A 115343-nucleotide genomic window follows, 5' to 3' on the forward strand; every position below is an offset into this window, starting at 1 on the left:
GATTCCTCAAAAGAGAATCCGGGCATAATAAGAATCCCTGTCTCACCCGGAGACAGGGATTTACCTTTCACATCATTTTTATAGGAACCATTCGTTTCCATCCCTATAACTTGAATTGCCTGCTTAATTCCTTTAGTTGGTTAGAAGCATTCAATAGCTTTTCTCCTACTTCATGGGTATTCCTAACCATTTCGTGCTGCTCTTCAAAGGCAGCAAGCATCTGCTCCGTTCCCGCTACCGTTTCTTGTGAAACGGAAGAAAACGCCTCTGTAGATGCTTCCACCTTTGGGAGAGATATTTCTAAATAGCCCAAATCCGCCTTCATATTTTGCAGATCCCTGCTTACACCATCTATTTCATTTTTTAACAAATCAAACGATTCTCGTGTCTCAGTAGCTTCTGATACGTAGTACTGAAATTCTTTGAAAAATTGATCGAATTGCCTCGAAGCATTTAACGTGATTGACTCCATAGTTTGAATGGACTCACTAATATTCTTTATAGCATCTGATGATTGATCTTCAAGCTTTTTCACTTCATTGGCGACAACCACAAATCCACGACCGGATTCACCCGCCCTTGCGGCTTCAATCGTAGCATTGAGGGCGAGGAGTTTCGTTTGTTCAGCAATTTGATTAATCAATGAAATCACCGTGACGATAGAGGATGATTGATCATGGACTTCTTGAATGATCTTATTCATTTGCTTGAAGTCTCCGGATACCCTCTTCAATCCCCCAACCATTTTATCAACCTTGTACTCCCCGTCACCCGCAGATTCATTCATATCCTTTGTTTTCTCAAAGATGGAATTCATTTTCATAAATATAGATTTTACGGTCATATTCATTTCTTGGAAGTGGTTGACACTTACTTCGGAAGTACTTGCCGTTTCTTCTGCCCCACCCTTCACCATTCGTACCATTTCTACCATATACTCATTTCCTTTCAATAATTCAGTTGAAGAGGTTTGAAGCTGTATTCCTGTAGATGCTAAACTGTCTGTTATTTGATGAATACTATGTATTAAGTCTTTCATTTTCACTACCATTGAATCAAAGCTCTTTTGAAGAGAAACGATTTCCGGCATCGTCGTTTCGACAGGGATGTTGAAAGCCAGATCACCATCCCTTATTTTCTTCATCGATTCGCGCAATTGAGCGATCGGGGATTAACCGGTTCACAAATAATAAGACAATGATAAAGGCAATCCCCATGCTGAGACCAATCATAACCAATGTATAGGCAGCCATCGACCGAATGTCTTCCATATACTCTTCCTGAGGGACAACGATCACATATTCACCTTGCAGCTCCTGAATCGAATGAAAAGCCATCGTATAAGTCTCCCCCTCGATGGTTCATTCTCTTAAGAAGTTCAATATTTTGGCAAATTCATACACCCTTCCTTTCCCCATTGCATTTTCTCAAAGAAAGATGGAGGAAATGTAAAGCTGGTGTAAAGGTTTATTGAATTTCAGGACGAAAGACCCCCTCCCTACGCTTGGACAGAAACATAAATAACAACAAGTTAAGAAGGGAAAATGCAAAGGTGATCAAATACATTTCCGACACATCGTCTTTCCAAAGGCTGTAAGCAATTGGTCCAAGTGCAACCCCACCAAACCTCACAGCTCCATAAATACTGACAATAAGTCCCCTTTCATGCTCCGATACACTTCCCGTAATAAAGGTATTAATGACCGGCAGCATCAAGCCCAATCCCCCAAAGCTTATTGTAATAAAGAACATCAAAAACCCCAATGATGAAAAAAAGATCAGAAAGCCTAATGGGACCGACATCATTAACAATCCACATTTCATATACGTCCATCCCAGTTCCTCATCCGCCTTTAACCTCCCCCCACACCAGTAAGAGCTAATGGTCATCGTGCCAAGTGGAAAGATAAATGTAAATCCCTTGAAAAAGCCATCAATATGAAAAGTATTTTCAATATGGTAGGAAAGGAAGAAGAGAATGCCGAATAATAAAAATAAGCCTATCCCTCCAATCGCATATAGTGGAAATAATAAGCGTCCCTTTGAAATAAAGATGGAGTACAGGCTCTTTTTATCAGCCTTGTGATAAACCTCTTTCGTTTCAACCGTTTTTCTGAGTCCTATCAATATCACAATGCACAATACAGGAAACACCCAAAATGCATGATTCCAATGGACCAGGATAGCCAGTGTGGCACCAGTAAGGGGTGCGACTACCTTTCCTATCCCATTAAACACCTCTAACGAGCCTAACATCCTTGAGCGTTCGTGTCCCTGAAAGATATCACCGATCAATGCCATGGCCAGAGGTGTCGTTCCAGCGGCCCCCACTCCTTGTAATCCTCGGCCAATCATGAAAAGACTAACAGTTTTATTTACTTCTCCGCTCACAACACACAGTACACTTCCCAGAATCATTATCCATAGTGAAACAATGATTAATCGTTTACGTCCAAAGCGATCCGACAACACCCCCACAAACGGAATCACCACTGCTGCAGGTATGGTGAATGAGCTTAAGATAAAACCAGACCAGCTGCTATTCAAATGTAAATCCGCTTCAATACTCGGGAGAATGGGAATAAGCATAGAATTTCCCAGTACCATTAATATGGGCAGTAATCCGATTACCAGTTGGAGAAGCTTATTCGTCATGATTTGTAACCCCTTCATAGTCAGATTCATTCTAAAAAACCCGGGAGGAAAGTATATATGAAAAGAATGGCTATTTTCTTTGGTATTATCATTCTTCTTTATAGTGTCTATTATGATTTAAATAAGGGAACCCTGAGGCTCCTTTATAAAGAATCCACATTCGCAACAGCCCAGCCACAGGTTAATCAGGCGTCTCCAGCCGCGTCACAGGAAACTGCTGAGGAAGATCCCTCATCCCTACCTTACGTGGAAATGGAAGTCAAGCCCGGTGATACAGTATTAAGTCTTGTAGAAGACCTTCTTGATGGTTCTATACCTGTTCCCATTGAACGTGTGATTACCGATTTCGAAGAATTAAATGATGTGCCGCCTGCAAAGATCCAAATCGGGAAAATCTACAAAATCCCGAATTATCAATAATCCAAGCATTCAAAATACACCTATTTCTTGTCATTTCACACAAAACACTGTTACAATAGCTTCGTATTACTTTTAATGAAAGTTTTTAGAACCTTTCTAAAGGAGCGAATTACACTTGAGTGAAATTATACATCGTTCAAAAACACGTCCGGTCAAAGTCGGAGATTTAACTATTGGTGGTAACAACGAACTTGTTATCCAAAGTATGACCACTACAAAGACACATGATGTTGAAGCAACGGTTAATGAGATTCACCGTCTCGAAGAAGCAGGTTGTCAGGTTGTCCGGGTAGCTTGTCCGGATGAACGTGCAGCAGACGCGATAGCTGATATTAAGAAACAAATCAATATTCCACTTGTTGTCGATATACATTTTGACTATAAACTAGCCTTAAAAGCCATTGAAGGCGGGGCCGATAAAATCCGGATCAATCCAGGAAATATCGGTCGCCGTGAAAAAGTGGAAGCAGTTGTCAAAGCAGCGAAAGAAAAAGGGATTCCAATTCGAATTGGGGTAAATGCCGGAAGCTTGGAAAGAAAAATTCTTGAAAAGTACGGATACCCAACGGCTGACGGTATGGTAGAAAGTGCCCTTCATCACATCAAGATCCTGGAAGATTTAGATTTTCATGACATAATCGTTTCCATGAAAGCATCTGATGTAAACTTGGCCATCGAAGCATACACGAAAGCGGCTAAAGCATTTGATTACCCGCTTCACCTTGGAATCACTGAATCAGGTACATTATTTGCAGGAACAGTAAAGAGTGCAGCAGGGCTAGGGGCGATTCTAAGCCTTGGCATTGGAAATACACTGCGTATTTCATTAAGTGCTGACCCTGTTGAAGAAGTGAAAGTAGCAAGAGAATTATTAAAGTCGTTTGGATTAGCTTCAAATGCAGCTACTTTAATCTCATGTCCGACATGCGGACGTATCGAAATCGACTTAATTTCAATAGCCAATGAAGTGGAAGAATACATCTCCACCATTAAAGCACCAATCAAAGTGGCTGTCCTTGGATGTGCAGTAAATGGACCAGGTGAAGCCAGAGAAGCCGATATCGGCATTGCCGGGGCTCGTGGTGAAGGACTGTTATTCCGAAAAGGAAAAACTGTCCGGAAAGTTCCTGAAGAGACGATGGTTGAAGAATTAAAGAAAGAAATCGACAAGATCGCAGAAGAATATTTTGCACAGCAAGAAGCAGAAAAGAAAGAACAGGAAGTATAAATGCATGTAAAGAGGACTGATCTAAGATCAGTCCTCTTTTTTAATTTCTTGAAATGCTCCCAATTTCAAGAAAAAGCACTATTCTTAAAAGAACGGCAGTACAAATAATCCGATAATTATCGATACAGCCCCAATTCCGATTGCCCAGGCACCGAGCATTTCTGCTCCTCGTCTTCTTGCCACAAATCCAAGAACAATCCCCGCAGCCCCCATGATTACCGGGAGAATAAATAAGGAAAGAATGGATAGAGCAAGTGCAGAGTAACCTAATACACGACCTGATGTTGTCGTATCTTCGGCGGTATCCTCTTCAAAGTCACGGCTTACACTCATTGGAGCAGCAATTTCTGCTGCTGTTTCTTCACGGTATTCTTTACTCACATCTGTTTCCGGATTGTCGTAATACACGTCGATATCTTGTAGATTTCGATCAACGCTGTTTAATTCGCGTCGTTCATCATTCATACAGCAATCCCTCACTTTCTGTGTTTGGGAGCCTTCTTATTGTGTGTCACTCCGCTTTTTTTACTATGCTAATGTTTGTCAATTTTGTTAGCTTACTTTCACTTTCCAAACCAATAATTGCTTTCGAAAGACTTCTTTTCACATAAATTTTTTGTTTTTTCATTTGATCTGCCTGGGCTCTGTCAATAAGTGTGTGATGGATGTAGAGGGAAACTGCACCGCTTTCCACGGACGTTCGGCCAACCCTCCTCAGCTCGGCACGACCGTACTTCCGTAGGAGTCTTCGCAGTTCCCCTCACCATCTTTAAGAGATTGTCTTGACAGAGCTCAAAGGTGTCAAATTAAAATCTCTAGCAAACATAATTCTCCTTCCTTAAAAAAGTATTTCAATCACTACTCACCATAAATGAGGTTATTTGCTAAATTTTTTGCCTGTTATTTTTCAAAAAAGGAAGCATGCTCAGATAGTTGATTCTCGCTGCAGGTGCTCGACTCCTGCGGGAATAGCGGGAAAGTTGAGACCCCACAGGGCATAAGCCCGAGGAGGCTCAACTCACGCCCCGCGGAAAGCGAGCACCTGGAGCGGAAATCAACCACTACTTTCTTTCCGAAGATTGCACCAAACTTTACGTAAAGAGCTTTTGAAAACAACGGTTATCTACTGGTCAGAAATGTGATAAACTTGAAGGAGTTTTTATAAAGAGGAGCATGATAAAGAATGAAACGTTTTGGAATCGATATTGATGGGACAGTTACGTCACCCGAATCTTTACTGCCTCACATAAATGATTATTTTAAGTTGAACTTAACCTTACAAGACATTACCCAATACGAACTGACAGAGGTTCTGAATATTTCACCCCAAACTTTCGGAAAATGGTTTAAGGAAGCAGAACCAACCATTTACAAAGAATCTCCACTTGCTCATGGCGCAAAGAAGATATTGGATCAATGGAAAGAAATACATGAGCTTTATTTCATAAGTGCAAGAAGATCCGATCTCACCCAATTAACCAAAGAATGGTTCAATACCCAGGATTTGATGTATCACCACATCGAATTAATTGGTTCACATGACAAAATTTCAACAGCAAAAAAACACGGAGTCGATATTTTCTTTGAAGATAAACATGATAATGCTGTAGCGATTTCTGAAGAACTTTCGATTCCTGTTCTGTTATTTAACACACCATACAATCAACAACCGATCCCTGATGGAGTCATTCGCGTAAATGACTGGCAGGAAGCGAACTCCTGGGTTCAAACCTGGCTTCAAAATGAATCATAGGAAAAAGCCTATAATCTTAAGAGGCTTTTTCCATTACTTATTAAATAAATCTTTAAATTGTTCCACCCGTTTCCGATTCACTTTAAAACCATAATATCCGAGACGTGAACCTGACTTGATTTGTAGAAGTTTGGTGCTTTCATCTATATAGATTTCAAGGTCATCCTTGAATTTCAACCACTTTGATGTGAAAACTGCATGCACATAAAGTGACTTATCTTCCTTGATCTCTACATGATCGAACTTACTGAGGGTGCTGCGGATTCTCGCCTTCCGCATCCTCTGTGCTTCCACTGATGGGAAGTGGTGCTATACGATGATATGATGTGAGGTCTATCGTGCTCACACAGTTTTTTTTATTCGATGGACAGTGAGTAAAAGGGACTGTTTCCATGGCTGCATCTCCTCTCAATTCCTTCTGTATAATTGCATTTTTTCCCTCTTTTACCTTTACTTAAACTATGGACATTTCAGTAAAAGAAAAAAGAGACCCTAAAAGGATCTCTCTACTGACATTGAGGACATTTGCCATAAATTTCGAATTTATGGCCGGATATATCATACCCTGTGTCCGTTAAATTTTCTTTTAACGCTTCCATGGGACATGTGTGAATTTCTTTCGTTTTACCACAATCCATACAAATGAAGTGATGATGATGGTGATGACTTTCACATGTAAATCTAAAATGTCTTTCACCTGAGAGTTCAGTCTCTTCCAAAATCTCAAGTTCAACAAACAAGCTCAAATTACGGTAGATTGTATCAAAACTGAGCCCCGGGTAATCAGCTTTCATATTTTCCAAAACATCCCTGGCCGTCAAATATTTATTAGAGCTGGAAAACAGTTCAAGTAATTGCTCCCGTTTTCCTGTATGCTTATATCCTTTTGATTTTAACAGGTCCATTGCTTCCGTTACATTCATTTTCTACACCTCAACTCTAGAAGAATGACTCGACGTTCTTATTTTTTTAATCACAATTGTAATGAGAAGGATTAAAATAGCCGTCATGACAATCGTACCACCTGGTGCAAGATTCAAATAGAAGGCACTGATTAATCCAACAATAACAGAAATTTCACCAAATAATAGTGAAAACCCAATTGTTTGTTTAAATCCATTGGCAATCCTGATACTTGCAGCAACAGGTAATGTCATAAGTGACGAAACCAGCAGGATCCCGACGATGCGCATGGAAGCGGCAATCACAAGTGCTACCATGACCATAAAGATAAAATGGATCGCCTTAGCGGGGATACCTGACGCCTTTGCATGATCCTCATCAAAAGATAGAAGAAACAATTCTTTATAAAGCAAGAAAATCACCCCTATCACAAGAACGCTGATTCCTCCAATCAAATACAAATCTCCCCTGCTGACTGCACTGACACTTCCAAACAAATAGCTAAATAAATCTGTATTAAAACCGTCTGCTAGAGAAATGAAGATGACCCCTATCCCGATTCCTCCAGATAGGATGATCGGAATTGCAAGCTCCTGATAATGCTTGTATAACATACGCAAACGTTCAATGAATAAGGAGCCCATGACAGAGAATACCATTCCAAAATATAGTGGATTCAATCCTGAAAAAGCAGGTATCGTTTTACTTATATACAGGCTCGCTGCAATACCAGACAGAGTGACGTGACTCAATGCATCCGCAATTAAAGAAAGCCTCCTTACGACGATGAATGCTCCTAATAAAGGTGCGATGATTCCAATGAGAATCCCCGTTAGAAATGCATTTTGTAAAAATTCATATTGAAAAATAGCTTGAAGCATTGTCTTCCCTCCAATCGATCATGAATGATGATGTTCATGCTCATGATTTAAGAAATGTACATCATGACCATAAAAAGAAGAAAGCTGATTTTCCTTTAGCTTCTCAAACTCTTCTGTTTTGCCATGGAAATGTAAGTGTTTATTTAAACAAGCGACATGAGTCACTTTGTTCGAAATCGATCCAATGTCATGAGTGACAAGTACGAGAGTAATCCCTAAATCCTTATTTAAGGTTTCTAACATATCATAAAAGTTTTGGACGTTTTGACTATCCACTCCCACTGTCGGTTCATCAAGAATCAATACATCAGGTTGGCTGACGAGCGCACGGGCAATAAACACCCTTTGCTGTTGTCCACCTGATAATTCTCCAATATTACGTTTAGCGAATTGACTCATCCCAACCGATTCTATGGCTCCGTATACATCTTGTTTATATTTAGATGAAATCCTCTTGAACAAACCTGCTTTTTTCGCTAATCCGCTTGCCACCACCTCATATACTGTAGCTGGAAAGCCTGTATTGAAGCTATTGGCCTTTTGGGAAACAAACCCTATGCGATCCCATTGTTTGAATTTATGCTGGGGGATCCCAAATAGCTCAATATTCCCTTGTTTTACTCGTAAAAGGCCCAGAACAAGCTTTAGTAATGTCGATTTACCTGAACCATTAGGTCCGACGATTCCAAGGAATGCCCCTCTGGGAATGCTTAAGTTAATATCTTCAAGCACTCTTTCCCGCTCATATCTGAAATTCACATCTTCTATTTTAATAATAGGATTTGCAGTATCCATTTTAATCATCTCTCTTTATAAGAATCATTACGATTTAAAAGTACATAGGGTAGTATACATGATGGGTGCACAATTGTAAATCATTCATGCCCCAATACCGGAATGCTCAATTTGAGTGAGCATTCCGGTATTTGTATGCTGCATTAGTGAATGGCAGACTTAAATCGTGCACCCTTTGTTTCCTGTGTGCTCATAATCGTAATGAAAGCATTTGGATCTACATCAGAAACAATGGATTTCAACTTTGTTACTTCAAGTCTGGTGACCACGACATAAATGACCTCTTTATCATTATCTGTGTAACCTCCACGCCCCTTTAACATAGTTGTTCCCCTGCCAAGTCTTTTTAGTATTGCTGCGGACACATCAAGGTAATGGTCAGAAACAATGATTACAGCCTTCGTTTCATCCATTCCCTGAATCACCGTATCAATCGTCTTAAAGGCTATATAGTAGGTCATAACGGAATACATCGCTTCTTCAAGTCCGAAGACAAATGCTGCCCAGGCGAAAATGAAAATATTGATGAACATAACAAACTCCCCCACTGAAAACGGAAGTTTTTTCGTTAAAAGAATACCTAGGATTTCAGTTCCATCTAGTGATCCACCATGACGTATCACAAGGCCGACCCCAACTCCAAGTGTCAAGCCTCCAAAAACAGTGGCTAACACTTTCTCTGTTACAAAGGGATCCATATGGTGTAATAGGCTTTCAATACCTGCTAGCGCAATAATGGCAAACAGTGAAGAAACTACAAAGGTTTTCCCGATATGTTTATACCCGTAATACATGAAAGGAAGATTTAGAAGAACCAGCAGGGTGGCAAAGTTTACAAATGGAATGGTGTCTGAAACTAAATAATCCAAAATCAGCGAAACACCAATAATACCACCATCGATAATATTATTTGGAACAAGGAATAACTCAATGGATATAGCAGCTAATGCTGCTCCAATTATAATAAAGATTAGTCGGTAAATAAAATGAAGGGGACTTTCTTTTTTATGTACTCTTTGGGTCATCGTCAATTCCTTTCCTTTCACTTTATTTTCTTATAAAAATGTCACTTTCTGATCAGGAGTTACATATGTATCTGTTGAGGAGTGATAAACATGAAGCTATTACAAAACGTGATTAATCACAAAATTAACAATATCACAAATGAAGAATTATTAAAGTACGCCAATCAATATAACATTTCATTGACTTCACAGCAGGCAACTAGCATCGTCGCTAGTGTTAAAGGAAAGAACATTAATATCTTTAATGACAGCAAACGCAGTAAATTGGTGAAGGAATTAGCAAGGCTCATAGGTCCTGCCAAGGCGAAGGAAATCAACCAACTCTTTTTGCAGCTCATCAGATAGTAAAAGAAGAGGAGGCGTCCCTATTGATGAGAGATGACCTCCTCTATTACCTTTTTTATTGATTCAGAATTTTCGTTAATACATCTTCATCGAACGTTTGACTCTGAAGCATGTCAATTTCGAACTTGTAAGGGGGTTTTTTATTTTTCTTATCTTCCCCTACATATGGTGTTTCCAGAATCTTAGGTACCTCTTGCAGCTGTGGATGATGCACAATATAGTTCAGTGCTTTGAATCCGATATGTCCGAATCCTAAATTTTCATGCCGGTCTTTACTAGCCCCACGTTCATTCTTACTATCGTTAATGTGTAGAACCTTTAGGCGATCAATCCCGACAATCTTATCGAATTCTTCCAAGACTCCATCAAAATCATCCACAATATTATATCCTGCATCATGGGTGTGACAAGTATCGAAACAAACAGAAAGGCGGTCATTCAGTTCTACTCCATTGATGATTTGAGCTAATTCCTCAAAAGATCTTCCACATTCTGAACCCTTCCCTGCCATTGTTTCCAATGCAATTTGCACTTTATGGTCTTTGGTTAGGACTTCATTCAGACCTTCAATGATCTTTTCGATTCCCTTATCTGCTCCTGCACCTACGTGAGCGCCCGGGTGAAGCACAATCTGCCCCGCTCCCAGAGCTTCTGTGCGTTCGATTTCAGAACGGAGGAAATTGACACCTAATTCAAATGTAGCAGGGTTCGTCGTATTTCCGATGTTAATGATATAGGGAGCATGAACAACGATGTCCTCTATCCCATTTTCTTTCATGTGAGCGATACCCGCTTCAATATTTAAATCTTCGATCTTTTTTCTTCTCGTATTTTGAGGGGCACCTGTATAAATCATAAATGTATTCGCTCCATATGAAACGGCTTCCTCACTGGAAGCTAATAGCATTTTTTTACCACTCATTGAAACATGGGATCCAATCTTAACCATTCTTCTCAACTCCTAAGAAAATCTCTCTATATTGTATCGAATGTGTACAAATGAATCACGTTAAAACTCTTATTTGCTTCTGTTTTTCTTTCTTCTCTCTCGTTTCTTGATTTGATCCATTTTGTATTTCATTTTCTTTTTATAACCCGGCTTAACTGTTTTCGGTTTTCGAACCATTGATTTCGCTTTTTCATCAATCTCATCAACATTCGTTTTTTGACGGTTCTTACGTTTGTTCAGGGGTGGCAACTCAGACCATTCCCCTTTCTTAATGTCTTGATGAGCAAAGCTGATTCCGAGCTTCTCCAGACGATTCAATGCATCTTCATCCGAAGGTGTGTAAATGGTATAGGCAATCCCGGTATTACCGGCACGCGCTGTACGACCAGAACGGTGAACATAGAAATCGAGATCTTGTGGCAATTCAAAGTTAATGATGTGACTTACACCTTCAATGTCGATCCCTCTTGCTGCTAAATCAGTCGCTACGATGTACTGATAATCCAGGTTTCTCGTTTGCTTCATCATTTTCTTACGCTCACGGGGAGAAAGGTCTCCGTGAATCCGTCCAACCTTTAATCCTTTTGCGATCAAAGCATCTGCCACTTCATCTGCTTTTTGTTTTGTATTGGTGAAAACAATACCTAAATATGGATTAATATCCACTAAAATATTGTACAACAGGTTAATTTTATCGCGACTCTTAAGTGGGACGATTACATGTTGAATATTCTTTGCCGATAGCTGCTCGGGCTCGACATGTGCATATTGTGGATTTTCCATATATTTTTTTAAGAATGGCTTCAGTTTCTCTGGAATCGTCGCAGAGAATACAAGCATTTGTAATTTTTCAGGCATCTTTGCCGCAATCTGATCCACATCTTCAATGAATCCCATATCTAGCATCAAATCTGCTTCATCAATAACCAGTAGACTGGCAGTATGAACAAATAAGGCTTGATCTTTCACTAAATCATTGATCCGTCCAGGAGTACCAACCACAATATGAGGCTGGTGTTTCAATTTCTCAATTGTTCTCTGCTTGTCCGTTCCACCAATAAAGCAGCGGGAAACAATGTTGCTATCTTTCGTGATCTTTAGTACCTCTTGATAAATCTGTTGTGCAAGTTCACGGGTTGGAGCAGTAATCACTGCTTGTACCTGTTCAGAATCTGCATCCACTTTCTCAATGATCGGTAATAGATATGAATGTGTTTTTCCCGTTCCTGTCTGGGATTGACCAATCGCACTTTGCCCTTTTAAAATCAGTGGGATCATTTTCTTTTGAATTTCTGTTGGTTCGTAGAAACCCAGTTCTTCTACCGCTTCATTAATGAAAGACTGGAATCCGAATTGTAGAAATAAATTCTTTTTCATTCTTTACATCTCCTTTTATCAAAATATCCTTTTATTTACGCTGTCATCGGGATGGATGCCAAGTCGAACAAATCATCACCATAGATATATATAAAATTTACGGATCACTTTATCACCACGAGTGATTTTACCTTAACGTAACAGTTTAGTAAGCGTCATATTTAAAGAACATCTAACCATTATAATGTTTTTTTGGCAAAACATCTAGTTCATACTTATTTTAATTTAAGATGATATTGTATGAATACCCTTTTTTCACCTATTGCATACTCTATAATGACGAGGAATTTATTCGAATGAAAGGAGGCTGTCATTATGCCGCCTAGAAGAATGAGGAATCAGGGCCAGGATATGCGAAATCCTTTCGGGATGAGACAGCAGCGGGGATTCAGTGGGTTCGGAATGCAGCAGCCTGGAAGGAATGGCTTTGGAATGGGGCAGACGCAGCCACCTCCGTTTCAATTTGGAGGACAACGTCAAAATCAAGGATTCAATATGGGGATGAATCAGAGAGGAAAAAGCCGGGGGCCAGGTAAAGGTGGTTTATTGTCTAAGCTTCTTAAAAAGGGGGATAATCAGAATGCCGGCGGAGGATTATTACAACAATTTTCCAGAGGGGACTCATCTTCCAACACGACTGGCTCTGAACGATCCCCACAGGCAGCTGGCGGAATCCTCCAGAGCTTATTGAACCCCGGTAATGTGAATTCATTTTTATCCAATACACAGCAAATGCTCCAGACAGCTCAACAGCTGGGTCCGATGTTCCAACAATATGGCCCTATGGTGAAAAATATCCCGGCACTATGGAAGTTATATCGTGGATTCAAAGATATGCCTGCCGATGATGCGGCCGACAAGGGGAATAGTGAAGAAAAAATAGTGGATAATGACATCCCTGAAGTTGAATCCACCGTTAAGAAAAAAAAGAAGAAGAAACCACCGGTAGAAATTTCAGAGGATAGTGATCTTGATGATAACCAGGCGCAATCAAAGTCTAAATCAGGATCAAAACCCAAACTGTATATTTAAAGCCAGGATCCCTAAAGGTACTGAATCACCTGTTTAGGGATTTTGTTATTTAGCGGCCGATCAAAGGCATTTCAAGGGGGAAAGGTTCACATTATTATCGTTCTCTTTGTCAGGAGGGCTGTTCTCCTTTATAATGAAGACAAAACCTTTTCTCATGTAGGAGGATATTCATAGATGGAAATTATTAAGATTACTCCGAGAGGCTATTGTTACGGTGTTGTAGATGCAATGGTCATTGCAAGAAATGCCGCTTTAGACAAATCGCTTCCTCGTCCAATTTATATTTTAGGCATGATCGTTCACAATAAGCATGTGACTGACGCATTCGAAGAAGACGGTATCATTACCCTGGATGGCAGCAACAGAAAAGAAATCATCGAACAAGTAAATGAAGGAACGGTTATCTTCACGGCTCATGGAGTTTCTCCTGAAGTGAAAGAAATAGCCAAACAAAAAGGACTTGTCACACTGGATGCAACTTGTCCCGATGTAACGAAAACCCATGATCTGATTCGCGCTAAAGAAGCGGAAGGCTATGACGTGATCTATATTGGTAAAAAAGGACATCCTGAGCCTGAAGGGGCTGTCGGGGTTGCACCTGAGATTGTGCATCTCGTGGAAACAGCAGAAGATGTAGAAGAACTTTCAATTGATAACGAAAAAATCATTGTGACTAACCAAACGACGATGAGTCAATGGGATGTATTGGATACGATGGATAAAGTGAAAGAAATGTACCCTCACGTTGAGCTGCACAAAGAAATATGCCTGGCTACCCAGGTTCGTCAAGAAGCAGTAGCTGAACAAGCTGGTGATGCAGATGTTCTCATCGTAGTTGGAGATCCTAAGAGTAATAACTCCAACCGGCTCGCTCAGGTATCAAAGGATATCGCAGGTACTCCTGCACATCGCATTTCCGACATTAGTGAATTGGATATAGAATGGATTAAAGATGCGGGCGTCGTTGCTGTAACAGCCGGTGCATCCACTCCTACCCCAATCGTAAAAGAAGTCATTAAATTCCTTGAAGCTTTTAATCCAAATGATGAATCCACTTGGACAAGAGAGCGGAATGTTCCATTAGATAAAATTCTCCCTAAAGTACGAAAAGCTAAATTGGGAACAAAATAAAGGTGAAAGGCCCCTTAGAAATTCTAAGGGGCCTTTCATTATTACATATACGTAAATGGGTTGGTTTCAGCTTTTGACGCGAATATATTGACGATATACCCTTTTTCAGAGGATTTTTTCGCTAAATAACTGGCCACTCCATCCTTCATGACCTTTTCGATGTGATGACCTGCATCAACTACATTCAGCCCCATCATCATGGCATCGTGGGCGGTGTGGTAATAGATATCTCCTGAAACGAATACATCCGCTCCCTGTCTTTTCGCTTTTCCGATAAACTTATTTCCATCTCCGCCAAGCACCGCTACTTTCTTCACTTTCGCGTCCCCATCACCGATGACTCTGATTCCGTCCATACCAAAAGTTTCTTTCACAACCAACGCAAATTCCTTAAGACTCATCTCATTTTGTAAATGTCCTATTCTTCCTAAGCCCAAAGCCGGTGATCCGTTTTTAAGGGAATAGATATCATAGGCAACTTCTTCATAAGGATGATGGGTAAACATGGCTTTCAATACTTTTCTCTCTGAAGAAACAGGATAAACCGTCTCCACTTTCTCTTCTGCTACTTCCTCAAGGGAGCCTTGCTTCCCGATATGAGGGTTCGTGCCTTCCTCAGGGAGGAATCTCCCCTTTCCTTCAGTCGAAAAGCTGCAATGTGAGTAGTTTCCGATGTGCCCGGCTCCCGCATTACCGAGGGCTGTTCGAAGTTCATTTGCGTTTTCTTTTGGCACATAAACGACTAATTTACGGAGCTCCTCATTGTAAGTAGGGACTAGTACAGACGCATCCTGCAAATGCAGCATGTCGGATAAAAGGTCATTCACTCCCCCCGTCGCCACATCAAGGTTCGTATGAGCCGCATACAAGGCAATATCATGCTTGATTAACTTCTCAATCATTCGTCCTTGATAGGTATCCGTTTGCAGGGACTTTAATGGACGAAAAAGGGGTGGGTGGTGGGCTATGATTAATTTCACATTGTTTTTAATTGCTTCATCCACCACATTCTCCAATACATCCAGGGTGATCATCACATTCTCAACCTTCTCGTTCAACTTACCAATTTGAAGACCAACCGGATCCCCTTCTTCTGCTAAACATTTAGGTGAAAATTGTTCAAACAGCTGAATGATCTCATGACCGTTTACTGTCTTCATGGGATAAGAACCTCCTCCACCATTTGTATTTTTTGAATGAGTTCACGTTTTCGTTCTTCCAACGCATCGGTTTTTTCCGCTTTTTCCATGTTATTCAATATATTCTTCCATTGACGAAGCTCCTGATTCCATTTTTTCACAAATGCATCGTTGCGCTCCTTCATCAGAAATGGACCGAGGAGCAATTCTTTTTCAAGCTCACCAGAGTAGTGTTGTCTCGGATTGCCTTTCTCCGCCACTAAAATTTCATATACCTTATCATCTTCTTCAAGAATTTCTTCCTCTACTAAGTCCCATTCATTATCCATGAGCCACGTACGGATGGACCTTGCACTCACATTCGGCTGAAGAATTAACCTGGGTTGATTGGTCAGCTTTGTTTTACCTGCTTCCAAGATAGAGGCAATCAATGTGCCTCCCATGCCGGCGATCGTAATACAATCTACTTCACCTGGAGCGATTACTTCCAAACCATTTCCAAATCTCACCTCTACCTCCTGAGTTAATTGGGCATCTTCCACTTGTTTCATGGCAGAAAGATATGGCCCTTTCACTACTTCTCCTGCGATTGCAGAGGAAGCAATACCTTTATTGACCGCATAGCACGGTAAGTATGCGTGATCTGAACCGATATCAGCGATTTTAGATTGCTTGGGTATGTATGACACAACTGTTTCTAGTCGTTTTGATAATTGTTGAATATTCATTCGTTCACCTTTAATCATTTTTATTGGGTAAATTATGTACGATAATCATTCTAACCAACTTTTCCCGATAAAAAAAGTCCTTTGCCCAAAAGACAAAGAACCTTTTTTTAATCATTGATTATTTAAGTGACTTGATCCAGTCTGCCATAGCATCCAGATTTCCCTCTTCTACTAGACCAGCCGGCATCATACCTTTACCGTTTTTGATCGTTTCTTTGATCTCGTCTTTAGACAGCTTTGTTCCTTTAAGAGCAGGACCGGCGCCACCTTCATAGTTTCCACCATGACAAGATACACAAGACTCTTTGTACTTAGCTTCCGGATCGAATTCTCCGCTTGAAGCCTGTTCGCCTTCTTTACCTTCCATTTCCCCGTGTCCTTCTTCTTTTGCTTTTTCATCAGCGTTGTTAAGGCCTTCTAAAGATAAGAAGAAAACAAGACCAATTCCAAGAGCCATGATAAGTACGAATGGAATTATTGGATTACGATTCATGATTTAACCTCCTTTATGTACAACATCCAAAAATAGTGCTTTTTTCAACACTTTATATTTTACTGTAAAAAACGACAAAGTAAAAGTACTATCAATTAACTTTTCCATCTTTCTCACAAATTAGACACATTTCTTGTGAAATAAGGAAAGTTTTCATTAAAAGAAGGGAGCTCTATTGCCCCAGAGCGGACCAATAGAGCTCCTCATTGTTGTTATGGTGTTTTCACCTTATTGACATCCTATAAGCCTTGAAATGACCATTCTCTGGACTTCTGAGGTCCCTTCTCCGATTTCAAGGAGTTTGGCATCCCGTAGGTATCTTTCTACATGGTATTCTTTCATGTATCCGTATCCACCGTGAATCTGAATGGCTTCATCTGCTACTTCCATACTGATTTCTGAAGCGTAAAGCTTACACATCGAAGCTTCTTTCGAAAATGGTCTTCCCTGATCTTTCAACCATGCTGCCTTATGAACCATATTCCTTGCCAGTTCAATCTTCATTGCCATATCAGCAAGCTTAAATTGAGTAACTTGAAACTGCGATAAGGTTTTGCCAAATTGCTTTCTTTCCTTGGAATACTGCAGTGCTTTATCAAAAGCAGCCTGTGCCACACCGACAGCCATGGCACCAATTCCGATCCTTCCACCGTCCAGGGTGACAAGGAACTGCTTGAAACCTTCACCCTGCTTTCCTAACAGGTTTTCCTTCGGCACTTCTACATCTTCAAGAACCAACTCAGTCGTGTTTGATGAATGAAGCCCCATTTTTTCATAATTATCGATTACCGTAAATCCCTCTGCTTTAGTCGGAACGATAATTGCACTAATTTCTTTGTTCCCATTGTTTCTACCTGTAATTGCTGTTAAAGCGAGATGATTCGCATAGCTTGCATTAGTAATATAGCACTTATTGCCGTTAATAACCCATTTATCCCCTTTGTCTTCTGCAGTGGTTTGGGTACCGCCTGCATCAGAACCTGCATTGGGTTCAGTCAGGCCGAAAGCTCCAAATGATTCCCCTGTACAGATTGGCGTTAAGTATTCCTGCTTTTGTTCATGAGAACCAAATAAGTTAATGGGTGCCCCTCCCAGTGAAATATGCGCAGAGTACGTAATACCTGTCGACGCACAAGCCCGGCTAAGCTCCTCGGTTACGATTGCGAAACTGACCGTATCGGCACCTGCCCCCCCATATTCCTCGGGAAAAGGAAGTCCCATCATTCCCAAGTCAGAAAGCTTCTTGAAAATTTCTTTAGGAAATTCCTTTGTACGGTCCCGATCCAATGCACCAGGAGCCACTTCTTCTTCAGCAAATTCCCTGATTGTCTTTTTAATCATTGTTTGTTCTTGTGTTAAGTCGAAATTCATACTTATCCCCCTTGTCTAACTTTGATGACTGAAAGCCCTAACTCCATTTCCATAATAGCGCTTTCAAGCATAATCACTGCACTCTATGAATGCGCTCTCATTCTTATTATAAAAGGGAATAGTGAATTTTCTCAACTTTAAAAAACTTTTAAATTTTCAGAAGTTATAGTAATATAAAAATAATTAGTAGGATCCCCCCAGCCAAACCTGAAAGGGAAAAATAACCCAGCTTCCATTTCAAACCTGCACTTATCCAAATGAAACAGTTCAGAAATAAGGTTATGTACATTCCGAAAGAACTCCTACCGAATAACTCCTCTGTTATATCAATGGAGGCAAGAAGAAATATACAAGCGGCAGCCATATACAAGAGTAAAGGTGATAATTGTTTTTTAGTATAATAAATTCCTATCGCTACTAATAATCCGACAAAACTTGCCAAAATCGTTGTTTGCAAAACGATTGACAATTCAGTAAAATAAATGACAAATAATGAAATTAATATCGCACAAATTGAATATAAGAAGTCTTTAAGCATTGCCTTCCTTTTTTCACACTTTTGATCATTGTGTTCCATACCATCTCCTTCGGTATATAATGCAAGGAGATATTCACAATAGTGCTCTGGCAGCATATTAGCTTGTTTCCAAAGATGTATCTCATTCACAATCAATTCTTTTCTTGAATTTTTTACTGTTTTCACAGTTGTCACACCTTTATCTCTTAAATCTTTTAGCTACATTCGTCATAGGTGATGAAAAACCCTTTATTTCGACCAAAAAAAAACCACCTCTATTCACAATAGAGGCAGTAAACGGGGTTTCTATTCTAAAAAGTCCTTTAATCGTTTGCTTCTGCTTGGATGACGCAGTTTTCTAAGAGCTTTTGCTTCTATTTGACGAATACGTTCCCTTGTCACACCGAAGACTTTCCCTACTTCTTCAAGTGTGCGGGTTCTGCCATCGTCCAGACCAAAGCGTAATCGAAGAACATTCTCTTCACGATCTGTTAAAGTATCCAGTACATCTTCAAGCTGTTCTTTTAAAAGTTCGTAAGCAGCATGTTCTGAAGGAGATTGAGCTTCTGCATCTTCAATGAAGTCACCAAGATGAGAATCGTCTTCTTCACCAATTGGCGTTTCAAGGGATACCGGCTCTTGAGCAATCTTAAGGATTTCCCGAACCTTTTCTGGTGTCAGATCCATTTCTTCTGCAATTTCTTCCGGTGCCGGTTCACGCCCTAAGTCTTGCAATAACTGTCTTTGTACACGAATAAGTTTGTTAATGGTTTCCACCATATGAACCGGAATACGAATCGTTCTGGCCTGGTCAGCAATCGCACGGGTGATGGCTTGACGAATCCACCAGGTTGCATACGTACTGAATTTGTATCCTTTACGGTAATCAAACTTTTCTACTGCTTTAATCAGACCCATATTTCCTTCCTGGATAAGGTCTAAGAATAACATACCGCGACCAACGTAACGTTTGGCAATACTGACAACAAGTCGTAGGTTCGCTTCAGCAAGACGTCGCTTAGCTTCCTCATCGCCTTCTTCAATTCTCTTGGCAAGATTTATCTCTTCCTCTGCAGATAAAAGATCAACTCTTCCAATTTCTTTCAGATACATACGAACAGGATCATTTATTTTAACTCCTGGAGGAACGCTTAAATCATTCAGATTGAATTCTTCTTCCTCTTCTTTCTCTAATTCCGTAGCACCCGGATCATCATCTTCGTCATTTTCATTAATGATTTCTACACCTTGTTCACCTAAGTGTTCGTAGAATTCATCCATTTGATCGGAATCTAACTCAAACCCTGATAATTTATCGGCAATATCTTCGTATGTGAGGACTCCTCTTTTCTTCCCTTGGTTAACTAAAAATTCTTTCACCTGATCAACTGTTAATTCTGATGCTATTTGTTTGGAACGCGCTGACTTTTCAGCCATTTGTTCCCCTCCTTCCAACTTCCTTACAAAACTTTATAGAGACTTACGCAGCTGTAAGATTTCCATTGCTATTTGTGCTTCTTTCCGGTAATCCTTTAGTCGTTCTGCTTCTTTTCTTTCCACTTCTTTTTCTTTTATTCTCAACATCTTTTGATGTTTTAACACCTGATTTACATAATCCACTAATTCCTGGTCCGTACTTTCTTCGCTTATTGACATCATTTCAATGTCCGTAACGATCCTTCTTAACCTCTCATCGGGAAGATACCCGATAAAGGCACTGGCACTTGGAGGTAGACCTTCTTCATAATAACCCAATAAATAAGTAATAATAGCCTGATGTTCATCAATATTAAGGTTAGTACCTGCAAGCCACTCCTGAATCTTGTAAGCGATGTTCGGGTCCTTGAGCATATAGGCAATCAATCTTCTCTCAGCCGTTTGGTAAGCGGGTAATAGTTTAGACTGAGTCTGCCTGGAGAAATTGCCTTGCATACCTACCTGTTTAGGCGGTTTGGAATTCCGTTTGCCGGGGCCTTCCAGTTCAAAGAGCTGCTGTTGAAGAGCATCAAGGGATAATTCGAACTCATCAGCTAAATACCTTAAATAATAATCCTTTTCAACCGCTTTACTCAGTTGGGTAATTTCCTTAAGTATGTCTTCTATATACTTAAGGCGATCTCCTTCATCATTTAAGTTTTTATTCAGCTTATAGTACCGAAGCTTAAATGCCATGAACGTTAAGCTTGCCCCTATTACATCTTGTTGAAACTTTGTTGGACCATATTTTGAAATGTAGTCATCAGGGTCTAATTGTTCCGGTATTGTTGCGACACGAATGTTCAGCTGATGATTGTGAAGAAGATTTCCTGCCCGGAATGCGGCTTCAACTCCAGCAGAATCACCGTCATAACATATGATCACGGAATCAGTCATGCGTTTAAGCAGTCCGATTTGTTGCTCTGTTAATGATGTACCCATAGTGGCTACGCCATTTTCAACCTCTGCTTCACTGGCTGATATGACGTCGGCAAATCCTTCAAACAGAATCGCCTGCTGTTTTCTTCTAATCATTGAACGCGCGCCGTGATAGTTATAAAGGATGCTGCTTTTGTTAAAAATTTTCGTTTCCGGGCTGTTTAAGTACTTCGGTTCATCATTCGCATCGATGCTTCTTCCTGAAAAAGCGACCGTGTTCCCTTTCGTATCAACTATAGGAAACATGATTCTTCCCCTGAAGCGATCCAAGAAGGAATTGTCTCTTTCTCTTCTAACGAGTAAACCCGCCGCTTCCATCAGCTCCAGGGAATAGCCGCGCTTCTGAAGGAACTTAACGGTGAAATCCCAGCTTGGAAGTGACCACCCAATCTGAAATTTAGTAATGCTTTCAGTCGTAAACCCCCGAGCCAATAAATATTCGAGGGCTTCCTGACCTTCTTTTGTATTTAGTAGAAGATGATGGTAAAATTTACTTAATAACCCATGAGCTTCCATCATTTGCTTTTCATCTTCTTGAGGGGGAAGCTCCCTTTCAGACGTAGATGTCTGTATGGAGATTTCTTCCCCTACTTTAGAACCAAGCTTTTGCGCTGCTTCGAGGAAGCTTAAACCATCAACATCCATTAGAAACGTAAACGCATTTCCCCCGGCCCCACATCCGAAGCAGTGAAATATTTGTTTGTCAGGGGAAACAGAAAAAGATGGAGTATTCTCTCCATGAAACGGACACAAACCAAAATAATTGCGTCCCTGCTTTTTCAGTTGTACATAATCACTGACGACATCTACGATATCGGTTGACGATAATATTTTATTTAACTTATCTTCAGGGATTCTTTCAGACACGATTTATCACCTGTTTTTATTTACCCTCTTAATCCATTCTGTACTTATTCCAATTCTCCTGCAATTTCCGACAAGATTTTATCGAAGGAAATACAAAATGTTTCTCTGTCTTCATTTGTAAAAGGTTTAGGACCTTTACCATAGTTTCCTCTACGGCGTTCTTTTGCTGCGACGTATCGATAATCGAGTGCCGTGACTATACTCTCTTCCCTGTAGGCTTTTCCCCTGGGAGAGATGGCATAAACTTTTTTCGGCAAAACCAATGACGCCAACCCAATATCCTGGGTAACCAGTACATCATGTGGTTGAACATGGTTCATGATATATAAGTCAGCCGCTTCTTTCGAACTATCGACATATACCCACCTGCCTTGGTCAGGTGTGTTCTTTCTATGGGCATGAGAAGCAACAAAAACTACTTCAAAGCCATATCCTCTGGTAATTTTAATGATTTCCTGCTTTACCGGGCAAGCATCTGCATCTACATATACGGTAGACTTATGTTCGCTAATACTAACTATTCTACATCACTCCGTATTATCCTTCTCTCTTTATGAATTTTCCTAGAGAATTGATTAAAATTGTCGAATTTTAATTAAGACGAGACTTGACATATCACAATAATTAGTTTATTCCTTAAGAGTTTAGTCTAAACCTATTTTAAATATTTTTATCACAATTTTTTATTATAGTATAATCGGACAAGTTTGACCACTATAAAAACTTAATTTTTGAAACCTTTGATTGTTTCCGTTTAGATTCACCAAAAAAGAATGATCTTTTCCCTTTTATTCAGGGAAAAGATCATTCTTTTTTAAAAGTTAATTGCTTGAGTGCTGATAGATATTCGTAATTACATTGGCTGTTTCTTCAACGGCTTTGTTCGTTACGTCAATCACATGGCAACCAATACGATTCGTTATTTTCTCGAAATATTTCAGCTCATCTTCAATGCGTTGAATATTTGCATAGCTTGCCTGATCATTCAACCCCAGAGACTTTAATCTTTCTCTGCGAATCGTATTCAACTTCTCAGGACTAATCTTTAATCCGAAGCACTTCTTCGGAGAAACCATAAATAATTCCTCTGGTGGATCGACTTCCGGTACTAGTGGTACATTGGCCACCTTAATCCTCTTCAGTGCAAGATATTGTGATAATGGGGTCTTTGAAGTTCTGGAAACACCTACAAGCACAATATCCGCTCTAAGGATGCCGCGGGGATCCCTCCCATCATCGTACTTGACGGCAAACTCTATCGCTTCCACTTTCTTGAAGTAATCATCATCCAGCTTTCTTACCGTTCCCGGTTCGAACAACGGCTCCTTTTGATAAGCTGATTGATATTTATCCATTAATGGACCGATAATATCAAATGCGTACAATTCTTCTCTTTCAGCTTCTTTTTTAATATATGCACGCATATCCGGCTTTACAAGAGTGTACACGATCAGTCCCTGGTTTAATTTCGCCAGGGAAATCACTTCATCGATATGCTCTAAGTCCTCTACATACGGAAAGCGTTTAATGACCGTATTGGAACCATTGAATTGGCTAATCGCCGCTTTTGTGACTAGTTCAGCAGTTTCACCCACCGAGTCGGATACAACATAGATGATCGGTTCTTTCACGATCGTTCACCACCTTCTAATATTCATCTGCTAACGCTACAAATGCTTTCGTGATATTGGTTTTCGTAATTCTGCCTATGACCTCTAAATCGCCTTTTTCTGTTTTCTTAATCACCGGAACAGAGTCGATTTGCTTATGAATCAAGTCTTTGGCCACACCTATTAGCTGGTCATCCTTTTCACAGACCGTAATATTAGGCATTCTCGTCATAATGATATTCACCGGCAAGGTACTAAGTTCCTGTTTCCCGATGCTCGCCCTTAATAGATCCTTACGGGACAGGACGCCAACTAAGTACGTATTCCCATCCACTACAAACAATGTTCCTACGTCCTCCAGAAACATTGTAACAATGGCATCATACACGGAAACATTTTCGTTTACCACTACAGGAATCGATTGATAATCTTTAACATATATTTTGTTAAGGTTCTCTGTCAACAGCTGCGTTCCTGTTTTCCCTGTATAGAAATATCCCACTCTGGGGCGGGCATCCAGGTAACCCGCCATGGTTAGAATGGCTAGATCAGGTCTGAGAGTCGCCCTGGTCAAGTTTAATTGATCGGCGATTTGTTCACCAGTGATAGGTCCGTTGTCTTTAACTATTTGTAAGATATGTTCTTGACGCTTATTAAGTTCGATTGTTACTCACCACCTAACGGACAAACGATTTATGTTATACTTTATATGAAATATTATATACTATTTAAAGAAAATGAAAAGAGCATATTATCATTCAATTGTGTCAACACTATATTTTAAATTTCACCTAACACAGATTATCTTTTTTTGATACAAACTTCAAATCTTTTCCCTTCTACTGATCAGTAGTTGTTTTTATTTCTTTATCATGATAAAATGTCTTCATCTTATAATCAATAATGCTATGACGGATCAATAAGTACTTGCTGCACTCAAGCGACCAGGGACGGTGAAAGCCTGGAAAGCAGGGAAACGGCAATCCCGAGCTATTTTACATTTAAAAGTGGGTATACATGCATGATGTATATCAACTAGGGTGGAACCGCGAGTATCAAGCTCGTCCCTAGGCTATATGCCTAGGGACGAGCTTTTTTATTTTATTACATACATGATGAAAAGGAGTGGCTTTTATGTCAATGGAACAAGTAGTAAATTTAGCTAAGCATCGCGGATTTGTTTTCCCAGGTTCTGAAATCTATGGAGGACTTGCTAACACGTGGGATTACGGTCCACTAGGTGTAGAGTTAAAAAACAATATTAAAAAAGCATGGTGGAAAAAATTCGTTCAGGAATCCCCTTACAATGTGGGTCTTGATGCAAGTATCTTAATGAATCCGCAAACTTGGGTAGCTTCTGGTCATGTTGGAAACTTCAACGATCCAATGATCGACTGTAAGCAATGTAAGACACGCCATCGTGCAGACAAAATCATTGAAAATGCCCTTGAAGAAAAAGGCATCGAGATGATAGTGGATGGACTTTCGTTTGAAAAAATGGAAGAAATCATTAAGGAGCACAGTATTGTGTGCCCTGATTGCGGAAGCCAGGATTTCACCGATATCCGTCAATTCGACTTAATGTTTAAGACTCATCAAGGTGTGACAGAATCTTCTACAAATGAAATCTATTTACGCCCAGAAACAGCTCAAGGTATATTTGTTAACTTCAAGAATGTTCAGCGCTCCATGCGTAAAAAAATGCCATTCGGTATTGCTCAAGTCGGAAAAAGCTTCCGAAATGAAATTACACCTGGTAACTTCACATTCAGAACACGAGAATTTGAACAAATGGAACTAGAATTCTTCTGTAAACCTGGAGAAGACCTGGAATGGTTCTCTTACTGGCGTGAATTCTGTAAAAACTGGTTACTAAACCTTGGAATGAACGAAGATAATATGCGTTTACGGGATCATGATCAAGACGAATTATCTCATTACAGTAATGCAACTACAGATATTGAGTACAATTTCCCATTCGGTTGGGGAGAGCTTTGGGGTGTAGCAGATCGAACTGACTTTGACCTGAAGCGTCATATGGAACATTCGAATGAGGACTTTCACTACATGGATCCTCAAACAAATGAAAAGTATGTACCATACTGTATTGAACCATCTCTAGGTGCAGACCGTGTCACTCTTGCATTCCTATGTGACGCTTTTGAAGAAGAGGAGCTAGAAAATGATTCACGCACAGTGCTCCGCTTCCATCCGGCACTGGCTCCATTCAAAGCAGCGGTCCTTCCGCTATCTAAGAAGTTATCAGATGATGCCTTTAAGGTGTATGAAGAATTATCACAGGATCTTATGATAGACTTCGACGAAACAGCATCAATCGGTAAACGCTACCGTCGTCAAGATGAAATCGGTACACCATTCTGTATCACATTTGACTTTGACTCGGTGGAAGACAGCCAAGTGACAGTCCGTGACCGTGACACAATGGACCAAGTCAGAATGCCAATCAGCGAAGTAAAGGCGTTCTTGCAGGAGAAAATTAAATTTTAAAACCATAAAAAACAGGCCCATTCACCATGGTGAATGGGCCCTTTCTATATAATCACAAGCAGCATTATAAGCTAGAATAAATCCTTCATGTTATCCATTTGGTCTAGGAACCTTCTGGATTTTAATGTTAGACCTGAATTTTCATCGTAATAAGTCCTGATTACCCGCTTTAATTGACGTTTTGTTTCATCTTTCACCGATATATTTCCCAATCGATTGATATCGAAATAGTAAAATACCCTCAGAAGCTTCACAGTGCTCTGCGAGATCGGAAAATGATGAGGATCTTCACTTAAACAACGATGACAGATGAATCCATTTTCTTTAAATGAGAAAGCGAATTCACCATCCGCTTCCCCGCATACACTACATCCATTCAAATGAGGATACAACCCTAATACAGGGAGCATCTTCATTTCAAATATGTGCATAAGAATTTCGGGATCATAGTCTTCATTTAAATAGTGAATGGTCTTGTAAAGCAATTCAAATAGAAATGGGTTCGGTTTCCGGTCTTCTGTCGCTTTGTCGAGAAGGTCGACGATGTAAGTGGCATAAGCCGTTTTAAACAGATCTTCTCTCACATGCCTTAACGATTCAACCATCTCTCCCTGTTGGAGTGTACCCAGCCCACTTCCTTTAATAAAAAGGAAATAACCATATGTAAACAATTGTGAAATGGCGGATAGACGGCTATTAGGTTTCTTTGCCCCTCTAGCCATCAATCCTATCTTTCCGAATTCTCGTGTGTATATGGTAACAATCTTGTTTGACTCACCGTAATGATTCGTTCTGATAACGATTCCTTCACACTTCTGCAGCATATAGCCACCTCCCGACATCAATGCATCCGGGTGATGACAAGCTTATCACGTTAAAGGAAAATCAACTTCCGCTGTTTCTTCTTCAAAGCTGTAAGGATCCTCGATCGTCTCCTTTTCAAGCTCCTTAAAAAGTAAATAGGTGTCTATACTTCCTGTCTGCGAAAAAAATTTCCATGTTAAGTCTAACATAAAAAACCCACCTTTCTGGATTTAAACTAGCAAGACTTCATAAGCTTTCTTGTGATTAGAATGAGCATTTTCTCTCTAAAAGATGCGGCCTAAATATTGTTAATTCTGCTATCAATATTCGTCGTCGCTGAATCCAAAGTCACGCAGGGTAGAAGATCGGTTTCTCCAATCCTTCTGTACCTTCACCCATAGTTCAAGATAAACCTTTGATCCCAACAGGTTCTCAATGTCTACACGAGAACGCTTACCTACTTCCTTTAGCATCGACCCCTGTTTTCCGATGACAATCCCTTTTTGCGAGTCTCTCTCCACAATAATGGTTGCGATCACGTCAATAAGGTCCTTCTCTTGCTTTCGCTCCATTTTATCGATCACGACTGCAATGCTGTGAGGTATCTCTTCCCTTGTCAGGTGCAGGACCTTCTCACGTATGAGTTCTGAAACGATAAAACGTTCAGGATGGTCTGTAATCTGATCAGCAGGATAAAATTGAGGTCCTTCTGGCAGTTGGTCCTTTAATAATTGTAGAAGGTTATCTACGTTATTTCCTTCAAGTGCTGAAATCGGAACAGTCGCCGCGAAAGGAAACAGGTCATTGTATTGTTGAATCATCGGCAATAACGCATCAGGGTGGATTTGATCAATCTTATTAAGAATAAGGAAAACAGGTGTTTTGACCCCTTTTAACTTCTCGATGATGAAGTGATCTCCTTTTCCCAACCCTTCTTCTACGTTGACCATAAACAAAATGACGTCCACTTCTTTTAAAGTGTTCTGAGCAATCTTCATCATGAAGTCTCCCAGTTTATGTTTCGGTTTGTGTATCCCTGGAGTATCGATGAATATCATTTGTGCATCATCTGTCGTGAAAACTCCCTGAACTTTGTTTCGTGTTGTTTGAGGCTTATCACTCATAATCGCAATCTTTTGACCGATTACACGGTTCAAGAAAGTGGACTTCCCTACATTTGGCCGTCCGATGATGGAGATAAAGCCTGATTTGTATTCTGTATTACTGCCTATATTACTCATTTAAATCCTCCGGTGAAAAAGCTCCTGGTAATAGTTCTGCAACGGTTAGTTCTTCCACATCGCCTTTAAGGTTTGTCAGTACGACTTTCATCTCTTTCGGACATAACTCTGAAATGACCTGACGACAGGCTCCACATGGCGGCACCGGTCTTGCCGTGTCTGCTACAACCGCAATCATTGAATAGTCTGTATCGCCTTCTGAGTATGCTTTGAATAGAGCTGTTCTTTCAGCACAATTACACATACTGTAGGCTGCATTCTCGATATTACAACCGTGATATACCTTACCATCCTTAGACAGAAGGGCCGCTCCCACCTTAAATTTACTATAGGGTACGTATGCTTTTTCTCTCGCTAGTTTAGCTTCTTGTATCAATTGTTCTGCATTCATTAGTTTAACTCTCCTTTTAACCTTTACAAATTCATTTTACTACAATTTTCATAAAAGAAAATGGGCTGTTATCATTTTGTAATAAAATAGTTAGATAATTCAAACTATTTATCGATTTTGTCCTTTGCTCCACTTATTCTATACAAGTATAAGAACGTTTTCAAATGTATTAAAGGCTACGGGAAAGAAATCGTTTAATTTCTCTCCTGCAGCCTTTGTTTTTCAGGTATTCGTATCTTCTTTGCATGCCATCAAAGAGCAGTGATGAGTTCAAGCAACTTTGGAATGAATATAATGGCACCAACGATCGCTGTACACACAGCAAAGAGCAGGACGGCAGCCGAAGCAAGGTCCTTTGCCGCTTTCGCCAAGGGATGGTAGTCTGAAATTGAAAGGTCCACTGCCTTTTCGATCGCCGTATTCATGGTTTCAAGTGCCAGTACGGAAAACACCAATATAATCAGGATGATCCATTCCATGGCAGATACGGAAAGCAAATACGCTAAGATAAAAACGATTACCCCTACACATATATGAATCCTGAAATTCTGCTCCGTTGCCCAAACAGATTTAATCCCTTCTGCCGCATATCCAAAAGACTTCAAGAACCTGAATAGGCCGAACTTAGTCCCTTTTGAGTCCATACTCATTTAAAATATCCTTTTGTCTCTGAAACATTTTCTTTTCTTCCGTTTCTTCCATATGATCATAGCCCAATAAATGCAGGAATCCGTGAAGAGCAAGAAAACCCAGTTCACGGGAAAATGAATGATTATACTCTTCCGCCTGCTCTTTCGCACGATCGATGGAGATGATGATATCACCAAGAACTCGTGGTATTTGACCACCGACAATTTCGACTTCGTCCTCTCCAAGTTCTTCAAGAGCGAAGGAAATAACATCTGTCGGCTGGTCCTTATGGCGATATTCCCGGTTGATTTCTTGAATTCTCCCGTTCGTCACAAACGTAACCGACACTTCGCTGTCATCCTCGACCTCTTCCTTTTTTGCCGCAAAGTTCAAGATGTTTTTCACCAAATTTGTTTCTTCTGCGGATAATTTTTCAGTTTCATCAATAAAGTCGATCAATAATGTCATGCTTCTTCTCCTTTTGCTTTAAGTTCCGGATATTCTATTCTCGGATGAAAGATTCCATTTAACGTTTCACAAAGTGACTTCTTGACTGTTTCTAATTGCTTTAATGAAATATCGCATTCGTTAAACTGACCATCCTGCAGACGATCTTGTACTATGGAATGAACGAGCTGTTGAATCTCTCCCTGCGTTGGAGATTTCTTGGATCTGACAGCTGCTTCTACACTATCCGCAATGCTAATAATGGCCGCTTCCCTTGTTTGTGGTTTAGGACCGGGATATCGATAATCTTCTTCCTTAACATCTTTCCCTTGTTCCTTTGCCTTATAATAAAAAAATTTCAACAAGGTTGTCCCATGATGTTGCTCGGCAATATCGACGATTTCCTTGGGAAGCTTATGCTTCCTAAGCATGTCAGCACCATCTGAAGCATGACTTATAATAACATCCCTGCTCGTCTCAGGCGAGACCCGGTCATGAGGATTTTCCATATTAAGCTGATTTTCAATGAAAAAGTGTGGCCTCTTTGACTTTCCGACATCATGGTAATAGCAGCCGACTCTCGCTAATAGTCCGTTTGCACCAATGGATTCACATGCAGATTCTGCAAGATTCGCTACCATGACACTGTGATGATATGTACCAGGTGCATCGGTCAGCAGCTTCTTTAATAATGGTTGTGTAGGGCTTGAAAGCTCCACAAGCCTCATGGAAGAAAGTATGCCAAACCCTGCCTCGAAAAACGGCAGAAAACCGATTGTTAATATAGAGGAACTGATTCCTGATACCAGGGCAAACACGAGATAATACACATATTCACTGTTTGAATAAGAGGTTCCGCTTAATAGAATCAAAAAACCGAGGATCAAAATATTCACAAGAGCTACGTAAATCCCCGCCCTTAATATATTGGAGCGCTGATTACGGTTCACCAGGAAAAGAATCCCGGATACACCACTGAATAGCGTATAAATCGCGATTTCAATATCGATTGATCCTGAGAACTGCTGATGAAATACGATACTCGAGCACGCAGAAAGGATAAACACCATCATCATTGCGATCCGTTCATTCAGTAGGATCCTAAGTATCATCCCGGTGAACGCTGCAGGGAATATGAAGGCTATATCATTGATTTCCAGCTGCTCTATGAGTCCCACAATCTTCATGATTAAGAGTGATATCACAAACACGATGCTCGTGAGGATTAAATAATTTTGTTTTCGTTCCTCGGTTACTTCCAATGTGTAGAAGAAATAATACAGTGAACTGATCACCACAAGCACAAAGAGCGCCAATCCGATGTATGGCCGGAACGAGAACGTATTTTCCACCATTCCCAACGATTTCAGGATACTGTATTTTTTTGTGGTGATCAGTTCCCCATCTTCCACGATGACGCCGCCTTCGATAATTTCGACCTTCTGTACATTTGCCTCGGCAAGTTTTTTTAATTCATCCGTTTTTTCAGCATCATAGTAAAGTGTCGGCTCCAGAGCAACTTTCCCCAATTTGACGGCAGCACTGGATAAATCACCTTCGAACGAATAGTTGGTGATCCGCTGTTCTAAGTTCAATTTCGCTTCGTTTAGTTCTTCCTCTTTCACCCCGTTTTCCATGATGATTTTCATCTGTGTGGAAACAATGGTTTCTACCCGCGACAAGTCATCTTCTGAAGCCACCAGGAGTATCTTTAACACGTCATCACTTAAACTGTTGGTTATATTATTATTTTTATCCTTAGGCAATTTTGCTTTCAGAAGTTTCAGTTGCTCATTAATTTCGGTATTTTGGGAAGGCTTTAGATCCTCTTCTTCACCTGCCTGTGCTGAAGATTCTTTCTTCACTTCATTTACACTTTCCATCAGTGAGCGAAGAAGGGATATGGAGTTGTCGACCGCTCCTTCTTTCGTGGTATAGACATTCGCTACTTCAGCCTTTGCTTCTTCCTTTTTCTTCTCGGTAGCCTCATCATCTACGAATTTCTTAGGAGCCCTAATCGTTGTAGGAGCTTCTTCATACAAATTAATATCCAGGGTTTTCGGTTTTACATTCCCATATAAAACTCCGAAAACAATAATGCCAAGTAACACAAATAAGAGATTAGTAAATAGTCGGTAGCTAAGAAAGCTCCTTATTTTGAGTAATATTGGGTGCGTTTGCATAAAGACCCCCCTGTTATGTAAGTACAATTCCAACCAGTTCAAGGTAAAGAGCTTACAGAAAAGCACGAGAAAAAAATAATCTAGCAATTATGTAAAATGATAACAGTTTTCCACTTAATTATCCATGTTAAACCCTATAAAAAAAGATTGACCCCTGCATGTGCCGCCTGTATTAACAGATAGCATGAACACATTGGATCAACCTCTTTATTGTACTACTTTTCGATTGTTTCATAGGCATCAATTATTTTAGCGACTAACGGGTGACGAACCACATCCGCTTGATCAAGATAAATAAACGATACTCCTCTTACATCTTTTAATATTCTTTCAGAAGAAATCAATCCTGATTCACTTCCTCTAGGGAGGTCCACTTGAGAGCGATCTCCTGTAATAATCATCTTCGAATCAAAGCCAAGTCTGGTTAAAAACATTTTCATCTGTGCTTTCGTTGTGTTTTGGGCCTCATCGAGGATAACGAACGCATCATCCAGTGTACGACCTCTCATATAAGCAAGAGGAGCGATTTCAATGGTTCCCCTTTCAATTAACCGAGCTGTATGTTCAGCCCCCAACACATCATGCAGAGCGTCATATAAAGGACGTAGATAAGGGTCTACCTTTTCCTTCAGGTCACCCGGAAGGAAACCGAGACTCTCTCCTGCTTCAACAGCAGGCCTTGTGAGAATAATTTTCTTTACCTGTCCGTTTTTCAACGCATGTACCGCCATCACCACAGCAAGATAGGTTTTCCCCGTACCTGCCGGACCAATCCCAAACACCATATCGTGTTTTTTGATAGCCTGAATGTATTGGCGCTGCCCAAGGGTTTTCACCCTGATGGATTTACCTTTTGCATTTTTCGTAATTTCTTCATTGTACAAGTCTGTAAAGTATTCAAGTGTCCCTTGCTTGCCCATTTCCAGTGCATAATGGACATCTCTTTGGCCAATATTGATCCCTTTACGTATCACAGCTACAAGTCGATCTGAAACATCTAGAGCGAGACTTACATCTTCTTCCTTACCTGAAACCAGCAATTCTTCGCCTCTTGTTACAATCGAAACGTGTAATTCCTGTTCTATTAATTTAAGGTGAGAATCTGAAACACCAAACAAAGCGATGGCTTCATTAGGGTTTTCAAGTTGTAATTTCATTAAGATTTCATCTGACATTCGTTAGTCTCCTTGAATAATTGGTTGTCCTACTGCAATGTTTTCTAATACTTTGAAGTGAATTGTTACCCTAACTTTACCATTCTCAACCTTTTCTTGCAAAATTTTTTCCCCTATGACTTCTGCATCCTCAGGGAGGGTAGATTCCAAATTACTCTTGGCCAGTTTCTTCGCCGCATCGATGGCTTCTGATTTCGTATAAGTTCTCTCTACATCCTCTTTTTCTTTAAAGCTTTTATCAATATAATATATTGGCAGCTCCCATTTCAAGAAACGGACATTCTTTTTGTTCTCTTCTACGATGGACTCCTTATACTCAACTTTACCGAATCCCCAAATCGGAATATTGAAAGAGCCGACTCCTACATAATGTTTTCTTTTTTCATTGCCGCTAAAAACCACAAACTTGGACTCCAACGGTAGATCCACTTTAGATGTATACCATGTTTCCCCCAGGATTTTCGCCTTGGCCGGGACCCCTTTAGGATCTTTTTCATTCCCGATCAAACCGGATACAAGGAGCTGACCTTTGTTCACATAGTCATTGACGTTCACCTGGGGATCTCCTTCTTCTACGAACATTTGAGTGATGATCGCTTTCTTCTTCGCTACAATATGCTGCAGACCAGAGGATTCAGAAGGCTCAGGGGCGTTCTTCTCAACCACTTGGAAGTGAAAGGTTGTCCCTTGCAATTCCACCCCTACCCACGTAATATTGTTCATTCTGTAGGATAGCTCCCGTTGGATATTTTCCACATCCGGCAGGGAAAATTGGAGCTTCCCTTTCGATACTCCCATCTCTTCCAGCTCTTTTCTGATACTATGCTCCGTTTGGGGTGATGCTCCTTTAATTTTGATGTCCCAAACCATATTGGAAAGCAGAAACACGATGACGAAGAAAGCAAGTCCTCCTATCATGAATCCTGAGTTCTTCAGGGATCGCTTAAACAGAAATGGAACTCCCTGACCTCTTAGAAATGTCACTTTACACTCGGATGTTCGAACAGCTCTTCGGAAGTTATGTACATCGTCTAAGGATAAGTAAAAGGTGATGGTTTCCGTTCCAGCTCTCTTCACATTCCAAATCACGATTCCCGCCCTAAGCAATTGATTGATGACCCTCTCAACTAGTCTGCCTTCCATTTTCACAAATACCTTTCCCCTGAGAAAGGTGAACCATTGATTCTTCAAATCCGTCCCTCCTATTGTTCTAAATAGATCACTTCTACGATCTTCCCCTGAAGAAGAATTTCTTCCGGAAGAATCATCTTGATGACAAATTGTTCACCTTTTATTAAAAGTTGACCTTGTTTTAGCAGAAGTCGTACCTCTCGATCTGTGAACGTTAACAGACCCCGATGGTTTTCTATATAGATATGAATTTGTCCAATCATTGTGACGCGAGGAAGGTCCATCATGACATCTTCAGGTAAATCCATTTTTTGTGTCATCCATTTACGCATGTGTTGTAAAAAGCTTTTTGCCATAAAAAAAGAACCCCCTTTCATCTCATATTTATGAAATGAAAAGGGGTTTCATCACTCTTATTTTTGATGATGGCGTTTTTTTGATCTCGGAGGTCCGAATACCTCTGAAAAAATAAATCCTTTTACGATATCATCTTCATTATTGAAATCAATGTTGAGAGTTGAACTTTTATCCCGTATCTTCTTTGCCCTGTTTTGATGAGCTTCCAGTCTGCGGGAATAACGCTCTTCTTTCTTTTGCAAGTCTATATAGGTTGATTCTGCTTCCTTCTTCTTTTCTTCAAATCGACTTTGAATGGAAGATGCTGCGTCTTTCAATGGTTCTTTATATTCTCTTGGCACTCTGCTCCGTGCCGGTCTTCTCTCCCTCTCCCTCTCCCTTTCTCTTCCTCTCTCACGAGGTTCTGAAGGAGGGGGAGATGCCGTTTGAATCGGTTTTTGCCTTACCGGCTTATTTGAAGGCGACCCTTTCACTTTATTGAAAATCGACGTGATGAGCCCGATCAGTATGGCAATAATTAAAGGTTCCATGGAGAAAACTCCTTTCTCACAAGGGGAAATTACTTATCTTTAGAATTTTTCGGATCATTTTTATCCCCGGTTAGTTTCCCGATCGAATCTCTCATTTCCGTATCGGCGTCGATATTCTTTAAGTTCATATAGTCCATCACACCGATATTGCCTGATCGCAGCGCTTCAGCCATGGCAAGAGGTACTTCTGCTTCTGCTTCCACAACCTTTGCTCTCATTTCTTCTACTCTTGCTTTCATTTCCTGCTCATTGGCAACGGCCATTGCTCTTCTTTCTTCCGCTTTCGCTTGTGCAATATTTTTATCAGCTTCCGCTTGTTCTGTTTGCAGTTCCGCTCCGATATTCTTACCGATATCAACGTCTGCGATATCAATCGAGAGAATTTCAAATGCCGTACCTGCATCCAGGCCTTTCGAAAGGACCGTTTGAGAAATCAGATCCGGATTTTCCAATACCTTCTTGTGATTGTCGGATGAACCGATTGTGGATACAATCCCTTCCCCTACACGGGCAACGATCGTTTCTTCCCCGGCACCCCCGACAAGGCGGTCAATATTCGCACGAACCGTAATACGCGCTTTGGCTTTCACTTCAATTCCATCCATTGCAACACCGGCAATAAATGGTGTTTCGATCACTTTAGGGTTAACACTCATTTGAACCGCTTCAAGTACGTCACGGCCAGCAAGGTCAATCGCTGCACAACGCTCAAAGGTCAGTTCAATATTTGCACGATGAGCTGCAATCAGTGCATTGACCACTCTGTCTACGTTACCACCAGCTAAATAGTGACTCTCCAGCTGATTGATCGTTACCGTGATTCCTGCTTTATGGGCTTTAATCAATGGATTGATCACACGACTCGGGATAACACGTCTCAACCTCATCCCCACTAGTGTGAAAATACTGATTCTTACTCCAGCTGCAATCGCTGAAATCCACAGCATGACTGGTACAAATGTAAATAAAACTGCTAATACAATCACTCCCACCACAATGGCAACGAGTAATAAAATCGTACTTGGTCCTATAACCATATTCTTTTCCTCCTAAGTAATTATGAAATGTCTCTTACAACAATCCGTGAACCTTCTACTTTCACAATCTTAACTCTTTCGCCTGCTTTAATAAAGCCACCCTCTGTCACTGCATCAATTCTTTCATCATCCACGATCACGGTACCAGAAGGTCTTAAAGGTGTTTTGGTTACCCCTTCTTTACCGATCAACTCTATTCGATTGATGTTTGATACATATCCACTTTCTGTGCTTGTTGAATCTTTTAAAATGATTTTGTTGAAAAATTTCATTTTTTTACCAAACACCTTTACAAATATAATCATTGTCGCAACGGCAATAAGTAAAGCGATAAGAAGAGAAATTCCCATTTGCACTACATCGCCCCCTGCCAACATAATACTTGCGAGTATTGCCCCGATGCCAAGTCCGCCTGCAATGCCCCCCGGGAGGAAAAATTCCGCAACGACAAGAGCGATTCCAATGATAAAGAGGATGATGGTTTCGTAACCGGCAAGTCCCGCCACTAAGTGTCCATAAAAGAATAATACAAGTGAAATCAACCCGATAGAACCCGCAATGCCAAAGCCTGGTGAATACAATTCGACAATCAACCCTAGGCTTGCCAACGAAAGAAGGATCGGTACCACGACCGGATTGGTTATAAATCGTGCCAGCTTCTCTGCAAAGGTCTCTTCAACATTTACAACAGAAGATTTATCGACACCGAGGGTTTCGTATAACTCATCCAGATTCGCAACGGTTCCTTCAGAATAGCCGACTTGCTTGGCTTCTTTTGAACCCAGTGTTAATAATTCCCCTTTTTCAATCCCCAATTCTTCGATTACTACCGATTCATCCGCCATAGCTAAAGCAACTTGAGGATCTCTCCCATTTGATTCAGCGGCACTCTTCATGGCAGAAAGCCAGTAACTCTGAGCTTTCTTATCAGCGGCATTGCCAGCTTGATCGATCACAGCCGCAGAACCGATTTGACCATTTGGAACCATATAGATCTCATCTGCATGAAGGGAGATGAAGGCACCTGCCGATAAAGCATGATTATTCACAAAGGCAACCGTCTTTGTTTCTACGCTGTCAAGGAGCTGACCAATATCACCAGCTGCAGTGACCAGACCTCCAGGCGTATCAATATCAAAAACAATCAGTTCAGCATTGTCTTCCTCTGCATCACTTATCGCTCTCTCCAGAAATGCATGAAGGCCTTTTTCAACTTCTTTGTGAATAGGAATAACGTATACTTTTTTTGTATTCTCAGCAGAGCTTAACAAGGGCTGTAGAAAACTAAACCCAAGAATCATCATGAAAAATATAAGTAGACCTTTTTTCAACGCAACCCCCTCGTTTCAGGAAATATTCCTTGATACTCTATGTACGATTGACCTATTAAAATAGTTTCAACTTTTTTTAAAATATTATGTTGTTGGCGTGGAATTTATTAATATAGTAAAAAACTTGAAAAAGAAGGATGTTTTTGATGGGCTGATCCTGGTTATAACGTTTCTTTACTTTTTATTATCAACTTGCTCAAGCTTATTTTCAACCTTCAAACTATAATTTTACCTTTCCCCAACTTATTTTTAACCTCCCCCTACATGGCACCACCCCTCTTTAACGCGAATAAAAAAACCGGAAAGCATTATGGCTTTCCGGTCTCTTTAATCTTATGATAAATGTTGAAGAACAAGTTTGTTGACGAGAGCTCCATCGGCTTTCCCTTTTAATTTAGGCATGATTGCTCCCATCACTTTGCCCATGTCGGCTTTAGAAGTAGCACCTACCTCCACTACTGTCTGTTGGACAATAGCAGAGACTTCTTCTTCTGAAAGCTGCTTCGGCATATATATTTCGACGTAAGTCAGTTCTGTTTGAATTTTTCCAACGAGGTCTTCGCGACCAGCGTTTTGAAATTCCTGGAGGGAGTCTTTCCGTTGCTTCACTTCTCGAGAAAGGACAGTCAACTCTTCGTCTTCAGAGAGTTCCTGCTTCCCATGTTTAATCGCTTCATTTTGAAGTGAAGCTTTAAGCATGCGAATAACAGAAAGCTTCTCTTTTTCTTTATTTTTCATCGCTTGTTTCATATCATCATTTAAACGATTGAGAAGACTCATGCTTACACCCTCTCTTAGAACTTACGCTTTCTTGCAGCTTCTGATTTCTTTTTGCGTTTTACGCTTGGCTTTTCATAAAATTCGCGCTTTCTAAACTCTTGTAAAGTTCCTGTTTTAGAAACTGAGCGTTTGAAGCGACGAAGAGCATCTTCAAGCGATTCGTTTTTACGAACAACTGTTTTTGACATCTCTCTTTCCCTCCCTCCGAACACACTACACTTACATGTTCAAGTCAAGAAATGGTTTGTACCAATTTCTTAAGACGCAGAGTTTTCTGGCGTCCTTTACTTCACCAATAGGTTATGGCTTTGCCCTTGGATCATTGTCACAAGGGGACAGAAAGTGTATGTCTTTCTTGGATGAATTCTTTATTATTTAAAAGAAATCCATGTACTTTGCCATTATAATATATGATATGTAATAGGTCAACAATTTATCATAAAACACCTTATATAAATAGGCATGTCTCACTCATTTCTTCCATACATTTGTATAAAGCAGGCTGGTGTGTGGGAGGAATGTAATGATTTTACATGGAATCGCCTTTATTTTTTTTATTTTATGTTTTTTACTGGGGATGACCTGGCTGCGGTCTGGGCTCTTTAATATTGCCAATCAGAAAATAAAGAAATGGCTTCATTACTTAACGAGCACTCCCACAAAGGGTGTTCTTACAGGAACGATAGTGACAGCCTTTATCCATAGCAGTTCTGCCGTTATGGTACTCACTGTGGGACTGGCTTCCTCCGGCTTGATACCGTTCAGACAGACTATCGGAATCATGCTTGGATCGAATATCGGGACAACGTTCACCCTTGAAATGTTCACACTGGATATGAATTATCTTATTGTCCCTTCCATGATCATCGGATGCATTATGTATTTCTTCCGATCACCTTCCATCCGAAGTGCGGGAATGATATTTATTGGGTTTGGATTAATCTTTACGTCGATCCGCGCGATTCAGTGGTTAGCTACTCCATTAACGAATCACGAATCCTTGCGTATGTATATCATAGAAGTGAACGAGCATGTTGTACTCGCTCTACTTATTGGTTGTGTATTAACGGCGATCATTCAATCCAGCACCGTTGTGACAGGAGTGACGATGGGATTTCTGGCTGCAGGTTCCATTGATCTTCATGCTGGAATCACCATTATGCTCGGTGCAAACGTCGGGACATGTATTACAGCCTTTATTGCAAGCATCGGTGGAGGCACTCAAGCGAAACTGACGGCGTACGCACACATATGGCTTAACGTTATTGGTGTCGCTCTTTTTATCCCTTTCATCCCATTACTCGGATTGGTGGTTCGATCTTTAGCAGGCTCACCAGATTTGCAATTGGCCCACGCCAGTGTCCTATTTAACATTTTATGCTCGATCCTTGTGTTGCCATTTGCGAATCAATTCGCCCGATTTATTGAAAGAATTCACCAGCCAAAAAAAAGCTGAACAAGGACCGAGATCCTCGTTCAGCTTTTTTCTTATTAATAATCAGAGTCACTTGTCAAGCCTTGTACGATTTTTACACCTGAGCTTGCTCCCAAGCGAGTAGCTCCAGCATCAATCATTGCTTGTGCATCTTCAGAAGAACGTACGCCACCTGAAGCTTTTACACCGATATCAGGTCCAACTGTTTTTCTCATAAGAGCGATATCTTCAACAGTCGCTCCCCCAGTAGAGAATCCTGTAGATGTTTTCACATAATCTGCTCCAGCTTCTACAGCTAATTGGCAAGCTTTCACTTTTTCTTCATCCGTCAGCAAGCACGTTTCAATGATTACTTTTGAAAGTGCTTTACCTTTAGATGCTGCCACAACAGCTTCAATATCGCGTTTAACCAACTCATGATCGCCACTTTTCAAAGCGCCGATATTGATGACCATATCTACTTCTGTAGCACCTTTTTCGATTGCATCTTTTGTTTCGAATGCTTTCGTTTCTGGAGTAGAAGCTCCTAGTGGGAACCCGATAACCGTACACACTTTAACTTCAGTACCGGATAATAATTCGCTTGAATATTGAACCCATGCAGGGTTAACGCACACAGAAGCAAACTTAAATTCTTTCGCTTCCTGGCAAAGTACTTCTACTTGGTCTTTCGTTGATTCAGGTTTAAGTAAAGTATGATCAATCATACTTGCAATATTCGTAGTCATTCATTATCTCTCCTTTTAACAGTTGTCCGTACCTCTCTTATCATAACAAAACAGAGAGAAAAAGACGAGCATTTCTTATTAGCATCTCCAAAAAAAGAAAACCTTTTCATTTTTCACAAGAAAATAAAAACAACCCCGGTATTCAATACCAGGGTTGCAATCTTCATTATATTAATCGGTACACTCTCGCCTCGTATGGCTTAAGAGTTAACTTGCTTACATTTTCATGGCTGATTACATCATAGTTATTCAACAGGAGATTAGAAGAGCAGACTTCCAATTCACCAAGGTGACAAATGGCATCCTGCGTGGAAAGATTTGTGATCACGATCATGGATTGATCTTCTCCTGTTCGGGTATACGCATAGATTTGCTTGTCTTTTTCAAGAAGCAGGTCATAGATCCCGTACGTGAAGACATCTTCCTTTTTCTTTAGTTGAATCATTTTTTTATAGAAGTTCAGAATGGAGTTTTCATCATTCTCCTGAGCTTTTACATTAATCGTTTTATAGTTCGGATTCACTTTCATCCAAGGTTTGCCGTTTGTAAATCCACTGTTTACCTCATCAGTCCATTGCATCGGTGTTCTGCTGTTGTCTCGGGAAGAAGCCCAGATGATGTCCATGATGTCTTGATGAGGTACTCCCTCTTCACGCTTTAGACGATATAGATTCTTGACCGCTACATCATCATAATCTTCAATGGAAGGAAATTGAACATTTGTCATACCAATTTCCTGTCCTTGATAAATAAAAGGAGTCCCCTGCATTAAGAAGTACATGGTCGCCATGGCAGTGGCACTTTCTCTCCAATATTCTTTATCATTCCCCCAAGTGGATACTACTCGTGGTTTATCATGGTTTTCGATGAATAGCGCATTCCAGCCGTTGCCTTCAAGGCCTTTCTGCCAGCGAGTGAGCACCTTCTTCAATTCGACGATATCAAGGTCAGGGTTGGTTTCGGCGTCCCAGAGACCTAGATGTTCGAATTGGAAAATCATATCCATCTTACCCTTTTCTTTTCCAACCCACAATTCCGCTTCATCGGCTTTTACACCATTCGCTTCCCCAACGGACATGACATCATAGTTTGCATACGTCCGATCCTTGAATTCTTGCAGAAACGTATGAATCCCTTTTTGATTCATATGCATATCGAAAGAAGAAACATACTTTTCCTTTTTCGGATTTGGCATATCAGGAAGACCCGGACGTTTCTTAATATGGCTGATGGCATCGATTCTGAAGCCATCAATTCCTTTATCAAGCCACCAGTTTACTGTGTCATAAAGAGCGTCGCGAACTTCTTCATTTTCCCAGTTCAAATCCGGCTGCTTTGTAGAGAATACGTGAAGGAAATATTGATCTGTTTCTTCGTCATACTCCCAGGCCGATCCTCCAAAGATGCTTTCCCAGTTATTTGGCTCCTTGCCTTTTACGCCATCTCTCCAAATATACCAGTCACGCTTTGGGTTTTCTTTAGAGCTCTTAGACTCAATGAACCAAGGGTGCTCGTCACTTGTATGATTAAGTACAAGGTCAATGATCAGTTTCATATCTCGCTTGTGAACCTCATTAAGTAGCTGATCGAAGTCCTCCATCGTACCGAAGTCTTCCATAATATCCTGATAATCAGAAATATCATATCCATTATCATCATTAGGTGATTTATACATTGGACAAATCCAAATCACATCGATACCCAGTTCATTAATATAATCCAACCGTTGAATCACGCCCTGCAAGTCACCAATTCCGTCGCCGTTTGAATCCTGAAAACTCCTGGGATAGATTTGATAGCCTACCGCTTCTTTACGCCATGCCTTTTTCATCGTAACACCTCATCAAAGTATAGTAAGATACAAACGCTTACATTTAATGCAATCGTTTGCACTATTAGTTTAAAAAAAAGACCTGTTTCATTTATTATATTGACATTAATAGTTTACAACCTTCTTCTACACTTATCAATAGATAAATTGATTCTTATCAAAAAAAAAAGTGGTTACAAAGTATTATTGTGCAAAAACAAAAAAGCACCCAACCATTGTCAGGTGCCTTGATCTATTAAATTGCGGCTTTTTCTTCTGTTTCTTCAAGGACACGTACGAATTGGCCTTCGTTTAGAGGATAACCTGCTTTTGTGATCTTCACTTTCACCAGTTTCCCCACCATATCTTCCGTTGCAGGGAATACTACTTTCAAGTAATTATCCGTATATCCAACATAAAGATCATCCTGATAAATTTCTTCAGGAATAACCTCTAATACTTCGTTTTCAAACTGAGAAGCGTATTCTTTCGCTAATTGGTTAGAAAGTTCAATTAAACGATGAACTCGTTCGTTCTTGATATCTTCATCGATTTGGTCTTCCATACGTGCTGCAGGTGTACCTGTTCGCTTTGAATAAGGGAACACGTGAAGCTCCGAGAATTTATGTTCATTGATGAAATTATATGTTTCCATAAATTCTTCTTCCGTTTCACCAGGGAAACCGACAATGACATCAGATGTAACGGCAAGTCCCGGTAAAGCCTTCTTAAGCTTATCCAAGCGCTCTGCAAAGAATTCCATCGTATATTTTCTGCGCATTCTCTTAAGGACCGTATTGGATCCTGATTGAAGTGGAATGTGTAAGTGTCTGACAACAATATTTGATTGATCGATTACTTCAATGACTTCATCCGTCAGTTGACTGGCTTCGATGGAAGAGATACGAATTCTCTTCAGACCCTTCACTTTTTGCTCCAAGTCTTTAAGAAGCATGGCAAGGTTATAGTCTTTCATGTCCTCTCCATATCCACCTGTGTGAATTCCTGTCAGGACAATCTCTTTATAGCCGGCATCTACAAGCTGTTGAGCTTGATGAATGACTTCTTCAGGATCACGGGACCTCATCAGTCCACGAGCCCATGGAATAATGCAGAATGTACAGAAGTTATTGCACCCTTCCTGGATTTTAAGAGAAGCACGGGTACGATCCGTAAATGCCGGAACATCCAGCTCTTCGTAGACACGATTCTTCATAATGTTTGTAACGCCATTGATTGGTTGGCGTTCTTGTTTATATTCATCAATGTATGTTAGCATTTTTCTTCGGTCCTGCGTCCCAACCACGACGTCAACGCCCGGTATCGCCATAATTTCAGCAGGGGATGTTTGAGCGTAGCATCCAGTTACACAAATCACTCCATCAGGATTCTTACGGATGGCACGACGAATGACCTGTCTGCTTTTCTTATCTCCTGTATTCGTTACCGTGCACGTGTTAATGACATATACGTCTGCAATCGAATCATATTCTACACGTTCATATCCTTCTTCTTTAAATAGTTGCCAAATGGCTTCTGTTTCGTAGTGGTTCACTTTACACCCTAGAGTGTGAAACGCTACTGATGGCATTACAATCACCTCATAAGTTCTAATTGATAGCTGATGGCTGAGAGGACATACAATGGAGCAGTCTCCGTCCGTAAGATTCTTGGACCAAGACCACATGGAATAAATCCCTCGCTCTTACACATCTCTACTTCTTTTTCTGTCAATCCACCTTCAGGACCGAATACGACAAGGACACTTTGTCCATTTTCGATCGTCGATAACACCTTTGAAAGATTTCCTTTTTCTCCGGCTCTTGCTTCTTCTTCATATGCGATCAGTTTGTAATCAAACTGTGCCTGTATTAATTGTTTCAATGAAATGGGGGCAGATACGTCGGGAACAAGGAGTCTATGAGACTGTTCCGCTGCTTCTTTGACGATTTTCTCCCATCGTTCCACCTTTTTCTTTGCTTTTTTATCGTCCCACTTCACAATGGAGCGATCCGCATTAAAAGGGATAAATTGAGTGGCTCCAAGCTCTGTTCCCTTTTGGAAAATCAACTCCAATTTATCCCCTTTCGGCAGTCCGCTCGCAATGGTTACTTTAATTGGTAATTCTTTCGTCGTTGTTTCCCATTTTACTATTGATAGTTCTACTGAGTCACTGGAAATCGTTGCAATACGGGCAATTGCTGATGCTTGATCTTTAAAAACAGCATAGACTTCATCATCTTCCTTCATTCTCATGACACGAACGATATGATGATAGTCATCCCCTGTTATCGTAATCGGATCATTTTCTCGATATGTGTCATTTATAAAATATCGTTGCATACAGTTTCAACTCCACCGTTTTTACTTAAATTCACATAGGCTTCTTGGCAATAATAGCGACCCAGTCTTCCATGACCATAATTTCTTCTATTATAAACCCGGCAGACTCCAATGCATCACGTACTTCCTGCTTCTTAGGCTGTATAATCCCAGAAGTGATAAAAAATCCGCCCGGTTTCACAAGTTCGAAGGCATCCTCTGTAAAGCGTAAAATGATTTCAGCCAGAATGTTCGCTACAATCACATCCGCTTGTCCTGTCACGCCATTTAATAAATTATTCGCGTCAACCGTCACAGTTTGTTGAACTTTGTTCAGCTTCACATTCAGTCTCGCTGAACGAACAGCCACTTCATCTAGGTCATACGCTCTTACATGATCTGCTGCTAACTGTGCAGCAGCAATGGATAATACACCTGAACCTGTTCCTACATCGATGACCGTATCGTGTTCTTTAACGATTCGCTCAAGGGCCTGGATACACATGACCGTTGTAGGATGAGTTCCTGTCCCGAACGCCATGCCTGGATCCAGTTCAATGATGAGTTCGTCACTATGAACCGGTGAATAGTTTTCCCAAGTAGGGACGATCGTAAATTTATCGGAGATTTTCACAGGATGGTAGTATTTCTTCCACGCTGTCGCCCATTCTTCCTCATTTACTTCTGAAATCTCCACTTTGTTTTCACCAATGTCGATATCATAGGTAACCAGGTTCGTAATGCCCTGCTTGATCTCGTCAACTGTTTCACCAAGAAAGCTATTTACGGGTAAATACGCTTTGACTAAGACACCTTCACTCGGATAATCATCAGGATTGAGTTGGTAGATCTCTCCAAACATATCTTCTCTTTCCTTAATTAATTCGGCAGGGTCTTCAATGACCACACCGCTTGCTCCAGATTCATGAAGAATGTTTGAAATAGGTTCAATCGCTTCATTCGTAGTAAGAATACTGATTTCTGACCATTTCATTGATCTACCAACTCCGTTCTTTAGTTATTCGCCTTTAAAGGCTTTTTTTACTTTATCAAAAAAGCTTTCATGCTGTTCGTCTGGTATCTGTCCGCTAATATCCGCAAATTCTCTTAATAGTTGCTTTTGCTTATCCGTTAATTTAGAAGGGGTAACCACCTTCACCTGAACATGCTGATCACCTGTACCGTATCCACGTACATTCGGTACTCCTTTACCTTTCAAACGGAATCTCGTGCTTGTTTGAGTTCCTGCAGGCACTTTCAGCTTTACTTTCCCGTGCAGGGTCGGCACTTCAATTTCATCACCTAATGCCGCTTGTGCAAACGTCACTGGCATTTCACAATAGATATCATCTCCGTTACGCTCAAAGAAATCATGTGAGCGAACGTGGAAGACAACGTACAAGTCACCGGCAGGTCCTCCATTTATACCTGGTTCACCTTGACCAGTCACACGCAGCTGCTGTCCATCATCGATACCAGCCGGGATTTTAACAGAGATTTTACGGCGCTTCTGTACTTTTCCGGCTCCGCCACAAGTTGAACATTTCTCCTTGATTTGTTTTCCTGTACCGTTACAGTAATGACAAACCCGTCTGTTCACTATGCGGCCAAAAGGTGTATTCTGTTCCACATTCAATTGACCCGATCCATTACAGTGAGAACATGTATTGACCTTTGTTCCCGGCTTCGCGCCTGAGCCATGGCAGGTGTCACATTCTTCTTCTCTCGGAATCTCGATTTCTGTGTCTTTCCCAAAGACCGCTTCTTCAAATGTCAATGACATCGTGTACTGGAGATCGGCACCTTGTCTAGGTGCATTCGGATCTCTTCTGCGTCCTCCGCCGCCACCGAAGAATGTATTAAAGATGTCTTCGAAACCACCGAAACCTCCACCGCCAAAGTCAGCGCCGCCGCCAAATCCCTGGTTAGGGTCAGTATGTCCGAAACGATCATATTGAGCACGCTTTTGATCATCACTCAATACTTCATAGGCTTCTGATATTTCTTTGAATTTTTCATCCGCATCCGCTTCTTTATTAATATCCGGATGATATTTTTTGGAGAGCTTGCGGTATGCTTTCTTCATTTCGTCTTTTGAGGCATCTTTTCCGACACCAAGAATCTCATAATAGTCCCGTTTACTCATTAAAACACCACTCCCGAATCCTTTGCATAAAGGTTATTTTAACATTGAGCTTTGACTATTATCAATAAAAACTCAACATTCCTTCTAATTGATTGTGTCTGTTAGATGAATGAATCACCTTCTATTTCTTACAATCATAGAAAAAGTCAAAGCCAAGAACCGCCCTGACTTTGACTTTTTCGTTCATACTAAATTATTTCTTATCGTCGTTTACTTCTTCGTATTCAGCATCGACTACATCGTCGTCTTTCGAAGCTTCACCTTCCGCTCCCTGAGCTGCTTGTGCTTCCGCTTGAGCCTGCTCATAAAGCTTCATTGTTAAGCTTTGAACGATTTCCTGTAATGCATCTTTCTTTTCACGGATAAGATCTAATTCATCTTTCTCGATTGCTTCTTTTAATTCAGCTTTTGCATCTTCCGCTTTTTTCACTTCATCTTCTTCTACTTTGCCTTCAAGGTCTTTTAACGTTTTTTCCGTTTGGAAAACAAGTTGGTCGGCTTCGTTGCGAAGTTCGACTTCCTCTTTACGTTGTTTATCCGCTTCGGCATTTTCTTCTGCTTCCTTCACCATGCGTTCTACTTCATCATCTGAAAGACCGGTAGAAGACTTAATTGTGATGTTTTGCTCTTTACCTGTTCCAAGATCCTTCGCACTTACATTCACGATACCGTTCTTATCAATATCGAATTTCACTTCGATTTGTGGTACTCCACGTGGTGCCGGCGGAATGTCAGCTAATTGGAAACGACCAAGCGTTTTGTTATCAGCAGCCATCGGGCGCTCTCCTTGTAGTACGTGGATATCCACTGCTGTTTGGTTATCAGCGGCAGTTGAGAATGTTTGAGATTTAGACGTCGGGATCGTCGTGTTACGCTCGATAAGCTTAGTTGATACGCCACCCATTGTTTCGATACCAAGTGAAAGTGGTGTAACGTCAAGTAAGACAACATCTTTAACGTCTCCAGTAAGAACTCCACCTTGAATCGCTGCACCCATCGCTACAACTTCGTCAGGGTTAACACCTTTAGATGGCTCTTTACCAGTTTCTTTTCTGATCGCTTCTTGTACAGCCGGGATACGAGTTGATCCACCAACTAGAATGATTTTATCGATTTCACTTGCAGAAAGACCAGCATCTTTCATCGCTTGACGAGTTGGTCCCATTGTACGTTCTACAAGATCAGAAGAGATTTCATCGAATTTCGCTCTTGAAAGTGTCACTTCCAAGTGAAGAGGACCAGCTTCTCCAGCCGTGATGAATGGAAGTGAGATCTGAGTTGAAGTCACTCCTGAAAGATCTTTTTTCGCTTTCTCAGCAGCGTCTTTAAGACGTTGAAGAGCCATTTTATCTTTAGAAAGGTCGATGCCGTTCTCTTTTTTGAATTCAGCTACAAGGTAATCGATGATCACTTGGTCAAAGTCGTCTCCACCAAGACGGTTGTCACCGGCAGTAGAACGTACTTCGAATACACCGTCACCAAGTTCAAGGATGGATACGTCAAATGTACCGCCACCAAGGTCATATACCAGGATGGTTTGATCTTGATCCATTTTATCCAGACCATATGCAAGTGCAGCAGCAGTTGGTTCGTTGATGATACGCTCAACTTCAAGACCCGCGATTTTACCAGCGTCTTTTGTTGCTTGACGTTCTGCATCATTGAAGTAAGCAGGTACTGTGATGACTGCTTTTTCAACTTTTTCTCCAAGATAGTCTTCTGCATATGATTTTAAATGTTGAAGAATCATAGCTGAAATCTCTTGTGGAGTGTAATCTTTTCCTTCCGCTTCTACTTTATGATCTGTTCCCATATGACGTTTCACTGAGATGATCGTGTTTGGGTTTGTAATGGCTTGACGCTTCGCTACTTCCCCAACTTGCTTTTCTCCATTTTTGAACGCAACAACTGATGGAGTTGTGCGGTTTCCTTCTGCATTTGCAATAACCTTTGGCTCTCCGCCTTCAAGTACTGATACACATGAGTTTGTTGTACCTAAGTCAATACCGATAATTTTACTCATAGTAAGAAACCTCCCTATTTTGTATATGTAATGTCTTTATTATTGATTGACCTTCACCATGGAAGGACGAATTACTCTGTCTTTCAGTTTGTATCCCTTTTGGAATTCTTCAACAACTACATTGCTATCGAAGTTTTCATCTTCTGTTTGCATAACTGCTTGATGCAAATGTGGATCAAACTCTTGACCTACCGCTTCAATTGGTTCTACTCCCTCTTTCTTAAGGGCTTCAACAATACTTCTATGAACCATTTCCATTCCTTGAAGCAGTGTTTTTGTTTGATCATTATCAGCATCTATATTTAAAGCACGCTCGAAATTATCAAGTGCAGGTAATAGTTCAGTAATCAGTCCTTGAGCACGATACTTCTCCTTCGCTTCGCTCTCTAAATTGACTCGGCGGCGGAAGTTATCGAAATCGGCTCTTAAACGGAGATAACGATTCTCAGACTCATTCAGCTTATCTTCCAATTGTGAAAGCTCATCTGATTCTTGTTGTTCTCCTGCTGCTTCCTCTGCTTGAGGTTCTTCAGCGAACACTTCTTCTACTGCTTCGCTGTTTTCTTCTTTCGCATCATGCTGCTCTTGTTTTGTTTCTTCAGACATAACATTCACCTCCTTAAAAATCTACGAACACCAGAAGGCTCCAGATGACGATAAAGACGGCATCAGGGCCTTATTTTCCTTTATACAATATGTCCACTAATCTTCACTTTGATACAGTTTCGTAAGAACCTTGGACATATCATTTGAAAAGAAATTAAGTAAACTCACGACACGGGAATACTCCATTCGGGTAGGCCCGATAATCGCAATGGATCCTAATTGTTCTTTACCAATAGAATAAGTAGCGGTTATGAGACTGCAATTCTCCATAGCAAGATGATCATTTTCTTTCCCGATTTTAATGTTCAATCCAGTAGCGGATGGACGAATCAAGTTGTAGACGCTCTCTTCTTGTTCGATCATCTCAAGGAGCATGCGAACTTTATGGACGTCATTAAACTCAGGTTGGTTGAGTATATTGGTTTTCCCACCAAAGAACAGCTTATCTGTGACCGTTGGATTAAAGGAATCCGTAATCGAGTGAAGGATAAAATCATAGTTCTGAATATGCTCTCTTAGTAAAAGAGCGACTTCCTTGAAAATTTTATCGTTTAACTCACTGATAGGAACACCCGATAACCGGTCATTCAGGATGTGCACAAGCTTCTCTAGCTCTGCTGCATCCATTGTCGGGGGGATATGGAACAGTTTATTTTCAACATGTCCATTATCCGTCACGATGATGGCTATCGCTGTATCTTTGTTCAGAGGAATAAGTTGAATCTTTTTCAGCTTATTTTCCTTCAAATCGGGACCTAATACGATGGTCGTGTAATTCGTCAGCTCGGAAAGAATCTTTGCCGACTTCTGGACCACTTTCTCCAATTCATATATTCGCTCAGTAAAGATGGAGCGTATCGCATGCACGTCATGCTTCTTTAATTTCTGTGGAGAAAGCAAGTGGTCCACATAATAACGATAACCCTTTTCAGATGGAACACGTCCTGAAGAAGTATGCGTTTTTTCGATAAAACCCAAATCCTCCAAATCAGCCATTTCATTTCGAATCGTAGCCGAGCTGAAGGAAATTTCATCCTTCTTGGACAAGCTCCTCGAACCGACAGGCTGAGCTGACAGGATAAAATCATCAATGATCACTTGAAGAATTAGAAGTTGTCGATCTGTTAACAACATTCATCACCCCTGTTAGCACTCTCTCAAGATGAGTGCTAAATCTAATTAATAAATTATCAAATCAGAAAAGGGATGTCAATATATTAGATTAGCTCTTTTCCTAAAGTCTGTTGCTTTTGAAAAAGCGATTAGTGGTTGATTTCCACTCCAGGTGCTCGCTTTCCGCGGGGCGTGAGTTGAGCACCAGCAGCGAGAATCAACTTTCAAAGCATGATCTACTTGATATAGATTAATATAAACACCATACACCTTTAGAATTCAGCCATTAGATTACACCTAGGAAAGATTGAAATACCTCGTTTCCTAGAAAGCGCCCCTGTTCCGTAAGTGCCACACGCTCCTCATCTACTAAAAGCAGTCCTCGCTTCTCCATTTCCGCGATGGAGGTACCAAAGACGGACTCCACGCTGCAATTAAATTTCTGTTGGAATATGGATTTACTCACTCCCTCTACTTTACGTAATCCGAGGAACATTTCTTCTTCCATGCTTTCTGCTTTCGTTACCTCGTGTTTCTGAATGGTAGGCAGGGAACCTTCTGCAATCGGGTCCATATATTTCTTCAAGGGACCGTAATTGGAATAACGTACTCCGTTTATATATCCGTGAGCACCGGCTCCTAAACCATAATATTCATTATTGTCCCAATAAACGAGATTATGTTTGCTTTCGAATCCCCGTTTAGCAAAATTACTGATTTCATATTGATTGATCCCGTATTTCTCCATCGTTTCGATTAGAATCTCGTACATAGCCGCTTCCTGATCTGGAGAAGGCAATGACAGCTTCCCTTTCCTCATCAGGTTGTAGAAGACCGTTTTCGGCTCTACGATGAGTGAATAAGCTGAGTAATGAGGAAGATCAAGGTCAAGTGCTTTCTTCAATGTATCTTGAAAATCTTCCTCTGTTTGCTTAGGCAGGCTATAAATCAGATCAATGCTGATATTCGAGAATCCTACTTTTTGAGCCGTTTCCACAGACGTATACACATCTTCGCTTCTATGTGTCCGTCCGATTCCTTTTAGGAGCTCATCATTGAATGACTGAACACCAAAACTCAATCGATTCACACCGTGGTCCTTTAACACTCGAAGTTTGTCTTCCGTCAAATCGCCGGGGTTTGCTTCAAATGTGAATTCCCCCTGATCAAAGGGCAGGTGAGTGTTGATCGATTCGCATAATATATCGAGCTGGCTCGCATTCAATGACGTCGGAGTGCCGCCACCGACAAAAATCGTATCAAGCTTGTCAGGTGACATGACTCTTTGCTTCATTTCATTGCCCAGGCTGATTAAATATTCATTTACAGGCTGTCCTTCTAAAAAGACTTTATTGAAATCACAATAGTGACAGATATGTTCACAGAAAGGTATATGAATATAAGCTGATTTTACCAAGTATATCCCTCCTTTTGGGGCAGTCATAGAGAAAAGGGGGTAAGCAGTGCTTGTTTGGTACAAGCCACTTTCCCCCTTTATCATCAAGACCAATTATTTTTTATCCGTATCGTCCATTTTCAGGACTGCCATGAATGCTTCTTGCGGAACTTCTACATTACCAACGGACTTCATACGTTTTTTACCTTCTTTTTGTTTATCAAGAAGTTTACGTTTACGTGAAATATCTCCACCGTAACATTTTGCCAGAACGTTCTTCCGAATGGCTTTAATGGTCGATCTTGCGACAATCTTCTGTCCGATCGCTGCCTGGACGGGTACTTCGAATTGTTGTCTCGGAATTAATTCCTTCAATTTCTCAACAATCAACTTCCCGCGTTCATAAGCGAAGTCACGATGAACGATAAAGCTAAGGGCATCGACATTTTCAGCGTTCAACAGGATATCCATCTTCACAAGTTTGGATTCCTTGTATCCGATCAGTTCATAATCAAATGAAGCGTACCCTTTCGTATTTGATTTCAATTGATCGAAGAAGTCATACACGATTTCAGCAAGCGGGATTTCATAGACGATGTTCACTCGTGTATCATCCATATACTGCATGTCGATAAAGTTCCCGCGTTTTCCTTGGCAAAGCTCCATTACGGCACCAACGTAGTCATTCGGAACCATGATCGTTGCTTTAACATAAGGCTCTTCTACATGATCCACTTTTTGCGGATCAGGCATCATGGACGGGTTATCCACTTTCACTTCTTGACCATCTGTCAATTTGACATGATAGATAACACTTGGTGCAGTCGTAATAAGGTCGATTTTGAATTCGCGTTCAATGCGTTCCTGAATGATCTCCATATGAAGTAGTCCCAGGAATCCACAACGGAACCCGAATCCTAACGCTTGAGATGTTTCAGGCTCATATTGAAGTGCCGAGTCATTCAATTCAAGTTTCTCAAGTGCTTCCCTAAGATCGTTGTATCGATTTGAATCGATTGGATATAAACCGCAATATACCATCGGGTTTAAGCGGCGGTATCCTGGTAATGCTTTTTCAGCAGGTTTTTTCGCAAGAGTGATGGTATCCCCCACCCGGGTGTCGCCAACATTCTTGATCGCTGCTGTTAAGTACCCAACATCCCCGACCGTTAATTCTTTTTGTCCCGTCGGTTTCGGAGTGAAGACACCGATCTCTGTTACTTCAAACTCTTTCCCGGTCGCCATCATACGGACTTTATCTCCGACTTTCACACTTCCTTCCATCACACGGATGTAGGCAACGACTCCTCTATATGCGTCATATAAAGAGTCAAAGATTAGGGCTTTTAGTGGGGCATCTGGATCTCCCTGTGGGGCGGGTACTTTTTCAACCACCTGCTCGAGGATCTCTTCAATCCCGATCCCTGCTTTGGCTGATGCCAGGACTGCTTCCGATGCATCCAGACCGATGACATCTTCCACTTCCTGTCGAACCCTTTCAGGATCTGCTGCAGGAAGGTCGATTTTGTTGATGACCGGCAGGATTTCCAGGTCATTATCCAAGGCAAGATACACGTTTGCCAATGTTTGCGCTTCAATCCCTTGAGCTGCATCCACAACAAGGACGGCTCCTTCACAAGCAGCTAAACTACGAGATACTTCGTATGTAAAGTCTACGTGCCCTGGTGTATCAATCAGATGAAAGATATATTCTTCTCCATCCTTTGCTTGATACTTTAATTGCACAGAATTTAATTTGATTGTGATTCCACGTTCTCTCTCAAGATCCATTGAATCCAGTAATTGCTCTTTCATTTCACGCGCCGTCAGTGCTTTCGTTTTCTCCAAAATACGATCGGCAAGGGTAGATTTCCCATGATCTATATGAGCAATGATCGAAAAGTTTCTAATTCTCGATTGTCTTTCTAATTTCTCTTCACGGTTCATTATACGTTCAACTCCTGTTATTTCCACACATGTACACTATTTTGAATTATAGCAGTAGACTATATATTATTCAATGTAAACTAAAGGGCTATACGGGAATTGTCCATTTTCAAAGGAAATCAATTAAGTTCTTAGAGACAAAGCCTCAAAAAAAAGAGAAGGCTGGAACATTTCCGATAGCCCTCCCTTATATTAACGAAGCAATAAAGTTCACTATTTCATTGGTGATACTTTCAATTATATTCGCCAGCGCCTTTCCGATCGAGGAAAACGCATTAAAGGCCTTCATGTCCTCTAATTTCTCTTTCTTTTCGCTTAACGTTTCCGATTCTACTTCATTCCCAAGGAAAGACGCTTCCACGTTTCCTTCCCGGTCCTGACTCACTCCCACCGGTGAAGTGAAGTTTTGTTGTTCATGTCCCTTCATTTCCACGATGCCCTGATTCGCATACTGCATCCCGATCAGTACCCCGATAAATAATGCAGATATAAGTAATGCACATTTAAAGAAGAATTTTATCATTGGTTCATTCATCCTTTTTATTACTGACTTGAAGCAGGAGCTACAGGTATATGATTCACCTTTTCAGCCTGCCAATAATATTCAGCGAATACTTCAGCGAAAGCCTGTGCAGAACGTTCCAATTCTTCGAACGTATTATCGACTCCGCCAAACTCCAGTAACATGGCATTGCTTGAGAGATCCTGGTTGAACTTCCCGTTGGTCCCGCTTCCCTTTTTAGCAATCACTCCACGTGAAATACCTTTATATTTTTCTTCCAATAATTTATGAAGCTCTGTTGCCACCTTTAAATTCTGCTCGTAATTCGGATGCTCTTCCCCAACGACAAATGCGAGCTTGGCATAAGATTTTCCATTGATCGTCCCCGTCGTGACAGCCCTTCTTTGAGAATCACGATGTATGTCAACGAGATATAGCAAGTCTTTATTACTTGTCATGGCAGCCTGCACTAAAGGTCTCGACTCCTGGTAAGCAGCCCAATAATCCAATCCTTTTTTGTGTAAGGTCTGAATCACGTCGGTTTTATCAATGCTCGTTCCAATACCTAGGTCCTCTAAGTTCTTCTTCACCATATCTCCCACCTTGGTGACATTGACTTCTGAGTGCATGGCTGAATCCGGATTGGTTACCCCCTCCAAGTAAGGCAGATAGGATTCACGGGTATGGGTGAAGTAAAGATGAACCGTCTTTTTATTTCCGGTTGATAATGGCGGGGCCGCGTCCCCACTCTTTTGATCCGGGTCTTTAAGCTTCTCTACATTCTTGAGTGGCGCTTCATTTCCTGCCTCAAGTGCTTCAGGAGGCGGGACCGACTCAATCGGCATATTCGTAAAATCCGTCCCATCCCCGGCCACAAGGATATCCCCATCGAAAATCGAGAATCCCGGAAGCTCTCTCCCCAGGAAACTTCGGGGATCTTCAAAGCTCACGTTGGTAGCCACCTGAAAAAGTAGGGATGACAAATTCGGTAAAGCCTGCTCTTCTTCAGTCAAAATTTGATTAAAAGACCGGTTTTCTAATGCCAAGATCTTATATAATGCATCACCCTTCACATTGGAAGCCGCTTGATTCAATGAATTCGATGTAATTCTATACTCAGGGTTCAAGGAAGTGAGGATGCCCGATATCGAAAAAATCGAGAGCAAGCCTGCCACGAAGATCAACATCCCTTTCAGTATCGTTGACATATTAATCGCTACTACATAATTAGGCGCTTTATACGACCTCATTCTCCCACCCTTTCCTTTAATCTACTCTAGTACAACGTATGTCGTTACTAGAGATAGTAGAACTATATTTAGTAGTCATTATGAGGTTATTGGTGGAAACTTAAACGGGGGAATCTATTATTTTTAGTGTGGTCTGGAGTAGATGGGGGTTGGGAATCGATAGCTGGAGTGAAGTAAGATGGGAGGAAATTTCTTTTTTGAGGGAGATTCACGATTTTTGAGGCGGGGGAATAACCCCTTTTAGGTGAAAATCAGCCTTTATTCTAATATTTTCGGTTTCAGCGGCAAATAAATTCCAATTTTTATAGAAAAATCCTGTCATCTTTTTGGATATCAGCGAATTTTTCATTTTATCAGCGAAATACTGATTTTATCAGCGAAATCGTCACTTTTATCAGCGAAATTTCAAATATATCAGCGAAACGATTATTTCTAATCAATCTAAACTTTAGAGCACACTGATTCCGGAACCAGGTGATTCGAGAGCTTACAATTTCCCTCAAGATCCGTTCACTCTATTCCCAATTCATCAAAGAACGCCTCAAGGGTCATTACCTACCCCTAAGGCGCTACTTTCATATGCAATCTATCTCGTCTGATAACCCGCATTCTCCTGATCAACCGCATCATGCAGTGCAGCATTCAATCCGCTTGCGATGAGGTTGGCCATATCTTCCATGAACACGTCCACTTCTTTAGGTGTGACCATCAGATTATGTCCGATGGGAGCCAATACTTCATGAATCAATTTCCGTTTTTCCTGATCCTCGAGTGTTCCGACAATTCCCATGAAGGTTTGACGATGTTGTTCTTCCGGAAGATCTTCTTCTGTTAATTTCCTTCTCTCACCAAAGCTTAATCCTGCAGGGGCAAGGGATCTGGATGGACGGTCCCCTTCTCTCATTTCTTTCCCAAAATGCTTTAATAGAAAGTCGACTGTATCACTTACGATTGTGACAGCATCGAGTACGGTCGGAACGCCGATGGCAATAACCGGAACCCCTAACGTTTCCTGGTCCAACCCTTTTCGCTTGTTTCCTACACCTGACCCTGGATGTATGCCTGTATCCGAAATCTGGATGGTTGAATTGACACGCTCAATGGATCGGGAGGCCAGGGCATCGATGGCGATGATGAAGTCGGGTTTGGATTTCTCCACTACACCGAAAATGATATCGCTCGTTTCAATGCCCGTCAGCCCCATCACACCAGGTACAAGGGCACTGACCGGTCGATAGCCCTCCTCCACTGATTCCGGCTGCAGTTCAAAAAGATGTCTCGTCACAATGATATCTTCACATACGCGTGGCCCTAATGAATCCGGGGTTACATTCCAGTTACCGAGTCCAACAATTAAGCAGCTAGCATTTTTACTGATTTTATTATTAATTAAAAATTGATTAAATTCATTGGCAAATACTTTTTCAACTCTTTGTTGCAGTTCTGCATCTTCCTGGCGAATTCCATGGGCCTCGATGGTTAAGTAATTACCAGGTTTTTTACCGATTTTCTCTTCTCCTTCAGGTGTAACGGTGACAAGGGAAACTTTTACCCCATCCTCTTCTTTCTCTTTAATCATGACTCCTTGGATGGATGACGTATCCTCCGCGTTATCACTGACGACCATTTCTCTTGCTTCAACAGCAAGATCGGTACGAATGGAATATTTACTATAATCGATTTCTTCTTTTTTCATTTCGACTCTACCTCCAGGCTTGGGATGTTATCTACTATTTTTTTATGTTTACCTTTTTCGTATGGGTTCATTCACTCGTTTAATTTCAATACATAGTATTGCAATATCACTGTTCGTTTGATAAAATATCATTTGTTCTTATTGTTTAGGAATTTAAATCGAGTCACATAGAATCTCGATCCTTTTATAGGAGGTGACAGGAATGCCAAATATCAAATCAGCTATCAAACGTGTAAAAACTAGCAACGAGCGCAACGCTCAAAACGCTGCTGTGAAATCTACAATGCGTACTGCTATCAAGAAAGCAGAAGCTGCAGCTGCTAACAGCGCAGATAACGCTAAAGAATTAGCAACAGAAGCGGTTCGTCAATTAGACAAAGCAGCTCAAAAAGGTCTTATCCACAAAAACGCTGCGGATCGTCAAAAGTCTCGCCTTATGAAAAAAGCGAACTAATTGAAAAAAACCACCTCGCCCTATGGCCAGGTGGTTTTTCTTTTGGTTCTATAATATTTGTTGGGGTTCTTACACAATTAGAAGACACAAAAAATGCACGTAATCGCCCAGTCTTTTATACTTGAATTGTCGAGAAACAAGTAAAGATTGGAGATACGTGCATAATGAATTCTATCATAATGTTGCCTGGTTTTGAAGAAGTAAACATCACGAAGATGGAAGAAGTGGATGAGCGACTTTGTTTACATATAGAGCTTCCTCTTAAGTCACACAAATGTCCAGAATGTGCGACCAGTACAATGAAAGTTCATGATTACCGGATACAAAAGATTAAACATCTAAAGTTGTTTGAAAGACATACGCTTCTTTTCTACAGAAAGAGACGCTATGCTTGCCCCTGTGGAAAAAGATTTGCAGAAAAAAACTCCTTTGTGGAACGATACCAACGGTTATCAGTAGAGTTTAATCAGGCTTTAAAGATCCGAAGTATTAAGGGGAAGACCTTTAAAGAAACGGCAGAAGTGTATGGGACTTCGGCTTCCACTGTGGTAAGGCGCTTTGATCAATTGGCAGAAGTTACGGTCAACGAAGTAGCTAAAGAACTGCCTAAGGTCATTGCCATAGATGAGTACAAAGGGGATACAAAAGAAGGGAAATACCAGCTCATTATCGCGAATGGGATTACCAGAGAACCGATCGATATCCTTCCAAATCGTTATAAAAACACCATTAAACACTACCTAAGAAGATATGGTTCTCAAGTGGAGGTGGTCGTAATGGATATGAGCCAATCGTTTAAGGCAGCTGTACAACAAGCTCTTGATAAGCCCGTCACTGTGGCCGACCGCTTCCACTTTGTCCGCTATATTTATTGGGCACTTGATGGTGTGAGAAGAAGGATACAATCTAGTTGGCATGACTATGATCGGAAGAAATGTAAGAAGATGCGACATGTGTTTTATAAGAGGTCAGATAAATTAAATGAGAGCGATCAGTGGTATCTTCAAAGGTATCTCGAGATGTCTCCTGAACTGAAACAGGCATATGAACTCAAAGAGAGGTTTTGTCAGTGGTTTGACAAAGCGAAAGTGAATGGGGAAGAAAACATCATGAAGACAAAAAACGCCTTATATGACTTCTACGAAGCGATTGATGCGGCTGGAATTCCTGAATTCCAACGTTCTGCCCAAACACTAAAGAATTGGCAAAATGAAATATTGAATAGCTTTCGATATAACTATTCAAACGGGTTTTTAGAGGGCATAAACAACTTAACGAAAGTGATGAAACGAAACGCATTTGGCTTTAGAAGCTTTCTTCGTTTTCGAGCAAAGATTTTATTAACACATAAGTATAAGAGAATGGGTACGCATATTGGATAAGGGTGAAGCAAAACTCACCTCACCCCAACATTTGACGTTGAACCTTTCTTTTCCACATTATTATTCATCGTCATAACTCAAAAATCACGTAAAACTCTGATCATGTAGTTTAAACAGAAACATTTCAATCATCAGTTCTTTTTTGATTTTTCCAGTTTTGATTTCGTAATCTCCTTGAGATAGCAATTCGATGATATGGGCGAGTTGTTTATCGTTGAAGTGCTTTGCCTGTCCTGCTGCAAGTTTCACTCTGAAAGGGTGTACTTTTAGGTAGGAAGCAATTTTTTGCTGCCCGTATCCTCTTCGCGATAATTCCTTTGTTCCATATATCAGTCTGAATTGTCCTGCCAGGATCGATAGAATCTTCAACGGTTCTTCGTTTTGTTTGAGAAGATCGTAATATATTCTCAATGCCTCATCGATTCTTCTGTGAACGACCTTGTCCACTAAAGTGAAAATATTTTGTTCCAGTGACCGGGCTGTTAATCGTTCCACCACTTCCACGTCGATTCTGTTTGTATCGCTTGCGTATAAAGAAAGTTTGTCCAACTCTTGTGTGAGCATCATTAGGTTTGTTCCAGCGAGGGTCAGTAATAGTTCAATCGCATCTTCATCTATCTGAACACTATTAGAGGCAGAACGTTCTCTTACCCAGGATTTTAATTCATGCTCGTTCAGCTTTTTGGCCTCTACCACTTCTGCCAGTTTCTTCAGGGACTTTGTAATTTTCTTACGCTCGTCCAGTTTTTCGTAATTCGCTGTAATGACCAAAATCGTATAAGGAGCAGGGGATTGTATGTATTGTTCCAGTCGTTTAATGTTGTGCTCTACCTTCTCTTTTGTTTTTTCAGCTGTCAAAAAGACAGGGTTTTGTAGGATGACCACCCTTTTCTCCCCCATAAATGGAAAGGTTTCTGCATCTTCTATCGCCACTTCCACAGGGGTTTCCTCCAGATCATAACTGGAAAAATTAAAATCCATTTCTTCTTCTGAAAGGGCATTTGAGACAATTCTTTGTTTCGTTTCATTAATAATAAATGACTCATTTCCGTAAACTAAATAAATAGATCCGAATTGAGATTTCTCTATTTTTTTCCAAATATCAATAACCAAGTCAGCACTCTCCATTAAGTCTTTTCTCTACTCTATGGTAAAAAAGCTTTTTGGTTTTGGCAAGGGGTAAAGGGGACATCCGTCATATGGGACACCCCCTATATCTATATTAACGTTAACGGAGAAGACCTAGGAACCTTTTCCGTTAAGCGGTATTTCCTTTGTAATGATTAGTGTCACCTGAGCTCGGGGAACTTATAGGTGACAACTCTTGTCAGTAAAGGAAAAAGTAAAGTGAAGTATAGATTTTTCAGTAGCGATGTTCTATACTAGAATAGAAATAGGAGGGGTAGTTGTGAACCAATTTGAAAAGAATGTACAATCAAAAAGAAATGATGCAGTAGATTCAGGCGTTGGGTTTATTGTATCATTTGGATTCTTTGCTACAATGTTCGTTATTGCAACTGTTATTAAGTTCATCGGCTCATAATGAATATTGGAGGCAGACCTTAAAGATTCCGGTTTCTTCAATTTCCATATATGGTACTGGTGTATCATACAGATGGCTTGAAGGCACCTGACTCTTTCTGATAGGTCTGCCCCTTTTTTCATTAGCGCTTCATTTGTTTTGTAATACATCCTATGGCAGATGGGCTGAAAACGTTCCTTTTTTATCCCAAAAACGATAGGTGATCGCCCCATTTTCTCCCGTGCTATATATAGTTATTCCTCTTCTCTTCAATCGTTCCAATACCTCAGGATGAGGATGGCCAAAGCGATTGGATTCACCCGCTGAGATCACCGCCACAGACGGATTCGTTTCAACGAGGAACTCCTCGGTTGTACTCGTATTACTCCCATGATGACCTACTTTTAACACATCAATTGGCAGATCAAAGGTTTGGATGAACTCTTCCTCCCCTTGCTCTTCTAAATCTCCTGTAAATAACCATTTCAATGACCCGATTTCTCCATATAACACAATGGAGTCATTATTTCCTTCATACTCTTCATCTTGTGGCGAAACAATATGCAGTCCATCCTTATTTCCAGCCCAACTGTATGGATACCGGGCTTCTTTAACCGGAATTCTCTTTCGTCGGGCAATTTCCATTATTTTCTTCATTTCGCCTTTCTCTTCGCTGTTAGGGCTAATCAAGACTTCCTTCACTTTTAGTTCCCCAAGGACCGCTTCTGTTCCCCCAATATGATCGAGATCTCCGTGTGTTAAAATCAGGGTGTCAATGGACGTGATACCTTTGCTTTTCAAAAAAGGAACGACGATGTCTTCCCCTACAGAAAAGCGATTCTTTCTCTCTTCCCATTCTTCTTTCGGAAACTGAACTTCCCCACCTGTATCGATCAGATAGGTTCCCCGATTGTACGGTAGTTTGATCAATGTAGCATCACCTTGCCCAACATCCATAAATACAATCTCTCCATGAGGATCATAAGTGTTTAGCAGCATGTGAAAGGCTCCATAGAAAAGCAAAAGAAGCCCGGGAAGCATATATTTCCTCTTTTCAAACAAAACAAACACAAAATAAATAACGATGAGGTAACCAATCAACAACAGAAATGGAGGCTTTCCCATCACGATTGTGCTTAATGGAAAAGAAGCGAAAAAGGCAGATACCCATTGAATTCCATCCAATAGATATTTATGGAACAGAATCAACCAGTCAACTGTTAGAAAATAGACGATGATAGTTAAGGGAAGAACAATGACTGAGAAAAGGGGTACATAAAGAAGATTCGTGAGAAAGCCCATCAAAGAAAATTCATAGAAATGATAGATGATGATAGGTAAAGAAGATAGCTGGGCAATAAGTGTTACTTTCACCAATTGTGCAATGGATGAAGAAGTATTTAGAATAACTGCTGAAGATACTACAAGAGAAAAACTCACCATAAATGACAGCTGAAATCCAACATTGAAGACAGAATATGGATCATACAAAACCAACATCACAAATACAATGCACAAACTGTCGATTATTCTTAACTTGCTTGCCACTTTTCTACTGAGCAGAATCACGATCAGCATGGAAGATGCCCTCATCACGGAGGGAGATGCGCCCGTCAGTACGATATAACATAGGAGAAAAACAATCCCTATCCATGTCACCGATTCTTTTGTGACGCCGATCCTCAATAGACAATAGTGAAGAATCGCAAAAATCAAACCAACGTGCAGGCCAGAAATCGCCAATAAATGAACGACACCCAGCTCTCTGAATGCCTTCATCGTGTCGTCTGCGATCATCCCTGTTTCTCCAAACAGTAACGCTTGGGTCACTCCTACTGATGAAGAAGGAAATTCTCTTTCGATTTTTTTCAATCCATCAAACCTTAGTTGTATGAGGGCATGTTTCCATTTGCTCTGATTCACGCATCCCCCTAATGCTTGTACGTCGAGTATCCAATAAACACCTCGATGAGCTAAATAATTTTTATAATGAAACAAGTTGGGATTTTTATTCGGTTTGGGTTCTGTAAGCTGCCCCTTCCCTTCACAAACAAAACCGGGTTTCACTTGTTGGAATTTTCGTTTTTCTTCCTCTGAAGAGAAATAGTAACGCATGAGAACCTTCTCTTTCTTTATTTGAGCGAGGGCAACAAATGAATTCCCATCGATGGTTGGAATTTCATTGATCACAATTTGTGAGTCGATCGGTTCAGATTCTGATGACAGAACGGTTTTCTGTCTCTTTTCTTGTAAAGTGGTGTTGAGAAAGGAAATAAAGAGAAATAGGAGGCAGAGAAAAAGGATGGTGTAGGTCATTTTTCTGAGGAAAAGGGCTAGAAGGAGCAGAGCAAGAACGACAGCACCCCAATGGAATTGAAGTGCCAGTAAAGTTCCTGAAAGTACTGAAATCGCGGGGTAAAGGTATATTCCTTTATTCATTAAATAGCTTTATGTATACTTGTTCATAGTAAGCAAGCTTTTCGTCTTCAGCACCTTGAATTCTCAAGTCTTCGATTAACTGAAGCATCAAGGAGGCTTTTTCTTTGTGTTTTACGTCGATGCTGCTCTCTTGAAAGGGCACTTTCTCTACATGGACGTTTGCCTTTTGGAAAAGTTCAATGGCATAAGGATGATTTTTATAATCTTTTGCATAATAAACCGTTTTGATTCCTGCCTGGATAAGAGCCTTACAGCATTGCAGACAGGGGAAGTGAGTAACATATATCTCCGCATTCTCCGTTCCGACCCCAAACTTGGAACATTGCAGCAGGGCATTCATTTCGGCATGAATGGTCCTCACGCAGTGATTGTCAATTACATAGCACCCTTCGTCTATACAATGATCCCCTCCTGCAATGGAGCCGTTATAGCCTCCTGCAATGATTCGTTTTTCACGAACGATGGTTGCCCCCACCGCCAGTCTTGTACACGTGCTGCGCAGGGCAAGAAGCTGACTTTGGGCCATAAAATATTGATGCCAAGCGATTCTTTCCATCACCATTCCCCCTTCTATGTTATTAGGTGCATTTTCATTTGCTTGTTTAAGTGTATAAAGACTTCCTATGTTTCGTCAATTCATTGGACATAAATATATTCTTTTAATTTCTCAAAAGTTTTTTCACCGACTCCAGAGATGTTTTGAATTTCTTCTATAGTCTCAAACGGCCCATGTTCTTCGCGATATTGGATAAAGGTTGAAGCTTTCGCAGGACCAATTCCGGGCAGTGTTTCGAATTCCTGTTTAGTGGCTGTATTAATGTTGATTCTACCCTTTTCTGAATCGTTCCCAGGCATTGAAGGTGCCATAATCTGTTGGGGCGTTTCTATTTCTCCGATTTTAGGGACATAAATCATCATTTCGTCTGATACCTTTACCGCTAAATTGATCACTTTCTTATCTGCTTCTGCGGTGAAACCACCGGCTCTATCGATCACAAACTTCAACCTGTCTCCCTGCCTGACTTCATATAATCCAGGTTTAACAACCTCCCCCTTTACGTCTACAAATACTTTTTCGACTATTTTCAATTCTTCAGGCTCCTTTTCTATTTTTGCTGGAGCGGCTGTAAAAGTAGCCTCTTTAACTGGAGCGGCGGAAGCATTTTTTAATATATATGCAATCAGGACAATGGCACAAATCACAAGAATCACAAGAACCGTTCTGTATTTTTCAATTAGGGATTGCACAGGAAATCACCTCTGGTGGAATATTCATTGAAAGGAATTCATAAGTTTTAGGAGAGAGTGTGATAGAAGGAGGGCTGCACATGAAAGTGGGTATTATTGGAACGGGAAACATGGGGAAAATCATTATTGAAGCTCTCATTGAATCAAAGGCGATTTCTCCTTCACATCTTCATATTACGAATCGGTCATTAAAAAAAGCCGAGGATATAAAAGAAAAATGGAATAAAGTGAATGTAAGCCATTCAAAAGAAGAAGTGATCAAGTCATCTGACTTAATCTTCATATGTGTGAAACCTCATGATGTTTATGATGTGATTCAGGAGAATAAAAAAAGTTTTACCAGTGATAAATGCGTAGTTTCAATAACCAGTCCAGTAAGCGTGGAACAATTAGAATCTATCCTGACCAGTTCCTGTGCCCGATTCATTCCAAGTATTACAAATCGTGCATTAAGCGGAGTGTCACTTTTAACGTATGGAAGTCATTGTTCAGATAAATGGAGACAGGAATTAATGAGACTGGCTGAGCATATCTCCACACCGGTAGTCATTGATGAAAATGTTACGCGAGTTGCTTCAGACATTGTCAGCTGCGGACCTGCTTTTTTCAGTTATGTTACACAAAGGTTTATTAACGCTGCAGCAGAAGTGACAGAAATTGATAGGGAAACAGCCACTGTCTTAGCATCTGAAATGCTTGTTGGTCTTGGGGACTTATTGAAGAAAAATATCTATACATTACCGACACTTCAAGAAAAAGTTTGTGTAAAGGGAGGAGTGACTGGAATAGGAATTTCCGTAATGGAAAGAGAGCTGGGAGAAGTTTTCGAGAAATTATTTGAAGCCACACAGGAAAAGTTCGTGGATGATATTGAAGGAACGAAATCACAATTTGGAGTCTAGTCAGGCTCCTTTTTTATATTTCGACACGAATTGATTTTTTCCTTCTTTTTTATAAAATCTTTTTATAAAAAGCCGTATCATTCTCTTTTCAGAGACGATTCGGCTTTTTTATCATTTCTTCTTACACGTAAAGAAAATTCTTTCGCTATGGTCTGTAGGGGCTTCTTGTGTGAAGTCTGCAGAGATGTTCAACACTTCGAACCCTGCATCCTTCAACCATTCTTTTATAGTCAGAATGGGGTATGTGCGCTGTTTGTGAAGTTCTTCTACTCGATTGTACTGATTCGTTTCCTCATCTTTCACGAAAAAAGTCAGTTCATGCTCTACACTATTCGGATCTTCTCCAGGGAAGCAATCCCAAATGTACGAGACATGTTCATCCGTAAGGGTAAACGTCTGGTTTATAAATATTTGTGTCATTTTATAAATGGAATGTACATCAAATAGGAATAAGCCATCATGCTTAAGATGAGCATATACACTTTTGAATGTATTTTCCACGTCTCTTTCGTCTTCCAGGTAATTCAGGGAATCACAAAAAATCGTGATAAGGTCATATTCCCCAAGTGAATCAAGCTTTGACATATCCTGTTGAAACAGATTAAGCTTTACGTTCATTTCTAAAGCCTTTTCCTGAGCTACCATCAGCATATCCTGAGAGAGATCGACTCCTGTCACATTGTAGCCGTCCCGGACAAGGCGCAGCGATAATTCCCCGGTGCCACAAGCGATGTCAAGGACGCTTTCCCCTTGGAGAGAATAGGCTTTAGCTTGTTTATTCACAAACTCCAACCAGCCGTCGTATGGGACGTCCTGCATTAAATAATCGTACACATAAGCAAAACGTTCATAACTCATTTAGTGACTCTCACCTTGTCCAACTTCGACGAAGGATGCATCTCCCCATAAACGCTCTAGATTATAGTAGCCTCTTTCCTCTTTATGAAACACGTGAGCGACGACATCACCTAAGTCAACTAAGATCCAGCGTGCTTGATCAAATCCTTCCAACCGTTTGACTGTATAGCCGTTTTCTTCTGCTCTGTCCTTTAATTCCCGGGCAATGGCCTGCACCTGTTTGTCTGAGTTCCCATGACAGATCAGAAAATAATCCGCAATTAAAGAAACACCCTTCATATCTAATACAACAATATCTTCAGCACGTTTATCATCAGCGGCATTAAACGCTAATTCTACTAAATTTTGTTCCATTCCTTCATCTCCTCTTGTTTAAAATTAATCCGTTATAAAAGCGAAATGTATCTGGGTAGATCGCTTGATTTTTTTTCATAAGAAAGGTCATCGTATTTTGAAGTGCCTTCAACAGCCCTTGGTCTAATGACTCTTTTGCGAGTTCCCTCACTTCTTCCACCCCGGGAAATTGTCGATTCGGTTCGATGTAATCAGCTAAATAGATCACTTTGTCAAGGATAGTCATCTCTTCTTTACCCGAAGTGTGGTATCGGATGGCATTTAAAATATCTTCATCCTGTATACCAACTTCACGCTCTACAAGTAACGCTCCTACCGGTGCATGCCAAAGCTCGCTATTGTACAGCAAAAGATCCTGAGCCAACTTCTCTTCTACAATGATTGTTTGCATTTCCTGCTTATCACGGAACTTCGCATAATCATGGAAAATCGCCGCTATTTCTGCCTTTTTCTCATCGGCTCCATATTGCTTTGCAAGCTCTATGCTTGTTTCCATGACTCCACAAGTGTGTATATAGCGATGTTCCGTTAAATGTTCTTTTACGATTTCCAAGGCTTTTTCCCTATTCATACAATTTCTCCTCCTTTATGAATCGATACACATCGTCAGGGACTAAATAGCGTACCGATTGCCCCAGTTTCACTGTGTTGCGAATGTAGGAAGAAGAAATATCAATGGATGTTACTTCAAGCAATTGAACATTAAACGAAGTGTCATGTGAATAGGAAGGACGATTGACACCAATGAACCTGACCATTTCCTGAAGTTCCTCTATCCGGTACCACTTCGGGAGATATTCGATCATATCCCCGCCTATTATAAAAGAAAACTCGGTGTCCTCTTCCCTCTCGGTTAATAGCTTGATGGTGTCGTAAGTGTATGAGGCACCCTCTCTTTCAAGTTCAATCCGTTCAATGGAAAAGTGAGGGTTACTCTTAATCGCTTTTTGCAGCATGAAGAGACGCTGTTCAACTGAAACACTTTCATCCGCCTGTTTATGAGGAGGAACGTGATTCGGTAGAAATCGTATTTCATCCAAATTCGCCTTCTCTAAAACTTGTTCCGCAATAACCAAATGGCCCATATGAGGAGGATTGAATGTCCCCCCCAGGAGTCCAACCTTTTTCATCATTTTATCAATCCTTATCGTGGTAGGATTAATTGCTTGTTTTCTTTCGACTCCTTGTAAAGGACAATTGTATTTCCAATGATTTGAACAATTTCCGCCCCTACTCCTTTGGATAACTCGTCAGCAATCTCAGACTTATCCATATCACAGTTTTGAAGAATACTGATTTTCATCAATTCTCTTACTTCAATCGCTTCTCCGATTGTTTTGATCATATTTTCATTGACTCCGCCTTTTCCTACTTGGAAAACCGGATTTAAATGATGTGCTTCAGAACGTAAATATCTTTTTTGTTTACCTGTTAACATGTTGACCTCCTAGTTGTTGTAAAACGGTGTTTTTCATAATCGAATAAGGTGGAAAGATTCCCGTCCACTTTTCAAATGAAAGGGCTCCCTGGTACACAAACATATCAAGACCATTTTGAGTACGGGCACCTTTCTGATTCGCTTGCTTCAATAATGCTGTTTCCAAAGGATTATAGATAATGTCACTAACGATGCATCCCTCTTTTAACTCTTTGATCGTTAATGGACTGTCTTCTATATGAGGAAACATTCCTATAGATGTTGTATGGATGATCACATCATATTGGTTCAATGTGTTTTCAGCAGCCTCTAGAGATAGAAATCCCGAGTTCAAATCGAAAGGACAAGCTTCAATCATCTTTTCAGCTCTCAGTGCCGTACGGTTGCTCACATCGATTCTCTTCACTCCAAGAGAAGCAAGGGAATAATAAATGGCTTTCGCAGCACCACCGGCTCCGATAATCAGCATCGATTTATCTTCAAGTTGTTCATCTGCTATATTTTTCAAGCCTTCCACAAACCCAAGACCGTCTGTATTATAACCGATCAGCTTGCCATTTTCATTGACAATCGTATTCACTGCCCCGATTGCCTCGGCCAATGGATCAATTTCATCTAAAAGTTGCATGACTTGTTCTTTATGGGGAACTGTCACATTCACTCCTTTAATCCCTAACGCTTTTATTCCATTTATGGCTTGGGAAAGCTGCTCTTTTTTCACGTGAAATTTCACGTAAGCAGAATCCATTCCACATTCTTGGAACGCGGCATTATGCATCTCGGGAGACATAGAGTGAGCAATCGGATCTCCTATAACACCATATAGAGCCACAGAATCCCTCCTAGATTAATGATTTTCTCAAGAAAACACTAACGCCTTTAGGAACATGGGCAGCAATGGTTGCCCCTCTGTCATTCACTGTAATCCATCCTAAACCTGAGAAGACGATATCCGTTTTTGCTTCTTTAATTCTAAATTCATGCCTCACAAGTGGAGGGAATGATTCCATATCATCTTTTCTTGGCGGCTGCAACAGTTCTCCTGCATGATTCTTATAGAGCTCATCGGCTTTCTCAATCTTTGTGCGATGAATGGATAGCTCATTTGAGAAATAACAGGTAAATGCCTGACGCTCACCAGCCATGAAATCAAAGCGCGCCAACCCACCGAAGAACAGGGTTTGTTCTGGATTCAACTGGAAGGTTCTCGGCTTGATCTCTTTCTTAGGAGTAATGATTTTCAAATCCTGTTTATCAACAAAATGAGCCATCTGATGATGATTAATAATTCCAGGCGTATCTATGAGTGACTCTTCGTCATCAAGTGGAATTTGAATCATATCGAGAGTGGTGCCAGGGAAATGAGAAGTCGTAATGACATCTTGTTCACCTGATACATGCTTGATAATACGGTTTATAAACGTTGATTTCCCTACGTTTGTACACCCTACTACATACACGTCTTTTCCATTTCGATAATGTTCAATCGCTTCGATCGCATCAATAATTCCCTGACCTTTTGCGGCACTCACTAACTGAACATCAATAGGCTTCAATCCTAATTGACTTGCTTCATGTTTCATCCAATGAATCAGCTTGGAAGGTTTCACAGATTTGGGAAGCAGATCCACTTTGTTACCAATAAGCAGAATCGGGTTAGATCCTACGAAACGATGCAATCCAGGCAGCCAGCTCCCATTGAAATCAAATATATCGACAATCTTGACAATCAACCCTTCTGAATCACCAAGTTCATTTAATATTTTCAAGAAGTCATCATCCGTTAAGGGGACATCCTGGACTTCATTATAATGCTTTAATCTAAAGCAACGTTGACAAATAATCTCTTCTTTTTGAAGAGCTGAAGAAGGTGCATAACCCATTCCTTCCTTATTCTCCGTCTGGATTTCAACGCCACATCCTATACATACAACTTGACTCACTTTTTATCCTCCCACTCAAGCATGCCTTTACGCTTGAAAAACTTCATTATTCTTCGTTCTACACGACGATTGAACTTTGTGATGAACCCATCTGATTGTGCAACAGGAACAACCAGTATCGTATGGAAGCCGTTTCGGTTTCCGCCTAATACATCCGTTAAAAGCTGGTCTCCAATGACTACCGACTCTTCCTTCTTCACACCCATTTCCTGAATCGCCCTTTTAAAAGCACGTCCCATTGGCTTACGGGCCTGGAATATAAACGGAACGCCCAATGGCTCTGCAAATGCTCCCACCCGGTTTTTGTTATTATTGGACACAATGGTCACAAGGATTCCATGCTCCTGCATTTCTTTAAACCACTGGATTAACTTAGGGGTGGCATTGGGACGGTCCCATTCCACTAACGTATTATCTAAATCTGTAATGATCGCTTTAATTCCTTTTTCTTTTAAATACTCCGGTCTGATACTGAAAATATCTTGAACCTGTTCATCGGGTAAAAATTGCTTTATCACTTGCAGCACCTCAAATTTCATTATCATTTATATGCTTTAATATTTACTTTTCTTCTTAGTCGTATAGCTCCACGTCCATTGTTTCTGCGGATACCGATTCTCTCTATAAGTATCCTTTAACCTATAACAGATTAATGATAACCAATTTTCCCTGCAGATTCAAAATAAATCACATATATTCCTTGAATTCCATATTTATTCCCAAAGAGAATAAATATTTTTCGACAAATTTCCAGAGGCTTTCATGGTTGTGGATAACCTTATTCACATTATACAAGACATAAACATCGCTTATTTACCAGTTATATACAAGTTAGTCACAACTTATCCACCGTGAACTGTGGATAACGGAACGCTTGTTCTAAAAAAACAAATTTGGTAAAGTTTAATTACTACTTAAAAACGTACTAACATTATGTTTCGAAATACAAAAAAGATGATGATTATTGGAGGTGGCATTAATGAGGAAATTATCGGACGAACTGTTGATTGATTCTTATTTTAAAGCGTTGGAGTTGAAACTCAATACAGAATTCATTCGCCTCATCGAAATGGAAATTCACCGTCGATCTCTTACTAATAAAATAAAAGCTTCATCGTAGAATACTAACATGAAATGGGACGGATTTGTTTGAAATCCGTCCTCTTTATATAAGGATGTTTTCGTAACTATGTGACTGAGCAAGTAGTGGTTGATTTCCGCTTCAATCTTTAGAAAGCAGCGTTATTTAATGAAATCTCCAATCGTTTCTCCTACCGTCACATTTCTAGGTACTTCTTTATTCAGAGAGAATCGGAACGTACTTTTTTCAAAAAGTAGAATGACGGTGGAGCCGAAGCTGAAGTACGCGACTTCTTCGCCTTGTTTCCATTCTTTCCCCTCATGAACATAATCAACGCTGTTGACAAACATGGCCCCTACTTTTACGACAGCCACTTTGCCCTTTACATGTTGAAGCTCCGTAATCGAACGGAAGTTTTTTGAAAGGGCTTCTTTTCCGTACGTCAATCCCAGTTCATTGACCGGGTAGGAGTGCTGTCCCAGTGACCACCGCTTTAGAATCGCGCCTGACACCGGGCTGTGAATGCGGTGATAATTCGCAGGGCTCAAATAAAATACCGCGAATTCTCCCCCACTATAATCAGAAGCTTTTCCTTCACTACCAAGCATATCAAGAATGGAGTAGGGCTTTCCTTTCACTTCAATTACAAGGTCATCGGAAATGCTGCCGGTATCGGCCAATAATCCATCGACTGGACTGACTGCTTGTTTCTCACTATATTTCACGGTCCTTGCATCTTCTTTCAAGTTTCTTATAAAGAAATCATGTAGCGTTTTATAGTCAGCAACTTGGCCTTCTATTTCATCCACATTTATTTTGTACGTTTTGATAAATGATGAAATAAATGGGCGACTCAAAGGAGACTGTACAAATTTCCTGATCATATAAGAGGACCATTTTTTATTTGTTAGTTCGATAAACAGACGATAAATGGATTGCTTCATTAATATCCCTCACAAATTTCTAAAAAACGATTAACTTTAACAGTTTAATAAGTATATAATAAAATGTTATTATATACTATATTTATAAGAATCTTTTTTCACTGTGGGATTTAACATATATTGTTATGACCGTTCCAATTGTATCTGCAAGCGTATGTAAAGTGAATATTTCAGCCAGAAAACATGTTCAGTAGTGAACAAACTTTTTCAAAGGGAGTGAGTGATGATTGTTTCTCTCCGAAGTCGTCGATCAAACATTTAAAAAGCTAAAAAGTCAAACGGCCAACCTCATTACTTTGTCCAACTTATCATTAGGTGGATTTGCTATTATTTCAATACTTCATAATCAATTAAACCTAAGCTTGTTATTGATTTTCATCGCTGCCTTAACAGACCGCTTCGATGGGATGGTTGCGAGGAAAATGCACATTGAGTCAGAGTTAGGGAAACAGCTGGATTCCATGAGTGATATCATTTCATTCGGCATAGCTCCTGCCCTGCTCCTGTATATAGCCGTTCTTAATCAGTATGACTTTCCGGGGATGTTTTTCACCATATTCTATATAGGGTGTGGCGCATTTCGATTAGCCCGCTTCAATATTTCAGAAAACGACGGCTACTTTACGGGATTGCCGATCACCGTAGCCGGATGTTTACTGACCCTGTGCTACCTGGCTATCCCGTTTGTTTCAGGTGTGCTGATTTTATGTATAACAATCACTCTAGCTGTATTAATGATAAGCCCTTTTACATTGAAGAAGATGTAAGAGCTATGACAGAGCCCTGTTCACTTTGTGAACAGGGCTCTGTCAAATTATAACTGTTATGCTTGTCAGACTAACAGTTATTGTAGTACCACCATCCACCGAATAGGAAAAGTAAGATTAGTAATACAACGACTAGAGCGAAGTAGAATCCGCCACCACCATAATAACCTGGATAGACTGGTCCATAACAAGGGTATCCATACGGCATTGCAATACCTCCTCACCTACTTTTGCTACTAGTATATGTTTATAGGGAAATAGCGTATAGGCAGTTTCCAACATTATTACCCGGAATCCCCCGGAAAGAAAGTTTGCGTTTTCTTTGATTACTTTCCAGGGACATGCAAGGACATCCCTTTCGTAACATATGAATGAGTATAGGCTTAAGTCCTAATGGAGGTGTGAATATGTCTGGAGTTCTAACGGCACTGGGGTATTTCTTTAAAGAGTTAATTTTCCTCGTTTCTTACGTAAAGAACAATGCATTCCCTCAACCTCTATCTGCAGCAGATGAACGAAAATATTTAAGGCTGATGGCAGAAGGAGATGAGCATGCCCGAAACATGCTCATTGAACATAACCTGCGATTGGTTGCTCACATCGTCAAGAAATTTGAAAACACAGGCGAAGATCCAGAAGACCTTATTTCCATCGGGACCATCGGATTGATTAAAGCGATTGAAAGCTATTCAGAAGGAAAAGGCACAAAGCTTGCCACCTATGCAGCAAGATGTATTGAGAATGAGATTCTTATGCATCTTCGTGCACTAAAGAAGACGAAAAAAGATGTATCTCTTCACGATCCTATCGGTCAAGATAAAGAAGGAAATGAAATCAGCTTAATTGATATCTTAAAGTCTGAGAGTGATGATGTCATCGATACGATTCAATTAAGTATGGAACTTGAAAAGGTAAGAAAATACATTTGTGTGCTGGACGAGAGGGAAAAAGAAGTGATCGTCGGGCGATTCGGATTAGACTTGAAAGAGGAAAAAACACAACGGGAAATTGCTAAGGAATTAGGAATCTCAAGAAGCTATGTTTCACGAATCGAGAAAAGGGCACTCATGAAGATGTTTCATGAATTTTATCGTGAGGAAAAAGAAAAACGGAATAAATCATGAAAAAAGCGATCCAGACTCGGATCGCTTTCTTTTATTCTCTATTCTACACTGACTTCAGCGGCAATAATCAGACCAATCACAGATGTTACGACCAGACCCATTATCATTGGAAACATCGTAATCTCTCTCCCTCTTTAGCAGTCATTACTACCTTCTCTACTTACTATTAATGTATCACGAAAAGCCCGATATTCCCCTCTCATTCGTGACCAACTTATTACTAAAGATTGACAGAACTGTGTCTGCCTTAGCCCCTCGTGACCTCAAATAAATACAAAGGAGGACACCCTCCAAAAAAAGGCATCCTCCTCATTCATTCTATTTCTTATCCTGCTTCTTCTTTTTATGGAAGAAAGCCGACCAAAAAACAATATTTAAAAACATCTTTCCACCCACCTTTTGTTTCGTTAGGCAGTATCCTTCTCTACCCATAGCGCATTAAGCATTTTCTCCTGTACATAAATCATCTTTCATTCTCCTCTCCATTTTTTAGATATCATTAGTACAATTGCGACATGTATTGGTTCTTGGTTTTCGTTTCTTCATAGGATTTTGAAACCGTTTCATTGTGCGTCGCTTCTTCAAACGTTTCTTGTTTCTTATTGAACGTTACCGTTATAAATAAAAGATTAAGTGTCATACGTATCACCCCTTTCAAAGTGCCTGCAGAACTGCAAGGCATACTAAAAAGCCACAAAGATACCGATCCTTGTGGCACAAATAAGCCACAGGAACCTACATTCTCCCTGTGGCTATCATTTAATGGATTTAAAATTAAGCGTAAAGCATCCCACAAGTGGTCGAATGATGAAAACAATATGAAGTTGTGTCTTTTTTTCGAATAAGCACGAACATTTTCTTCGACCTCCCTCTTGTGATTTTTTTCTTACATTGGTTAGTATATCCAATTTTCACAGTAAAGTAAACCACTTTCTTCATTATTTTTTCTACAAATTTCCACATGGTTCTAGAATGTTCTTTTTTCAGGTTTATGATTTTTAAAACATCTGATCTGCCGGTGCTCTGTCAATGAGGATTGTGCTTGATGGTGAGGGGAACTGCTTCGCTTTCCGCGACCGTTCTTCCGCAGGAGTCTACGCAGTTCCCCTCACCATCTATAATAGATTTTCGTGAAAGAGCTTAAAGATCAGAATAACAAATTATAGAATGTATAGGATATCAATTCCAATGATTCAATGTGGCAATAAGAAGAGTAAACATTGATTAATGACCGGTTTATGAGTTACCAATAGATGTTTTGTGCTTTCATTGCAGATATTTTTTTTAGAAACAAATTTTATACTATAGGAACTATTTTTGATTACATAAAATAATTAGCACAGAGTGGAGCGGAAAGTAACGGTCCGGGTTTTCGCACTTCACTCATATAAAAAATGAATTTACTTTTTGGGAATCTATTCAAAACTCACCGCCAGCACCCTTTGAAAACGACATGAAAAAAACGAGTCCTCAATGAGAACCCGCTTTAAATGATTTATTCATCTATAGATTGCAGATCTTTTTTGTATTTGATCGCTTTTGTAAAAAATATAAGTGACAATCCGAGTAATACGACGGTCCCTGACATGAGGGTGATCGTTTTACTTGGTGTGACGGTTTCTGTTGGAATAATAACCCCTAAATACATAAAGACACTAAGTGCAAGTAACGTAAAACCAAATCGTTTGAAGTCGTTCATTTTTTGTCGAATGGTTCTTTTTTTTGCGTTTTTCATGCGCATTCACCTACTTTAGAACTAGTAAACTCTCATTCTATGGTAACATACAGAAGCATATCAGCTACCATGTAATTGATACCAGTTCTGCCAGTAGACGAATTACTTGGAAAGGGCATTTTCAATATCTTCAATCAGGTCCTCTACGTCTTCAAGACCGACAGAGATACGTACCAAACCGTCGGTGATCCCTAACTCATTTCGGCGATCTGCCGGAATTGAAGCGTGAGTCATGCGGGCAGGTACCGAGATTAAACTTTCTACTGCGCCAAGACTTTCAGCTAATGTGAAGTATTTGGTGTTCGTGAGCAGACGATCGGCATTTTCTTCACTTCCTACATCAAAGGAAACCATTCCCCCAAAGCCGGATGCCTGTTTCTTGGCTATGTCATGGTTCGGATGCGTTTCTAATCCCGGATAGTAAACCTTTGATACTTTCGGGTGTGATGTAAGATACTCGACTATTTTCTTCGTGTTTTCTTCATGTTCTTCCATTCTCAGCCCTAAGGTTTTAATGCCACGAATCAGTAACCATGAATCCTGTGGTCCAAGAACTCCGCCAGTTGAATTCTGTACAAAAAATAACTCTTCAGCAAGCTCTTCGGAATTCACAACGACCAGTCCTGCTACCACGTCACTGTGTCCGCCGATATATTTAGTTGCACTGTGAAGAACGATGTCTGCTCCCAGGCTGATTGGATTTTGCCAATAAGGCGTGCTGAATGTATTATCCACAATTGTCAATAGATTGTGCTTCTTGGCTAGGGAAGCCGCTGCCTCGATATCGGTAATTTTCAGCAGTGGATTCGTTGGTGTTTCAATGTATACAGCCTTTGTATTCGGTTGAATAGCACGTTCCATATTGTCGATATCACTTGAATCAACGAAAGTGGATTCGATGCCGATGCGGTTTAAGACCTTGGTCATGACACGATACGTTCCACCATACACGTCGTCCGTCATGACTATATGATCTCCGCTATTGAACATCATCATAACCGCCGTAATAGCTGCCATTCCCGATCCGAATGCAAAGCCTTTTTCTCCGCCTTCCAGATCTTTAATCAACTCTTCAAGGGCATGTCTTGTCGGGTTTCCTGAACGTGAATATTCAAAGCCTTTATGCTTTCCTACTTCATCCTGTTTATACGTACTCACCTGATAGATGGGAGTGGATACAGCACCTGTTTGAGGATCTGTAGGGATACCGCCGTGAATTAGTTGTGTTTTCTTTTTCATGATTAGAGTCCTCCTTCATATATTTTCTTACTTAAATAGCGCTCACTCGAGTCCGGGAAAATCGTGACGATATGTCCTCCCGGCTCTGCTTCTTCCGCTTCCTGTAATGCAGCATGCAGTACTGCACCAGAAGAGCTTCCGACCAGCAAGCCTTCCATCAGCGCAAGCTCTTTTACTCGTTTAAAAGCATTGTCGTCCGTCACGGTATGGATGCTATTAAAATAGCTTGAATCCATATAGTGAGGTAAGAATTCCATGCCGATTCCCTCTGTTTTATGGGGTCCTGATGTTCCACCGTTCAAGATGGAGCCTTCAGGTTCAACAATGACTGTTTTGATGTCCTTATTTCTTTCCTTCAGGTACTGAGCAGTCCCCATGAAGGTTCCCCCTGTCCCTGCTCCTGCAACAAATGTTTGAATGTTGCCATCCATCTGATTCCATAGTTCAGGTCCCAAAGTTTTATAATACGTCTCCGGATTCGCCGCATTCCCAAATTGCTGCGGAGAATAAGAGTTCGGGATTACCTTTACCAGTTCATTTGCTTTTGCAATGGCCCCCTTCATTCCTTCCTCGGTTGGGGTATGAATGATTTTAGCGCCTAATGCTTTCATAAGCTCCTGCTTTTCGATGCTGAATTTTTCTGGTACGCAGAACATGACATTGTATCCAGAATTCACAGCTGCAAGAGCCAGGCCGATTCCCGTATTCCCAGCAGTCGGTTCGATGAGAGTGCCTCCCGGTTCTATTTTACCGTTACGGATGGCATCTTCCAATAATTCCCTTCCTAGACGATCCTTCACACTACCTCCAGGATTGAAAAATTCCAGCTTAGCAAAGAGGCGAACTCCTTTCTTTAATGGGAAGTTTGTAAGCTCGACAATCGGTGTATTCCCAATCAGGTCATGTACGCTGTTATACACGTCCATGTATTCAATCCTCCTTCATAAAAAAAGCTGACTCCATGAACCGATCCTGTCCTCAAATACATATGATTGGAGTGCTCGCCTGAACACCATCTGTTCCGTATGTTTTGATGAGAATGTTGGTACCCGGGTCAGCCGTATTTTCCTTGTATTATACAGACTTTACAATGCTCATAACCATTTTGGCAGAGTGGAGGGCTGCCTTTTCTAAATATTGTTCGAAGGAAACATCTGATTCCTTGCCGGCAATATCAGAAAGAGATCGGATGATGACAAATGGTACGTTGAATTGATGAGCCACTTGCGCAATGGCGGCTGCTTCCATTTCAACTGCTTGTAATCCGGCGAATTTGTCACGGATCGCTTCCACACGCTTAGGATCATTCATAAATGAATCTCCTGTGGCGATCAATCCTGACACGACTTGTGCATTTCCAAGTTCCTTCACGCTATCAATGGCTGTCTGCATTAATTTCTCGTCTGCTGTAAATGCGGCAGGAAGCTGTGGTACCTGACCGTATTCATATCCAAAAGCCGTCACATCCACATCATGATGCCTTACCTCTGTTGAGATGACAACATCACCAACATTTAGCGAAGGATCGAATCCTCCGGCTGACCCTGTATTGATGATGCAATCCGGTTTATAATGCTGCAGAAGAACGGCTGTTGACATCGCTGCATTCACCTTGCCGATTCCTGAGCGAAGTAAGATCACTTCTTTGTCTTTCATCGTTCCACTTGTATATTCACACCCTGCAATTGTTTCCACTGTCGGGTTTGAAATATTTTCTCTAAGTAAGGCTACTTCTTCTTCCATTGCTCCAATGATGGCGATTTTCATTACTAAAACCTCTTTCTACTGTTTAGTCGCCTCCATAATCCACACAAAGGTATTTACTTGCTTAAAAGTGACTGAAAACCCATTCTGGTCCAATAATTCCCTTAGAACATCCAAGGTAGTGTAATATTCCCGTTTTAAATCTTCAGCCAGGTTGTAATACTCTTTTTTGATTGCTTGGGATATGGCGGCTTGATAGTGCTGATCCGTTTCAAACATCGTATCGGCAAATACTATTTTACCACCATGTGCTAGGAGCTTTCCATATATGCGAAAAGCTTTTCCCTTTTCTTCATCTGTTAAGTGATGAAATGCATAGGAGCTCACGATGGAATCTGCCTTTCCTTCTAAAGAAAAGTCGAGGAAATCTCCATCCATGAACGTGACCTCTTTTCCAAGCTTCTGCATTCCAATGGCTCTCATTTCAGGGGAAGGCTCGAAAGGAACCACTTCAAGTCCTCCGTCCAGTAATCTCCTGGTCAAGTTTCCTGTCCCCGGGCCAAATTCAACGACTCTTCCCTTTGAACGGGAAACTACTTCGTCAAGAATAGATTCATAGTGCTCGAAAACTGCTTGATATTCAACGTCTTTCCCCGTTACTGTATCGTCATAAGAATCTGCCCAATCCTGGAACAAATCCAAAAATTCTCTACCCATGGTTAAGCACCTCAGCTACATTAAGTTTATAATTCCTATAAACATACTATGAATTAAAATAAAAACTGTTATTAAATTATCATATTCTTTGAATGAATTCAACAAATAATAATTGTAAAATCCGTTTTCCCGCTCTAAAATAAGGGGGGATAACCTGTCTGTAAGGAAATCACAGTATTAGAGGAGGATAAACATATGAATATTTCATTTGACTTAATAGAAGATAAAGTGGAGTTTTTTGAAGCAGATAGTTTACGAACATTGGAAAAGAAGGTGGATGAACAAATCCAGCATAATAAAGCAATCATGCTGAGCGTTCATCATGTAAATCATGTCGTTTCGATTGATGAAAATGGCAGAAGATTGTATAGCGCGGCGGTTCATTTTAAAGTAAAAAAATAATTCAAAAAAGGCTCTCCCATTTAATGAGGAAGAGCCTTTTTCATCACATATTAATCTTTATCATTTTCCTCTAATTCCTGCACTTTGGTAGGCTGCCATCCTTTGCCGTCCACCCATTGCAGATAAACCCTGTATGGGGTTTTTGTATCTTTAGCCGTCACGGTAGCCATGGACTTCTGAGGACCGCCATTCCCTTCCATCCACCAAACGGTCATGTTGTCTTCAGGAATGCCTGTTGCATAAGAGGTAGCCTTGATTTTTTCCTGCCAGTCTACAGTGCCTTCATCATATATAGACACGTGTTCACCGGTTTGCTCAGTTCCAACCGGCTTCCAGTCAGGATGCACCATTGTTTTCTTCACGTTGGGTTCGTCACTATCTTCGACTTTTAATTCGCTTTGTTCTTCACCTTCTAATGCAACAGTATCCTCTTCATCAGAAGCTTTGTCTTTTTGTTTTTCTTCATCTTTTTTCTTTTCTTCGTCTTTTTTATCTTCATTATCTTTTTCCTCAGATTTTTTATCCTCATCTAAAGAAACAGATTTATCGTCTTTTTCAGCATTCTTATTGCCTTTGTCCGAGTCTTTTGTTTCTGTATCAGCAACGTTAGATGATGCCTTCTCATCGCCGCCTCCCATCACTATTGTTGCTCCGACAACGACTATCAATAAAAGTACGACTGCGATCATTATGTTCAAAATTTTATTTGAATTCTTCTTGGATCGTTTATCTAATCGAGATTGGTATTTCGCCATTACGTTCCCTCCCTATTATCCTAAACATTTTAACACGATTAGAGGAAAAGAATAAAGCGAAACATTATCCATCTCAGTTGGTTTTATCTACTTTCATAAGAAAGGGAAAAAGGTCGCAGGACCATTGTACATCAGGGTTAATTATTCTCTAGATTATAAATGGCATCTACGCTATCTTTGAAAATCGGGTAGATCCCACCCTCACCGATCTTCACATCCATGTTGACGGCAACGAGGGAGTATTTGGGATTTTCAAAGGGGAAATATCCGGCGAACCATTTATTGTATAATTCATTTTCCTTCGTTTTTTCTCCACGATAATTCCCTGTTTGGGCCGTTCCCGTTTTACCGGCAATGGGGTAGGCTGCTGTTTGTAGATAGGGAGCCGTCCCCTCGGGAGAATTTACTACTCCTCTTAAATACTGCTGAAGCTTCATGGCCGTATATGGAGTGATTGTTTCACCCTTAGCCTCCTGTTTGGGGAAGGAAAACATCTTTGTTCCGTTTTGGTACTCGACTGCAGATACGGCACTAACTTGATATTTTTCCCCTCCCCTGGCGATAGTGGCCATCATATTAGCCATACCAAGGGGGGTGACTCGAACTTCCTGTTGTCCAATGCCAGTTTGAGAAACAAGTTTTGGTTCATTTCTATGTTCTTCATTCGCGAAAATCCTTCCTTCACTCACTTGAAGCTGAGGAAAGCTTTCATAATGAAAGACATTTCCTTTCCACGCAATGTCTCCAATCAAGCCGATCTTTTCAGCATACTCATCAAGAAGATGGTCATCCTTCTCCGTTAGTTCATTCGCCAAATCCGCAAACGTTCGGTTACAGCTGACAGCGATACTCGTTTTAATATTAATGTTCCCATGGGGTTTTTCCGCAGGACCACCTAGAATATCTTCATCACATGCAAACAACCTGCTTTCATCCACAATCCCTTCGTCCATGGCTGCAGCGGCGACAACGGTCTTAAATACGGATCCGGGGATCAACGCTTTCAGCATGTAGTTTGTTGCCCCGCCACTAAACGGGTCACGGCTTTTCATCGAAGGTCTTGATACGCTGGCAACGATTTCACTTTTTTCAATATCAAGGAGCAGTAATCCTCCCTTTTGAATGTTATACGTATCGGCGACTTCTTCCAATGCTTGCTGCATCCTCGCATCGATTGTCGTTTTCACATTAAGGGGGTAGAAGGGATTGGCAGGGGCCAGGTATTTCACGTCTACACCGAAAAGCGGACCACCGATTGCATCCACATGATAGATCAGCTTTGCTTCTTCCTCTGCGACCAGCCACTCATCAAAGCTTTCTTGAAGGCCGGACACGCCAATTTTCTGATTCGCTCCTTTTACTTTATCAGGATAACGCTCATGAAACACCTCTGTATTTTCTCCTGTTACGCCGATCAACTGAGAAGCAGGGACTTCGATGCTTTTAAACTTTTTTGTGAGTGCAAAGACTCCTTGGATTTCAAGGGAATTAATGTCACTCATTTGGCTTTCCGTCAGCTGTAGTGGTTCTTTTCCGCCAAAGATGATCGGCCCTTTCGCTTCCTCTAGCTTTGATAGGATTGTTTGAGGTGGTACATGAAGAATATCTGCCACTTTTTCTGCAGGCCAGTCCATTTTCTTCAGGAAAGGAAAAAGAACAAGAACATTTTTCTCCGTATACGTAAGTGGTTCCCCGTTCCGATCAAGAAATTCTCCCCTGCCTTCATCGATCACCAATTGTTGCGTTCGTTGAGATACACTTTCTTCGAGAAGATTGATTTGATGTTTCGAATAGGATTCTGTTTGGAATAATTGCAATTGCATCAGTCTAGCTGCTAGCGCAAAAAGAGCAAGTAATAAAAAGATACTGAGCAACCTGATTCGTTTTCGTTTCATATTGTCACCTCGTCCCCATTGTTGACGAGTTTTATGTGAAATAATCTTATTCACAGCATAAAAAAAGAAGAGACTCGCTAATGAGTCCCTTCTACATGATCAGCTTACTTCTACGATCTTCACATTCATTTCTCCACCTGGAGTTTGAACGCTTACTTTCGCGCCTACTTTATGACCAAGAAGGCTTTTCGCGATAGGTGAATCATTTGAAATTTTCCCTTCAAATGGATCCGCTTCTGCACTACCAACGATTGTATATGTTTCTTTGTCTCCGTCCGGCAGTTCAACGAACGTTACTCTTTTACCCAATTGTACTGTATCTGAGTTCATATCATCTTCTTGAATGATTTTCGCATTGCGAATCATGTTTTCTAAAGTGGAAATACGACCTTCAACAAATGCTTGTTCATCTTTGGCTGCGTCGTACTCTGAGTTCTCGGATAAATCTCCAAAGCTTCGGGCGATTTTAATACGCTCAACGACTTCTTTACGTTTAACCGTTTTCAAATTCTCCAGTTCTTTTTCTAACTTCTCTTTACCTTCTGCTGTCATCGGAAATACTTTATCTGTACTCATGACCCTCTTCACTCCTTCTTCTATCTAAGAGCTTCCCGTACTCTTTATGTAAATGTCATTTGCTAGTTATGTAAAGGTAGGGAATGGAGAGAGAATTTATTCTCTCTCCATTCCCTGCTTCTTTACAATGTGGGAAAATGTAAAATCTACCTATATGTCTTTATCTATGCTATCGTATTACAAAAATGACTTTTGTTCAAGAATAGTTTGAATTTTTGTTACCATTAAATCGATTGCCACGTGATTATGACCACCTTCTGGGATGATCACGTCAGCATATCGCTTCGTCGGTTCAATAAACTGATTATGCATAGGACGAACAACTGTAATGTATTGATCAATGACGGAATCAATGGAACGTCCCCGCTCTTTAATATCGCGAAGCATTCTTCTGATGATGCGAAGATCAGCATCTGTATCTACATATAGCTTAATATCCATTAAGTTACGCAATCTTTCATCTTCTAATACTAAAATTCCTTCTAAAATAATAACATCTTTCGGTTCAACGAGGATGGTGTCGTCAGAACGGGTGTGCATTTTATAATCATAGACCGGTTTATTTACAGGTTGATGATCTAGTAGACCGTGCAGATGTTGAATTAATAGATCATTATCAAATGCTAATGGATGATCATAATTCGTTTTTAGGCGTTCCTCAAAAGGTAGATTCGATTGATCTTTATAATAATAATCCTGCTGCAGCATTAAAATCGAATGACCTTGAAATTGTTCATATATGGCTTTGGTAACACTAGTTTTACCTGAGCCGGATCCTCCTGCTACACCAATCACAACGGGTTTATGCTTCATAAGTATTAGGTGTTCTCCTTTCGCATCATGTTATCAGGATATACTCTCTGATGAACCTTGAATTTCACAATTTGTAATGGGTGACGGGCAACATCTAGCTCATTTCCTTTTTCATCCCACATCTTCTCCACAACTTGCGTAAAGTTTGAGATCTCAGGACCGAAAAATTCTACTTCTTGTCCTATTTTAAAATGGTTTCTTTGTTGAAGGGTGACGATTTGTGTTTCTTCGTCGTAATCTAACACAAGTCCGACAAATTCATAATTTGTGTTTTTCTTATTATGAACACCAAACATTTGCTCCTTGAAGCCTGGAACTCCCTCAAAGAACGCTGGAGCTGTTTCACGATTTGCACATTTATCAAGCTCTTCCAGCCATTCTTGCTGAATCGTAAAGTTATCGGGATCTTTACAGTATTCATCAATCACTTTACGGTATACGCTTACGACAGTGGCTACGTAGTGAATGGACTTCATACGTCCCTCGATTTTCAGGCTGTCAATGCCCAATTCAATCATTCTCGGTATCGATTCAACCAGCTTCAAATCTTTCGGGCTCATGGCAAATGGTGCATCACCATTGTCGTAAAGAGGATTTTCATTTTCTCCGTCGACTTCATATAAATCGTAATCCCAGCGGCATGATTGACAGCAACCGCCACGATTTGAGTCACGGGCCGTCATATGGTTACTTAATGTGCAGCGGCCGGAGTAGGCAATACACATGGCCCCATGGATAAAGGTCTCGATTTCAATATCTACCTTTTCTTTCATTTCACAGATTTCGTCGCCGCTCGCTTCACGTGCCAATACCACTCTGTCAAGTCCTTCTTCCTTCCAGAACTGGACTGCTTTCCAGTTTGAAAGGGACTGCTGGGTACTTAAATGCACTTCCACATTTGGTGCGACTCTTCTACATGTTTCTATGATGAGTGGATCAGCTACAATAATCCCCGCGACTCCCGCCTCCTGAAGTCCACGTAAGTAGTCTTCAAGGCCATCCATATTCTCATTATGGGCATAGATGTTGGTTGTTACATAAATCTTTGCGCCATAACTTCTCGCAAAATCCACGCCCTCTTTCATTTGTTCGAAGGTGAAGTTCCCGGCATTTGAGCGCAGGCCGTATTCCTGTCCGCCAATATAAACTGCATCTGCACCGTAATGGACAGCTATCTTCAATTTTTCCAGATTACCGGCAGGAGCCAGTAACTCAGGTTTCTTCACAATGACACGTCTTCCATCTACTATCTTGGATATGTTTTTTTTCACAACCGTGGTCATCGTAACTCCTCCGTTCTGATCAATCTTCATTTCATTCTTAATACACCGTTTCTTTAAAGAAAAATCCAGTATCCAATGGACGATTTTCAGGTTGAAGGCCTTTCGCTTCTTCTAAAAATCCGTCTTTTTGCTTGTCATATTGTACTTCGTCTTCTACACATAGATCAATGGCTTTACGATATAGTTTCGTCACTTCTAATATATAGTCTGATGATTTCTGGACCCCATCGATTTTGAAGGAATCAATGCCGGCTTCGATCATTTCACCCAGTTCATCAACAATGCACATATCATTCGGACTCATAATATGAGTGCCGTTCTCATCTTCATAGATTGGGTATTTATTATGACGTTCTTCATCGTGCAGGAACATATTACGTTGTTCTTTACGGTTTTCAATCTCCATCGCCTTGCCTCTATACTCAAAATAATTACCTAGTAATGAGCGTTTTGATTGGAACATGCAAGTCATTCCGTGGACCTGGACCTCGATTTCAACTTCTGCATTCTCTTTCATCTCCACGATGGTATCCATGCTTAATTCCCTGGCCAGGACAGCGCGTTTCGCCCCTTTTCTCCCCCAATAATTACACGTATACCAATTGGTGGCGGTCGTTTCCGTGTTCCAATGAAGCAACATATCCGGTGCCACTTCACGGGCAGCCATTAAAACAGCAGGGTCACCGAACACGACCGCATCCGCGCCAGCTTCTTGAAGAAATGCAATATAGTCGTCAAGTTCAGAAATTTTATCATTGTGGAAAAGGGCATTCATGGCTACATACACTTTTTTACCGTGTTTGTGAGCAGCTTTGATCGCTTCCGCTACATCTTCTCTTGAAAACTCTCCTGCAAGCCTTAAGCCATACCTTTGTTCACCGATCATAAACGCATCCGCTCCCGCCAATGCTAACGTTTCGATATCAGAAACAAAGACAGGGGTCACGAGTAATTCTGGTTTTTTCATGAGCGATCACCTCTTTTTTTACTGATGGCAATGCCGTCTCCAACGGGTAAAATACTCGTATCAAATTGCCCATGATTCATGAGCCATTTATTATAATTCTTTAATTTTTTGACCATGTTCCGAATTCTTTTCTGTTCTACTTCTTCTTGGGCGACAAGTCCCTTAAACAGGACATTATCCGAGTAGACGACCCCTTCTTTTGATAGCATTTCAGAGTAGAGTTCAAAGAATTTAAGGTATTGTCCCTTAGCGGCATCTATAAATATGGCATCAAAAGGACCGTGCTTTTCCACTTCTTCGCCGAGCTCCAAGGCATCACCGAATAAAGTTACGACCCTCTTTCCAATCTCAGAACGAGATAGAAAGCTCTGCGCTGCGTCGAACCTTTCTTGGTCACGTTCAAGGGTAACGATTGTCGATTGAGGAAGAGCCTCAGCCATTCTGAGAGCGGAATACCCAATGGCAGTCCCAATTTCCAAGATGCGCTTCGGTTGTTGTATACGTAACATCCCCAGCAATGCTTCAATCCCTACCAGCTCCATAATCGGTACGTTATGAGCTTCTGCATATTGCTCCATCTCAGCAAGTAACGGGGGACGTTCTTTCACGATTGATTCTATATAGTGAATAACCTGTTCGTTCATAAATAAGCCTCACGATCATGTTCATAAGTGGTCCCGGGTAACGATCCATTCTCAGACAACATGAAAAGAAGAAAGCTACAATGAGCTTTCTACTTCACACACATCTTCATAAAGATATCGCCCGTATATAAAAATAACTTGTACTATTTTACCACATAGATAAGAGGAAAGCGAATATTTCTTTCCTCTTATCACCGCTCTATTCTTCTTTGTTCGTAATGTACTTCGCCTTTTTCTCGTTATGCTCCTCTAATGTTTCAGAATAATAAACGGATCCATTGGCAGAAGCCAGGAAATAGTAATACTCTGTTTCTTCCGGTTCCAAAGCCGCTTCAATCGAAGACACACCTGCATTCGCGATCGGACCTGGCGGTAACCCCTTCACTTTATATGTGTTATAAGGTGAATCCACTTCAAGATCTTTGTAGACGGTTCTTTTTTTATGTTTCCCTAATGCATAAAGCACTGTAGGATCGGTTTGGAGAGGCATACCTTCCTCAATACGATTATAGAAGACACTTGAGATTTTTCCCCTGTCTGCTTTTTCTGTTGCTTCTTCTTCAATGAGGGAAGATAACGTAAGAAGCTCATGGGCCGTGTATTCCCTATCTGCCATCGCTCCCTCATATTGAGCGAGGACTTCGTTCGTTTGGGCAATCATCTTCGTTAATATCGCTTCTAAAGAAGGCTTTTTCTCATAAAAAGGGTACGTCGCAGGATAGAGATATCCTTCCAAAGGACGTTTGATTTCTTTTTTTAATATTTCATCAGTTATCAATGCCGGATATTCCTGTTTTAATTGCTCGAGCCATTTCTTATCATTTAATTTATTTACAATTTCTTCTTTTTTGTATGGGGATTTATCAGCAATAAGCTCAGCGATTTGATCTAATTGCAGTCCCTCAGGTATGGTAATCTTAAATTCTGCTTTTCTCATTACCTTCCCTGTTTTTAAGCTATTAACAATTTCATTTAATGTCATGGAAGGGGTCAAATCATAAGATCCTGCCTGAAAACCTGATTCATTGTTAAATTTCACATAGTACTTAAAGACAGTGGAATTCTTGACAATTCCCTCTTCCTCCAGAATGTTCCCGATGGATGTCACTCCAGAGCCTATAGGTATTTCGACTTTTACTGGTTTCGTATTGTCCGGATCCACGGGTTTTAATGCTGAATTTACGTAAAGGTACCCACCGATGGCCGTTCCTCCAATAATGATGACAAGACAAAGTATGACAAGTCCTACTATTTTTCTAATGACCTTTGCCTCCTCTTGTCTTTCAAGTAGTTTTTTCCTAAGTGTTTCTTTTATATTTCCGTTCTTTTCCAAAGCTATATTTCCCCCTTTCGAGCAAAAAAGCGGGATATCCGTTAAAGGTAATTCGACATCATCTCCACTATTATACAATATTTTGCACAAAGTGAAACAGGGACCTGCAAAAAGGTGAATTTTTTGTCCCTTTTTGCGGTCCCTGTTTCTTATGAAACTATAGCTTATTGCTTATTCTGCGTCTTCTTCTTCGTCTAAGAAAGTGTTTAGCATTTCTTCGATCATGTCCCACTCTTCTTCAGATTCAATCGGCTTTAATTCGCCTTCTTGACCTTCGTCTCCCGGAAGGAAAGCAGAAGCGTGAATTTCAATTTCTTCTTCGTCGTTTTCATCTGCTCCCAGTGGATAGTAAAGAACATATGATTTATTGAATTTATCTGACTCAAACGTGAAAAGAACCTCGCATAATTGTTCATTTCCTTGTTCGTCAACTACTGTAATTTGTTTTTCTCCGTGTTCCATGAACATTCACCTCATTATTTTTGGCTGTCAAGATATCCTTGAAGGATCATCATCGCAGCCATTTTATCAATTACTTTCTTACGTTTCTTCCTACTTACATCAGCTTCTAAAAGGACTCGTTCCGCTGCCATTGTACTCAGTCGTTCATCCCAGTATTTAACGGGAAGGGATAACTCTTGCTGAATTAATTCTCCATAAGCTTTAGACGCTTCCCCCCGGGGACCAATAGAGTTGTTCATATTTTTAGGCAATCCGACTACAACTGTATCCACCTGGTACTCTTCGGCAAGTTCCTTTAATCGGTCGATCCGGAACACACCTTGATCTTCGTCAATCTTAATCGTTTCAATTCCTTGAGCGGTCCAACCAAGCTCATCGCTAATTGCGACTCCCACTGTTTTAGAGCCGACGTCTAAACCCATTACACGCATGTATTATCCCTCTTTATGCTGTTTCAAATACGATTTGACTAATTCTTCGATGATTTCATCACGCTCTAAACGGCGGATGATATTTCTGGCATCTTGATGCCTAGGAATGTAAGCAGGATCTCCAGATAATAAGTACCCTACGATTTGATTGATCGGGTTGTACCCTTTTTCTTGAAGAGCATCATGAACTTGCAGGAGTACTTCCTTCACGTCATGTTCGAACGGCTCCTCTGAAAAATCAAACCGCATCGTTTTGTCAAAAGAACTCATTTTTAGCACCTCTCTTTAGGCTTGTCTTTTTGACAACCGAATTGTTAATCGTTACCTACATTGTACACCACTTTCACACGGAGTTAAATGGATTTGACCCATTCTTCTACAATTTGCAGGGCTTCTTCTACTTTTTCCGGGTGTTTACCCCCAGCTTGAGCCATGTCCGGACGGCCACCGCCTCCTCCACCACAGCGTGAAGCTACTTCTTTAACAAGTTTTCCAGCATGATATCCCTTTTCGACTAAGTCCTTCGTAACTCCTGCAATGATCGTAACTTTATCGTCACCAGTAGTTGCCAATACAATAACACCGGAGCCCAATTTCTGTTTAAGATCATCCATCATTGTACGTAATCCATTGCTATCTCCTACAGCCACTTTCGCGGAAAGAACATTCACCCCGTCAATGACTTTGACTTGATCCGTTAAGCTACCTGCTTCTATGTTTGACAACTTTGCGGATAATGATTCATTTTCTCTCTGAAGCTCTTTCATTTCTACTAATAAAGAGTCAATCCGATTGACGACTTCTTTAGGATTCGCTTTAAGTTTGCCTGCTACTTCCTTCAGTTGAGTAACCTGATCGTTCAACACTTTGTAAGCATTCTCCGCTGTAACAGCTTCGATCCTTCTTGTACCTGCTCCGATTCCACTTTCTGAAAGAATCTTAAATAACCCGATTTCAGACGTGTTCGAAACATGACAACCACCACATAGCTCTAAGCTATATTCTCCAATCGATACAACGCGAACCTCTTCGCCGTATTTTTCTCCGAATAAAGCCATCGCTCCCATGGCTTTTGCCTCTGATAATGATTTAAGAGCTGTGTTAACTGAAATAGCCTTCCAAACCTTCTCATTGACGATGGTTTCGATTCGCTCAATTTCTTCCTGGGAAACAGAACCGAAATGAGAGAAGTCGAATCGCAGGCGATCTGGTTCCACTAAAGAACCTGCCTGGTTTACATGTTCTCCAAGTACATCTTTCAATGCCTGATGAAGGATGTGTGTAGCTGTGTGATTTTTCTCCACTCTTGTTCTGGATTCACGGGACACTTTCGCAAGCACCTGAGCATCTTGCTCTAACGTACCCTCTTCAATGATGGCAGAGTGAAGGTTTTGGCCATTAGGCGCTTTCTTGACATTTGTCACCAAAACTTTCACACCCATAGCTTCAATGTACCCTTTATCGCCGATTTGTCCGCCGCTCTCTGCGTAGAAAGGTGTCTGGTCCAGGATGAATTGACATTCCTGTCCTTTATCAACTCTCGGCTGACGTTCATTGTCAACCAACAGTTCAAGAACAGTAGCAGTCGTTTCTAAAGTCTCATACCCTACAAAGCGACTTTCTACCGTGATGTCACTAAGGACTCCACCCTGCACCTGCATGCTTCCTACATCCTGGCGAGCCGATCTCGCTCTTTCACGCTGAGCTTCCATTTCTCTTTCAAAACCATCATGATCAACTGTTAATCCTTCTTCTTCTGCATATTCTTCCGTTAATTCAACCGGGAATCCGTACGTATCATACAAACGGAAGACATCCTCACCAGGAATGATCTTGTTACCTGCAGACTTTTGTACCTTGATGATGGAAGAAAGAATAGCAAGCCCCTCGTTCAATGTTTCGTGGAAGCGGTCTTCTTCATTTTTCACTACTTTTTGGATGAATTCTGCTTTTTGCTTCACTTCCGGATAGAAATCAACCATGATTTCAGAAACAACCGGCACCAATTCATACATGAATGGACGGTTGATTTCAATTTGTTTCGCAAATCGAACCGCACGGCGAAGCAGTCTTCTTAATACATAGCCGCGGCCCTCATTGGAAGGAAGAGCTCCGTCACCGATCGCGAAGGAAACCGTTCTGATATGATCTGCGATGACCTTGAACGCTACGTCGATGTCATTGTCTTTACCGTAGGACTTACCGGAAATTTCTTCAGTAGCTGAAATGATCGGCATAAATAAATCAGTATCAAAGTTTGTTGGTACTTCCTGAACGACACATGCCATACGTTCAAGTCCCATACCGGTATCAATATTCTTCTTAGGAAGCGGAGTGTACGTTCCGTCAGGGTTATGATTGAATTGTGAGAACACAAGGTTCCATACCTCAAGATAACGATCATTCTCTCCACCCGGATATAATTCAGGGTCTTCAGGATTGTTCCCATATTCCGGCCCGCGATCATAGAAGATTTCTGTATTCGGGCCACTTGGACCTTCCCCGATATCCCAGAAGTTCCCTTCGATGCGAATGATTCGTTCTGCCGGTACTCCTACTTTTTTGTTCCAGATGTCAAATGCTTCATGATCTTCGGGGTGAATGGTAACGGAAAGCTTCTCGGGATCAAAGCCGACCCATTTCTCGTCGGTCAAAAATTCCCAAGCCCATTCAATCGCTTCTACTTTAAAATATTCTCCGATCGAGAAGTTTCCAAGCATTTCGAAAAATGTGTGATGGCGTGCTGTTTTCCCTACGTTTTCAATATCATTGGTTCGAATCGACTTTTGGGCATTCACGATCCTTGGATTTTGAGGGATGACACGTCCATCAAAATATTTCTTTAATGTCGCTACCCCACTATTGATCCATAAAAGGGACGGATCCTCATGCGGAACCAATGAAGCACTTGGTTCCACCCCGTGTCCTTTTTCCTGAAAGAAATCTAAAAACTTCTGACGAATTTCTGCGCCTGTTAATTTGTTCATTTTCAAGCTTCCTCCTTTATATGTATGGTTAAAAAAGAATACAAAAAAGCCCTCATCCCTAAAACAGGGACGAGAGCTATTCTCGCGGTACCACCCTGGTTATGAATAAAGGAAAGCCCTTCCGCTTTTCTTATATTCATCCCTCAAAACACCTTAACGCGGATAGACGGCAGGCTTTACCTGCACTCAGGATTAGCATTCGGTTATCCTTCATCTAAAATCCCTTACAGCCTGGGGGATTCCTCTCTGGTAGATGGGCTATAACGTACTCGATCCTTCATAGCTTTCATTTTATACGAATACTTGTATATGTTGGATTATAGAAATATTCACTGTATTTGTCAATGTTGATTCTTATTTTTTCAGTTAATCTTCCCCTGATGCATGAATGAAATGGGTTCGGCCATGTAAAATCGCTACTTTTACCACAGCTAAAAAAGGTACTGCAACAATCATTCCGATCACACCCCCTACTTCACCACCTAGGATAAGGGCAGCCATAATAAACAGTGGATGCATATGAAGGCTTTTTCCGACAATGAGGGGCGATAAGATATTCCCCTCCAAAAATTGGAGTACTATGACCATGATGACGACATATATCATCATATTGACAGAGATCGTACTTGCCACAATGGCAGCAGGAACGGCTCCGATAATCGGTCCGAAATAAGGTATTACATTGGTAACTCCAATGATCAATCCGAGGATCAAGGGATATTTCATACCGATCAACCAGAGTGTTAATGCAGAAAGTCCCCCAATGAGCAAACAAACTAAAAGCTGTCCCCGGATATAACCTCCCAGCGATTCATCCACATCCTTTGAGAATGAAATCGCGCTGTTCCTCCATTTGTTAGGAGTGAGCTGCCACAGAAATTTTTTCACTTTCGTAATATCCTTTAATAAATAAAAGGATACGAAGGGAATAATCGCAACAAGCAGCAAGCTGTTCATAAACTTCATCACAGTGGCCAGAACGACTGCGACAAGCCCCGTCAACCAGGCTTCGATCCGGTCAATTCTTTTCTCTAATTGAGATTGTATTCCGTCAGGCCAAGTGGAGGTCTCGCTTTGTACATAGTCAAGCCACTTCTGGTACTGTTTTGTAAATAGTGGCGCATTCTCTGATAAATCTTTCAACTGATGTATGATGATCGGAGTTCCCTTATAGACCGCGTATCCTAATCCTCCGAAGAAAAGGATGTAGATGAGCATGATTGCTATTCCTCTATGAATGCCAGCCTCATGGATTTTTTCTACTATAGGATGAAGCAAATAGGCAATGAATCCCCCTATCAAGAAGGGAAGGAGCGAAAAGAACAATACTTCCAGGACCGGATGCCATACTGGCTTTAATAAATAGAGAATATATAGGAATAAAGCAAGAATAAGAGCAATTGAAAGTCGGTACAACCATTTGGCATAGGGTCGCTTTTCCATCATCACCACCTCCTTCTCTTCTTTCCTAGTGTTGGAATGTAGGAGGGTTTTTTATTCATTGGACAGAAACAAAAGCGTGGTTGGCGGCTTGGGCATACCCGACAATAAATCGATGGGGACGGAAGGAGCGAAAGTCTTTTCGCTGATATTATTGATATTCCGCTGATAAAACTGAGATTTCGCTGATATATTGGGAATATCGCTGATAAAACTGAGATTTCGCAGATAAAACAAAAATTCCGCTGATATCCAAATAACAGCTGGCGATTTCAATAAAAATTTATGATTTTTTCTAAATATTTAAGTTCTCTTCATTTAAATAACCAAGAAAATAAAAAAAGACTGACCCGAAAGTCAGCCTTTTTAGCTGTTAAAAAAGTTTCTTTACTTGTTTACGAATTCGTTTCATTTGTCTTTGGTTCATCATATTGGATCTTTGAGAATAGATAGAAGCAGCGATTCCTGCTCCAAAACCAACGATGGATGCAAATGTTTTGTTCAAGAAAGACACCTCTTCCTAGCTTAGTCGGCGTTCTTCCTCATCAAACAAGTCGTCTAAGGAGCTCAGTGATCCATCCTCTTCCACTTGATGAGTATGAATGACTCCCTTTGACAAGGAAAGCTCTATATAGCAACCCCAACAATAATATTGGTTGATGCCGATCTTTCCGATATCTTTGCTCTGACAATTTGGACACTTCATCGGTAAGGTTCACCTCTATTACACCAAAACCTGGTGTGTATTCCCTACCATCATGACCAATCCGAGCTGATTATATACTTGTTCAATGAGAATATCCGCCCAAACGATGTTTGATCACCGTTCTTATATAGTGTGGGATATTTTCTTGATTTCATAAGGAGTAACCTTTTCCAAAGCACCCACCTAAATTTATTTATTTCATTTTCATGATGTTGCATGCTCACTTACTTCCTTCACATAATCAACCTCAAACCCCAGGTCTTCAAGCATTTGATGATCTGCTGTCCCTTCCTGACCGGCTGTCGTTAAGTAATCACCAACAAAAATCGAGTTGGCTGGATAAAGTCCCAGTGGCTGTAAACTGCGCAGATTCACTTCCCGTCCCCCTGAAATACGGATCTCTTTTGTCGGGTTGATAAAGCGCATTAAACAAAGGACTTTTAAACAATACCTCGGATCGAGGTCATTTGTTCCCTCAAGAGGTGTACCATCAATGGCATGTAAAAAGTTCACTGGAATGGAGTCGGCATCCAGAACCTTTAAGCTGCGGGACATATCAACCACATCCTGCAATGTCTCTTTCATGCCGACAATGATTCCGGAACAGGGAGAAATCCCTTGTGCTTTCGCTTGTTCAACGGTATTCACCCTATCTTCATATGTATGGGAGGTGGTGATGTTTTCATGATGGTTCTCTGAAGTATTGATGTTATGGTTATAACGATCCACCCCTGCTTCTTTTAACCGTTTCGCCTGATCGTCTTTTAATAAGCCTAAACAAGCACATACTTTTAAGTTATATTGCTCTTTGATTTCCTTTACTGCTGAAACCACATGATCGACTTCACGATTGCTCGGTCCCCTTCCACTCGCCACAATACAATATGTTCCCACATTTAGCTGATGAGCATTTTCAGCTCCTTTTAGAATTGTTTCTTTATCCACCATGCGATATTTTTCGATCGGAGCATTTGAAACAATGGACTGTGAACAATAGCCGCAGTTTTCAGGGCATAAACCTGATTTCGTATTGATGATCATATTTAATTTCACTTTGTTCCCATAATAATGTTTTCGAATCAGATAAGCGCTATGCAATAATTCCAGAAGCTCGTCATCCGGACTTTGTAAAATCGATAAAGCTTCTTCATTTGTGATTTCTTCTCCCTCGATCACTCCAAATGCCATTTCCTTCCACGTTTTCATATAAAATTCCTCCCCCTTTAGTTTAAGCCGCTCTATTTATATTCTTAAATGTACTCTTAGATAGGACCGATTTCTCCAGACGATGAGCCATTATTCCAGCACACACGGCTAATATGATATCCTTAGGTAAAGGAACCACCATCCAGGCCCATGCAAGTTTATATGTAAATCCTTCAGGAGCTGCAGCCCAAAGCTTGTACGCTGCGTACATCCAGTTTGTACCGACCACATAATTGACCGCCATCCCGACTAGTGCTGCGAAAATGTAGACCTTTACACCTTTATGTTTTTCTACGATTTTACCTGTAATGTAAGCTGTGAAAATAAACGAAACGATAAATCCGAATGTAGGGCTCACAATAGAGGATAACCCTGCTCCAAATCGTGCAAATACAGGAACACCCACTAATCCTACCAGTGCGTACACTGTCATGGAAATCGCCCCCACCCTGCTTCCAAGGATCGCTCCTGCTAAAATGGCGAAGAACGTTTGTAACGTAATGGGAACACCGCCCACTACCATAAAAGGTACGAATGTCGTGATGTTGGCACCTATCGCCATAAGTGCAACAAACATCCCTGCCAGTGTAAGATCGATTGTCCTTAATTTTCTGTTCATCTGTCTTCCCCCATCTGTCTTTTTTCTACAAGATAAGGATATCGCTTTCTTTAAATATATGTCAACTTAATTTTATTTTAAGTTAACATTAATTGTTATCAATAGGCTCTTTTCGCAAAGATTGTTGATCTTTTTTAACAGAAGATCTACTTGGGCTATGTCCATTCGTGTGTGCTGGATGGTGAGGGGAACCGCTCCTTGCAGCTAGCGTTCGGCCGAGCCTCCTCAGCTTAGCCGAAAGGGGTCTCTGCACGTCCGTACTTCCGCAGGAGTCTACGCAGTTCCCCTCACCATCTATAAGAAAATCTTGTGACAGAGCTTAAAAGTGACGAAATCAAACTATAGAAAACAGAATTTCAGTACTCAATTGAAAATCGACCACTGCCCTTCACTAGAGGTTATTTAACGCGGAGCAAAAAAGAATATCTACTGATAAGATTATTTTCGATCCTATTTTTTTGTCATTCAAGGAAAGGATTTAGCTTATCCTGCAGTTAACATTTGTACCATACATGGACCAATCAAAGGAATTGTTTAACCATTTGAAAGTAAGTTCAATACTCTTCCAAATTATGGGTTAAAATAAATTTTTTTTATTCTTTTGTAGATAATTTATTTACCTATACTTATAGGCAGAAACAATGTAGTAGCACAGAGTGGATTGTAGCGGAAGGCACTTGACTCCCTCGGGAAAAGTTATTATGTCAGGGCTTTGAACCGTATTATTCTCTTTATAAAATTTTTTTTGCGTGACGTTAACCAGTTTTATTCCCTTCATTTTTCATTTGTTCAAAATAAAGGGAAATATACTTACGCGTTGCGTTAAGAGACTGGAAGGATCTCCCTTAAATTCATTATGGGCACTTTTGATCTCTGCTTATTAGGTGGACTCACCCTCCCATATCTCCTGGCATCTTGTGCCTACATTCCTTCGTTGGGTCTTTCCCTAACGCAGAGGCCGGCGTATGCTCCTGCATGGACTGATCAATAGATCGTCGAAAGTCGTGTATGGGCCGGCTTCTCAGTGTCTGGGTTGTAGAAGAACTACGTTTTATATCAGTAGTTTATGCTGCTTTATAAGGAGCGAGAAAAGGCATATCTTGTATCATTCGTTCGGCATCAAATTTCGTTTCATACTGGCTAAGACCGTGACAGATTTGAAGGAGTTTGCGACAAAGAATCACAAGTGCTTCTTTTTTCGTTACCGGCTTCTCTCGGTTTTCACTGTAATACTCATAAAGTGTCTTAAAGGCCGGATTGGCGTGAAGTAATGGCAACATCGCTTTGTATAATAGGGACCGAAGCCTTCTCCTCCCTCGCTTAGAGATTCTTTTTCTGCCTTTTGATTCACCGGATGAGTTGGTTACGAGTGTAAGTCCCGCGAGTTTGAATAGTTGGCGTGGATCTTTATAACGTTTCAATGAACCGGTTTCGGAAAGTAGCTCTAAAACGGTCGATTCGCTGATACCAGGAATGGACAAAAGGTAATCAAAATCAGTCAGCTCACGGGCAAGAGCGATAAGATTTTCAGTTAACGAGTTTATCTGTGATTCATACATGGACATTTGATCAAGTAACATCCTGATTTCCATGCGCGCCATCTCCGGACTGTCTTGAAGTCCAATTGAATACTCCGCTACTTGGAGTAGTCGTTCTACTTTCCTTTTCGACAGATAGCGAATCCCCTTTTCCTGAAGAAAACCAATCAGTTCTTCGGGAGAGAAAATCAAGAGATCTTCCGGTAAAGGCGCATATTTCAAGATAGCCTGAGCCTGTTTACCAAGCCCTTTGATTGCGGAGGTAAACTCAGGGAAGTAAAGATCGAGCCAGCGTCGGATGCGGTTTTGAATGGAGGCCGATTGGTCTTTTAAACGGGCTCGAAAGGCCGTCCCCCGGCGGAGTTCTGAATCGATTTTCGTCATTTCCCTTGGCAAACTATAATACCCTTGAGGCATCATCTTAGCGATGACACGGGCATCCTTTAAATCATTTTTACTCTGCAGGTTATCGTCCAACTCTTTGGATTGTTTTACGTGCAGAGGATTAACAAGGACGAATGGGATGCCTTGATTCGTTAGAAAAGCTGCGAGGTTCATCCAGTAATGACCGGTAGGTTCAAAGCCTATGATGACCTCTTTCTTACCATGTGTCTCCATTAACTTCATGAGAGTCGCGTAAAAGGTTTCAAAGCCGTTAAGCGATTGACGAATGACAAAGCTTTTCCTAAGTTCACGTCCGCGTTCATCTACGGCGCACGCATAGTGGTTGCGCTTGGCGATGTCGATGCCAATAACTAGTGTCGTTTCAGAAATTTGATTAATACGTCGATTTCGATTATCATGCATGTGAAGATCCTCCTTAGTTATGAGCGATTGGTTAGCACCTGCATCATAACGGAGGGTCTTTTTTTATGCAATAGTGACATTCTTATCTCACAGGAATAGCTCCTGCGGGAAATAGAGGAAAGGTCGAGACCCCACAGGGCAAAAGCCCGAGGAGGCTTGACTTCCTCCCCGCGGAAAGCAAGTGCCTGGAGCGGAAAGGAACTGTCTATATTTTTAGACTACCACTCATTCAAAAGAAAAATTTACTCCTTTTGACGACTGAACATAATCAGTGGGAGAGATCCCAAAGGAGTATATAGAAAAAGGTCAACGAATGAATAATTTCTGCAGGAGAAATATTCATTCGTTGACCTTATGCTTTCATGAAATCATAGGGGCTGATGCCTTCCATTCCAATCATTGGATCCTCATTCAGCAAGATTTCTTCAATGGGTAATCCTTTTTCAGGAGAGACTGCCGTGTTCTCTTCAGCACCGGTTAAGCTTCTCAGTTTTTCGCTTAGGGTTGTTTTGCGGAGAAAATCATCTTCTCTCTCCACTCCAAGGGTAAAAGCATCAAGTTCTCCACAAAGAATGAGGAATTGTTTGCTCCTGGTGATGGCTGTATATAGAAGATTTCTTCTCAGCATCCGATAATAGCTTTTCACGACAGGTAAAATCACAATGGGAAACTCACTTCCTTGTGACTTATGGATCGAGCAGCAATACGCATGGGTAATTTGCACGAGATCCTGCCTGGTATAGGTGACCTCATTACCTTCATATGAAACAATGATCATATCTTGCTTCTCGGTGTTTTCCTTTGCATAAAAGATCGAGACAATTTCACCGATATCTCCGTTGAAAACATTGTTTTCAGGCTGATTGACCAACTGAAGAACCTTATCCCCAATACGATATTTCACATCTCCAAATGCGATCTCTTTCCGGGTACCGTCATTGCTATTGAAGATTTCCTGAAGGAGTTCATTCAATCGATCGATACCTGCTGGGCCTCGATACATAGGAGCAAGGACCTGTATATCCTTTGGGGAGTACCCTTTTTTCTTCGCATTCTCAACAACTTTTTGAACGACTTCGGATATTTGATTGGTTCTGCATGGGAAGAAGGATCGATCCTTTTGCTGTTTGGTCAGATCTGCAGGAACCTGGCCCCTTTTCATATAGTGAGCAAGTTCAATAATGGAAGAGCCCTCTTCCTGTCTATAAATATCCGTTAATCTGACAGTCGGTACCACTTCTGATTTCAATAGGTCCTTTAGTACCTGGCCAGGACCGACAGACGGTAATTGATCCTCATCCCCGACAAATATTACTTGAATATCCTCTGGCAGAGCCTTCAATAATTGATGAGCAAGCCATGTGTCGACCATGGACACTTCATCCACAATTAACAACTTACCTTCAATCGCCCGTTCCTCATCACTCTGAAATCCCTCTTGACCGTTCCAGCCTAAAAGACGGTGAATCGTCATGGCAGGGAGGCCCGTGGATTCCGTCATGCGCTTTGCCGCTCGACCAGTCGGAGCTGTCAGTAAAACAGGAAAGGGTTCATCTTTGTAATCCTTGGGATCCAAGGAGCAGCCATGGAGATCAGCAAACAGCTCGACAATCCCCTGAATGACGGTCGTCTTACCGGTTCCGGGTCCTCCGGTTAACAGAAGCATTGGTGACATTAACGCTGTTTCGATGGCTTCTTTTTGGGAAGGTGCGTATTGAACTCCCAGTCGGTCCTCTAGTGCTCCAAGTGACAGAAGAAATTCGGATTGAGGAAATTGATCTTTATATTGGGTTTGAGACAAAATCTTTTCAATGTTCGTCACGATCCCCTTTTCAGAGAAGTAAAGAGAAGGAACATACACCTTTGCGCCTTCTCCAATGACTTTACCCTCTTCCTCCAAGGAAACCAATTGACTGGATATTTCAGTGTAATCGACCTTTTCGGGCTGACTTTTCTCAAGGAGCTCCTTCACCGTTACAATGAGTTCTTCTGCTTCGAGAAAAACATGGCCCTGCTTCACACAGGTTTGCTCAAGGGTGTATATACAGCCTGCTTTGATCCGGTCAGGATGACTGCCAGTCAAACCAATCTTAGCTCCGATCTCATCGGCCCGGGTAAAGCCGATTCCTTCAATGTCTTCCACGAGCTTATAGGGATTATTTTGAATGACTTCAAGTGCCTGCTCTTTATAGGCTTGATAGACCTTCATGGAAATTTGGGGTCCAAACCCCAGATCATTCAGCATGATCATGACCCGCTCCAAGCCTTGATGCTCGGAAAGCGTATCATAAATACTTTTCGCCTTTTCCTTTGGAAGCTTTGGAATTTCATCCAGGAGGCTTGGATTTTCGAGTATTTTGGTGATGGCGTTTTCCCCGATATGCTCCACTATCTTCTCAGCTGTTTTCTTCCCGATTCCTTTAAATAAATCACTTGATAAATAATGGACGACACCTTGTGTGGTTTGTGGGATTTCTTTCTTGAAATGCTTTGCATGAAACTGCATGCCAAACTTTGGGTGATCTTGAAACCTCCCGTAAAACACGTAGGTCTCATCTTCATGAATCTTAGGAAAATTCCCGGTTACAACCGCTTCTTTGTCTTCATAAGAATCATTCGTTTCGTCCACCCGGATCCGGACGACGGTATAGAGATTTTCCTCATTATGAAAAATCGTGACAAGGTGCCTTCCTTTTATATAGATTTCTTCCTCACCAAACAGCTTTAAAGAATCTTGCTGGCTCAAATCAGTGAACCTCCTAACTATTCACTTTGTTCATTTTTCAGCTTTTCGATCATCTTGATGCCATAGCCCGCCAGCATATGATCTGGTTGAACTTCGATTGCTTTGTTGAAATACATAAGTGCCGTATCTGCATCATCCTTATGGCCTGCATAGGCAACCCCTAAGTTGTAGTAAGCATCTGCGTGAGTTGGGTCTGCTTCCACTACTTGAGATAATTGCGCAATCGCTTCTTCATATGCTTCAACTTTCGCTAAGCATAGACCTAACTGGAAGCGTGCCTCAGTGTCCGCTTCATTCAGTTCGACACTTCGTTGTAAGTAAGGAAGAGCTAGTCTCGGCTGCTCTAATTGGAACAAACTGACTCCAAGCATGAAGTAAACGTCGGCATTTTCCATTCCTTTCGAAACAGCTTTTTCAAACTGATCCTTTGCTTCATCAAAGTTATTTTCATTAAAGTACAGGTTCCCCAGGGAATAGTATGCTGCCCCTGCATTGTCGTCGATCGAGATCGCCCGTTCGAAAAACTTCTTAGCCTTATCATTGTCTCCAACTGACATTAATACGTTCCCGAAATTAATATATCCGACAGGATCCTTAGGGTTTTCTTCGATGGCTTCTGAAAAAAGCTTCACAGCCTCTTCTACTTTTCCTTCTTGTAATAACTCAATTCCTTTTAAATTCTTATCCAATTAAAAACACCTCTATATTGTTTTGATTTATGTATGCAAGTTGAGTAAGGTTCTTCCCGCGTATCGCTTCTAGTATAACATAAGGTACTCTCAATATTGATATCCATCCATGATGAAAAAAGGACTGAGAGAAGAGAGGTTGTTCATCTCTTCTTCTCAGTCCTTTTTGTGGTCATCGTCAGTCTTAACCTACATACGTAAGTTTTTTCTCATCTTTATAAATGGTATCGATCGTTCCTCCACCCAGACACTCATCACCGTTGTAGAAAACAACCGCTTGTCCTGGTGTGACGGCACGGATAGGCTCGTCAAAAATGACTTTCGCCTTACCATCTTCCAAAGGAATGACCGTTACGTTGTTATCATCCTGACGGTAACGGAATTTTGCCGTGCAGGCGAATTCAGCTGGTTTCTCACCATTTGAGGTCCAGTGAACATCCGTTGCGAGAATGGAATCTGAATAAAGGGCAGGATGTTCGAAGCTTTGACCTACATATAGCACGTTTCTTTCAAGGTCCTTACCGATGGCGAACCAAGGCTCTCCGGCCCCACCTATACCCAGTCCATGGCGTTGGCCAATCGTATAGTACATCAATCCATCGTGTTTTCCCATCACTTTACCGTCTAATGTTTCCATCGTTCCCGGTTGGGCAGGTAAGTAGTTGCTTAAGAAATCTTTGAAGTTGCGCTCACCGATGAAGCAAATCCCCGTACTGTCTTTCTTGGCAGCAGTCGCAAGGCCCGCTTCCTTAGCAATTTCCCTAACCTTTTTCTTATCGATGCCACCTAGGGGGAACATCACTTTTTCAAGTTGCTCCTGACCTAATTGATTGAGGAAGTACGTTTGATCCTTATTGTTGTCAACACCCCGGAGCATCTTGTATTCTCCATCACGGTATTCAACCTGTGCATAGTGGCCGGTTGCCAGATAATCTGCACCAAGTTTCAGTGCATGATCAAGGAATGCTTTGAACTTAATTTCTTTATTACACATCACATCCGGATTTGGTGTTCTTCCCGCTTTATATTCATCCAGGAAATACGTAAACACTTTATCCCAGTATTGTTTTTCAAAATTCACAGCGTAGTAAGGAATACCAATTTGGTTACATACCCGAATCACATCGTTGTAATCTTCTGTTGCGGTACAAAACCCATTTTCATCGGTATCATCCCAGTTTTTCATGAAAATCCCGATGACTTCATAGCCTTGTTGCTTTAACAATAATGCGGCCACAGAAGAGTCTACTCCACCAGACATCCCAACGACCACTCTCGTATCCTTTGGTTCTTTTTTCACTAACGCCACCTCCTTATTCGTTCAATCGCCCTTTTCAGACGACTTTCTTAAGTTGTTAATCGCTTCACGATCTTTGCGACTTCATGGGCAGTCCAGACAATCTGCTCATCCGTGTTCCCCTGACCAAAGCTGAAGCGGATGGAGTTCCTTGAATTCCCTGACTGTTTGCCAAACATCGCGACCAGAACATGTGAAGGCTCTATAGATCCAGCCGTACAAGCAGAACCGCTTGATACAGCGATACCTGACATATCTAAATTCACCAGCATGGACTCTACATCCGTGCCGGGAAAGCTTAAGTTTAGCACATGGGGCAATCCATACTCAAGAGATCCGTTCTCCTCAAAATCAATGCCGGCTCCGGCTAAGGTCTCTTTCAATAAAACCTTGAAACGAGAGTACTGAGAGCTCTTCTCTTCAATGGCTTTTTGAGCAATTTCTACAGCCTTTCCAAGACCGACAATCGCCGGGACGTTTTCTGTACCTGCACGGCGCTTTCTTTCCTGTTCTCCACCATATAATCCAGGCTGAAGTTCCACGTTTTTGTGTGAATAAAGAAAGCCTATCCCTTTAGGACCATTTATTTTATGACCCGAAACCGAAAGCAAATCGATTCCAAGTTCTTTCACGTCAATGTGTGTTAAACCAAACGCTTGTACAGCATCTGTATGAAAATAAGCTTGATGATTTTGAAGAAGTTGTCCAATTTCTTTAATCGGCTGGATCGTTCCTACTTCATTATTCCCAAACATAATCGTAACAAGGATCGTATCGTCGCGAAGTTCCCTTTGCAGTTCCTCCACCGATATCCTACCCGTACGGTCTACTGACAGATAAGTCACCTCAAACCCTTGGGATTCAAGAAAATTACACGCATGTAAAACAGCATGATGCTCGGTTTGTGTCGTAATGATATGATTTCCTTTTCCTTTATTCCCCTCGGCTGAACCGATAATAGCTAAATTATCCGCTTCAGTTCCACCGCTTGTAAAAATGATGTCATTGTAATCGGCATGAATACTTTGAGCGATGATAGTACGTGCGCGGTCGACAAGATGTCGTGATGCACGTCCAAATGAATGAATGCTCGATGGATTACCAAAGGACTTCTTCATCACTGAAATCATTTCTTCAATTACTTCAGGATGCATGGGAGACGTTGCAGCATGATCCAGGTACACTCTTTCCATTTTTTCGTTACCTCCTAGATATAGAACATGTACGCATCTGATTCACCGTCATCTGAATGACTGGCTAAATCTTCTATCGTTGTATTATCGAGCACTTCTCTAACGGCATCCCGGATCCGGATCCACAGCTCGCGCTTTGCCGGTTCTTCGTCTTCAATTCCTTCTACAGGGCTAATGGGCCCTTCAAGGATCCGGATAATATCTCCCGCTGTGATTTCAGATGGCTCATGCCCTAACACATAACCACCGTACGCCCCCCGGATACTTCTAACAAGACCGCCATTTCGCAGTGGAGCAACCAGTTGTTCAAGATAATGTTCCGACAGCTCATGCTGCTGTGCGATCGTCTTCAGTGAAGTCGGCCCTTCACCATGGCGTTTTGCTAATTCAATCATAATCGTTAAACCGTATCGGCCTTTAGTTGATATCTTCATGTCCAGCACCTCTACTATATTTAATAACGTCTCGTTCATCGGGACGTAGTATTCTTCTGTATTGACTTTTGTTATTATAGCATATCCGCCCTCTGACTGTGAAAGGGGCGGCTTCATACACTTCCCCCCTTTTTCCCAGCCACAATATTTCCTTATGAGAACCTCCTATGATAAAGTGAATTTAACTAGAACGTCAGTTTGGAGAGATGTTTCATGTCGATTAAACCACTTGCCTTTAAGATGAGACCTAGGACCATTGATGAAATCATCGGGCAACAGCATTTAGTTGGAGAAGGAAAAATCATAGACAGGATGGTAAAAGCAAAGCAGCTGTCATCCATGATATTATACGGTCCACCGGGTATTGGAAAAACGTCCATCGCGAGCGCAATAGCCGGAAGTACGAAATACCGATTTAAAAACCTGAATGCCGTAACCAATAATAAAAAAGATATTCAAATCGTTGCAGAAGAAGCCAAAATGTCCGGAAAAGTGATCCTTCTATTGGATGAGGTGCATCGATTGGATAAAGGAAAGCAGGATTTTCTCCTTCCGTATTTGGAGAATGGTATGATCACACTGATCGGGGCAACGACGAGCAACCCCTACCACGCTATTAATCCAGCGATCAGAAGCAGATGCCAAATTTTCGAGTTAAAGCCACTTACGATCGAAGAAATGAAAATCGCCTTGAATCGAGCCATAAAGGATGAAGAGCGTGGATTAGGTGGCTATTCACTTGATGTAACCGACGAAGCGATTGAACATTTTGCAAGCAGTAGCTTTGGAGATGTGAGGAGTTCGTTGAATGCATTGGAACTGGCTGTCTTGTCCACTTCACCGAATGAGGACGGTGTAATTTCTATTGATGTCAATATCGCCGAAGAGTGCCTGCAAAAGAAAAGTTTTTCTCACGATAAAGACGGTGACGCCCATTATGATGTCGTAAGCGCATTTCAGAAATCGATTCGCGGAAGTGATGTGAATGCAGCACTCCATTATCTGGGAAGACTCGTTGAAGCCGGAGATTTACCGAGCATCGCACGCAGACTATTGGTGATTGCCTATGAAGATATCGGCCTTGCCAACCCCCAAGCGGGACCAAGAACATTGGCGGCAGTCGAAACTGCTGAGAAAATTGGATTTCCAGAAGCGAGAATACCGTTAGCCAACGCGATCATCGAACTATGTCTCTCACCTAAATCGAACTCGGCGATCACTGCCATCGACCTGGCACTCGGCGATATCCGTAAAGGAAAAAGCGGCGAGGTTCCGGATCACCTGAAGGATGCTCATTATCAAGGTGCCAAAGAACTGGGAAGAGGCATCGAATACAAGTACCCTCATAGCTATGAATCGGGATGGGTGCCTCAAACCTATTTACCAGATAAGCTTAAGAATGCTCATTACTATACTCCTAAATCGACTGGCAAATTCGAACAGACGATTGCTCAGGTGTATGAGAAGATTAATAAGCAGATGAAATAACAAAAGCGGAGGCGGCTCGTTCGGCCCCGACAAGCATAAGCTGAATTGGCCGGGAAGGCGTTCTTTGCCTTCTTGGCCGATTTAGCTTATGACCTCGAGGGGCTAGCCGCCGGAGCTGGATGACACAAAAGCGGAGGCGGCTCGTTCAGCCCCGACAATAATACAAACCTGCCGGAAAGGGATTCTGACTTTTTGGCAGGTTTATTTTATGAATAAGCACTTTTTTTAACGTGTCAATGCCATATCTCTCAACCCTATCATACATTAGTAAAAAGGCCTGGAGGTGTATGGATTGATTATCATTGAAAATGGATTGTCAAGTATTGGGTTAACGAATCTATCACCTATAGAAGAAAGCATCGTTAAAGCGCTGGAAAGCAGTCCTACAGAGTATCGATACCGTAACTTAGGCGAGCTCAGATTTGAGTTGAAAATGCGGGAACGATTCATTGCCAATGCAAGGAGTATGGATGAGGGTGACGCCAAATTCGCTGCTTTTGAACACTCCTATTTCAACTCTACTTTTTGGATCAAGACCCCATACGGATATAGACTTCGCGACTCGAAACTTCCATCAGAAGCCATTGAAGATATTTTCACAAATAGCTCTGCCTATAGCTTCGAATGCGTCACCAGCATTGTTCTCATATACTATAAATCGATTCTTGATACGATTAGGACTTCTTATTTCAATCAGCTGTTCTCCCCCCTTTTAGTGTGGAGTCACAATTATGACGATGATATGAGCATGGTCACCTATGAAGGAGTGGACTATATTCCCGGGGATGTTTACTACTTCTCTAATCCTGACTATGACGATCCTATATGGATGGGGGAAAATTCTGTGTTTTTAAAAGAGGATCAGTATTTTGGACACGGAGTGGGAATCATGACTCATGATGAAATGATAGAAGCTTTAAATACTCTTCGAAAAAAAGATGCCACTGAATCAGCCTTTCTCCTTCAACAAGTCACACGTTTGAAGTTCGCAGATTTATACCGGTATGCATAAAAGTGACGAACTCTGATGAGTCCGCCACTTTTTGTTTGCTTTTTAATTGTCCAGCTATTGACTAGCCCCTCGAGGTCATAAGGCAAACTTCCCAAAAAGGCAAAATGCGCCTTTCCGGATGTTTCTATGCCGCCACGTCCCTTTTATTAAAGACGATGAATGCCAGCAGCTGGAAGATGATGAAGTAGATGATGAGCATGGTGATGGAGAAGCCCATGGTCATGCCGTCCACTAACGGTGGTGTGAAACCTGTGTATTGAGTCAGATCTGTGTTTGCGAACAAACTGAATTTTGCCCAGTCGAATCGAAGAGCGAGCAGGCTTGTTGCATTGCCTCCCACAAACAATAGAAACAAGGAGATGCCGATAGCCAGTGAGCTGCTTCTGAACACAGTTGATATCATGAAGGCCATTGTAGCCATCATCACGACATCAATGGTTTTCAATAAGTAGGTTTTGATCAAGTACCCGACAATGTTCTGTTCGACTACCTTCCCATCCACATACGCCAGATGGGTTGACTGATCTGTTCCGCCAAATAATAGAAGTCCTATCAGGAACGATACGACGAATAATATAAATAGCATGCTCACTCCGTATAATATGACGGTGAAATACTTCGATAGAAGGATTCTTGTTCTTGAGATGGGACGAATGAGCAAAAGTTTGATCGTACCCCAGCTGAACTCACTTGCCACTATTCCTGCTGCCACAATGATGGCAAATAGACCGACAACAAGTACGGAAAAGGCATTCGTTTCCACAAACGTCCATACCGTTTCTTTCACTTTCGGTTGAATGTCATTTTCAATGCGATATTCATTTAACGCAATTCGTCGTTCAGTGTCTTTCTCTATGAAATTATTCATATTTGGATTTTCAGACAACATTTGTTTATCCGCTTCCACTTGCGCTGAGAGTTCCTGCTTCCAGTTTTCCGATTCCTTTGCTTTTCCGTCATCATACTTCGTAAAGGCTGCCGTCACTCCAATAATCAGAATAAGCAATCCGAGCATGACATATGTTCCGACCCGTTTAAATATTTTTATCCATTCATTTCTAATGAGACTAAGCATGCACGACCTCTCCTTTTTCATTCGTGATTTCTAAGAATCTGTCTTCCAGTGTCTTGGCAATCGGCATGACACTATAGATTTGAACATCCGCATCCACAAGTGCCCGAATGACATTCGGTACTTGTTCCTTCGTTAAAGCGACCTGTACTTCCGATCCCTTCGTTTCATATTTGATTTTCGGATCGAACTTCTTGAGTACAGCTTTGATCTTATCTACATCATGTACCTCAAAATGGTAAACCTGTTCGGAACCTTCAACGAAATCACGTACCTGCTGTACATCCACAAGCTTTCCGGATTGGATGATCCCGATTCGATCGCACATCATTTCCATTTCAGATAATAAGTGACTTGATACGATGACCGCCATGCCTTCTTCCTGGGCAAGCTTTCTTATATATGCACGAATTTCGCGGATACCGGCAGGATCCAAACCATTTGTAGGCTCATCGAGTATGAGGAGCTTCGGTTTATGGAGCAGGCATTGCGCCAGACCCAAGCGCTGTCTCATCCCGAGGGAATAGGTTTTCACTTTATCATTGATGCGATCTGTCAAACCGACCAGTTCGATGACTTCCTTCATCCTTTCTTCGGTAATTTCATTTTGCATGCGGGCAAAATGCTTTAAGTTCTGATACCCGGACATGAACTTATAGAGCTCTGGGTTTTCAACGATGGCCCCAACATCCTTTATGGCACCTTCGAAATCTTTTTTAATGCTTTTCCCCGAAATCAGGACGTCTCCTTTTGAAATATTCATTAGTCCTACTATCATTCGGATCGTCGTCGTTTTTCCTGCTCCGTTCGGTCCCAGAAAACCGAATACTTCCCCTTCATACACGTCAAAGGATAAATTATCGATAATGGTCTTGCCTTTAATGACTTTTGAGACATCCTGTAATTGCACAACCGTCTTCATCACTTCATCTTCCCTTCTTTTTTCGTTGTTTGTTTCAACCACTGCAGGACAGACAATCCTTCTATTTCTCTAAGCTCTTCTACCTGACAGTGCCCTTTAATTTCTCCATCATTGATGATAAACGCTTCATCAAGTATCCCTTCAATTTCATCGATTTCATGGGTTGCTATGATCACTGTTTGATTGCCGAAATCGATATAGGATAAGAGACCTTTCACGATGGAGTCCCTTACCATGGGATCCAATCCTGAAAAGGGTTCATCCAGGAGCAGGACCTCTGTATTACGGGACAGGGCAAGAACAAGCTTCAGTCTGCCGCGTTTTCCTTTTGATAAATGCTTGATCTTTTTCTTACTGTCCAGTTCCATGAATCCCACTAATTCATGCGCCCGCTGTATATCAAAGTCGGAGAACTGAGAGGCGTAAAACCGGATCATCCCATCAACGGTAAATGCTTCATAAAACATATCCAGTTCTGTTAAATACGCCACTTCACCGGCTCGTTTCCGGGTAATTGGCTTACCATTCATGGTCACTGTACCTACACTCGGAAGAACTAATCCCGCAATCATTTTTAAAGTGGTCGATTTCCCGCTGCCATTTGGACCAAGCAGACCATATATCTTCCCCTTTTCGAAGTGAAAAGACGTATTCTTCAAAGCCATTTCATTTCCATATTTTTTGGTCACACCTTCAAATTTCACAACCAATCCTATTCCCCCCCTCTTTGGGCAAGATATCTCTCGACACCTTTTATCATTTGTTCTTTCGTTAACCCCAGTTCTCTCATGTTTTTAATGAACAACTCGATTACTTCCTCTTGTACTTTTTCGTTCAAAACGGAAAGAACCTCTTCCTTTTCCGTGACAAACGTTCCTTGCCCTCTCCTCGTCTCCACAATGTCCATCCTTTCTAATTCGCTATACGTACGCTGAATGGTATTTGGATTCACCCCGGATTGAACAGCCATTTCCCGAACAGAAGGCAGTTTGTCACCCGGAGATAATTCTTTTCTTACAATCTCACGTATGATTCGGTCAGCTATTTGGAGGTATATCGGTTTGGAAGCTGTATATTCTTCTGTCATGTATTACACCTCAACCTTACGATCTAATAGCCAGCAGGAAATGATAAATACGATAACCATGACCATTCCTTCGAATACAAACGGCAGCAAGGGCAGTTGGATCATTTCAGGCTCAAAACCGGCTTTTGCCTCGCTAGAACCAACCGAGAAAAAGACACCTGAACTCACTTCAACTGTAAAAGTTTCGAAGAGTATTCTTTCCACCCATTTAATGCTCATAAGAAATGCGACCACACTTTGATACACAATGATAAAACCAGCTACAAAAATCCAACGTATATTCTTGATGGAAGGAAACTTTGAAAGTGAGTGGTAGAAAGTCCACAAGAAAATCGTCCATCCGGAAAAATACAGTCCTACTACTGATACTCCTAAATTAAATAGGATGCCTTCTTTGATTGGCCAATAGGAAAAAAGAGAGTCCTCAGGGAAGACAGCCAGGGTGATCACACCTAAAAGATCCACTAATAAAAGTGACACCGTAGAGTAAATAAAGGCAATAATCAGTTTCGGCAACAAAAGACTGAATCCACTATATGGACTATGAAGCCAAAGCTGCGTCTTTCCTTCCAATCGAAGCATGGACAAGACAATGCCCGGCAGAAACGCAAAGTGAAACACACCCATCATGATAATGAATATTTGAACGATTATAGGCTCGTTGACTAAGTTTCCGATCACCATTCCTATGATGTAAATCAGAAAAATAATACCAATCCAGCCATAGAACCAAACCTTGGAGGTTTTGAAGTCTTTCCAAAGAAGACCTTTAAATCCGTTCATACTTGCACTCCTTCATAACGTGTTTTAGTGTTCTAGTTAGATAGTACACTATTACGCATTATACCGTCAATCCCTTATTCACCTAATTAATGGAATTATTTTTTGGCTGGAGTGTGTAAAGCTAATAGAAGAGGAGGATGGGAAATGGAAAAGAAAAAACGACTCTGGACTGAGGAAGAAGATCAACTAATATTGGAAGTTGTCCAATCATATAGAGAAAAAGGCAAATCGAAAAAAGAAGCCTTTGAAGAAGCTGCATTGAAAATCAAGCGATCGCCCGGGACATGTTCACACCGGTATTATACAAAATTAAATAAACAGACATCTAAAGTATCATTGGAATCTTGTATTGCCTTTTTACAAAGGGAAATGAGAGGCAGTGAGCAGAAAGAGAATAAACTTCTCCTTAATGAAAAGGAAGAGCTCCTTCTAAAACAAGACGAACTTAAAAAAAGATACATCGCGTATTCTGAAAAGCATAAAAAATTAAAAGCGATGCTATCTCTGCTAAAGGAAGCGGAAGCCCTTGATAAAAATGCAGGTCTCCCTTCCCCTATTATTCATTGATTCTTCGCAACATGAAAAAGGACTGAATCCAAAAGTGGATTCAGTCCTTACAGTTGCATGGCCTTTATTTGTCTTTTACTCTTTTGATTTCAATATGCTTTAACAGCTGGTTCATCACATGACTGGCTGCAATAAGACCTGCAACCGATGGAACAAATGCGTTTGAAGATGGAGGCAGCTGGGCTTTACGAATCTTTGCATCATCTTTCCCTACTTCTTTTCTGATATCTTCACGGATGACGATGGGACTCTCATCAGAGAAAACAACAGTTACGCCTTTTTTAATGCCTTCTTTTTTCAGGCGGGTCCGGATCACCTTTGCGATTGGATCCGTATGAGTCTTGCTGATATCGGCAATTTTGAAGCGTGTCGGATCGGTTTTATTCGCCGCTCCCATGCTCGCGATCAATGGAATATCGCGTTTTAAACATTCTTTCATTAAGTGTATTTTATACGAAATTGTATCAGAAGCATCTATTACGTAATCCAACCCTTGATTGAAGAATTCTTCGTAAGTTTCTTCCGTGTAGAACATCTTTAAGGCAATGACTTCACAGTCCGGATTAATATCCTTGATGCGGTCCCTCATCAGATCGACTTTCGGCTGACCTACTGTAGAAAGCAATGCATGAACTTGACGATTCACGTTTGTAATATCCACATCATCTTTATCCACTAACACAAGACGCCCTACACCTGACCTGGCTAAAGCTTCGGCTGCAAAGGATCCCACTCCCCCGATTCCAAGTACTGCCACCGTACTATTCTTTAGGGTTTGAAGGCCATCCTTACCGATCGCTAGTTCATTTCGTGAAAACTGGTGTAGCAAAATAATCAACTCCATTATAAGTATTCAACTAGGTTTATACTGAATTAGAATATAGGATACAGGACCGAAAATCAATATGAAATGTTGTCCTCCCCCATTGTTTACCCTATTAAGAAGAGGTTTAGTCCCAACAAAAAAAGCCAGGCCACTTTCAGCCTGACTCTTCATTCTATAGGATCTTCTTAAAAATCATGTTTGGTCGAGTCCCAATCGTGCCGTCGCCATCATTTCCTTCGTTTTGAACCCGCTCTCGGCAGGTGGGTGCTTTATTCCACTATTTGTTAGTCCCCGGCACGGGGCGTGAACGCCTAGCAGAAACGTCAAGCTCCCAAAGTTTGAATTGTTCGGTCAAAACTGTTAGGTAAAAACGTCGCACACATCAGGACTCGTTTGTGATTGTTTAAATAATATCATATCACCTTGATGATTTCAACGAATGCCCCCCGGAACTTATTTACATTATTCTACATCCAGCGACAAGGATAGCTCTTTTAATTGAGCTTCACTCACTTCACCTGGAGCATCCGTCAATACACAGCTTGCACTTGCCGTTTTAGGGAACGCGATGGTATCACGGAGATTTGTGCGTCTTGCAAGGAGCATCACTAAACGGTCCAGACCAAGGGCGATTCCGCCATGTGGAGGTGTTCCATATTCAAAGGCTTCCAATAGGAACCCAAACTGCTTTTCTGCTTCTTCTTTTGAGAAACCAAGTACTTTAAACATCTTTTCTTGAATATCACGCTCATAAATTCGAAGAGATCCCCCTCCAAGCTCGTATCCATTCAATACAAGGTCATATGCTTCGGCACGGACCGAGGAAGGATCTGTCTCGAAACGTTCCAGGTCTTCTCTCACTGGCATCGTGAATGGATGGTGGGCAGCATAATAACGGTTCTCCCCTTCATCAAACTCAAGCAATGGCCAGTCGGTAACCCATAGGAAATTGAATTTTGTTTCATCAATCAGTTTTAATTCTTTTCCTAATTTCAGACGAAGGGCTCCCAGTGCATCTGCCACTACTGATTTTTTATCAGCCACGAATAGCAATAGGTCTCCCGATTCTGCATTCGCAGAAGCAGAGATTTGCGAAGCATCCTCTTCTGTCACAAATTTGGAAATAGGTCCTTTTAAGCCTTCTTCTTCTACCTTTAACCAGGCAAGCCCTTTTGCCCCGAAACGTGCAACAAACTCTGTCAACCCATCGATGTCTTTACGGGAATACTGGGAAGCACCACCTTTTACGTTAATCAGTTTCACCTGACCACCGCTTGCTACAGCGCCTGCGAATACTTTAAATCCGGATTCCTTCACAATTTCCGATACGTCAATCAATTCCAATCCAAAACGTGTATCCGGTTTGTCTGAACCGTAACGACTCATGGCATCATCATACGTCATTCTTTGGAATGGTAATTGAACATTCAGGTCTTTCACATCAGTCATCAGCTTTTTCATCATGTCTTCTACAAGAGAAATGATCTGTTCTGTATCCATAAAACTCATTTCCATATCAATCTGAGTGAATTCCGGCTGACGATCTGCTCGAAGATCTTCGTCACGGAAACAGCGGGCAATTTGGTAATAGCGGTCGAAACCGGATACCATCAGCAATTGCTTGAAGATTTGCGGTGATTGTGGCAGCGCGTAAAATTCACCTTGGTGAACACGGCTCGGCACTAAGTAGTCACGTGCACCTTCAGGCGTACTCTTTGTTAAGATCGGTGTTTCCACATCCAGAAATCCGTTTTCGTTTAAAAAGTTACGGAAAGATGTAGTAACATTATGACGCATTCTCAACGTTTCCATCATCGCTGGGCGGCGAAGATCTACGTAACGATATTTCAAACGGACATCATCAGACACTTCCATCTGATCATCAATCATGAAAGGAGGGGTCTTCGCTTCATTTATGATTTGAACCTCTTCTACATGAATTTCCACTTTCCCCGTTTTCAGGTTAGGGTTGACCGTTCCTTCTCCTCTTGCTACGACAGTACCTGTCACACTAAGTACATACTCATTACGAATTTTTTCCGCAAGGGCGAGGGCTTCTCCGGATAAATCCGGATTAAAGACGACTTGTACGATTCCTTCTCTGTCACGAAGGTCGATGAAGATTAACCCACCTAAGTCCCTTCTCTTTTGTACCCAGCCTTTAATCGTAATTTTTTCACCGATGTATGATTCTGTGATATCTCCGCAATACGCTGTTCTTTTTGTCATCATGTTCTCCTCCTTGTTAAAATCAACGGGTTCTATTTACCAAGTTTGCTTTTCACATTCTCTACAAAACGATCAAGAAATATTTCTTCCTGCTCACCAGTAGACATATTTTTCAGGTTGATTTTATTTTCCTGTAATTCATTGTCGCCAATGACGGCTACATATTTCGCTTCATAACGGTCCGCTGCTTTAAATTGACCTTTCACCTTACGATCCAGGTAATCCTTTTCTGAAGAAATTCCCACCTGCCTTAAATTGTGAAGAAGCTTAACTGCATAATCCTTCGCTTCTTCTCCCAGCGAAACGATAAAACAATCGACGCCTTGCTCAATTGGAAGTTCAACATTTTCAGCTTCGAGTGCGGAAAGTAGTCTTTCAATACTAAAGGCAAAACCGATTCCTGGAGTCTCCGGACCACCGATCATTTCCACCAACCCATTGTAACGTCCTCCACCACAAAGGGTCGTGATGGCTCCAAATCCTTCTGCGTCACTCATGATTTCAAAAGCTGTGTGATTATAATAATCAAGGCCGCGAACAAGAGTTGGATCGACTACAAATTCCACATCCATCCCCGTTAAGTGCGTTTGGACTTTTTCAAAATAGGCTTTCGATTCGCTGTTTAAGTACTCGAGAATCGAGGGTGCTGTAGACATTAATTCATGGTCACGGTCTTTTTTACAATCGAGAATGCGTAATGGATTCTTCTCTAAACGATTCTGACAATCTCCGCAGAATTCATCAATTCTTGGTTTGAAGTGATTGATCAGCGCTTCTCTGTGAGCGTTTCGACTACCCGCATCACCAAGACTATTAATGATTAACTTTAATTGAGTAAGTCCTAGTTTCTTATAAATTCCCATTGCTAATGAAATCACTTCTGCATCAATCGCCGGGTCTTCACTTCCCAATGCTTCAACACCGAACTGGACAAATTGGCGGTAGCGGCCGGCTTGTGGTCTTTCGTACCTGAACATCGGCCCGGAGTAAAAGAGCTTTGTTGGCTGATTTGGATACCCGAACATCTTATTTCCTACAAAGGAGCGAACTACAGAAGCGGTTCCTTCAGGTCGGAGTGCCAAGCTTCTGCCTCCGCGATCTTCAAACATATACATTTCTTTTTGAACGAT

121 protein-coding genes, 1 other RNA gene and 1 other annotated feature (2 of these 123 running past the window's edge) are annotated in these 115343 nt (G+C 41.1%); of the genes, 20 read left to right on the top strand and 102 right to left on the bottom strand.

Features of this window, described 5'->3' with window-relative positions; translation table 11 throughout:
- Positions 1 to 28, top strand: partial view of a DUF1189 domain-containing protein gene (locus tag ACYH0O_RS16960; RefSeq protein ID WP_482629634.1) — the 3' portion only. The gene continues 746 nt to the left of window position 1, outside the view; 28 of the gene's 774 nt are visible here — the last part of the coding sequence; the start codon falls outside the window, past its left edge; the stop codon is at positions 26 to 28.
- A gap of 75 nt (positions 29 to 103) precedes the next feature.
- On the opposite strand, the gene ACYH0O_RS16965 is transcribed toward ACYH0O_RS16960, so the two are convergent.
- From ACYH0O_RS16965 to ACYH0O_RS16975, 3 genes are all read right to left on the bottom strand, one after another.
- The gene (locus ACYH0O_RS16965) at positions 104 to 1144 is read right to left on the bottom strand and encodes a methyl-accepting chemotaxis protein (protein ID WP_482629635.1); all 1041 of its coding nucleotides are present in this window, start codon (positions 1142 to 1144) and stop codon (positions 104 to 106) included.
- Positions 1122 to 1337 carry a hypothetical protein gene (locus ACYH0O_RS16970; RefSeq protein ID WP_482629636.1) on the bottom strand — a complete coding sequence of 72 codons (216 nt, stop codon included), beginning with the start codon at positions 1335 to 1337 and terminating at the stop codon, positions 1122 to 1124. The genes ACYH0O_RS16965 and ACYH0O_RS16970 overlap by 23 nt, the downstream gene beginning before the upstream one ends.
- Before the next feature lie 130 nt (positions 1338 to 1467).
- Complete coding sequence (locus ACYH0O_RS16975; RefSeq protein WP_482629637.1) at positions 1468 to 2655, bottom strand: MFS transporter; 1188 nt, start codon at positions 2653 to 2655, stop codon at positions 1468 to 1470.
- A gap of 57 nt (positions 2656 to 2712) precedes the next feature.
- On the opposite strand from ACYH0O_RS16975, the gene ACYH0O_RS16980 reads away from it, so the two are divergent.
- Entirely contained in the window at positions 2713 to 3075 is a 363-nt protein-coding gene (locus ACYH0O_RS16980) for a hypothetical protein (RefSeq protein ID WP_482629638.1), read from the top strand.
- Between the two features lie 124 nt (positions 3076 to 3199).
- Entirely contained in the window at positions 3200 to 4303 is a 1104-nt protein-coding gene (ispG, locus tag ACYH0O_RS16985) for a flavodoxin-dependent (E)-4-hydroxy-3-methylbut-2-enyl-diphosphate synthase (RefSeq protein WP_482632597.1), read from the top strand.
- A gap of 84 nt (positions 4304 to 4387) precedes the next feature.
- Here ispG and ACYH0O_RS16990 read toward each other — a convergent pair whose 3' ends face one another.
- Complete coding sequence (locus tag ACYH0O_RS16990; RefSeq protein ID WP_148969695.1) at positions 4388 to 4768, bottom strand: DUF4190 domain-containing protein; 381 nt, start codon at positions 4766 to 4768, stop codon at positions 4388 to 4390.
- A gap of 718 nt (positions 4769 to 5486) precedes the next feature.
- On the opposite strand from ACYH0O_RS16990, the gene ACYH0O_RS16995 reads away from it, so the two are divergent.
- Entirely contained in the window at positions 5487 to 6056 is a 570-nt protein-coding gene (locus ACYH0O_RS16995) for a hypothetical protein (protein WP_482629639.1), read from the top strand.
- 33 nt (positions 6057 to 6089) lie between these two features.
- On the opposite strand, the gene ACYH0O_RS17000 is transcribed toward ACYH0O_RS16995, so the two are convergent.
- The 5 genes from ACYH0O_RS17000 to ACYH0O_RS17020 form a co-directional block, all read right to left on the bottom strand.
- Complete coding sequence (locus tag ACYH0O_RS17000; RefSeq protein WP_482629640.1) at positions 6090 to 6335, bottom strand: DUF1499 domain-containing protein; 246 nt, start codon at positions 6333 to 6335, stop codon at positions 6090 to 6092.
- 227 nt (positions 6336 to 6562) lie between these two features.
- Entirely contained in the window at positions 6563 to 6979 is a 417-nt protein-coding gene (locus tag ACYH0O_RS17005) for a Fur family transcriptional regulator (RefSeq protein WP_044339634.1), read from the bottom strand.
- 3 nt (positions 6980 to 6982) lie between these two features.
- On the bottom strand, positions 6983 to 7840 hold the full coding sequence (locus ACYH0O_RS17010; protein WP_482629641.1) for a metal ABC transporter permease: 858 nt from the start codon (positions 7838 to 7840) through the stop codon (positions 6983 to 6985).
- 18 nt (positions 7841 to 7858) lie between these two features.
- Positions 7859 to 8635, bottom strand: a complete 777-nt coding sequence (locus tag ACYH0O_RS17015) for a metal ABC transporter ATP-binding protein (RefSeq protein ID WP_482629642.1) — start codon at positions 8633 to 8635, stop codon at positions 7859 to 7861.
- Between the two features lie 143 nt (positions 8636 to 8778).
- The gene (locus ACYH0O_RS17020) at positions 8779 to 9660 is read right to left on the bottom strand and encodes a YitT family protein (RefSeq protein ID WP_482629643.1); all 882 of its coding nucleotides are present in this window, start codon (positions 9658 to 9660) and stop codon (positions 8779 to 8781) included.
- A gap of 90 nt (positions 9661 to 9750) precedes the next feature.
- On the opposite strand from ACYH0O_RS17020, the gene ACYH0O_RS17025 reads away from it, so the two are divergent.
- Positions 9751 to 10005: a DUF2624 domain-containing protein gene (locus tag ACYH0O_RS17025; RefSeq protein WP_149158011.1), complete on the top strand. Its 255-nt coding sequence runs from the start codon at positions 9751 to 9753 to the stop codon at positions 10003 to 10005.
- A gap of 55 nt (positions 10006 to 10060) precedes the next feature.
- On the opposite strand, the gene ACYH0O_RS17030 is transcribed toward ACYH0O_RS17025, so the two are convergent.
- Both ACYH0O_RS17030 and ACYH0O_RS17035 read right to left on the bottom strand, forming a co-directional pair.
- Positions 10061 to 10954, bottom strand: a complete 894-nt coding sequence (locus ACYH0O_RS17030) for a deoxyribonuclease IV (protein ID WP_149158012.1) — start codon at positions 10952 to 10954, stop codon at positions 10061 to 10063.
- A gap of 69 nt (positions 10955 to 11023) precedes the next feature.
- Positions 11024 to 12331, bottom strand: a complete 1308-nt coding sequence (locus tag ACYH0O_RS17035; protein WP_482629644.1) for a DEAD/DEAH box helicase — start codon at positions 12329 to 12331, stop codon at positions 11024 to 11026.
- A gap of 315 nt (positions 12332 to 12646) precedes the next feature.
- Between ACYH0O_RS17035 and vrrA the strand changes: the two genes are divergently transcribed.
- Positions 12647 to 13363 (top strand): VrrA/YqfQ family protein, encoded by a 717-nt coding sequence (vrrA, locus tag ACYH0O_RS17040; protein ID WP_482629645.1) that lies wholly within the window; start codon positions 12647 to 12649, stop codon positions 13361 to 13363.
- Between the two features lie 174 nt (positions 13364 to 13537).
- Entirely contained in the window at positions 13538 to 14494 is a 957-nt protein-coding gene (locus ACYH0O_RS17045) for a 4-hydroxy-3-methylbut-2-enyl diphosphate reductase (protein WP_482629646.1), read from the top strand.
- Between the two features lie 41 nt (positions 14495 to 14535).
- On the opposite strand, the gene ACYH0O_RS17050 is transcribed toward ACYH0O_RS17045, so the two are convergent.
- The 10 genes from ACYH0O_RS17050 to ccpN all read right to left on the bottom strand — a co-directional run bounded on the left by ACYH0O_RS17050 (position 14536) and on the right by ccpN (position 24298).
- Complete coding sequence (locus tag ACYH0O_RS17050; protein ID WP_482629647.1) at positions 14536 to 15654, bottom strand: Nif3-like dinuclear metal center hexameric protein; 1119 nt, start codon at positions 15652 to 15654, stop codon at positions 14536 to 14538.
- The gene (locus tag ACYH0O_RS17055; RefSeq protein ID WP_482629648.1) at positions 15651 to 16361 is read right to left on the bottom strand and encodes a tRNA (adenine(22)-N(1))-methyltransferase; all 711 of its coding nucleotides are present in this window, start codon (positions 16359 to 16361) and stop codon (positions 15651 to 15653) included. The genes ACYH0O_RS17050 and ACYH0O_RS17055 overlap by 4 nt, the downstream gene beginning before the upstream one ends.
- Before the next feature lie 118 nt (positions 16362 to 16479).
- Positions 16480 to 16854 (bottom strand): cytochrome c550, encoded by a 375-nt coding sequence (cccA, locus tag ACYH0O_RS17060; RefSeq protein ID WP_148969708.1) that lies wholly within the window; start codon positions 16852 to 16854, stop codon positions 16480 to 16482.
- A gap of 228 nt (positions 16855 to 17082) precedes the next feature.
- On the bottom strand, positions 17083 to 18225 hold the full coding sequence (locus ACYH0O_RS17065; protein ID WP_482629649.1) for an acyl-CoA dehydrogenase: 1143 nt from the start codon (positions 18223 to 18225) through the stop codon (positions 17083 to 17085).
- A gap of 163 nt (positions 18226 to 18388) precedes the next feature.
- Positions 18389 to 18928, bottom strand: coding sequence for a hypothetical protein (locus ACYH0O_RS17070; RefSeq protein WP_482629650.1), 540 nt, complete (start codon positions 18926 to 18928; stop codon positions 18389 to 18391).
- 120 nt (positions 18929 to 19048) lie between these two features.
- Positions 19049 to 20179, bottom strand: a complete 1131-nt coding sequence (rpoD, locus tag ACYH0O_RS17075; protein WP_148969711.1) for an RNA polymerase sigma factor RpoD — start codon at positions 20177 to 20179, stop codon at positions 19049 to 19051.
- Between the two features lie 33 nt (positions 20180 to 20212).
- Positions 20213 to 22024, bottom strand: a complete 1812-nt coding sequence (gene dnaG / locus ACYH0O_RS17080; protein WP_482629651.1) for a DNA primase — start codon at positions 22022 to 22024, stop codon at positions 20213 to 20215.
- A 44-nt stretch (positions 22025 to 22068) separates the two neighbouring features.
- Entirely contained in the window at positions 22069 to 22536 is a 468-nt protein-coding gene (locus ACYH0O_RS17085; protein WP_482632598.1) for a YaiI/YqxD family protein, read from the bottom strand.
- A 309-nt stretch (positions 22537 to 22845) separates the two neighbouring features.
- A complete protein-coding gene (locus ACYH0O_RS17090) occupies positions 22846 to 23658 on the bottom strand; it encodes a pyruvate, water dikinase regulatory protein (RefSeq protein WP_113970612.1) in 813 nt (270 codons plus the stop codon).
- Between the two features lie 13 nt (positions 23659 to 23671).
- Positions 23672 to 24298 carry a transcriptional regulator CcpN gene (gene ccpN, locus ACYH0O_RS17095; protein WP_149158020.1) on the bottom strand — a complete coding sequence of 209 codons (627 nt, stop codon included), beginning with the start codon at positions 24296 to 24298 and terminating at the stop codon, positions 23672 to 23674.
- Between the two features lie 470 nt (positions 24299 to 24768).
- Here ccpN and ACYH0O_RS17100 point away from each other — a divergent pair, with 470 nt between their 5' ends.
- Positions 24769 to 26142, top strand: a complete 1374-nt coding sequence (locus tag ACYH0O_RS17100; RefSeq protein ID WP_482629652.1) for a glycine--tRNA ligase — start codon at positions 24769 to 24771, stop codon at positions 26140 to 26142.
- 71 nt (positions 26143 to 26213) lie between these two features.
- On the opposite strand, the gene recO is transcribed toward ACYH0O_RS17100, so the two are convergent.
- From recO to rpsU, 15 genes are all read right to left on the bottom strand, one after another.
- Entirely contained in the window at positions 26214 to 26966 is a 753-nt protein-coding gene (gene recO / locus ACYH0O_RS17105; protein WP_148969716.1) for a DNA repair protein RecO, read from the bottom strand.
- A gap of 45 nt (positions 26967 to 27011) precedes the next feature.
- Positions 27012 to 27155: a YqzL family protein gene (locus tag ACYH0O_RS17110; protein WP_098353091.1), complete on the bottom strand. Its 144-nt coding sequence runs from the start codon at positions 27153 to 27155 to the stop codon at positions 27012 to 27014.
- Between the two features lie 111 nt (positions 27156 to 27266).
- Positions 27267 to 28187 carry a GTPase Era gene (gene era / locus ACYH0O_RS17115; RefSeq protein ID WP_148969717.1) on the bottom strand — a complete coding sequence of 307 codons (921 nt, stop codon included), beginning with the start codon at positions 28185 to 28187 and terminating at the stop codon, positions 27267 to 27269.
- A complete protein-coding gene (locus ACYH0O_RS17120) occupies positions 28180 to 28578 on the bottom strand; it encodes a cytidine deaminase (RefSeq protein WP_034757514.1) in 399 nt (132 codons plus the stop codon). Before ACYH0O_RS17120 ends, era begins: the two co-directional genes overlap by 8 nt.
- Positions 28579 to 28829: 251 nt before the next feature.
- Positions 28830 to 29228, bottom strand: coding sequence for a diacylglycerol kinase (locus tag ACYH0O_RS17125; protein WP_482629653.1), 399 nt, complete (start codon positions 29226 to 29228; stop codon positions 28830 to 28832).
- Positions 29203 to 29676, bottom strand: coding sequence for an rRNA maturation RNase YbeY (gene ybeY, locus ACYH0O_RS17130; RefSeq protein ID WP_482629654.1), 474 nt, complete (start codon positions 29674 to 29676; stop codon positions 29203 to 29205). Before ybeY ends, ACYH0O_RS17125 begins: the two co-directional genes overlap by 26 nt.
- The gene (locus ACYH0O_RS17135) at positions 29673 to 31838 is read right to left on the bottom strand and encodes an HD family phosphohydrolase (protein WP_482629655.1); all 2166 of its coding nucleotides are present in this window, start codon (positions 31836 to 31838) and stop codon (positions 29673 to 29675) included. The genes ybeY and ACYH0O_RS17135 overlap by 4 nt, the downstream gene beginning before the upstream one ends.
- Before the next feature lie 215 nt (positions 31839 to 32053).
- Positions 32054 to 33013 carry a PhoH family protein gene (locus ACYH0O_RS17140; protein WP_149158026.1) on the bottom strand — a complete coding sequence of 320 codons (960 nt, stop codon included), beginning with the start codon at positions 33011 to 33013 and terminating at the stop codon, positions 32054 to 32056.
- A 3-nt stretch (positions 33014 to 33016) separates the two neighbouring features.
- Complete coding sequence (yqfD, locus tag ACYH0O_RS17145; protein ID WP_482629656.1) at positions 33017 to 34204, bottom strand: sporulation protein YqfD; 1188 nt, start codon at positions 34202 to 34204, stop codon at positions 33017 to 33019.
- A gap of 11 nt (positions 34205 to 34215) precedes the next feature.
- A complete protein-coding gene (gene yqfC / locus ACYH0O_RS17150; RefSeq protein WP_148969724.1) occupies positions 34216 to 34500 on the bottom strand; it encodes a sporulation protein YqfC in 285 nt (94 codons plus the stop codon).
- Positions 34501 to 34557: 57 nt separating this feature from the next.
- Positions 34558 to 35031: a hypothetical protein gene (locus ACYH0O_RS17155; RefSeq protein ID WP_482629657.1), complete on the bottom strand. Its 474-nt coding sequence runs from the start codon at positions 35029 to 35031 to the stop codon at positions 34558 to 34560.
- A 29-nt stretch (positions 35032 to 35060) separates the two neighbouring features.
- A complete protein-coding gene (gene floA, locus ACYH0O_RS17160) occupies positions 35061 to 36062 on the bottom strand; it encodes a flotillin-like protein FloA (RefSeq protein ID WP_149158058.1) in 1002 nt (333 codons plus the stop codon).
- A gap of 26 nt (positions 36063 to 36088) precedes the next feature.
- Entirely contained in the window at positions 36089 to 37399 is a 1311-nt protein-coding gene (locus ACYH0O_RS17165) for an NfeD family protein (protein WP_426890848.1), read from the bottom strand.
- A gap of 333 nt (positions 37400 to 37732) precedes the next feature.
- A complete protein-coding gene (locus ACYH0O_RS17170) occupies positions 37733 to 38179 on the bottom strand; it encodes a GatB/YqeY domain-containing protein (protein ID WP_482629658.1) in 447 nt (148 codons plus the stop codon).
- 14 nt (positions 38180 to 38193) lie between these two features.
- On the bottom strand, positions 38194 to 38367 hold the full coding sequence (rpsU, locus tag ACYH0O_RS17175) for a 30S ribosomal protein S21 (RefSeq protein WP_032087602.1): 174 nt from the start codon (positions 38365 to 38367) through the stop codon (positions 38194 to 38196).
- A gap of 335 nt (positions 38368 to 38702) precedes the next feature.
- Between rpsU and ACYH0O_RS17180 the strand changes: the two genes are divergently transcribed.
- Entirely contained in the window at positions 38703 to 39635 is a 933-nt protein-coding gene (locus ACYH0O_RS17180; RefSeq protein ID WP_149158031.1) for a Na/Pi symporter, read from the top strand.
- Between the two features lie 35 nt (positions 39636 to 39670).
- On the opposite strand, the gene deoC is transcribed toward ACYH0O_RS17180, so the two are convergent.
- From deoC to gpr, 14 genes are all read right to left on the bottom strand, one after another.
- Positions 39671 to 40342, bottom strand: a complete 672-nt coding sequence (deoC, locus tag ACYH0O_RS17185) for a deoxyribose-phosphate aldolase (protein WP_459226466.1) — start codon at positions 40340 to 40342, stop codon at positions 39671 to 39673.
- Positions 40343 to 40508: 166 nt separating this feature from the next.
- Positions 40509 to 42173 carry a glycoside hydrolase family 13 protein gene (locus ACYH0O_RS17190; protein ID WP_482629659.1) on the bottom strand — a complete coding sequence of 555 codons (1665 nt, stop codon included), beginning with the start codon at positions 42171 to 42173 and terminating at the stop codon, positions 40509 to 40511.
- Between the two features lie 235 nt (positions 42174 to 42408).
- A complete protein-coding gene (mtaB, locus tag ACYH0O_RS17195; protein ID WP_482629660.1) occupies positions 42409 to 43743 on the bottom strand; it encodes a tRNA (N(6)-L-threonylcarbamoyladenosine(37)-C(2))-methylthiotransferase MtaB in 1335 nt (444 codons plus the stop codon).
- A 5-nt stretch (positions 43744 to 43748) separates the two neighbouring features.
- Positions 43749 to 44495 carry a 16S rRNA (uracil(1498)-N(3))-methyltransferase gene (locus tag ACYH0O_RS17200; RefSeq protein ID WP_482629661.1) on the bottom strand — a complete coding sequence of 249 codons (747 nt, stop codon included), beginning with the start codon at positions 44493 to 44495 and terminating at the stop codon, positions 43749 to 43751.
- Positions 44496 to 44526: 31 nt separating this feature from the next.
- Positions 44527 to 45468, bottom strand: a complete 942-nt coding sequence (gene prmA, locus ACYH0O_RS17205) for a 50S ribosomal protein L11 methyltransferase (RefSeq protein WP_482629662.1) — start codon at positions 45466 to 45468, stop codon at positions 44527 to 44529.
- A 24-nt stretch (positions 45469 to 45492) separates the two neighbouring features.
- Positions 45493 to 46620: a molecular chaperone DnaJ gene (gene dnaJ / locus ACYH0O_RS17210; RefSeq protein WP_149158037.1), complete on the bottom strand. Its 1128-nt coding sequence runs from the start codon at positions 46618 to 46620 to the stop codon at positions 45493 to 45495.
- Positions 46621 to 46813: 193 nt separating this feature from the next.
- Complete coding sequence (gene dnaK / locus ACYH0O_RS17215; RefSeq protein WP_482629663.1) at positions 46814 to 48643, bottom strand: molecular chaperone DnaK; 1830 nt, start codon at positions 48641 to 48643, stop codon at positions 46814 to 46816.
- Positions 48644 to 48682: 39 nt separating this feature from the next.
- Positions 48683 to 49249, bottom strand: a complete 567-nt coding sequence (gene grpE / locus ACYH0O_RS17220; RefSeq protein ID WP_482629664.1) for a nucleotide exchange factor GrpE — start codon at positions 49247 to 49249, stop codon at positions 48683 to 48685.
- A gap of 96 nt (positions 49250 to 49345) precedes the next feature.
- Entirely contained in the window at positions 49346 to 50380 is a 1035-nt protein-coding gene (gene hrcA, locus ACYH0O_RS17225) for a heat-inducible transcriptional repressor HrcA (RefSeq protein WP_482632599.1), read from the bottom strand.
- Between the two features lie 268 nt (positions 50381 to 50648).
- On the bottom strand, positions 50649 to 51806 hold the full coding sequence (hemW, locus tag ACYH0O_RS17230) for a radical SAM family heme chaperone HemW (protein ID WP_482632600.1): 1158 nt from the start codon (positions 51804 to 51806) through the stop codon (positions 50649 to 50651).
- 66 nt (positions 51807 to 51872) lie between these two features.
- Entirely contained in the window at positions 51873 to 53705 is a 1833-nt protein-coding gene (gene lepA / locus ACYH0O_RS17235; protein WP_395940718.1) for a translation elongation factor 4, read from the bottom strand.
- A 187-nt stretch (positions 53706 to 53892) separates the two neighbouring features.
- Positions 53893 to 54228: a DUF3679 domain-containing protein gene (locus ACYH0O_RS17240; RefSeq protein ID WP_149158041.1), complete on the bottom strand. Its 336-nt coding sequence runs from the start codon at positions 54226 to 54228 to the stop codon at positions 53893 to 53895.
- A 20-nt stretch (positions 54229 to 54248) separates the two neighbouring features.
- Complete coding sequence (gene spoIIP, locus ACYH0O_RS17245) at positions 54249 to 55457, bottom strand: stage II sporulation protein P (RefSeq protein ID WP_482629665.1); 1209 nt, start codon at positions 55455 to 55457, stop codon at positions 54249 to 54251.
- Between the two features lie 586 nt (positions 55458 to 56043).
- Complete coding sequence (gene gpr, locus ACYH0O_RS17250; protein WP_482629666.1) at positions 56044 to 57153, bottom strand: GPR endopeptidase; 1110 nt, start codon at positions 57151 to 57153, stop codon at positions 56044 to 56046.
- A gap of 202 nt (positions 57154 to 57355) precedes the next feature.
- Between gpr and rpsT the strand changes: the two genes are divergently transcribed.
- On the top strand, positions 57356 to 57607 hold the full coding sequence (gene rpsT, locus ACYH0O_RS17255; protein WP_044339591.1) for a 30S ribosomal protein S20: 252 nt from the start codon (positions 57356 to 57358) through the stop codon (positions 57605 to 57607).
- A gap of 164 nt (positions 57608 to 57771) precedes the next feature.
- Positions 57772 to 58989, top strand: a complete 1218-nt coding sequence (locus ACYH0O_RS17260; RefSeq protein WP_482629667.1) for an ISL3 family transposase — start codon at positions 57772 to 57774, stop codon at positions 58987 to 58989.
- A gap of 84 nt (positions 58990 to 59073) precedes the next feature.
- Here the strand turns inward: ACYH0O_RS17260 and holA are convergent, their stop codons facing one another.
- A complete protein-coding gene (gene holA, locus ACYH0O_RS17265) occupies positions 59074 to 60102 on the bottom strand; it encodes a DNA polymerase III subunit delta (RefSeq protein ID WP_482629668.1) in 1029 nt (342 codons plus the stop codon).
- 295 nt (positions 60103 to 60397) lie between these two features.
- Between holA and ACYH0O_RS17270 the strand changes: the two genes are divergently transcribed.
- The gene (locus tag ACYH0O_RS17270) at positions 60398 to 60532 is read left to right on the top strand and encodes a YqzM family protein (protein WP_113970642.1); all 135 of its coding nucleotides are present in this window, start codon (positions 60398 to 60400) and stop codon (positions 60530 to 60532) included.
- Between the two features lie 150 nt (positions 60533 to 60682).
- On the opposite strand, the gene ACYH0O_RS17275 is transcribed toward ACYH0O_RS17270, so the two are convergent.
- From ACYH0O_RS17275 to ACYH0O_RS17285, 3 genes are all read right to left on the bottom strand, one after another.
- On the bottom strand, positions 60683 to 62950 hold the full coding sequence (locus ACYH0O_RS17275; protein ID WP_482629669.1) for a DNA internalization-related competence protein ComEC/Rec2: 2268 nt from the start codon (positions 62948 to 62950) through the stop codon (positions 60683 to 60685).
- Positions 62943 to 63506 carry a ComE operon protein 2 gene (locus ACYH0O_RS17280; protein ID WP_482629670.1) on the bottom strand — a complete coding sequence of 188 codons (564 nt, stop codon included), beginning with the start codon at positions 63504 to 63506 and terminating at the stop codon, positions 62943 to 62945. Before ACYH0O_RS17280 ends, ACYH0O_RS17275 begins: the two co-directional genes overlap by 8 nt.
- 80 nt (positions 63507 to 63586) lie before the next feature.
- The gene (locus ACYH0O_RS17285) at positions 63587 to 64198 is read right to left on the bottom strand and encodes a helix-hairpin-helix domain-containing protein (protein WP_482629671.1); all 612 of its coding nucleotides are present in this window, start codon (positions 64196 to 64198) and stop codon (positions 63587 to 63589) included.
- Positions 64199 to 64278: 80 nt separating this feature from the next.
- On the opposite strand from ACYH0O_RS17285, the gene comER reads away from it, so the two are divergent.
- Positions 64279 to 65100 (top strand): late competence protein ComER, encoded by an 822-nt coding sequence (gene comER, locus ACYH0O_RS17290; protein ID WP_482629672.1) that lies wholly within the window; start codon positions 64279 to 64281, stop codon positions 65098 to 65100.
- A 111-nt stretch (positions 65101 to 65211) separates the two neighbouring features.
- Here comER and ACYH0O_RS17295 read toward each other — a convergent pair whose 3' ends face one another.
- Genes ACYH0O_RS17295 through ACYH0O_RS17330 form a run of 8 tightly spaced genes read right to left on the bottom strand, consistent with a single transcriptional unit; the run spans position 65212 to position 70211 of the window.
- The gene (locus tag ACYH0O_RS17295) at positions 65212 to 65958 is read right to left on the bottom strand and encodes a class I SAM-dependent DNA methyltransferase (RefSeq protein WP_482629673.1); all 747 of its coding nucleotides are present in this window, start codon (positions 65956 to 65958) and stop codon (positions 65212 to 65214) included.
- Positions 65959 to 66312, bottom strand: a complete 354-nt coding sequence (rsfS, locus tag ACYH0O_RS17300) for a ribosome silencing factor (protein WP_044339584.1) — start codon at positions 66310 to 66312, stop codon at positions 65959 to 65961.
- Between the two features lie 4 nt (positions 66313 to 66316).
- Positions 66317 to 66883: a bis(5'-nucleosyl)-tetraphosphatase (symmetrical) YqeK gene (gene yqeK / locus ACYH0O_RS17305; RefSeq protein WP_482629674.1), complete on the bottom strand. Its 567-nt coding sequence runs from the start codon at positions 66881 to 66883 to the stop codon at positions 66317 to 66319.
- Positions 66876 to 67442: a nicotinate-nucleotide adenylyltransferase gene (locus tag ACYH0O_RS17310; RefSeq protein WP_482632601.1), complete on the bottom strand. Its 567-nt coding sequence runs from the start codon at positions 67440 to 67442 to the stop codon at positions 66876 to 66878. The genes yqeK and ACYH0O_RS17310 overlap by 8 nt, the downstream gene beginning before the upstream one ends.
- A gap of 14 nt (positions 67443 to 67456) precedes the next feature.
- Positions 67457 to 67750 (bottom strand): ribosome assembly RNA-binding protein YhbY, encoded by a 294-nt coding sequence (gene yhbY / locus ACYH0O_RS17315; RefSeq protein ID WP_113970651.1) that lies wholly within the window; start codon positions 67748 to 67750, stop codon positions 67457 to 67459.
- Complete coding sequence (gene aroE, locus ACYH0O_RS17320) at positions 67737 to 68582, bottom strand: shikimate dehydrogenase (RefSeq protein WP_482629675.1); 846 nt, start codon at positions 68580 to 68582, stop codon at positions 67737 to 67739. The genes yhbY and aroE overlap by 14 nt, the downstream gene beginning before the upstream one ends.
- A 10-nt stretch (positions 68583 to 68592) precedes the next feature.
- Entirely contained in the window at positions 68593 to 69693 is a 1101-nt protein-coding gene (yqeH, locus tag ACYH0O_RS17325; RefSeq protein WP_482629676.1) for a ribosome biogenesis GTPase YqeH, read from the bottom strand.
- Positions 69690 to 70211, bottom strand: a complete 522-nt coding sequence (locus tag ACYH0O_RS17330; RefSeq protein WP_397541197.1) for a YqeG family HAD IIIA-type phosphatase — start codon at positions 70209 to 70211, stop codon at positions 69690 to 69692. The genes yqeH and ACYH0O_RS17330 overlap by 4 nt, the downstream gene beginning before the upstream one ends.
- A gap of 461 nt (positions 70212 to 70672) precedes the next feature.
- On the opposite strand from ACYH0O_RS17330, the gene sda reads away from it, so the two are divergent.
- Positions 70673 to 70813 (top strand): sporulation histidine kinase inhibitor Sda, encoded by a 141-nt coding sequence (gene sda, locus ACYH0O_RS17335; RefSeq protein WP_113970654.1) that lies wholly within the window; start codon positions 70673 to 70675, stop codon positions 70811 to 70813.
- A gap of 122 nt (positions 70814 to 70935) precedes the next feature.
- On the opposite strand, the gene ACYH0O_RS17340 is transcribed toward sda, so the two are convergent.
- The gene (locus tag ACYH0O_RS17340) at positions 70936 to 71718 is read right to left on the bottom strand and encodes a phosphatidylserine decarboxylase (RefSeq protein WP_482629677.1); all 783 of its coding nucleotides are present in this window, start codon (positions 71716 to 71718) and stop codon (positions 70936 to 70938) included.
- Between the two features lie 227 nt (positions 71719 to 71945).
- On the opposite strand from ACYH0O_RS17340, the gene pssA reads away from it, so the two are divergent.
- Positions 71946 to 72485 carry a CDP-diacylglycerol--serine O-phosphatidyltransferase gene (gene pssA / locus ACYH0O_RS17345; protein ID WP_482629678.1) on the top strand — a complete coding sequence of 180 codons (540 nt, stop codon included), beginning with the start codon at positions 71946 to 71948 and terminating at the stop codon, positions 72483 to 72485.
- Between the two features lie 70 nt (positions 72486 to 72555).
- Here pssA and ACYH0O_RS17350 read toward each other — a convergent pair whose 3' ends face one another.
- Positions 72556 to 72693 carry a hypothetical protein gene (locus ACYH0O_RS17350; protein ID WP_172655779.1) on the bottom strand — a complete coding sequence of 46 codons (138 nt, stop codon included), beginning with the start codon at positions 72691 to 72693 and terminating at the stop codon, positions 72556 to 72558.
- Positions 72694 to 72892: 199 nt separating this feature from the next.
- On the opposite strand from ACYH0O_RS17350, the gene sigK reads away from it, so the two are divergent.
- Positions 72893 to 73609, top strand: coding sequence for an RNA polymerase sporulation sigma factor SigK (gene sigK / locus ACYH0O_RS17355; RefSeq protein WP_044339577.1), 717 nt, complete (start codon positions 72893 to 72895; stop codon positions 73607 to 73609).
- Positions 73610 to 74108: 499 nt separating this feature from the next.
- Here the strand turns inward: sigK and ACYH0O_RS17360 are convergent, their stop codons facing one another.
- The 6 genes from ACYH0O_RS17360 to ACYH0O_RS17385 all read right to left on the bottom strand — a co-directional run bounded on the left by ACYH0O_RS17360 (position 74109) and on the right by ACYH0O_RS17385 (position 79004).
- On the bottom strand, positions 74109 to 74249 hold the full coding sequence (locus tag ACYH0O_RS17360; protein WP_482629679.1) for a YrzI family small protein: 141 nt from the start codon (positions 74247 to 74249) through the stop codon (positions 74109 to 74111).
- Between the two features lie 855 nt (positions 74250 to 75104).
- Positions 75105 to 75344, bottom strand: a complete 240-nt coding sequence (locus ACYH0O_RS17365) for a YrhC family protein (RefSeq protein WP_482629680.1) — start codon at positions 75342 to 75344, stop codon at positions 75105 to 75107.
- Positions 75345 to 75446: 102 nt separating this feature from the next.
- On the bottom strand, positions 75447 to 76583 hold the full coding sequence (locus ACYH0O_RS17370; RefSeq protein WP_482629681.1) for a bifunctional cystathionine gamma-lyase/homocysteine desulfhydrase: 1137 nt from the start codon (positions 76581 to 76583) through the stop codon (positions 75447 to 75449).
- Between the two features lie 2 nt (positions 76584 to 76585).
- On the bottom strand, positions 76586 to 77509 hold the full coding sequence (locus ACYH0O_RS17375; protein WP_482629682.1) for a PLP-dependent cysteine synthase family protein: 924 nt from the start codon (positions 77507 to 77509) through the stop codon (positions 76586 to 76588).
- A 148-nt stretch (positions 77510 to 77657) separates the two neighbouring features.
- Complete coding sequence (mtnN, locus tag ACYH0O_RS17380; RefSeq protein ID WP_482629683.1) at positions 77658 to 78350, bottom strand: 5'-methylthioadenosine/S-adenosylhomocysteine nucleosidase; 693 nt, start codon at positions 78348 to 78350, stop codon at positions 77658 to 77660.
- 15 nt (positions 78351 to 78365) lie between these two features.
- A complete protein-coding gene (locus ACYH0O_RS17385; RefSeq protein ID WP_482629684.1) occupies positions 78366 to 79004 on the bottom strand; it encodes a class I SAM-dependent DNA methyltransferase in 639 nt (212 codons plus the stop codon).
- A 195-nt stretch (positions 79005 to 79199) separates the two neighbouring features.
- On the opposite strand from ACYH0O_RS17385, the gene ACYH0O_RS17390 reads away from it, so the two are divergent.
- Entirely contained in the window at positions 79200 to 79406 is a 207-nt protein-coding gene (locus ACYH0O_RS17390) for a DUF2536 family protein (protein ID WP_482629685.1), read from the top strand.
- Between the two features lie 50 nt (positions 79407 to 79456).
- On the opposite strand, the gene ACYH0O_RS17395 is transcribed toward ACYH0O_RS17390, so the two are convergent.
- The 23 genes from ACYH0O_RS17395 to cymR form a co-directional block, all read right to left on the bottom strand.
- Positions 79457 to 80161, bottom strand: a complete 705-nt coding sequence (locus ACYH0O_RS17395) for a YrrS family protein (protein ID WP_482629686.1) — start codon at positions 80159 to 80161, stop codon at positions 79457 to 79459.
- A 137-nt stretch (positions 80162 to 80298) separates the two neighbouring features.
- Positions 80299 to 82056, bottom strand: coding sequence for a peptidoglycan D,D-transpeptidase FtsI family protein (locus ACYH0O_RS17400; RefSeq protein ID WP_482629687.1), 1758 nt, complete (start codon positions 82054 to 82056; stop codon positions 80299 to 80301).
- A 99-nt stretch (positions 82057 to 82155) separates the two neighbouring features.
- A complete protein-coding gene (gene greA, locus ACYH0O_RS17405; protein WP_482629688.1) occupies positions 82156 to 82632 on the bottom strand; it encodes a transcription elongation factor GreA in 477 nt (158 codons plus the stop codon).
- Positions 82633 to 82809: 177 nt separating this feature from the next.
- On the bottom strand, positions 82810 to 83445 hold the full coding sequence (gene udk, locus ACYH0O_RS17410) for a uridine kinase (protein ID WP_044339568.1): 636 nt from the start codon (positions 83443 to 83445) through the stop codon (positions 82810 to 82812).
- A 5-nt stretch (positions 83446 to 83450) separates the two neighbouring features.
- Entirely contained in the window at positions 83451 to 84728 is a 1278-nt protein-coding gene (locus ACYH0O_RS17415; RefSeq protein ID WP_482629689.1) for a peptidase U32 family protein, read from the bottom strand.
- Between the two features lie 37 nt (positions 84729 to 84765).
- Complete coding sequence (locus tag ACYH0O_RS17420; protein ID WP_482629690.1) at positions 84766 to 85695, bottom strand: peptidase U32 family protein; 930 nt, start codon at positions 85693 to 85695, stop codon at positions 84766 to 84768.
- Positions 85692 to 86339, bottom strand: a complete 648-nt coding sequence (locus ACYH0O_RS17425; RefSeq protein WP_482629691.1) for an O-methyltransferase — start codon at positions 86337 to 86339, stop codon at positions 85692 to 85694. Before ACYH0O_RS17425 ends, ACYH0O_RS17420 begins: the two co-directional genes overlap by 4 nt.
- Before the next feature lie 199 nt (positions 86340 to 86538).
- Positions 86539 to 87678: an endolytic transglycosylase MltG gene (gene mltG, locus ACYH0O_RS17430; RefSeq protein WP_482632602.1), complete on the bottom strand. Its 1140-nt coding sequence runs from the start codon at positions 87676 to 87678 to the stop codon at positions 86539 to 86541.
- A 165-nt stretch (positions 87679 to 87843) separates the two neighbouring features.
- Positions 87844 to 88134 carry a DUF1292 domain-containing protein gene (locus tag ACYH0O_RS17435; protein ID WP_482629692.1) on the bottom strand — a complete coding sequence of 97 codons (291 nt, stop codon included), beginning with the start codon at positions 88132 to 88134 and terminating at the stop codon, positions 87844 to 87846.
- Between the two features lie 14 nt (positions 88135 to 88148).
- Positions 88149 to 88565 carry a Holliday junction resolvase RuvX gene (gene ruvX, locus ACYH0O_RS17440; RefSeq protein ID WP_148969767.1) on the bottom strand — a complete coding sequence of 139 codons (417 nt, stop codon included), beginning with the start codon at positions 88563 to 88565 and terminating at the stop codon, positions 88149 to 88151.
- A gap of 3 nt (positions 88566 to 88568) precedes the next feature.
- Positions 88569 to 88835 carry an IreB family regulatory phosphoprotein gene (locus ACYH0O_RS17445; protein ID WP_034757362.1) on the bottom strand — a complete coding sequence of 89 codons (267 nt, stop codon included), beginning with the start codon at positions 88833 to 88835 and terminating at the stop codon, positions 88569 to 88571.
- Positions 88836 to 88918: 83 nt separating this feature from the next.
- Positions 88919 to 91552, bottom strand: coding sequence for an alanine--tRNA ligase (gene alaS, locus ACYH0O_RS17450; RefSeq protein ID WP_482629693.1), 2634 nt, complete (start codon positions 91550 to 91552; stop codon positions 88919 to 88921).
- Positions 91553 to 91614: 62 nt separating this feature from the next.
- Positions 91615 to 91842 (bottom strand) — a binding site (T-box leader).
- Positions 91843 to 91918: 76 nt separating this feature from the next.
- Complete coding sequence (locus tag ACYH0O_RS17455) at positions 91919 to 92998, bottom strand: AI-2E family transporter (protein WP_482629694.1); 1080 nt, start codon at positions 92996 to 92998, stop codon at positions 91919 to 91921.
- A 367-nt stretch (positions 92999 to 93365) separates the two neighbouring features.
- On the bottom strand, positions 93366 to 93497 hold the full coding sequence (locus ACYH0O_RS17460) for a YrzQ family protein (RefSeq protein WP_082051298.1): 132 nt from the start codon (positions 93495 to 93497) through the stop codon (positions 93366 to 93368).
- 15 nt (positions 93498 to 93512) lie between these two features.
- Entirely contained in the window at positions 93513 to 93698 is a 186-nt protein-coding gene (locus ACYH0O_RS17465) for a hypothetical protein (protein ID WP_034757353.1), read from the bottom strand.
- Between the two features lie 204 nt (positions 93699 to 93902).
- Positions 93903 to 94904: a biotin synthase BioB gene (gene bioB, locus ACYH0O_RS17470; protein ID WP_482629695.1), complete on the bottom strand. Its 1002-nt coding sequence runs from the start codon at positions 94902 to 94904 to the stop codon at positions 93903 to 93905.
- 22 nt (positions 94905 to 94926) lie between these two features.
- Positions 94927 to 95523: a biotin transporter BioY gene (locus ACYH0O_RS17475; protein WP_149156382.1), complete on the bottom strand. Its 597-nt coding sequence runs from the start codon at positions 95521 to 95523 to the stop codon at positions 94927 to 94929.
- Positions 95524 to 96587: 1064 nt separating this feature from the next.
- Complete coding sequence (locus ACYH0O_RS17480; RefSeq protein WP_482629260.1) at positions 96588 to 97868, bottom strand: IS110 family RNA-guided transposase; 1281 nt, start codon at positions 97866 to 97868, stop codon at positions 96588 to 96590.
- A gap of 352 nt (positions 97869 to 98220) precedes the next feature.
- Positions 98221 to 100614 carry an SF1B family DNA helicase RecD2 gene (gene recD2, locus ACYH0O_RS17485; protein ID WP_482629696.1) on the bottom strand — a complete coding sequence of 798 codons (2394 nt, stop codon included), beginning with the start codon at positions 100612 to 100614 and terminating at the stop codon, positions 98221 to 98223.
- Positions 100615 to 100631: 17 nt separating this feature from the next.
- Complete coding sequence (locus ACYH0O_RS17490; protein WP_482629697.1) at positions 100632 to 101303, bottom strand: tetratricopeptide repeat protein; 672 nt, start codon at positions 101301 to 101303, stop codon at positions 100632 to 100634.
- A 184-nt stretch (positions 101304 to 101487) separates the two neighbouring features.
- Entirely contained in the window at positions 101488 to 102603 is a 1116-nt protein-coding gene (gene mnmA / locus ACYH0O_RS17495) for a tRNA 2-thiouridine(34) synthase MnmA (RefSeq protein WP_482629698.1), read from the bottom strand.
- Between the two features lie 47 nt (positions 102604 to 102650).
- Complete coding sequence (locus ACYH0O_RS17500) at positions 102651 to 103793, bottom strand: cysteine desulfurase family protein (protein ID WP_482629699.1); 1143 nt, start codon at positions 103791 to 103793, stop codon at positions 102651 to 102653.
- A gap of 14 nt (positions 103794 to 103807) precedes the next feature.
- A complete protein-coding gene (gene cymR / locus ACYH0O_RS17505; RefSeq protein WP_149156376.1) occupies positions 103808 to 104227 on the bottom strand; it encodes a cysteine metabolism transcriptional regulator CymR in 420 nt (139 codons plus the stop codon).
- A gap of 213 nt (positions 104228 to 104440) precedes the next feature.
- On the opposite strand from cymR, the gene ACYH0O_RS17510 reads away from it, so the two are divergent.
- Both ACYH0O_RS17510 and ACYH0O_RS17515 read left to right on the top strand, forming a co-directional pair.
- Positions 104441 to 105715, top strand: a complete 1275-nt coding sequence (locus ACYH0O_RS17510) for a replication-associated recombination protein A (RefSeq protein ID WP_482629700.1) — start codon at positions 104441 to 104443, stop codon at positions 105713 to 105715.
- A gap of 292 nt (positions 105716 to 106007) precedes the next feature.
- Positions 106008 to 106727 carry a protein-glutamine gamma-glutamyltransferase gene (locus tag ACYH0O_RS17515; protein ID WP_482629701.1) on the top strand — a complete coding sequence of 240 codons (720 nt, stop codon included), beginning with the start codon at positions 106008 to 106010 and terminating at the stop codon, positions 106725 to 106727.
- 124 nt (positions 106728 to 106851) lie between these two features.
- Here ACYH0O_RS17515 and ACYH0O_RS17520 read toward each other — a convergent pair whose 3' ends face one another.
- The 5 genes from ACYH0O_RS17520 to ACYH0O_RS17540 are packed head-to-tail and all read right to left on the bottom strand — an operon-like array spanning position 106852 to position 110591.
- Positions 106852 to 107802: an ABC transporter permease gene (locus ACYH0O_RS17520; protein WP_482629702.1), complete on the bottom strand. Its 951-nt coding sequence runs from the start codon at positions 107800 to 107802 to the stop codon at positions 106852 to 106854.
- Positions 107795 to 108721 (bottom strand): ABC transporter ATP-binding protein, encoded by a 927-nt coding sequence (locus tag ACYH0O_RS17525; RefSeq protein WP_482632603.1) that lies wholly within the window; start codon positions 108719 to 108721, stop codon positions 107795 to 107797. Before ACYH0O_RS17525 ends, ACYH0O_RS17520 begins: the two co-directional genes overlap by 8 nt.
- Complete coding sequence (locus ACYH0O_RS17530) at positions 108721 to 109431, bottom strand: ABC transporter ATP-binding protein (RefSeq protein ID WP_482629703.1); 711 nt, start codon at positions 109429 to 109431, stop codon at positions 108721 to 108723. Before ACYH0O_RS17530 ends, ACYH0O_RS17525 begins: the two co-directional genes overlap by 1 nt.
- Before the next feature lie 2 nt (positions 109432 to 109433).
- Complete coding sequence (locus ACYH0O_RS17535; protein WP_149156372.1) at positions 109434 to 109808, bottom strand: GntR family transcriptional regulator; 375 nt, start codon at positions 109806 to 109808, stop codon at positions 109434 to 109436.
- Positions 109809 to 109811: 3 nt separating this feature from the next.
- The gene (locus ACYH0O_RS17540; RefSeq protein ID WP_482629704.1) at positions 109812 to 110591 is read right to left on the bottom strand and encodes a hypothetical protein; all 780 of its coding nucleotides are present in this window, start codon (positions 110589 to 110591) and stop codon (positions 109812 to 109814) included.
- 144 nt (positions 110592 to 110735) lie between these two features.
- On the opposite strand from ACYH0O_RS17540, the gene ACYH0O_RS17545 reads away from it, so the two are divergent.
- Positions 110736 to 111158 carry a hypothetical protein gene (locus tag ACYH0O_RS17545; protein ID WP_482629705.1) on the top strand — a complete coding sequence of 141 codons (423 nt, stop codon included), beginning with the start codon at positions 110736 to 110738 and terminating at the stop codon, positions 111156 to 111158.
- Between the two features lie 64 nt (positions 111159 to 111222).
- On the opposite strand, the gene ACYH0O_RS17550 is transcribed toward ACYH0O_RS17545, so the two are convergent.
- From ACYH0O_RS17550 to hisS, 4 genes are all read right to left on the bottom strand, one after another.
- Complete coding sequence (locus ACYH0O_RS17550; RefSeq protein ID WP_482629706.1) at positions 111223 to 111987, bottom strand: tRNA threonylcarbamoyladenosine dehydratase; 765 nt, start codon at positions 111985 to 111987, stop codon at positions 111223 to 111225.
- A 199-nt stretch (positions 111988 to 112186) separates the two neighbouring features.
- A non-coding RNA gene (gene ssrS, locus ACYH0O_RS17555) (6S RNA) lies at positions 112187 to 112376 on the bottom strand.
- Positions 112377 to 112446: 70 nt separating this feature from the next.
- Complete coding sequence (aspS, locus tag ACYH0O_RS17560; RefSeq protein WP_482632604.1) at positions 112447 to 114213, bottom strand: aspartate--tRNA ligase; 1767 nt, start codon at positions 114211 to 114213, stop codon at positions 112447 to 112449.
- Between the two features lie 32 nt (positions 114214 to 114245).
- Positions 114246 to 115343, bottom strand: partial view of a histidine--tRNA ligase gene (hisS, locus tag ACYH0O_RS17565; protein WP_482629707.1) — the 3' portion only. It continues 177 nt past the right edge of the window; only the last 1098 of its 1275 coding nucleotides appear in the window; its start codon lies beyond the right edge, outside the window; the stop codon is at positions 114246 to 114248.

This window comes from Rossellomorea sp. H136, from assembly GCF_056838065.1.

What these genes read in the sequence shown, in the direction of transcription:
- ACYH0O_RS16965 (WP_482629635.1), bottom strand. Translation starts at nt 1,144, where the DNA reads ATGAAGAAAATAAGGGATGGTGATCTGGCTTTCAACATCCCTGTCGAA.
- ACYH0O_RS16970 (WP_482629636.1), bottom strand. Translation starts at nt 1,337, where the DNA reads ATGGCTTTTCATTCGATTCAGGAGCTGCAAGGTGAATATGTGATCGTT.
- ACYH0O_RS16975 (WP_482629637.1), bottom strand. Translation starts at nt 2,655, where the DNA reads ATGACGAATAAGCTTCTCCAACTGGTAATCGGATTACTGCCCATATTA.
- ACYH0O_RS16980 (WP_482629638.1), top strand. Translation starts at nt 2,713, where the DNA reads ATGAAAAGAATGGCTATTTTCTTTGGTATTATCATTCTTCTTTATAGT.
- ACYH0O_RS16990 (WP_148969695.1), bottom strand. Translation starts at nt 4,768, where the DNA reads ATGAATGATGAACGACGCGAATTAAACAGCGTTGATCGAAATCTACAA.
- ACYH0O_RS16995 (WP_482629639.1), top strand. Translation starts at nt 5,487, where the DNA reads ATGAAACGTTTTGGAATCGATATTGATGGGACAGTTACGTCACCCGAA.
- ACYH0O_RS17000 (WP_482629640.1), bottom strand. Translation starts at nt 6,335, where the DNA reads ATGCGGAAGGCGAGAATCCGCAGCACCCTCAGTAAGTTCGATCATGTA.
- ACYH0O_RS17005 (WP_044339634.1), bottom strand. Translation starts at nt 6,979, where the DNA reads ATGAATGTAACGGAAGCAATGGACCTGTTAAAATCAAAAGGATATAAG.
- ACYH0O_RS17010 (WP_482629641.1), bottom strand. Translation starts at nt 7,840, where the DNA reads ATGCTTCAAGCTATTTTTCAATATGAATTTTTACAAAATGCATTTCTA.
- ACYH0O_RS17015 (WP_482629642.1), bottom strand. Translation starts at nt 8,635, where the DNA reads ATGGATACTGCAAATCCTATTATTAAAATAGAAGATGTGAATTTCAGA.
- ACYH0O_RS17020 (WP_482629643.1), bottom strand. Translation starts at nt 9,660, where the DNA reads ATGACCCAAAGAGTACATAAAAAAGAAAGTCCCCTTCATTTTATTTAC.
- ACYH0O_RS17025 (WP_149158011.1), top strand. Translation starts at nt 9,751, where the DNA reads ATGAAGCTATTACAAAACGTGATTAATCACAAAATTAACAATATCACA.
- ACYH0O_RS17030 (WP_149158012.1), bottom strand. Translation starts at nt 10,954, where the DNA reads ATGGTTAAGATTGGATCCCATGTTTCAATGAGTGGTAAAAAAATGCTA.
- ACYH0O_RS17035 (WP_482629644.1), bottom strand. Translation starts at nt 12,331, where the DNA reads ATGAAAAAGAATTTATTTCTACAATTCGGATTCCAGTCTTTCATTAAT.
- vrrA (WP_482629645.1), top strand. Translation starts at nt 12,647, where the DNA reads ATGCCGCCTAGAAGAATGAGGAATCAGGGCCAGGATATGCGAAATCCT.
- ACYH0O_RS17045 (WP_482629646.1), top strand. Translation starts at nt 13,538, where the DNA reads ATGGAAATTATTAAGATTACTCCGAGAGGCTATTGTTACGGTGTTGTA.
- ACYH0O_RS17050 (WP_482629647.1), bottom strand. Translation starts at nt 15,654, where the DNA reads ATGAAGACAGTAAACGGTCATGAGATCATTCAGCTGTTTGAACAATTT.
- ACYH0O_RS17055 (WP_482629648.1), bottom strand. Translation starts at nt 16,361, where the DNA reads ATGAATATTCAACAATTATCAAAACGACTAGAAACAGTTGTGTCATAC.
- cccA (WP_148969708.1), bottom strand. Translation starts at nt 16,854, where the DNA reads ATGAATCGTAATCCAATAATTCCATTCGTACTTATCATGGCTCTTGGA.
- ACYH0O_RS17065 (WP_482629649.1), bottom strand. Translation starts at nt 18,225, where the DNA reads ATGAATTTCGACTTAACACAAGAACAAACAATGATTAAAAAGACAATC.
- rpoD (WP_148969711.1), bottom strand. Translation starts at nt 20,179, where the DNA reads ATGGCTGAAAAGTCAGCGCGTTCCAAACAAATAGCATCAGAATTAACA.
- ACYH0O_RS17100 (WP_482629652.1), top strand. Translation starts at nt 24,769, where the DNA reads ATGTCAATGGAACAAGTAGTAAATTTAGCTAAGCATCGCGGATTTGTT.
- recO (WP_148969716.1), bottom strand. Translation starts at nt 26,966, where the DNA reads ATGCTGCAGAAGTGTGAAGGAATCGTTATCAGAACGAATCATTACGGT.
- ACYH0O_RS17110 (WP_098353091.1), bottom strand. Translation starts at nt 27,155, where the DNA reads ATGTTAGACTTAACATGGAAATTTTTTTCGCAGACAGGAAGTATAGAC.
- era (WP_148969717.1), bottom strand. Translation starts at nt 28,187, where the DNA reads ATGAGTAATATAGGCAGTAATACAGAATACAAATCAGGCTTTATCTCC.
- ACYH0O_RS17120 (WP_034757514.1), bottom strand. Translation starts at nt 28,578, where the DNA reads ATGAATGCAGAACAATTGATACAAGAAGCTAAACTAGCGAGAGAAAAA.
- ACYH0O_RS17125 (WP_482629653.1), bottom strand. Translation starts at nt 29,228, where the DNA reads ATGAGTATGGACTCAAAAGGGACTAAGTTCGGCCTATTCAGGTTCTTG.
- ybeY (WP_482629654.1), bottom strand. Translation starts at nt 29,676, where the DNA reads ATGACATTATTGATCGACTTTATTGATGAAACTGAAAAATTATCCGCA.
- ACYH0O_RS17135 (WP_482629655.1), bottom strand. Translation starts at nt 31,838, where the DNA reads ATGCAAACGCACCCAATATTACTCAAAATAAGGAGCTTTCTTAGCTAC.
- ACYH0O_RS17140 (WP_149158026.1), bottom strand. Translation starts at nt 33,013, where the DNA reads ATGTCAGATGAAATCTTAATGAAATTACAACTTGAAAACCCTAATGAA.
- yqfC (WP_148969724.1), bottom strand. Translation starts at nt 34,500, where the DNA reads ATGGCAAAAAGCTTTTTACAACACATGCGTAAATGGATGACACAAAAA.
- ACYH0O_RS17155 (WP_482629657.1), bottom strand. Translation starts at nt 35,031, where the DNA reads ATGGAACCTTTAATTATTGCCATACTGATCGGGCTCATCACGTCGATT.
- ACYH0O_RS17170 (WP_482629658.1), bottom strand. Translation starts at nt 38,179, where the DNA reads ATGAGTCTTCTCAATCGTTTAAATGATGATATGAAACAAGCGATGAAA.
- rpsU (WP_032087602.1), bottom strand. Translation starts at nt 38,367, where the DNA reads ATGTCAAAAACAGTTGTTCGTAAAAACGAATCGCTTGAAGATGCTCTT.
- ACYH0O_RS17180 (WP_149158031.1), top strand. Translation starts at nt 38,703, where the DNA reads ATGATTTTACATGGAATCGCCTTTATTTTTTTTATTTTATGTTTTTTA.
- deoC (WP_459226466.1), bottom strand. Translation starts at nt 40,342, where the DNA reads ATGACTACGAATATTGCAAGTATGATTGATCATACTTTACTTAAACCT.
- ACYH0O_RS17190 (WP_482629659.1), bottom strand. Translation starts at nt 42,173, where the DNA reads ATGAAAAAGGCATGGCGTAAAGAAGCGGTAGGCTATCAAATCTATCCC.
- mtaB (WP_482629660.1), bottom strand. Translation starts at nt 43,743, where the DNA reads ATGCCATCAGTAGCGTTTCACACTCTAGGGTGTAAAGTGAACCACTAC.
- ACYH0O_RS17200 (WP_482629661.1), bottom strand. Translation starts at nt 44,495, where the DNA reads ATGCAACGATATTTTATAAATGACACATATCGAGAAAATGATCCGATT.
- prmA (WP_482629662.1), bottom strand. Translation starts at nt 45,468, where the DNA reads ATGAAATGGTCAGAAATCAGTATTCTTACTACGAATGAAGCGATTGAA.
- dnaJ (WP_149158037.1), bottom strand. Translation starts at nt 46,620, where the DNA reads ATGAGTAAACGGGACTATTATGAGATTCTTGGTGTCGGAAAAGATGCC.
- dnaK (WP_482629663.1), bottom strand. Translation starts at nt 48,643, where the DNA reads ATGAGTAAAATTATCGGTATTGACTTAGGTACAACAAACTCATGTGTA.
- grpE (WP_482629664.1), bottom strand. Translation starts at nt 49,249, where the DNA reads ATGTCTGAAGAAACAAAACAAGAGCAGCATGATGCGAAAGAAGAAAAC.
- hemW (WP_482632600.1), bottom strand. Translation starts at nt 51,806, where the DNA reads ATGACTGCCCCAAAAGGAGGGATATACTTGGTAAAATCAGCTTATATT.
- lepA (WP_395940718.1), bottom strand. Translation starts at nt 53,705, where the DNA reads ATGAACCGTGAAGAGAAATTAGAAAGACAATCGAGAATTAGAAACTTT.
- ACYH0O_RS17240 (WP_149158041.1), bottom strand. Translation starts at nt 54,228, where the DNA reads ATGATAAAATTCTTCTTTAAATGTGCATTACTTATATCTGCATTATTT.
- spoIIP (WP_482629665.1), bottom strand. Translation starts at nt 55,457, where the DNA reads ATGAGGTCGTATAAAGCGCCTAATTATGTAGTAGCGATTAATATGTCA.
- gpr (WP_482629666.1), bottom strand. Translation starts at nt 57,153, where the DNA reads ATGAAAAAAGAAGAAATCGATTATAGTAAATATTCCATTCGTACCGAT.
- rpsT (WP_044339591.1), top strand. Translation starts at nt 57,356, where the DNA reads ATGCCAAATATCAAATCAGCTATCAAACGTGTAAAAACTAGCAACGAG.
- ACYH0O_RS17260 (WP_482629667.1), top strand. Translation starts at nt 57,772, where the DNA reads ATGAATTCTATCATAATGTTGCCTGGTTTTGAAGAAGTAAACATCACG.
- ACYH0O_RS17275 (WP_482629669.1), bottom strand. Translation starts at nt 62,950, where the DNA reads ATGAATAAAGGAATATACCTTTACCCCGCGATTTCAGTACTTTCAGGA.
- ACYH0O_RS17280 (WP_482629670.1), bottom strand. Translation starts at nt 63,506, where the DNA reads ATGGAAAGAATCGCTTGGCATCAATATTTTATGGCCCAAAGTCAGCTT.
- comER (WP_482629672.1), top strand. Translation starts at nt 64,279, where the DNA reads ATGAAAGTGGGTATTATTGGAACGGGAAACATGGGGAAAATCATTATT.
- ACYH0O_RS17295 (WP_482629673.1), bottom strand. Translation starts at nt 65,958, where the DNA reads ATGAGTTATGAACGTTTTGCTTATGTGTACGATTATTTAATGCAGGAC.
- rsfS (WP_044339584.1), bottom strand. Translation starts at nt 66,312, where the DNA reads ATGGAACAAAATTTAGTAGAATTAGCGTTTAATGCCGCTGATGATAAA.
- yqeK (WP_482629674.1), bottom strand. Translation starts at nt 66,883, where the DNA reads ATGAATAGGGAAAAAGCCTTGGAAATCGTAAAAGAACATTTAACGGAA.
- ACYH0O_RS17310 (WP_482632601.1), bottom strand. Translation starts at nt 67,442, where the DNA reads ATGAAAAAGGTTGGACTCCTGGGGGGGACATTCAATCCTCCTCATATG.
- yhbY (WP_113970651.1), bottom strand. Translation starts at nt 67,750, where the DNA reads ATGTTAACAGGTAAACAAAAAAGATATTTACGTTCTGAAGCACATCAT.
- sda (WP_113970654.1), top strand. Translation starts at nt 70,673, where the DNA reads ATGAGGAAATTATCGGACGAACTGTTGATTGATTCTTATTTTAAAGCG.
- ACYH0O_RS17340 (WP_482629677.1), bottom strand. Translation starts at nt 71,718, where the DNA reads ATGAAGCAATCCATTTATCGTCTGTTTATCGAACTAACAAATAAAAAA.
- ACYH0O_RS17350 (WP_172655779.1), bottom strand. Translation starts at nt 72,693, where the DNA reads ATGCCGTATGGATACCCTTGTTATGGACCAGTCTATCCAGGTTATTAT.
- sigK (WP_044339577.1), top strand. Translation starts at nt 72,893, where the DNA reads ATGTCTGGAGTTCTAACGGCACTGGGGTATTTCTTTAAAGAGTTAATT.
- ACYH0O_RS17360 (WP_482629679.1), bottom strand. Translation starts at nt 74,249, where the DNA reads ATGACACTTAATCTTTTATTTATAACGGTAACGTTCAATAAGAAACAA.
- ACYH0O_RS17365 (WP_482629680.1), bottom strand. Translation starts at nt 75,344, where the DNA reads ATGAAAAACGCAAAAAAAAGAACCATTCGACAAAAAATGAACGACTTC.
- ACYH0O_RS17370 (WP_482629681.1), bottom strand. Translation starts at nt 76,583, where the DNA reads ATGAAAAAGAAAACACAACTAATTCACGGCGGTATCCCTACAGATCCT.
- ACYH0O_RS17375 (WP_482629682.1), bottom strand. Translation starts at nt 77,509, where the DNA reads ATGGACGTGTATAACAGCGTACATGACCTGATTGGGAATACACCGATT.
- mtnN (WP_482629683.1), bottom strand. Translation starts at nt 78,350, where the DNA reads ATGAAAATCGCCATCATTGGAGCAATGGAAGAAGAAGTAGCCTTACTT.
- ACYH0O_RS17385 (WP_482629684.1), bottom strand. Translation starts at nt 79,004, where the DNA reads ATGGGTAGAGAATTTTTGGATTTGTTCCAGGATTGGGCAGATTCTTAT.
- ACYH0O_RS17390 (WP_482629685.1), top strand. Translation starts at nt 79,200, where the DNA reads ATGAATATTTCATTTGACTTAATAGAAGATAAAGTGGAGTTTTTTGAA.
- ACYH0O_RS17395 (WP_482629686.1), bottom strand. Translation starts at nt 80,161, where the DNA reads ATGGCGAAATACCAATCTCGATTAGATAAACGATCCAAGAAGAATTCA.
- ACYH0O_RS17400 (WP_482629687.1), bottom strand. Translation starts at nt 82,056, where the DNA reads ATGAAACGAAAACGAATCAGGTTGCTCAGTATCTTTTTATTACTTGCT.
- greA (WP_482629688.1), bottom strand. Translation starts at nt 82,632, where the DNA reads ATGAGTACAGATAAAGTATTTCCGATGACAGCAGAAGGTAAAGAGAAG.
- udk (WP_044339568.1), bottom strand. Translation starts at nt 83,445, where the DNA reads ATGAAGCATAAACCCGTTGTGATTGGTGTAGCAGGAGGATCCGGCTCA.
- ACYH0O_RS17415 (WP_482629689.1), bottom strand. Translation starts at nt 84,728, where the DNA reads ATGACCACGGTTGTGAAAAAAAACATATCCAAGATAGTAGATGGAAGA.
- ACYH0O_RS17420 (WP_482629690.1), bottom strand. Translation starts at nt 85,695, where the DNA reads ATGAAAAAACCAGAATTACTCGTGACCCCTGTCTTTGTTTCTGATATC.
- ACYH0O_RS17425 (WP_482629691.1), bottom strand. Translation starts at nt 86,339, where the DNA reads ATGAACGAACAGGTTATTCACTATATAGAATCAATCGTGAAAGAACGT.
- ACYH0O_RS17435 (WP_482629692.1), bottom strand. Translation starts at nt 88,134, where the DNA reads ATGGAACACGGAGAAAAACAAATTACAGTAGTTGACGAACAAGGAAAT.
- ruvX (WP_148969767.1), bottom strand. Translation starts at nt 88,565, where the DNA reads ATGCGTGTAATGGGTTTAGACGTCGGCTCTAAAACAGTGGGAGTCGCA.
- ACYH0O_RS17445 (WP_034757362.1), bottom strand. Translation starts at nt 88,835, where the DNA reads ATGAGTTCTTTTGACAAAACGATGCGGTTTGATTTTTCAGAGGAGCCG.
- alaS (WP_482629693.1), bottom strand. Translation starts at nt 91,552, where the DNA reads ATGAACAAATTAACAGGCGCAGAAATTCGTCAGAAGTTTTTAGATTTC.
- ACYH0O_RS17455 (WP_482629694.1), bottom strand. Translation starts at nt 92,998, where the DNA reads ATGATGGAAAAGCGACCCTATGCCAAATGGTTGTACCGACTTTCAATT.
- ACYH0O_RS17465 (WP_034757353.1), bottom strand. Translation starts at nt 93,698, where the DNA reads ATGAAGTGTCCAAATTGTCAGAGCAAAGATATCGGAAAGATCGGCATC.
- bioB (WP_482629695.1), bottom strand. Translation starts at nt 94,904, where the DNA reads ATGAAAACGTGGAAGGAAATGGCATTTGGAGTGATCGAGGGAGAAGAA.
- ACYH0O_RS17475 (WP_149156382.1), bottom strand. Translation starts at nt 95,523, where the DNA reads ATGAACAGAAAATTAAGGACAATCGATCTTACACTGGCAGGGATGTTT.
- ACYH0O_RS17480 (WP_482629260.1), bottom strand. Translation starts at nt 97,868, where the DNA reads ATGCATGATAATCGAAATCGACGTATTAATCAAATTTCTGAAACGACA.
- ACYH0O_RS17500 (WP_482629699.1), bottom strand. Translation starts at nt 103,793, where the DNA reads ATGGAAAGAGTGTACCTGGATCATGCTGCAACGTCTCCCATGCATCCT.
- cymR (WP_149156376.1), bottom strand. Translation starts at nt 104,227, where the DNA reads ATGAAGATATCAACTAAAGGCCGATACGGTTTAACGATTATGATTGAA.
- ACYH0O_RS17510 (WP_482629700.1), top strand. Translation starts at nt 104,441, where the DNA reads ATGTCGATTAAACCACTTGCCTTTAAGATGAGACCTAGGACCATTGAT.
- ACYH0O_RS17520 (WP_482629702.1), bottom strand. Translation starts at nt 107,802, where the DNA reads ATGCTTAGTCTCATTAGAAATGAATGGATAAAAATATTTAAACGGGTC.
- ACYH0O_RS17525 (WP_482632603.1), bottom strand. Translation starts at nt 108,721, where the DNA reads ATGAAGACGGTTGTGCAATTACAGGATGTCTCAAAAGTCATTAAAGGC.
- ACYH0O_RS17535 (WP_149156372.1), bottom strand. Translation starts at nt 109,808, where the DNA reads ATGACAGAAGAATATACAGCTTCCAAACCGATATACCTCCAAATAGCT.
- ACYH0O_RS17540 (WP_482629704.1), bottom strand. Translation starts at nt 110,591, where the DNA reads ATGAACGGATTTAAAGGTCTTCTTTGGAAAGACTTCAAAACCTCCAAG.
- ACYH0O_RS17545 (WP_482629705.1), top strand. Translation starts at nt 110,736, where the DNA reads ATGGAAAAGAAAAAACGACTCTGGACTGAGGAAGAAGATCAACTAATA.
- aspS (WP_482632604.1), bottom strand. Translation starts at nt 114,213, where the DNA reads ATGACAAAAAGAACAGCGTATTGCGGAGATATCACAGAATCATACATC.